Origin of the sequence: Pedobacter sp. N23S346, assembly GCF_048515415.1 — a bacterium.
In the GTDB taxonomy this organism is placed as follows: domain Bacteria; phylum Bacteroidota; class Bacteroidia; order Sphingobacteriales; family Sphingobacteriaceae; genus Pedobacter.
Map to the genome: position 1 here is coordinate 172,314 of NZ_JBLYEE010000005.1, position 115,343 is coordinate 287,656.

The window sequence follows — 115,343 nt, forward strand, 5'->3', positions numbered from 1 at the left end:
TTCAGAAATATTAATCCCTTCTGAAATAATCAGACCTGCACTTGCTCTTTGCTTATAGTATTCAACTGTTGTATCGTTTACTGTTCCGTTGCTTTCTGCACGGGCGCGCGTCATTGGTGCCATTGCAATGCTGTTGTTTAGTGTAATATTTCCTAATTTGATTGACTGTAATAGTTTCATTATTTTAAATATTTTTTGATTAATAAGTTTCTTCTTCAAGCGTCCTGTCGCTGTTTAATTTCCAGAATTTTTCTGCAAGAATTTCGGGAGAATGTTTTGCGCTTTCTGGTTCAATTCTGCCGGTAATATTTAGTATGCCGACATAAATTCCCTTTTCTTTGCCAATAGCATTAAGTTGTAATGCAAGATTACGAATTGCTGCTTTTCCAATGGCCAGCGAACCAAGGTCGGGACTGGGATAAAACGCCAAACCGCCACCAGCAATCAGCATAGAACCATTTTGCTTTTGCAGATCGGGATGCAATATCTTAAATGCCTGTTGTGCACCCACTACATTTATCATAAAATCATCGGTAAGCGTCTCTGGCGTTTCATCTAAAATATTTTGCATTTTAAGATGTGCGGCATTGTAAAAAAGCGTGTCTATTTCGCCAAGAATGGAACGTAAATCGGTAATAGCCTGATGCAGTTCTGTGGTGTTTTTAACATCGGCAGCTTTATAAAAGCAGTCAATATTTTCTGCTTTTAGTTGGGCATCTAGTTTTTCGAGATTATCATTATTTCTACTGATAAGTCCCACTTTATAACCTTCTTTACCAAATTTCAGCGCAACTCCCAAACTCAATCCGGTTCCTGCGCCAATTATTAAAATTGATTTTTGCATTTTGTTATTTATTTCAGATGACTTGTTTTAATGGTCTTAATTTTTGCTTGCAGTTCATTGGCAAGCTCAGTATCTGTAATACCGTTTACTTCATCAAAATTCTGATAGAAACCTGGCAGAGAAAAGGTTTCAACTATGGTAGCACCAAAATGAGGAAACGTAGTATTTGCCAAATTCAATACCGAAGCACCGCCTCTTGCACCCGGCGAAGTAGCCATTAGGAAAGTGGGCTTATTACCCCAAAAAGCTTTGCGCTCGGGAATGACTGAGATATAATCGAAAATATTTTTGAAAGCAGTGGTGTAAGCTGCATTGTTTTCGGCAAGAGAAATTAAAAGAAAATCGCTATCGTCAATTTTTTTGGCAAAATCCAATGCCAGTTGAGGCACGCCATTTATCGCCAATCTATCCACGTTGAACAAGGACATTTCATAATCATTCAAATCCAAAATCTCTACCGTATGCTCATCAAAAAAAGAGGAAGTGTAGGTTACTAATTTTTTATTGATGGAATGGATACTGCTGCTTCCGGCAAATGCTAATATTTTCATTTTATTAATTCTTTAGTTTATATTTTTAATTTCCCCATATTTTCCGGCATAAAAATCACGATAAGCACCTATAATTTCTTGCTGCGAATTCATTACAAATGGCCCTTCGGCAACGATTGGCTCTGCATAAGTTTCGCCGCCAAAGAGCATAATATCAATGGCAGTTTCCGATGTGTTTTTAATTTCAATTTCGCCAGCTTCTCTATCGAATTCTACAAACTCTCCTTTTTGAAATTCTACTTCGTTGAGTGTTGCCTTTTGAGTGGGCAAAAATGCGGCAACTTCAATTTCTTTTTTAATTTTAAACGAAAACTGTTTAGCAGGCTCCAATTGGATGTGATATAAAAATTGCTCTGAATAATTTGGGATTTTAGACCCTAAATCTTCAAAATTTCCTACCACTACTTTTATCGTTCCGCTATTGTCGGGCAATGTTTTCTGCGGTACTTCATTGGCCTGGATAGCGATGTGAGCTGGTTTTTCTGCTTTATTTTTCGCAGGCAGATTTATCCAAAACTGGAAACCCTGAACATATTTGCTATCGGTCTGGCTATCGTAATTAAAATTTTCATCGTGTATGATGCCGTTTCCTGCTTTCATCCATTGGGCACCACCCGAATATATTTTACCGCCATTACCGGCACTGTCAAAATGTTCCACTTCGCCTTGTAAAATATAGGTTAGGGTGGCAATACCACGGTGCGGATGCGCACCCATTCCGTTTTTTGTAATGCTATTTTTAATGGCTGGTGCTACATAATCCAAAAATACAAATGGACCCACGGCACTGGCATAGCGATTGGGCAACATCCGCTGAATGGTAAGCGGACCCAAATCGGCTCTGCTGCCTTGTGTAGAAAAACTTGCTTGCTTCTTCATAAAAATTACGCTTTTATTTTATGAGAAAATAGATATGAAACTGCCAGAATGATTAAGAAAACAAGAGGCATAATGGCAACAGAAATAGGGTCGCCACTGGCAATATGTGCAATAAATGCAGAAATAAACGTGAGTGCAAACCCAAAATAAGCTAAAGATTTTATCTTATCCGAAACCATTGGTAAGATTAAAATCAATGCACCCAATACTTTTAAAATCCCCAATTCAACCCTGAAATAATCCGGAAAACCAAGATGCACAAATGCGGCTTTCATATCCGGATTGGTAAAATAGCCAAAGGCACTGAAAAGCATCATTGCAGTGATAATTCCTGTTGTAGCCCAATAAATAATTTTGTTTGTTTTCATTTTCTTTAATTTTTTAAGTTTAGTAGTTCGTTATTTGATGGTGTAAAATTGCATCAGGAACAGGCGTTAAAACGATGAGGTATGATAAAAAAAACCGTTGACATTTATCAACGGTCTTACCTTATTTTATGGGGCTATTTATTATCCTTTGTTCACAAGCCCAATTCTGGTTTGTTTAAAATTTTGTTCATTCACTTCTTTCGCAATATAATGCCCTACGTTACCTGCAAATATTTCTTTGCTTTCGCTTTGTGGAAAATATTTTTCTTCAAAAAGATAATTACCATCATAGTCGCCCTCCACAATCATTGTGGGGCAGACAACCACATAATTGACATCTATAGCTGCAAGATAAGTGTATGCATCCCAGTGGTCAGCTCTTGGATTTCTCAAAAATGCGGGCTGTCCTGGTAAGTCTCTTCTTAAGGTATTGAAATTTAAAAGTGTCAAGCCCGAACCTGCCACTACAATCAATCTTTGCTCTTTTGAAATATACTTAGTAACTAATTTTATCAATGGTGTTAGCACTTGCGTAGGATCTTCAAGATCTCTGTTGGCTACAGTACAAGCTATAGCATCATAATCCTTGATGATAGCTGAAATCTTAGCTTCATCGTCTAAATCTCCCGAAATGATTTTTACACCATCTATTGGAAATTCGGTTTGTCGGATATAAACAGTTACTTCATTGCCAAGTTTTAAACTCTCTTTTACAATCTGTTTGCCCACTAATCCTGTGGCTCCAAATACAATTACTTTCATTTTATATTCTTTGTTTTTATTTATTTTTAAATGACTGTTTGTAAATCAATTTATTAAACCGTATTGATAGATACAGTCTTTTTTACCACGGACTCACTTCAGTCTCAAAAATGCGTTGATACATTTTTATTGGTTTTGATTAGATAAATTTGCACAGAAAATGATGCCCGTAAAGATGAGATATGATAATAAAAACCGTTGATAAATGTCAACGGTTTGCATTATTAAAAGAGTCTTGGAGTTATATATTTACTACAATCTTACCAAATTGCTGGTTGGATTCTAAATAATTATGAGAAGCAACGATATCATCAATACTAAAGACTTTATCGATAACGGGTTTCAATTTTCCTTCGGCTAATCCTTTATCAATAAAAGTAATTGCTTGTACTAAAACTTCCATATTCCCCATTACCTCAATTGCTGAATAGCCTCTGATCGTTGGAGTTTTCATCAAAACATCAAATGCTGGGAAACTGGCAGGTTCGTGACTTAATGCACCGTAAACAAAAACTTTCCCGTTCTCGGCTACCGCGCTTAATAGATTGCTGAATTTAGCTCCTACAACAGGATCTAAGATTAAATGCGCACCTACATTTTCTGTAATTTTTAAAACTTCAGCAGCAATATCTTGTTCAGATGTTACAATTACGTGAGCGGCACCCGCTTGTAATAAAGCTTCTTTTTTCTTTGACGAAGTGGTTAAAGCAATAGCAATTCCTCCAACATAATTGGTCATTTGGATAGCCGCCAATCCGGCACTGCTCGAAGCTGCATTAATAACCACAAATTGTCCCGCTTTTAATTGTCCGGAATGCACCACCATACCAAATATTGTTAAATAACTTGTCCAAACAGAAGCGGCTTCATCAAAAGACAAATTAGATGGGTATTTATGTATTGCATACGCTGGCATATTAATATATTCGCCATAAGAGGCATAGTTGTGTAAAGAAAAGCCGGGAACAACATTTACTAAATCGCCCACTGCCAAATGCGAAACTTCGGCACCAACTGCTTCGATAATCCCTGCAGCTTCATAGCCTAATTGTGCTGGAAAAATAGGATTCTCGATATACATTCCTTGACGGTACATTGCATCGGCTCTGTTTATCCCTATCGATTTAACCTGGATGCGTACTTCTTGAGCTTCTGGAAAAGCAACCTCAGTTTGTTCAACTTTTAATACTTCTGGTGATCCTGTCTCGTGGAAAATAACTGTTTTTGATAATTTTGATGAATTACTCATGTTTTCTCTTATTTGATTTAACGATGTAAAATTGCAACCTTAAAGCATCCGAAAACGATGAGATGGGATAAATAAAAACGTTGATATGGATCAATGAAAAACGAGCTTGCTGAATTTGCCAGACAGGTTTATCTAAACATCACTAAAATGCCGTCACGGCTTCTCCAAGGTCATAGACCGCTTTTCCTGCCAAACTGTTGTTTATAATGCTACTGCCTATTGCACTTCTGTATCCACCTGCGCAATGTACTACAATGGGCTTTTCGGTTGGAATTTCCTTTACCCGTTCTCTCAGTTCGGCCAGCGGTATGTGAATAGCCGTTTCAAAAATCTGCTTTTCTGATACTTCTGACATATTTCGAATATCAATGATCGTATAATCAGTTTGATGGGCGCTAAAATTTGTAAGATCTAAAAAGCTAGGTATCGTAGTGTCAAATGACCCAACAAATGCTCCCTTTATTTGAGCTTCATAGCCAATTTTGGCAATTCGCTCAATCAGTTCAGTCAACTGGCTTTCTGTTTCGGCTGTTAAATAGAACCACTCAATTGGGTTGATGATACTACCTAACCAAGTTTCAAATTTCCCACCAATTTGGATATTAATGCTGTTGGCAAAATGCGCTGCTTTAAATTGTTGTTGGGGTCTTGTGTCTATAATGATAACATCGGCCTCCAGCTTGTGGGCATCAAACTCGTCATTGATTTTTTCAAGTCGTGGAACACCGCTGATACCTGCTAAAAAGTCGTTTGCACCTTTTTTGTTAAGGGCTACATCAAAGCCAAAATACTTGGGAATAAAAGGCTGGTCGGCCATCAGCTGTTTTACAAATTCCTCTTCGGTACATTTTTGCAAACTCCAATTGGTCAATTTTTCTGCACCCATTGTACTGCTGTTAGCTTCACTCAATCCTTTACCGCAAAGTGTCCCCGCCCCATGTGCAGGGTAAACTAATACGTCATCATTAAGCGGCATTAATCTATTTCGCAGCGAATGGAACATCTCCTTTGCCAAAGCTTCTCTTGTAGCCGTTATTTTTCTTGCAGTTTCCCTTAAATCGGGCCTGCCACAGTCGCCAATAAACAAGGTGTCTCCCGTAAATACGGCGATGTCCTTACCTTCCCCCTCCAATACGACACAAATACTGTCTGGCGAATGACCCGGCGTATTCAGCGATTTTAGTTTTACACTTCCAATATTCATCTTATCTCCATCGTCAAACCCGTGGTGTGGATATTCCGCACCTACTAATTTACTGGTGTAAACAGTTGCACCGGTAGTTAAGCTGATTTCGAGATGGCTGCTCACGAAATCGGCATGTGGATGGGTTTCTACTACGCCAACAATTTTTACATCTTGCTCTTTTGCAAAGTCGTAATAGGGTTGCGGGTTTCTTGCTGGGTCTATCAAAACCATTTCTCCACCACTTACAATTGCATAAGCATAATGTGCCAAAGGCTTGTCTTCAAACTGTTTTATCAAATATTTTGTATTCATTTCTTTTGTTTTCTAATATTAATGAGGTAATTTTTCTCTGAAATAACCATATACCCAGGTACCTGCTAGAGCACTTAAAAAGGTTAGGATGACTACGAAAAACCCGCTTCCAATCTGGGCAAACAGAGGCCCCGGACAAGCACCTGTAATTGCCCAACCCACACCAAAAATCAGCCCTCCGTAAATTTGACCTTTGTTGAATTTTTTATCCTCAAAAGTGATGGGTGCTCCACTGAATGTCTTGACATTAAAACGTTTGATTAGCCAAACAGATAGCATACCAACCAGTACGGCCGTGCCAATAACGCCATACATAAAAAACGATTGCAGACCAAACATTTCCTGTATCCGAAACCAACTGATGACTTCTGCTTTTACGAATACTATTCCGAAAATAGTTCCAACGATTAGGTATTTGATATTCTTCATTTTTAAAGGAGTTTAAAGATTAAAGGCAAAATGATGTTGGTTGAGAAAAAGCCGCCTACCATAAAGCAGCAGGTAGCAATTAGGGATGGCATTTGCAGATTTGACAAGCCCATTATGGCGTGACCGCTGGTACAACCACCGGCATAACGAGTTCCAAAACCCACGAGAAAACCGCCGATTATAAAAAAGAAAAAGCCTTTAAGTGTAAAGATATTTTCTACGCTAAATATTTGGGACGGCATTAACTGGCTATAATCGGTAATTCCAAATTTTGCTAAACTGTCTCTGGTACCTTGGGCTACAACTATTTCATTAGGATTGGTTAGAAATTGCATAGCTAAAAAACCACCCAGGAAAATACCCAGTACAAAGAATATATTCCATAATTCTTTCTTCCATTCGTATTTAAAAAATGGAATGTTGGCCGGGATGCACATCGCGCAAATGTGACGTAGGGACGATGAAATGCCTAATTTTTTGTTACCAATAAGTAACAACATAGGTACAGTTAATCCAATTAAAATACCTGCAACTGCCCAATGCCAAGGTTCTTTTATCAATGCTATCATAGTAAATTATTTTTTTATTTAATGTTTTAATACGAAATGTTATACGCTGGTTTCTATTTGAAAATCAATTCTTTTATAAGGATGTAAATGCCCGTAATGAGTACAAACCATCCAAAAGCCGGCTTCAATTTTTCATTGCTCATTTTTTTACTTAGAAACATCCCTGCAAAAATTCCGATTACAGCTAAGGCCGTGAACGCCAATAAAAAGCTCCAGTCTATATTACTGTCGGTTAAACTGCCTGCAAAGCCAATCAGAGAATTGAGGGAAATGATTACAAGCGAGGTGGCGACCGCATTTTTCATAGGTAGTTTTGCCGAAAAAATTAACGTTGGGATAATAAGGAAGCCGCCCCCAACACCTACAAAACCAGTTAATAGACCAACAAAAATGCCTTTCCCTGCAATATTTATTTTAGTCGCATTTACACTGGTCAAATCTGCTGTAGGGTTTTTACCAATCATTGAAAAAGAAGCTAAAATCATCAACACCGCAAACGCCAGCATAATAAAAATGTCTCTGGTAACGGTAAAATCTAAAATTGTAAAGAACTTTTCCGGAAGTAATGGTATAAAAAACTTTCGCATCATGAATATGGAGATTACACTGGGCAAGCCAAAGTATAGCGCAATCCTATAATCTAACAAATTTTCTCTTGCGCCTTTGATACTGCCCATTAATGCCGAAATCCCAACAATAAACAATGAATAGACAGTGGCCTGGCTTGGTGAAATATGCATTACATACACCAATATGGGAATAGTGAGAATAGAGCCACCACTGCCGATCAAGCCTAATGATATGCCTATTAATAATCCAAGAGCAAAGCCAATTATTTCCATATAAAGATAGTTATGTATCTATGTTATTTTTCAAAAAATTTAGAGGTCGTTACAGCAGTTCTCCAGACAGTTCACAATGTTCTTCATTTTTGGAAACCGCAGGGAAACGTATTTATTTCTGCTTACTTTTTCAGAAATTAATACACCCTTATCTTCCATTAGCGTAATTTGTTGTGATGCTATTGCTTGTTCCAAATGAAGTGCTTCTTGTATTTCAAGTACAGTCATCCGTTTATTTTCTGTCAGTAAATCTACAATGGCCAATCTTACGGGGTGTGCAATTACTTTCAGCATATTTACCGCTACTAATAATTTGTCAGCTTGTATTCGTTCATTTAGTACCATTGGTTGTTATTTAGATACAAAGATAGTTATTTATCTATGTATTCAAAGTATTTTTTTTTTGCATCTACTGGATTACATCCTTACAGCCATTTAAAACGATGAAATATGATTAAAACCGTTGATAAATATCAACGGTTTTTAAAATTACCAATTCCTGCTTTTACCCCAACGGAATCGGTCTTCATCTTCTCCCGTGTAGTCTGGGTCAAGATAAACGTGTACGCTTATGATTAAATTATCCCGAAATTTGAATACGTTACAAAAACGTCCACCTGGAGTTTTGCCACCTTCCCAGGTTTTTCCATCGAGTTTTCCTTTGGAGGTTCCTTCTACAATTAAGAAATCGCCTGATGGCATAAAATTCAAATGATCATAATCATGCAGGATTGATTCTAAACTTCCCTCAAAACCTTTTACCATCTCTAAAAACGCATCCTTTCCGAACCCAAAACCGAATTTTGGAAAATACAACTCCACATCCTGATGAAATAAATCAAGGATTTCAGGACTCCCCTGATCAGCCAATTTAAAATATTGATTGGCAATAGCTATTTTTTCCTGGTCTTTCATAATGTTATTTATAGATTCCTTTAGTTTCTAATCGCTTAGCCCTCGGTCTTATTTTAAAAAATTATTTAAATCTGATTTTTAGACCGATTGGTTAAAAATGATGTCCTGACTGACGGTGTTATTCGGCGGCAAAGCTACCACCACTCATTGCTTTCTGAAATGCTTGTGGGTTCCAATACTCACGGTAGTTTACAATTAGTCCATCACGGAAGGTCACAAAAGTGGCGTAGCTCATTTCATAAGGATTACCGTTACCAATTACCACACCTGATGCACTCCATTCAGCAATGGCTACATTGGCATCATCAGTACCATAGATTTTAATATTTGGGAGTGATTTTACATCAATGTAACTTGGGTAATCTTTTAAATAAGCATATAAAGCCTCACGACCTTCAAACCTTGCCTGTGAACCTTCTGGTGCAAAAGGAAATTCTGCAACAACGTCTTCAGCACATAGTTCCGACCAGCCTTTCATATCTTTGGCTAGAAAAGTATCTAAACTTTTACGTAATAATTGAGCTGCGTTTGAATTTGTATTTTCCATTGTTTTAAATTTTGATTTAAATCTATATTGATTTGACGATACAAAATTGCAACAGAAACAGGGGAAACAACGATGAGATATGATAAAAAAAAACGTTGATATGGATCAACATTTTTTTTTTATGAATAAGCTGTGCAGGTCGTCGGTCATATAAAATACGCGAGTAAAGGGATTATAACTGAACCATATAGGTAAGCACTTAACCTTCCATTGATTTAGAAAAAACATACCTACTAAACAATATCAATTAAGGATAATTCAGTAACATTGGCCAATATTATTCTGTAATTTTAGCTGTGGCAAAAAAAAACAACACTGGTACTCATAGATTTTCAGATCAGGAATTGGTCCTTTCTTTAAAGGAGGGAGACAGAACTGCATTTGCTGAAATTTATGAGCGGTATTGGTCGCTTCTTTTATCGCATGCAATCAGGATGCTGCAAGATCAAGATGTAGCACAGGATATTGTTCAGGACATTTTTCAGATGCTATGGGAAAAGAGACTGACCTTAAATATTCATACCTCTCTGTCATCATTTCTATATACTTCAGTCAGATATCGGATTCTTGACCAAATGAAACGTGATAAAATAGAAGATCGTTTTCTTTCATCATTACAAACCGAGATTGAAAGTGGAGTTAGAAGTACTGATGATGCAATTGCGGAAAAGGAATTTACCAGAAAAATTGAAGAAGGATTAAACAAACTACCGCCAAAAATGCGAACCGTATTTGAATTGAGTAGAATTCATGAATATTCTTATCAGGAAATAGCTAAAGAGCTCAATCTTTCGGAAAATACCGTTAAAAAACAAATCAGTAACTCGCTAAAAATCCTCCGTAACAGCATAAAAAAAGGATACTCGTTATTTTTTTAACAATTATTTCATTTTAATATAACACAAAACCCATTTTCGATCTTCATAACTATATCATCATCCTAAATTTTGATTAGTTATGAATAAAAAGGCAGCGGAACAACTATTTGAAAAGTATTTAGCTGGTAATTGTACGCCCGAAGAAATGGTATTAATCAAACGGGCTTACAATAAGGAAATTCCCAACAGTGTTAAGGATATCTCTGAAAAAAGGTACAGTGAAATGAAAGTGAACATGTGGAGTAAACTGAAGCAAACAGATACCTCCCATTTTGCAATTCACAGTTTTTGGTCAAAAGTTGCAGTAGCGGCTATTTTGCTGTTAACAACCGGGGCTGGACTCTACTTTTTTGTCTTGAAAGAAGAAGTGGTTGATAAAAATAGTGTATCAGTTTATACTAATAAGGATGTCGCTGAAAAAAATACTGTTGTACTGACACTGGCCAATGGAAAAAAGATCAGCCTGAGTGACGCTAAATCCGGCGTAGTTATCAAAACATCAGCACTAACTTACGATGATGGAACAGTTATAGAAAATGTCAATTCAAAAGGTTCTGACATTACTGCAATAAGTACACCTCGTGGGGGTCAATATAACATTGAATTGCCTGATGGCACAAAAGTAGTCCTGAATGCCGCCAGTACGCTTAAATTCCCTTCAACATTTGTGGAATCAGCGAACAGAACTGTTGAGCTCGGCGGCGAGGGTTATTTTCAGGTAGCTAAAGACAAAAAGCATCCATTTATAGTTAAAAGCGGTAATCAGGAGGTGAAAGTACTTGGAACGCACTTCAATATCAATAGCTATCCTGATGAAGCCAGCATAAAAACTACATTAGTAGAAGGCAGCGTAGAGATCAAAGCACTGTCCGGTACCTTTAGTAACAGAAAACTGGAGCCGGGACAACAGGCGGAATTGTATAATGGTGGTATTGAAGTGACCAGAGTAGACACTGAATCTGTACTGGCATGGAAAGATGGAGATTTTATTTTTAACGATGACATTACAACAATCATGCGACAGATTTCCCGCTGGTATGACGTCGAAGTGGTTTACCAGGGTAAGATTTCATCAAAGGAATTTGTAGGGACGTTTTCCAGATCAAAGAACATCAGTGAAATTCTAAAAGCGCTTGAATTAACTAACCGTGTCCACTTTAAAATTGAAGGAAGGAGGATCACAGTTATGCCTTAGTTTATACAAAACATAGCTTTTCTGTGAAAAAACCGGAGGCGTTGGAAGCGCCCCCGATAATATCTGGTTAAGCTAATACTTATGCGACTAAACACAAATTTTAAACACTTAACCTATCAACAAATGTATAAATTTTACTATACAATTGGACATTTCCTAACCAGCTGTGTCCGGCATACCATAATGACTACATTGTGGCAGAGAACAGATGACAATCCTAAATTTAAAAGGAGGTCCTTGCGGGGAAATTTTACTTTTATCTTGTTAATTCTTGCCTTGATGCAGTTGGCATTTACAGTCAAAGCACAAAACATCACGATCTCAAAAAAAAATGCCAGCCTTACTGAGGTCTTTAGAGAGATCCGCAAACAAACCGGATATGATTTTGTCTTGCCGAAAGATTTACTTAAGGACGCAAAACCCGTTACCATACAGGTCAAAAATGCTGACCTCGAGGATGTGCTTAAAATATGCTTTGAATCGCAGCCATTTACCTATAAGGTCAATAATAAAGTGATCATTGTTTTTAGTGAAACCCAAGCTGTTAGTCCTGGAAAAATCATCGGCGGGCCAGAAATAATTAACATTCGCGGGCGGGTGCTGAACGATGAAGGGGAACCGCTGGAAAATGCGACAGTTAGGGCAAAAGGGAATCTCCGGGCTGCAACTACTAATCAGGATGGGGTATTCCACATCGAAGATATAGAAACAGGAACGGTACTGAGTATTTCATATGTTGGTTACCGGACAATTGAAGTGAAAGTTACAGTTAAACTTAACGAAATTAGGCTAAGCACAGATAAATCTCCACTTGACGAGGTTAAAGTAATTGCCTACGGAACAACAACATCCCGTAAAAGCACCGGTGAGATATCGACGGTTACTGCGCAGGATATTGCCCGACAGCCAGCTTCAGATATACTACAGGTACTGCAAGGTCGTGTAGCGGGACTGGTGGTGAGACCATCAAGCGGTTTTTTTTCAGGTAATTATAGTGTTAAGATCCGGGGAAATAACAGTATCCCGATTAACGGGGAAAATGCCGTGAGCGATCCCCTATACGTCGTGGACGGAGTTCCACTAACCGCAGGTAGCGGCGACCCGAATGGTGGCGGAATAAACCAGAATGGCATTGTGGGGCCTGTACAAGGACAGAACCCATTATTATACTTAAATCCTTCGGACATTGAAAGTATTTCGGTACTGAAAGATGCCGATGCAACAGCACTTTATGGTTCCAGAGGTGCAAATGGCGTTATTTTGATTACGACTAAAAAGGCGAAACCAGGAAAAACGCAGGTCGATGTAAATGTATATACAGGTTACAGTCAGCAAACTAAAAAGCTGGAACTGATGAATACGCAGCAATACCTGGCTATGCGGCGGGAGGCCTTAAAGAATGATGGTCTTATTCCTGATAATCAAAATGCCTATGACCTGTTGGTTTGGGATACAACCCGCAATGTGAACTGGCAGAAACAACTGCTGGAAACCGCTAAGACGACCGATGCCCAGATAGGATTTTCTGGTGGTGACGAGAAAACCACCTTCAGGCTTAATACCGGTTATCATCAGGAGACGCCGCCCTTTCCGGGCAATTTTTCCGAGCGACGTGTGAGTAGTTTATTGAATATCGGTCATTCGGATTTTAACGGGAAATTACGGACTAACCTTATTGTAAATTATGCCAACACCTACAGTAACTTACCAGCTTCGGACATTACCGGTTCTGTATTACAGGCACCTCATGCGCCTGATATTTACAATGCTGCGGGTAATTTGAATTTTGGTGGCTGGAGACCTGCAGACTTCCCACGTGCTTTTACATCTTTAGAAAAGCCTTACAAGGCCAATACAAATAATTTTTCAAGCAGCCTTGTTGTTGACTACAGCATTTTGGCAAATTTGCATTTTAATGTTTCCGGTGCTTACAATCTGACCAATCAGAATCAGACACAGCTCAATCCCGGGACAGCACAAGACCCTGATGGAATCATACGAAGGGAATCAACCTTTGGCGAGAATAATTATAAGACCTGGGTGCTGGAGCCAACGCTAAAGTGGACGCTCCCTTTAAAAAACAGTAACCTGGAAACACTGATCGGGGCGACTTATCAGGAGAGTATAGCTGACGGTAACCGGATCTCGCTTGGCGGTTTTACCAATGACAAACAACTCGAAGACAAGGCAGCCGCATCAGAATTTTTCCTTGCCGGAAGCAATTATACGCAAACCAAGATCCAGTCTGTTTATGCCCGTGTTAATTACAGTTTGTTGGACAAGTATATTATCAACGTCAATCTGCGCCGGGATGGTTCAAGCCGCTTTGGTCCAGGCAATCAATTCGGAAATTTTGGTTCTGTTGGTGCCGCATGGTTATTTAATGAGGAGAAATTGGTAAAAGATGCGTTTCCCTTTCTGAGCTTTGGTAAATTAACAGGCTCATATGGTACCACCGGGGGCGATCAGATTGGTGATTACGCTTACCTATCAACGTATACATCCGGTTCCGCTCCCTATGACGGAAATCCGGTATTGCTTTTAAATAACGCGGACAATCCGGATTATAAATGGACCGTGAACAAAAAATTAAACGTCTCGCTGAACCTTGGCTTTTTCCAAGACCGGCTATTGTTCACTTCAACCTATTTCCGCAACCGTACAGGAAACCAATTGGTTTATTATCAATTGCCCGCTTTAACTGGCTTTAGCTCGGTAATTGCTAACCTGCCTGCACTGGTGCAGAATAAAGGATATGAATTTCAATTAACTTCCAAAAACATCCAGACCGACAAGATCAGCTGGAGTACCTCGGCTAACCTGAGTATAAACAGGAATAAATTACTCGCTTTTCCGGGACTCGAAAGTTCAACTTATGCAAGTCAGTTCACAATAGGGCAACCAATATCCCGTACTGCGCTTTATCACTATACCGGTCTGGACACCCAAACAGGAACATATACATTTGAAGATAAAAACAACAATGGCACACTTGATCCTATCGATGATCAGTCATTTTACAATAACGACCCCTCTTTTACCGGGGGAATAGACAATAACCTGCAGTTCGGAAATCTGTCCTTCAGTTTCTTCTTCATCTTTACCAGGCAAAAAGGGTTTGAGAACATCTATAACTTCGTACCTGGAGCATCTCAGGCCAATCAGTCAACAGCACTGATAGATGACCACTGGCAAATGCCGGGTGATAATAAAAAGTACGCCCGCTTCACGACTTATGGTGAGGATATTGTTAATTATGGGCAATCTGATGCGCTTTGGGTTGATGCTTCATACATCAGGCTTCAGAATGTTTCTCTTTCCTATCGCCTTCCATCTACGTTTTGGCCAAGTAAGCATATGCCAAGTACCACGATCTCCCTGCAAGGGCAAAACCTGTGGACCATTACAGGCTACAAAGGTACAGATCCTTCTAACCCAGGATTGCAACTGGCGCTGCCGTCGAGGCGCTTTTTAACGGCCAGAGTCCAGTTTATTTTTTAACCCATTAATTACAGAACATGAAAGCAAAATACTTTTTAAAGCTACTGGCCTTAACAATAATTGTTCAGTGTATGGGGTGTAGCAAGTTTTTAGATGTAGACCCACCTAAAACCGCACTTTTGGCCTCAGAGGCATTTGAGACTAATGAAAGTGCCATTGCCGCAGTTACCGGTATGTATGCCCAAATGAAGAGTTTATCAGAGTCACCTGCCGGTTATGCCGCCACCCTTTATCCAGGGCTTTCAGCCGATGAATTGGTAAACTTTAATGCTAATGCGGACCTTGAACAATTTGCCGCTAATCGACTTAATCCCCTAAATTCTATCGTTTCCAATATTTGGACCAGTAGTTATAAAATGATCGGCCAGGCAAACAGTGTGATTGCTGGTTTAACGCGATCGACGACCATTACTCCGTCGCTTAAATCACAGCTTCTTGGTGAAGCCAAAATATCCCGTGCGCTGATTTATTTTTACCTGTTGAACTTATTCGGTGACGTACCTCTGGTGCTTACTACTGATTGGAAGGCTTCACAGGCGATTTCCCGTTCATCGCAGGCAGAAGTGTATACGCAGGTAATAAAAGATCTGACAGAAGCCGCAATTGAGACTTCAGCGACTTACCCTACAGCAGAGAAAGTAAGGCCTAACAAGTATGCAGCGCTCGCCTTACTAGCCCGGGTTTATCTATATACAAAGGATTATAAAAATGCAGAGGCTGCTGCCAGTCAGGTAATCGAATCTGGTATATATGGCCCATTGCCTGGTATTGACGATGTTTTTTTAGCCAATAGTACTGAAGCGATATGGCAGCTGGCTCCTACGATTGGTGTGGGCTATGTGACTTTTGAGGCCAATGTATTTATCCCCGGCAGTACCCAAGGACCACCCGATTATTATTTCAGCGATAAGTTGATCAATGCTTTTGAGGCAGGTGATAAACGCAAAGATCACTGGATGGAAAGAAGAGACTATCTTGGTACAACATACTATTACCCTTTTAAATATAAAATTTTGAGCGCTTCAGGAGGCTACGGTGAATATTACACCATATTAAGGCTTTCAGAAACTTACCTCATCCGCGCCGAAGCCAGGGCACAGAATGATAATCTCGTGGGTGCTTTAGCAGATTTAAATATTATTCGCGAACGCTCCCGGGCTGATGTTTCCATGGACGTTCCAGATCCTTTACCGGCTTTATCCTCATCATTATCTAAGCCTGATGTATTGATTGCGGTTGAACAGGAACGAAGGACAGAACTTTTCGCAGAATGGGGACAACGCTGGTTTGATTTGAAACGGACAGGGAGGGCAAACGAAGTGCTCAGTCCTGAAAAACCGAATTGGAGTGTTAACGGTCAATTGTATCCCCTACCCCAGTCAGAAATATTATTAAATAATAAACTCACTCAAAATCCTGGTTATTAATAGTGCCAGGTTTACAAATTAAACAATGAAACACCTATCAAAAACTTACAAAATAGCTGCCGTATATGCAACGATTGTGCTCATCCCGTTTATGGCAATTGCCCAGCATAAAAAAAATCCGCATAAAAATAGTAAAACGAAAGAACAGCTTAAGAAAGAGCGTTTTGAAAAAACTTTCAGGACTAAAAATACGGATTCCATTCCCATTTATCTTAATCAGTTTTTGAAGTTGTATCCCAACGCTATCAATGAACCTGATTACAGAGGGGATGCGCTGTATGGCAACATCGCACAGCGGATGGCTGAGGAAAAGAAGTGGGATCAGTATGATATTTATCATGCTAAACTGAGTACGGCGGCATCTACTGACCTAGATTATGGGACTGCTGTTGATTTGTTCAAAAGTAATGGCGACTTTCAGGTGGCTGAACGTCTTGCATTGCGAGCTGTACAACAGTATGAAAAGACAAATAGCGCAGACCTGCCAAAAGATGGGAAACCGGATAGTATATTTTTAAAAAATGAAGAGGAACGTTCAAGGGGAATAAATAAACGGGTATATCAAGACGGCAAGCCCGATAGCACTTTAGTGAATAACGAGAAGATCAGGACCTATGGAAATATGGCATCTTTATATGCAGAACTGGCGTATAGGAACCAACATAATTCGTTAGGGATGCCATATGCGCTCAAAGCAAGTTATATTTTGGGAGATAGTGTGAGGGAACTATACTTAAAACTATTATCCCGTACGGCTGCGCCTGAAGTTGCACTATCGGCAATTGAAGAACACTATCGTGCCGGCAAGCTCAACGATGATGAACTTCCGGCTATCGTGGGCGGTCTATTCAAGAAGCTTCACCCATCCGGCGAAGGTTTTTTAGCCTATTATGATGGCCTGCGCAGTCAATTGCTTAACGCTACAAGAGAAAGGTTAATCAAGGAAAAACTATCCATACCAGCTCCGGATTTCAAATTGCTTAACATGAGTGGTAATGCTGTTAAATTATCTGAATTAAAAGGGAAGACTGTGATCATTGATTTTTGGGCAACCTGGTGTTATTACTGTAAAAAAGGTTTTCCGGCAATGCAGATAGTGATGGACACCTATAGTTCAGATAAAAACGTCGTTTTTTTATTCATCAATACACAGGAGTCGCTAAACGAATCATCGCGTAAAAAACAGATTACAGATTATCTTAAAGCCAATAAGTTTAATTTTAACGTTCTGCTGGATACCAGGGTAAAACCAGACTATGATGTTGTAAATGCTTATAAAGTGGATGGACTGCCCACCAAATTTATAATCGGTCCGGATGGGCAAATTGCTTTCAAGGAGGTCGGTTATTCAGGAAGTGATGAGAAGCTGATCAATGATCTATCTACTATGATTGATCTTGCGAAAAAGACAGTTCCAAATCCATAACGCTTTAAACGCGTTGCAAAGTACTTGAAAAGAGGGTGGTCATAATGATTATGATCACCCTCAATTTTGAGAATGGGATCTCTAAAAAATGATTTTTATAGGCCGACAAAAATTCACCATAAATCCAGATAAGTTGATTGTCTCATTTAGCAATCTGGTTATACAATGTTATTTCCCAGTATAGTAACCACCAAAATATTTGATAGGTGACCATGACGGAATCGCTTCAGGCAGTTTGGGAGCTAAGTTGCTGTACTTTCCCTCACCATATACAATTCTTCCACCAACAATAGTTAACACAGCATCGATATTTTTTATTTCATCGTCCGGTATGGTAAAATAATCTGCACTTAAAAGAGCAAAATCAGCCAGATTTCCGGGTGCAATTTTTCCCTTTTCATTTTCGTGGTGCTCGAACCAGGCAGCACCTACTGTATACAATTTCAGCGCTTCTTCCCTTGTCAAACGGTTGTCTTTAGCCAGAATTTCCGAACCTGAAACAGACTTACCAGTTACCGCCCAGCTAAGTGCTATCCACGGGTTTGCAGGAGAAACCCTGAATGCATCCGAAGTCAACGCCAAAGGAATTCCGCTATTCATCAGGTCTCTTAAACGGGGCGTGTACAAAGCTTTTTCCTTACTGTATGTTTTTATGAATCCATCGCCATGTAATGCCATTTTATCATCCAGGGTTATACCGCCACCGAGTTTCTTAACCCTTTCGATGTTTTCGGGAGTAATGGTCTCAGCGTGTTCCAAGCTCCAGCGCAGTCCATCCAATGGCGTAGTTTCGTTTACTTTCTCTAATGCATCCAGAAACGGCGTAATGTTCTCATTGTAGCTGATATGCATCCGGAAAGGAATTCTTTTTTCTATCAGTTTCCTTACATCTTCTTCGGCATATTTGCGCATCATATCCTTATCAATGATATAGGCAGGTTTATCGAAGTTTTCGTGATCATGTATTTCACCTCTTAAAGCTTCGCCCATACCTTCATACTCATAACCGTGTTCCATAGTAGGGTGAAGATTTTGACCGGGGCTTATCGGAGCCAGTTTTGTGATGCGTTTGATCTCCGCATCTACCCAGGTTTTGCTGCTGTTATCTCCAAATCCTAAGTCAACGAAAGGAAAGCGAACATTCAGACGATTTTGCTTTACTAATGCCTCCAACGGAGCGTGCCCTTGAGGATAGCCGACAACACTTGTGGCATCGATTACGGAGGTTATGCCGAAGCGGTTCAGATCATTGATCACATAGGTCAACGAGCTGATTTGCTCTTCCGGAGAAGGTTGTGGCAGCATTGCATCTAGGGCTAAGAATGTAAAAGTATAACCATCAACTACACCGGTATAATTTCCTTTTTTATCTTTCAGCAGTTCTGTCCCTGGTACCATTGGAAACTTTGACGTGCCAACGCCCAGTTCTTTCATGGCCAGCTTGTTAAGGTAAACCCTGTTGTAAGCATATTGTACGAAAAGAGGCCTGTTTGATACCGCTTTTTTGAGTTCTTCTATGGTTGGTTGGCGCTGCTCTTTAAACTGGTATGGCGACCACCCTCCCGTTACTTTTACCCATTGTCCCTCCGGTGTGCGCTGGGCCTGCTCACTGAGCATTTCCAAAGCACGTTTTAGCGTAGGCACTCCGTCCCATCTCACTTTGTACATATAGTTCCGTTCGTTTAGCGGGTGGATGTGCGCATCTTCCAGACCCGGGATCAGGCGTCTGCCGTCCGCATCTATAAGCTTGGTATTGTTATCTTTAAATCCAAGTATTTCGGCATCGTTGCCCACTGCATAAATCCTTCCTGATTTTACAGCCAGTGCGGTGGCTTGCGGTTGTGAAAGGCTTTGAGTCTTGATTTTCGCGTTGTAAACAATCAAATCTGCACCAACGAAGGGGTCTGTTGACTGTGCTTGTACTGTAATAGCAAACGCCGTTGCCATTAAGAATGCAAATAACTTTTTCATATTATTTTTATTATTGATAATGTATTTCACTAGATTTTAATCTCTATTACATCACTTGATCGCTGATGTACCGGAGTGCTACCAAATCGCCATACCACCATCCACTATAATATCTACACCCGTGACGAAGGAGCTTTCTTCACTGGCTAAAAACAAAGCAACATTTGCTACTTCATCTGGCTTACCAAACCGGCCAAGTATGCTTTTGCCAAGCATATAATCTGCCCATTCTTTATCCTTAAGCTGTTCTTCTGTCTGCTTGGTTTCTATTACTCCGGGCGAAACGGAATTGGCCCGTATACCATGCTCGCGTCCTTCCATAGCCAATTGTTTGGTCATCCCAACAATCCCCATCTTCGCCGTAGCATGAGCCAGTCCTCCAAGTGTTTTGAATACACGGTGACCAGTGAGGGAAGCCGTGTTCACAATCGTACCATGGCTTTTTTTGAGATGGGGCCAGGCAGCCTGGGTGAGAAAAAATACCAGATCAACCTCCGTTCTCGTATTCTGGTGCCACTCTTCGACAGAAATATCCTCAATCCAATTAAAATAGGCCATTGCCGCGTTGTTGAAGAGCACATCGATCCTGCCATATTCCCGGATCGCCAGTTCGATTAATTTTAGGCAATCTGCCTGTATCGAAAGATCCGCAGGATGAAGGGAGATCATTCTTCCTCCATCTGCAGTCACCAGATCAACCGTTTGCTGTCCGGCTGAAACATTAGTGTCACAACCTACTACAATTGCACCCTCCTGGGCGAAACGTCGTGCTGCAGCACGACCTATGCTGCCACCGGTTCCGGTGACGATGCATACCTTGTTTTCTAATCGCTTAGCCATTTGTCTTTTTTTAAAAAATTATTTAAATCTGATTGTTAGACTGGTTGGTGCAAAATGATGTCCTGACTAACCGTGTTATTCGGCAGCAAAACTGCCACCGCTCATTGCTTTCATAAAAGCCTGTGGGTTCCAGTATTCACGATAGTTTACGATAAGTCCTTCACGGAAGGTTACGAACGTGGCGTAACTCATCTCATAAGGATTACCGTTACCAATTACCACACCTGATGCACTCCATTCAGCAATGGCTACATTGGCATCATCAGTACCATAGATTTTAATGTTTGGGAGTGATTTTACATCAATGTAACTTGGGTAATCTTTTAAATAAGCATAAAGCGCTTCGCGTCCTTCAAACCTTGCCTGAGATCCTTCAGGGGCAAAGGGAAATTCAGCAACTACATCCGGGGCGCAAAGCTCCGACCAGCCTTTCATATCTTTGGCCAAAAATGCATCTAAACTGTTGCGGAGAAGTTGTACTGCACTGCTGTTTTTCGAATTTGTAGTTTCCATTGTTTTAAATTTTGAATAATCTTAATTAATTTGACTATTCAAAATTGCAACAGAAACAAGGTTCGCGACGATGAGATGGGATAAAAAAAAAGGTTGACATGGATCAACATTTTTTAGATACCGTATCCATAACTTTAACTTTTGTTTTTCTAGGTAATTGAAAAAAATTCGAAGTTATTTAAAAAAAGAGGTATATCATGATCCTAAATTTGGTTGTGATTGGTATACATTGGTTGCAAAGACTTCAGATTGGTATCTGAAATTAAGAAGTATTGTCAATGGCTTGAATTGCGGATATATTGGAGTATTTCGATTCTAGCGATGTAACTTTTAAAGGTGTCTAATCCTGAAAGTCTTATGTTTTTTTTTAGAAATGAAACAGATTTATTTCATCCCTTGGTTTTTAACCCGGCTAAGTGTTTCTTTAGTGATACCCAGGAAAGATGCAATGAGGTGTTGTGGAAATCGTTGGATAAATTTTGGGTGATTATCTGCAAATTCCTGATAGCGTTTTTCTGCCGAATTACCCATAGTAGAGTTTAACCTTCTTTGATTGGCGATGGCATTTCTTTCATCCATTACCCGTATCATTTCTACCAGTGCTGGTATTTTACTCATTAAATTCAGCATTTCAGCTCTTGAGATCACGAGTAATTCGGTTTCTTCCCAAGCGTCAATATTATAGCGTGAAGGGGTAAGCATCAAAGAACTTTCACGATCGGTTGCCCAGTAATTTTCAATATACAAATGCATAATATGCTCAACACCTTTGTCATCCACCTTATATTGTCGCATAGCACCTTTTACGATAAAGCTAGTGTTTTTACACACTTGTCCTTCTTGCAAAAAGTATTGCCTTTTTCTGAGTTTTGTAGGCTTAAATTCAGCCCTGATTAATTCTTCTTCGTCGGATGTTAGTGGCGAATGATTGTGATCATTAATGTAATTAATAAGCTGTTGGTGCATTTAGTTGTTTAATTAAAATACTCCTCGCAATTTATAAAATAATCTCCTTATTATTTGATGAACAGTAATGGATCAGCTGTGGATAGCTTGATAAAAATCTAATCTTCATAAGATAGGATGGCTACAGTAAGAAAATCTTAAACATCGAACCGCTAACCTAAGCTTTTTATTCAGACTTATTTATCAAATAAACAGCAAATTATGGAATAAAAAAAGGGCAAGCGACCGTTTTACCGTGCTTGCCCTTTATGGCTCCCTCTGCTGGGCTCGAACCAGCGACCCTCTGATTAACAGTCAGATGCTCTAACCAGCTGAGCTAAGAAGGAATTTACTCTGGTCAATATTTAATTTTTGCTAAAATCATTTAGCAAGTTTGTCATAAAAAATCCCCACATTACTGTGAGGATTTTTGCTCCCTCTGCTGGGCTCGAACCAGCGACCCTCTGATTAACAGTCAGATGCTCTAACCAGCTGAGCTAAGAAGGAGTGCCGGTTGTTTCCCAAATCGAGGTTCTTGATGCTTTTCAGCTTGCAAACCCTTGTTCGTTTTGGGAATGCAATATTAGGGCTTTTAAATTATTTATGCAATATTTGCAGTGAAAAATTTTTAAAAAAATTCAAATAATAATATATGAGCCTGATAATCATAGGTACTGTAGCGTTCGATGCTATTGAAACTCCCTTCGGAAAAACAGATAAAATTGTTGGTGGCGCTGCAACTTACGCAAGTTTAGCTGCTTCTTACTTCTATAATAAAGCGAAAATTGTTGCAGTTGTGGGTGATGATTTCCCAAAAGCCGATATAGATATCTTTACTGAACACGGAATTGACACTGAAGGATTGCAGATTAAAGTCGGCGAAAAATCATTTTTCTGGTCGGGCAAATACCACAATGATATGAATAGCCGCGATACTTTAATTACAGAATTAAATGTATTGGAAACTTTCGATCCGATTATTCCGGAAAGCTACCAGGACTGCGAATTCTTAATGTTAGGGAACTTGACCCCGCAAGTACAGCAAACAGTGATTAAAAGGCTTAAAAACCGCCCGAAATTGATTGTAATGGACACCATGAACTTCTGGATGGACATTATGATGGATGATTTACTGGAAACCATTAAAATGGTAGATGTATTAACCATTAATGATGCTGAAGCCCGCCAGTTATCCGGAGAATATTCTTTAGTAAAGGCAGCAAAGAAAATCCTTGCCATGGGGCCAAAATATTTAATCATTAAAAAAGGTGAGCATGGTGCATTGTTATTTCATGAAGATCAGATTTTCTCTGCTCCGGCATTGCCTTTAGCCGAAGTTTTCGATCCAACTGGTGCTGGTGATACTTTTGCAGGTGGTTTCATCGGTTACTTAGCTAAAGTAGGCACCATCAACTTTAATAATATGAAAAATGCAATTATCTACGGTTCTGCCCTGGCATCTTTTTGTGTAGAAAAATTCGGAACAGAAAAGTTATTGAATTTAACTGAGAAAGAAGTTGCTGACAGAATCCAGGAATTTGTGAACTTAAGTGCTTTTACAATCGAAGCTTAATCAATTTTAGATTTCGTCTGTAATAGCGATAAAGATTTGCCGCAACTGCACGTTGATGATCATCCTGCAGTTGCGGCATTATTGCTTATATCATTTTAGCAATTGGCGTAAACTTCTCAAAAACAGCTTCGGTATGAGGCGCATCAACCAATTCATCTGTTAAATCCTGCCCAGCCCAATGCTCATAATGCTTGCCGTTGCGCCAAAGCCTGCTGTCAGTCATGTCGTAAATAAAGCCTTTGTAAGCCACCCAGATCTGAGGTTTATCCTGCCCGTTTCGAAGTGCCAACTGTTGCTTGGTATACACTGGCAAATCCATTATTTCTTCGCGCTGCTTTTAAATAATTCGTACAAATAAATATTCATCAATAATAGACTCATTAAATAAAAATGATCTTCGAATGGAATCGTGCCTACCCTGAAATTTAGATTTTCTTTGTTATTATAGATCACCACCGGGATGGCAGTTAAAAAACCATTCACAATATAAAACGGAATTAATGCCACCAAATAAGCCCGGTAAAACTTGTACATGAAACGAAGTTTTGAATTGAGGTATTCCACGTAAGCCAGAACGACAAACAGAAAACCAAAATTAATTACGGTATACCAGTAGCGGAAACCGAAGAAAAGAATGGCAATACACAAGCCTAAAAACAGATTGCTTAGCGCAAGGCTATATTTCTGAAAGTGATCCTTTGGGAAATAGGCGTTTAGGCATTCATAGATAAAAACACAGGCATAGGGAACTGTAAGGAAAAATAGCATTTCCTCTAGCGGAAGACCCCAGAGATTAATGCCAATAAGATAATCTGGGTTAAAAGACCACACATCCAGCTTAACAAAAAGCAGATCCCAAACCAGGAAAACCACTCCGGTGATTAAGATGGCAGGCACAACAAATTTCCATTTACTAAAAAAATGCACTTTCTTGTCGAACGACAATACCAGGGGAAAGAAAATTACCGCAATATTGATTAATAAATAAGTGTAGTTCATTAAATGAATTTTTTTAAGATTTTAATTTCTTCAGGCGTACATCGATTACTATCTACCATAAACTTAGCTACATTTTTCACGAGCGTCTGATCGGCAATCCCAAAGTTTCCATTTTGATAATGTTTAACAATTTCCTTCCTATCTAGTGTTAAATCTTTACTAAAACCTAAAAACGAAGGCGTATAATGCTGAATAGAAAACCGCATAAACCGGATTTCCATATTGTCCTTATCCATGTTAATGGCTTGCTGCATGGTTTGCATAGAAATTTTTACATACTTTATTTTATTATAAGGATTCCAGGCATGTTTTGCTTTAAGGGCTTCTAATGTTCCGATATAAGCAGTTACCAATGCCGTTTTATCTGATAACTTGTTTAACTTAACTAATAAGGATTCGGTTAGTTTTACGTCATCCACTGCCTTTACCATGTCGCTTTTAAGCACTATGATTTCTTTGGATGACAATTGCGCATAACAAAAATTAACGCTAAGAAGGAGTATAAGAGATAATAATCGAAGTTTAAACATGGTTAATTACAAATGTAATAAAAGGAAAACAAATAAATCGGTTGATCAACATGCTTTGTTAGCACGCAGCAGATGAAACCATTCAACTCAAAAGAATACCACTCTCTCATTATTATCCAAACAAAATCCAAGAAAATCCTTTTATTTACACTATGGATAAAAAACCACAGATTATAGTTATTGGCGCTGGTTTCGCAGGGCTTTCTGCTGCAGCTTTACTGGCAAAAGATGGCTGCGATGTAACCGTAATTGAAAAGAATGAAATGGCTGGTGGCAGGGCCAGAATCTGGAAAAAAGATGGCTTCACCTTCGATATGGGACCAAGCTGGTACTGGATGCCTGATGTGTTCGAAAACTTTTATAACCTATTCAACAAAACAACTTCTGATTTTTACGAACTAAAACGGTTAGATCCTTCATACAGAATTTATTTTGGCAAAGACGATATCATCGATGTACCTGCAACCGAAGAAAAGCTATATCAGCTATTTGAAGAATTAGAACCTGGAAGCAGTAAAAATCTAGATATATTTCTCCAGCAAGCCAAATACAAATACGATGTTGGCATGAACGAATACGTATTCAAACCTTCGCACAGCGTAATGGAATATTTCGATCCCAGATTAGCCGTTAGCGGGATAAAATTGCAGCTTCTTGGCAACATGCGAAAACATGTTCATAAACTGTTTAAAAATGAAAAGCTACGAAAGCTTCTCGAATTTCCTGTGCTATTTCTAGGTGCTACACCGCAAAACACTCCGGCACTTTATAGCCTGATGAATTACGCCGATTTAATTATGGGCACCTGGTACCCCATTGGCGGTATGCATGAAATTGTTTCAGCCATGCAGCAGATTGCAGAGCAGCAAGGCGTAAAGTTTTTATTTGACACCAATGTTACTAAAATAGAAGCAAAAGATAAGATAGCGAAAACAATCAAAACCAATAAGGGCGATTTTCATCCGGATTATATTATTGCAAATGCTGATTATCACCATGTTGAACAACATTTATTGGAAAAAGCCAACCGAAAATATGATGAAAAGTATTGGGAAAACCGCACTATGGCTCCATCAAGCCTACTTTTCTACATCGCCTTAAATAAAAAACTCAAAAACATTCTTCATCATAATTTATTTTTCGATCAGAATTTTGATGAACATGCTGAAGAAATCTACACTGATCCGAAGTGGCCATCTAAGCCATTATTCTACGCTTGCTGCCCTTCTGTAACCGATAATAGCGTTGCACCAGAAGGCTATGAAAATCTTTTCTTCCTGATTCCAATTGCACCAGGCCTGGAAGATAGCGAAATTAAACGCACGGAATACTTTGATCTCCTGGTAGATAGATTCAAAACTTTAACAGGCAATGATATCAGCGACTCCATTTTATTTAAAAGAAGTTATGCCATGAACGATTTCGTAGGTGACTATAATGCTTTCAAAGGAAATGCATATGGCCTGGCAAACACTTTGAAACAGACCGCTTTTTTAAAACCGAAGATGAAAAGCAACGTAACAAATATGTTATATACAGGTCAGTTAACGATTCCAGGCCCTGGAGTGCCTCCTGCGATCATATCTGGACAAGTGGTCGCAAAAGAAATAATAAAAAAGTTAAAAAAAGCTTGACAAATTTAAAATTTCCCTTATCTTTATATCCACAAAACAAAAACACTGCAAATAACCTTTTAAACACAATATTGTTCAAGGTTTGCATTTGTTTCGAAACGAAAGAGAAGGCGAATTGTTGAAAGTAAACATAAGAATCAACTAACCAAATATATGATAAGCAAATAAGGCCTGGTTTTTCCGGGCCTTTTGCTTTTTAGTAAATTCCCGTCCATTCTAATCCTCTGGTCGGTGGCGCACCGAACAATTTAGTTTATCTATTGACCTCCCCTGTCGGTGACTCACTGAACAGCTTAACCAATGCACTTATTCTATTTCCTTTAATTACAAATCTTATTTAGTGACACATTAAATAGTTTAACGTACTTATTAATTTCCCATTTGGTAAAACACCTATTTCTCGTTCTCTTTTTGATATTAGCTCACAATAATTGGGCATAATTTCCCGCAGATTAAAGAAGAAAGGTAACGCAGATTTAAAAAGAATTGGCGTAAAATTAAAGGCTAGTCGGTAGGGCGCAATAAAAACCCTGCTCAGTGGCACAGCGAACAGTTTAACCATAAACTGAACATTTAAGCTTTAAATTGGCCGGCGAGACAGCAACCAAGATTAGAAAAACCTAAAAGTTAGTCATAAAAAAAGTCCCGATTTAACTCGAGACTTTAGTTTTTCAATAAATGTATCTTAAGCCATTTCTGCAATGGCAACATCCTTAGAATATGTTTTTAAATATTTTTTCAAGATTCCGCGAGCAACGTGAATACGGGTTTTTACTGTTCCAATTGGAATCTGTAACATATCTGCAATTTCATGGTATTTGTATCCTTCGAAATAGCGAATAAATGGAACGTAATATTCTTCAGGTAATTGAGCAAGCGCTTTATCAATGTCGCCTAATACGAATTTGCTTTCTGCTTGATTTTTGGTTGCACTAAAAGAAAGATTTGCAGAAGAAATATCTTCGCTCTGCGTAATTAAAGTATTCGTTTTAACTAAACGACGATAGTTATTAATGAAGGTATTTTTCATGATGGTAAACAACCAACCTTTTAAATTCGTACCCTCTTTAAACTTATTGTAATAAGTAATGGCTTTCAGCATCGTATCCTGTACAAGATCATTCGCATCTTCTGCATCTTTTGTAAAGTTTAAAGCATAAGATCTAAGTGAAACTGAGTGATGGTTAACCAGGTGGTTGAATTCAAATTTTGTCATGATATTTAGCTTTAGGTTGATTAAAACAAATGAATTGATGTTCATTTGCTATACTCCAATCAAACTTAATACCAAAAAAAGTTGGCACAGTTTCCTAATCATTAAAGCGGGCCAAAACGCGTTTTCGTCACAGAATATTTACTTCACGATCAAGAGTGACTCCAAAAGTGGACTTAACACTGTCTATAATCTGTTCAGAAAACTGAAAAACTTCCGTGCCAGTTGCATTTCCATGATTAACTAAAACTAAAGCTTGGTTTTTCCAGGTACCAGTTTCGCCAATTTTTTTGCCTTTCCAGCCGCATTGCTCAATCAACCAGCCTGCAGCCAGTTTAATTTTCCCATCTAGTGTAGGATAATGTACCACATCCGGAAATTTCGCCACAATATCTGCAAACTCATACTTTTCTATTACCGGATTCTTGAAAAAACTGCCGGCATTACCTATAGTTGATGGATCTGGCAATTTACTTACACGAATGTGCGAAACCGCCGCAGATACATCAGCAATATTTGGATTCTCAATCTCTCTCTTCTTAAGCTCTGCCTCAATTGCGCCATAAGACGTATTTATTTTCGGCTGCGATGATAACCGGAAGGTAACTTCAGTAATGATATACTGCCCTTTAAGTGCTCCTTTAAAAATACTTTCGCGATAACCAAAATGACAATCCTCGAAATTGAATGTTTTAAGTAAGCCAGTCTTAATCTCAAAGGCCGTGCAACGCTCAAATACATCTTTAAGTTCTACGCCATATGCGCCAATATTCTGAATGGGAGATGCGCCAACCGTACCCGGAATCAAGCTTAAGTTTTCAACGCCGGCAAAATTATGTGCTACGCAATAGTTAACAAAATCATTCCAAATTTCTCCCGCACCTGAAGTTACCAATACAACATCTTCATTTAATTCAGATTTAAGCCCTTTAATACTGATTTTGATAACCAGACCATCAAAATCCTGCGTAAACAGAATATTACTCCCTCCGCCTACGATTAATAACTTTTCAGTTTTTAAAAGGCCCGTTTGAAATAAGTCGTTCAGGTCATTCTCCGTTTTAATCTCCGCAAAGTAATGCGCATTTACATCGATGGCAAAAGAGTTGTATGGCTTTAAAGAAACGTTTTCTAAAATTTGAAGCATGGCAGATCTGAGATTATGCTGCAAAAGTAAAATAAAAATTAGTTACGGAACGATTTCGGCAATGTCCTTATCAAATTTAAAAATCAATACTTTTGATTCAACATTTACTTCTAATGAATAGTTTTATCACCTAAGGCAGCTTAAAAAAAGTCAAAGTGTTTTTCATCCACTTAATTTTTAAGTAATTCCCTATTGATAAACAACAAACCAAAAGCCCTGCCCTTTTCCTTTCCCTGATTTTTATGATGAATTTTATGTGCTTTTCTAACCGCCTTTAGGTAAGTGTTATTACTCTTAAATGTTTTAAACCTTCTGTGCACAAACCAATCGTGAATTACGAAATAAATTACGCCATATAGCGTAATTCCTAAACCAATGAAAAAGCGATAGCCGAAGTAATCCCGGTCGATATACATCAGGTAAAGCGATAAGGCGGCAAAAAGCAATGCAAACAAATCATTCCACTCCAGAAAAGAATGCGATTGCTCATGATGACTTTTATGCATAAACCATAATGGTCCGTGAAATAAATACTTATGGATACACCAGGAAATGCACTCCATAACGACTACTGTACTTAATACGATTAGGATACTCAAAATTACATGCATCATTCTTATTTATCGCTGGCAAATATATATAAACCAATTTAAACAGAAATAAATTGTCATTTAAATGTCAGTTGTTGATCGATTGTTAATCAACCAATTAAGATATGAAAATTTAAATATAACTTTGACTAAAATATTAAAAAAGTCAGAAAGTAGAAAAGTAAAATGATTGTAGCTGATAAAAAGCGAGAACAAATTATAGAAGGTGCCATAAAGCGTTTTAGCCATTTTGGAATTGGCAAAACAACGATGAACGACATTGCTGAAGATCTATCTGTTTCGAAACCATCTCTTTATTATTATTTCCCCGATAAGAAAAGCTTAATTGTTGGTGTGATTGAGAAAGTGTTCACAGATTATTTCGACCTGTTAAAGAAAAAATATAATCCTGATGATACGGTAGAGAATATCTTGTTTCAAACGATCGAGATTCGTAATTCCTTTTTCATGAAGTATTTTATGTTGAGAATTTCGGAGGGTCTCCCCGATATTTTCAATGATGATGTGATGAAAAAGAAACTAACCACATTAAAAGATTCAGAAAAAGTTTTTTATGCACAAATCTTTGAAAGGGCTCAGGAAAAAGGAGAAATCAAACATGAAAACATGTCGCATATTGCCGAACTCTATTTAGAAAGCTTAATGGGTTTAACCAACATGTGCATTATGGAACTCGGGAAAGATCTTTTACCAGATAAGAAAACGGTGAATAAAATGACCCAGAAGCAGAAAGACCTCTCTACCATATTTACAAGAGGATTAACCTGCTAGGCATTTATAATAAAAGCAATCAGAATAAGCTGGATGGGCGGGTAGATAAACCCTCAAACAGCCATAAATAATCAGATAAATACCCAAAAAATAAAAACAAATATTATGCTTAGAGTAAAAATGGTAAAATTAATGCTCGCCCTAATCATTGGCATAGCTTTACCACAATTGGTTGCTGCACAACAACAGCTTACCTTGAAAGATGCGCTCACCTTTGCGCTGCAAAACAATGCCAATGTTCGCAAAGCGAAATTGGATATTGAAGGCGGAAGATATAAGGTGCAGGAAGTAAGGGCTCAGGCTTTGCCTACCATTAACGGTACTGCTGGGCTAACCTACAATCCAATTATCGGACAACAGGTTGTTGATTTTGGCGGACAACTTCAAACGTTGAAATTTGGCCAGAAATGGAACTCAACTGCAGGTGTTCAACTTTCGCAGCAAATATTCAATCAACAGGTTTTTACAGGTTTACAGGCTGCAAGATCCAGTGAAGAATATTACAACCTCACTTCTCAGTTAACAGAAGAGCAGATTATCGAACTGGTAGCCAATAATTATTACCAGGTTTTGGTAAACAGACAACAGTTAAATGTGATCGACACCAACATTAAAAATGTTAGGGTTGTAGAAAAAATTGTATCTAATCAATACAAAAACGGCCTGGCAAGAAAAATTGATGTTGATCGTATCAACGTGAACATTACCAATTTAACTACACAACGTGAACAAGTTATTAATGGCATTACGCAATTGGAAAATCAGTTAAAATTTTCGATGGGAATGCCGGTATCAACTGAAATTGAATTGCCTTTCACAGAATTAACTGCTGTGAGTCAATTGCCGGTATTCACCGATTCTGTTGATCTTGCAAACAGAACAGAGGTTAAATTATTAGATAATCAGGATAAATTACTTTCCCTTCAAAGAAAAGCTTATGTAGCAGAATACTACCCTAGTTTATCTTTATCCGGAAACTACACATACTCGAGTCAAAGTAATGGTTTCGACTTTTTAACCTCTAATTCATCAGCCATTGGGTTTGGATCATCAGCAATTGGCCTTACTTTGAAAGTACCTATCTTTAATGGTTTCTTAACCCGTTCAAAAATCCGCCAGGCTGATGTAAACATTAAAAAAGCACAGGTAGATAGAAGAGAATCAACTAACTCTTTAAACCTTGCCTATGAGAATGCTAAAATTCAGTTGAGGAATAACCTGAATACCATTAATTCGCAAAGAAAAAATGCAGATCTCGCTCAGGAAATCTATAAAAGCACACAAAACAATTACAATAACGGGCTGGCTAGTTTAACTGATTTAATAGATACAGAAAATGCTTTAACAGAAGCACAAAACAGTTATACACAGGCTTTATTGAATTATAAAGTAGCCGAAATACAATTAATAAAATCAAACGGAAATATTAAATCGCTAGTACAATAGAAATGAAAAGAATAATTATCGTAATTGTCGTTATTGTTGTTGCCCTTGGTGCAATAGCTTATGTTTTAACAAACAACAAGAAGAAAAATGAGGCTAAAACCGCTTTCATTGCTGAGGGTGGTGGCGCTGTTGCCGTTCGTATCGCTTCTGTAGAGAAAAAGGTAGTTGATTTAGATTTCGTAGCAAATGGAAATTTTGCACCGAAACAAGAATTAAACTTCTTATCAGAAAATGCTGGTCGTGTGACTAAAATTTACGTTGACGAAGGTGATAAAGTAAGTAAAGGGCAGCCATTAGCGCGTCTTGATGCTGAAATTATCAACACAGACAGAGAAACTGCTGAAGCAACTTATCAAAATGCGGTAAGAGACGAAGCCAGATATCAAAGTTCTTTTCAAACTGGTGGTGTAACTCAACAACAGTTGGATCAGGCTAAATTAACTACCAAAAATGCAAAACTTCGTTTACAGGCTTCGCAGAGAAAATTAAGTGATGCAAATATCAAATCTCCAATTAATGGGATTGTAAATAAAAGGTATATTGAAGTCGGTGCTTTTGTAACGGCACAGGGTACACAGTTATTTGAATTGGTTGACGTTTCTAAATTAAAACTGAAAGTTAATGTTAACGAATCTCAGGTGGCGAGCCTGAAAGTTGGCGATCAGATAAGTATCAAATCAACTATTTTCCCAACTGAAAAATTCAGCGGAAGAATCACATTCATCGCGCCTAAAGCTGATGCAACGCTTAACTTCCCGATTGAAATTGAGGTTTCCAACAACACTAAAAATAACTTAAGAGCAGGAATGTACGGCACTGCGGTGTTTAGCTTCCCTAAACAAGCACCTACTATCTTAATCCCACGTACCTCATTTGTAGGTAGTGTAAGTAGTAATCAGGTTTTTGTTTACGACAAATCCAACAATACCTCTAAATTACGTAAGGTTGTTTCAGGGCGTATTTTAGGTGATAGCGTTGAAATTGTTGAAGGCTTAAATGAAGGTGAATCTGTAATTACCAGTGGTCAGATTAACTTAGCTGAAGGTACTGCCGTTAGTATTGTTAAATAATCCAATTTACAATTTTCAGTTAGCAGATGTAGAACAAAGGCATGTCGTCTAAATTCTAATATCTCAATACTATATCTAATTAAAATGAAAATAACAGACATTTCTATAAGAAGGCCTTCGCTGGTAATTGTGGTTTTCACCGCACTTACCCTCCTGGGGCTATTAAGTTACTTTTCGTTGGGTTATGAGTTATTGCCAAAATTCTCTAACAACGTAGTATCTATTTCAACTATCTATCCAGGAGCATCGCCTGCGGAGGTAGAAAATACGGTGACCAAGAAAATCGAAGATGCGGTTTCCTCTATGGAAAACATCAAAAAGATCAACGCGGTATCGTTCGAGAGTTTATCAACAGTGACCATAACTTTAACGGATGCGGCCAACATTGATATTTCATTAAACGATGCACAACGTAAGGTTAATGCCATCCTTTCAGATTTACCTGAGGATGTTAAAACACCTTCATTGAGTAAATTCTCGTTAGATGATTTACCTGTAATTACCATGACTGCTTCGGCTAATATGGACGATGTTTCATTCTACGACTTAATTGATCAGAGAATTGCGCCGGTAGTTTCCAGGGTAACTGGTGTTGCGCAAGTGAATTTAGTTGGTGGTTCAGAAAGAGAAATCAGGGTAATGCTTGATGCAGATAAATTGCAGGGATACAACCTTGCGGTTCCTCAAGTGCAACAAATGATTTTGAGCTCTAACTTAGACTTCCCTACCGGAAGTGTTAAAACTGAAAATCAAGATGTTTTAATCCGTTTATCTGGTAAATACAGAAGTATAGAAGAGCTGCGGAACTTAGTGCTAACCACCTCTAAAGATGGTGCACAAATTCGTTTGGGCGATGTAGCCGATGTACAGGATTCAAAAAAAGAAACAGAAAAGCTGGCCCGGATCAATCGCCAGGCATCAATCGCCATTCAGATCATTAAGCAAAGTGATGCGAATGCGGTAGAAGTTAGTGAAGGTACGCATGCCATTATTGAGAAGTTAAAAACAGAATACGCAGCGAATAAATTAGATATTAAAATTGTTAATGATAGCTCTATTTTCACACTAGAATCTGCTGATGCCGTTATTCACGATTTAATTCTAGCCGTTATTTTAGTAGCATTTGTAATGCTCTTCTTCCTGCACAGTTTACGTAATGCGTTAATTGTAATGGTATCCATTCCGGCATCCTTAATTGCTACGTTTATCGGGATTAGTTTATTTGGTTTTACCTTAAACTTAATGTCTTTATTAGGCCTATCCCTCGTGGTTGGTATCCTGGTGGATGATGCCATTGTGGTATTAGAAAACATTCAGCGACATATGGAGATGGGTAAAAACAAAGTCCGTGCGGCATCAGATGCAACCAGAGAAATTGGTTTTACGGTAGTTTCCATTACCATGGTAATTGTGGTGGTGTTCTTCCCGATTGCGGTAAGTTCCGGACTGGTATCTAACATTCTCCGTCAGTTCTGTGTGGTGGTAATTATTGCAACTTTACTTTCATTAGTGGCTTCATTTACCATTGTGCCTTTACTTTTCTCTCGTTATGGAAAATTAGAACACATTGAAGGTAAAAACATATTTGGTCGTTTTATTTTATGGTTTGAGAAACAACTTAAAAAATTCACCATTTGGATTACCGGTGTTTTAACATGGTCATTAAATCATAAGAGACGTACTATTGCTGTGGTTGTGGTATTATTCGTAGCTGCGATGTCGTTGGCAGGTGCGGGTTTCATCGGATCTGAGTTTTTCCCGAAATCGGATAAGGGTGAGTTCTTGGTACAGATTGAATTACCAAAAGATGCGCCGCTGGAGCAAACTAATTTCTACACACAAAGGGCAGAAGCTTTCTTAGATAAACAGCCTGAAATTATACAGTTAATTACAACAGTTGGCCAGGCCAGTGGCGATTTTGGTGGTACGCAGGCCACTGCATACAAATCAGAGATTAATGTAAGGCTGGTTGACCGTAAAGAACGTGAAGGCATGTCTTCTGACGTTTTTGCAACGAAAATGAGCCGTGCTTTAGCCAAAGAATTGGTTGGAGCGAAAGTTAAAACCGTGCCGATTAGTATTTTAGGTATTGCAGAGAATGCGCCAATTAGTTTAGTAGTAATGGGTTCCAATCTGGATAGCGCATTAAAATATGCAGAAGGCGCTCAAAAAGTACTTAAAACTATTCCTGGTGCTACAGAGATTAAATTATCCGTAGAAAAAGGTACACCTGAGATTAATGTTCAGGTAGACCGTGATAAAATGTCGGCTGTTGGTTTAACCCTGTCAACTGTAGGTTCTACCATGCAGACAGCCTTTGCTGGTAATACTGATGGTAAATATAGAAGAGGAGAATACGAATACGACATTAACATTCAATATCAGGATTTCAATAGAAAAGACATTGATGATGTACGTAACCTGATCTTTGTAAATGATAAGGGTGCACAGATTAAATTATCGCAATTTGCTGAAATTAAAGAAGGTTCAGGGCCGAGTCAGTTAGAGCGTTTAAATAAATCTACCTCAGTATCAGTTCAGGCGCAATCAATCGGTAGACCAACAGGGACTATCGTTGCAGAATTCCAGACTAAACTGGAAGAAATGCAAAAGAATGGAAAACTGAAAGCACCGGTTGGTGTGAGCTATACATGGGCAGGTGATCAGGAAAATCAATCGGAAGGTTTTGGCACTTTAGGTATTGCCTTACTTGCTTCCATCATTTTGGTTTACTTAATTATGGTTGCCTTGTATGATAGTTTTGTTTATCCTTTTGTAGTAATGTTCTCGCTACCGCTGGCCTTAATTGGTGCATTCTTAGCATTGGCATTAACTAATAACTCCATTGGTATCTTCACCATCCTAGGATTTATTATGTTAATGGGTTTGGTAGCAAAGAATGCCATTATCCTGGTCGATTTTACCAACCAGATGAAAGCTGAAGGAAAATCAACCATAGAAGCTTTGGTTCTAGCCAACCATGCACGTTTACGCCCAATCTTAATGACTACCATCGCCATGATTTTTGGTATGCTTCCTATTGCATTGGCAAGTGGTGCAGGTGCCGAATGGAAAAATGGTTTAGCCTGGGTTATTGTTGGTGGCTTAACCAGTTCATTATTCTTAACCTTAATTGTAGTACCCGTGGTTTATCTGATTTTTGATATCATTTTAGAAAAACTTGGTTTCAACAAAAAAGGAAAAACTATTGATGAATTGATGGTTGAACCATATGATCACAAAGAAGTTTTAGAATACGATTTAGATACCAAACATTAAGATAAATACATCCAAAATAACAATCAATCAGGCTGTCTTCCCAAAAGGCAGCCTTTTTTATTTAAGTTTTGGAAAGGTGCTTCCCTTTTTCATCGGATCGTGTAGCCGGGCTGTTCGCTAAATCTTTTTTGCCATCAAGGTAAAAAAATGAGTTTAACCAGCAAAAAAGTATACTGCTTCCATCCCGTTTAGGTACAAAGTGATGTGCAAAATGCAAGTTGCCAAACAAAATAATATTCAACATTGTATATTAGTGATATGTTTAAAGTTGTTTTATCCCTCATTTTAATCAGCGCTTCATTTTTAGCCCGAGCACAACACCCACCAGTTTTCGCCGCAATGACCAGCGACTCATCCTTTATTAAGGTCGCCGATCTGGATATCACGCTGGTAAAATACAGTTACAAACCCAATGGCGTACGTTTTTTAGTCGTTCACGATAATGAAGATACTGGCGTAAAAGCCGGATTCGATTACATTCGCTGGAGCGGTGGCGAACTAATTGATAGCCAATATGGTGGTGTGAGAGATTATACATTTACGCACATGGATGATCCTTATCGCATTGACCCTAATGCCATTTATACTGAAAAAGGTGTGAAAACCCGTTTAAAAAAAGATGCATATAGTTCTGCCGAAGTGGAGAAATACATCCTCGATGCTGGTAAGCAGATCGTAAATTTCTACGATCCGAAATCGCTCGGGTATTTCCTTACTTTACATAATAATGGAGATGGTGGTTTTGGAATTTCCTCTTACCTACCTGGCTATGATTTATCAAGCACAGCAGATTCGGTTTATATTAATTTCGAAATGGATGGTGATGATTTACTCTACGTTACAGAGCCACGATTGTTTACCAGTCTGAAAAAAGCGAATGTAAATGTAATTTTGCAATCTAAATTTGCGGAAAATGATGGTTCATTATCGGTTTATGCCATGACCAATAACATTCCTTACATCAATGTAGAGGTGCAACATGGTCATCAGGAGGAAAACCTTAGGTTAATTGAAATCGCCATAGCTACGCTCAAAGAACACGGCCTGATCAAGAAGGAATGAAACATTAATCGATAGCCCTGATTTTCCCAACCAGGAAGCTTACCAATAAGCCAAAAAAACCAATTACCCCATAAGAATATTGCAAGCTAGATAGCGCAGAAATATAGCCAATTAGTGGTGGCCCCATTAAAAAGCCCAGGTAACTTACACTGGAAACCACAGCAATTGCAATTCCAGGTGAAACCTTTCCGTTTTTACCCGCAACACTATAAAGGGTTGGCACAATACTCGAAACCCCTACCCCAACAAGCATAAAACCGATTGTGGCCGGGATAATGTAAGGAAAAAACACCGATAGGAACATGCCGGATGACATGATTAACCCACTGATTTGAATCGTCTTTTTGCGCCCTAACCGGGTAATAATTCTATCTCCAACGAAACGGCCCGTGGCCATCATCACCATAAATGAGGCATAGCCCAGGATGACCAAAGAAGTTGGTGCCTTCACAATATCCTTGAAATAAACCCCACTCCAATCGAACATCGCTCCTTCCGTAGCCATACTGCAAAAACCAATAATTCCCAGTTGCATAAGCGCCCCTTCGGGCATGGTGAACAACTTAGGTTTACGTTCGGTAGAAGCGCCTTTACCAGGCACCAGGTGTTTATAATTGAAAAACACATTAATAAAAATCAAACCACTGATGATCCAGAAATGATAATATGGAATGATATGGAGGTTAACCATCAGTAAACCGACCAATGCGCCAGAAAATCCTGCTATACTCCAGGCGCCATGAAAAGAAGTCATAATCGGTCTGCTAAAAAGTTTTTCTGCTTCAGAACCTTGTGTATTCACCGCTATATTACACATATTACCTACTACACCAAACAGGAAGAGAAATGCAGCCAAATGCCAGGGCGCAGTAGCCAAGCCTAAATTGCCCAATGCTAAAACATAAAGCGGTGCAGTAATGGTTAATATTTTCTTACTTCCATATTTTGTTACCAATCTTCCAGAAATTGGCATGGTAATCAATTGCCCCAGCGGTAACGCCAGTAAAATACTACCCAATGCACCGTCTGAGAGATTTAAAGTATGCTTAATGTCGGGAATCCGGCTGGCCCAGGAGGCAAAGGCAATGCCCTGACCGAAGTAAAAAAGCGAAACGGCTAATCGGGTTCTATTTGGAGAGCTTTGTGCTAATACAGGTTTGTGATCTGTTTGAAGTGAAATTTCCTGATCTGCTTTAATCTCTTCCAAATTATTTGATTTTATTATGAACGGGTAATGTTTGCAAAGTTCCTTAAATCAATTGAAAAATTAAAGAACTATTATCATTTGGAAATCAATTAAACAAAAAAACCCACCTTCCGGCGGGCTTTCTATTGAGATCAGGATGTAATTATATCTTATTTGGTTGAAAAAATTTAACTGTTCCGTCGCCTTCGCTGGCCACAACTAACATACTTCTACCATTCGGACTGTCTTTTGGTTTAACAAATAAAACACCTTCTGGTGCATCGCCCGCAGCGAATAATTGTACAAACGTAGGAGATGCAGGTACGGTCACATCATAAACCGCAATCATATCCACACGTTCTAAACCGATAAAAGCCAAAGTTTTGCCATTTACCTGCGCTACTGTTACACCTTCTACTTCTACACCTTTGTTATCAGAACGCGTATCATCATATTTACCAGCATCAATAACATGTTGCTCCAAGTCTTTACCAATATTTGCAACCAAAGCACCAGTGCCTGCATTAAGAATACTCAGACTTCTTCCGCCAGTGGCGTATAATTCATCGTAATCGCCATCTCCATCGGTATCGCCGAAGGCTTTTGTTACGGTGAGTCTACCAAGATTAGCATCTAGCTGCAAAGTTGCAGCGGTTGGAAATTTTGTAGGGTCTAGTTTTAAACTTTTAACTCTTGCCTCCTCATCATAACCTTTCCAGGCCCTGGTATCGCCCTCATTAGCCAAGGCTAAATAAGATGTACCACCAGTTGTGAAATAGGAAATGGCATCTGGCAAATAGAAAGCTTTAATTGGCCAGGTTTCCAATTGTATTTTTTTTCCACTTTTCTCATCATCGCTAACATCCCATGCATTTTCAGCAAGGCTGATGTCTCTTGTACCTAAAGGATTAATTTTCGTAATTGTTCCGGCTACGATATCAACTTCTGCAACACCATTATTTTCCTGAAGGGTTACATAAGCTTTTTTAGAATCACTACTTACCGCAATATATTCTGGCTCAATATCCTGAGCAAAGCTTGCCTTCGGGCCATAAATTCTAAAACCACCAGCTACCAAAGCTGCCTTTTGAGATTCGAAAGCGGAGAAATCCAGGGTTTTAACCGTGTAATTATCTTTTATATTAATGATCGAAATTGTTCCTATCGGATCAACAGTATATGCATCATTTGGTTCACCTTCGTTAGCTGATAATATATAATTTCCATCCGGACTGAAAGTAACCATATCTGGCATTGCTCCAACAGTAATCTTTTTAACCTCTGATAAATCAGACGTTTTTAGCACAACCACATCCCCATTACCCTGCTTGTCTGCACCATCCAGGGCAATAGCCAATAAACCATTATTAACGACAACACTGTTAATCCCCGCATTATTTGCAAAGGTTAGTGTTCTTAATTTAGTTACTGTAGGATAATTAGATAAATCGACTACTTCTACTTTTGCACCGCCTTCATTGCTTACCACAAATAATTTCTTTGTTGCTGGATCATAAGCGGAGATTTCGGACGAGGTTTCTCCTCCTAAATCGATTGATGCCGTTTCTTTAAAACTTGCAATATCTTCAGCAACAATTTCTTCGGTTTCATCAATTGGCGTTGATGTTTTTTTACAGGCCGAGAGCGCCATCGTTGCCATCATTAAAGCAACGAAAAGTTTTTTACAGTTCATGGTTTGTTAATATCTGAACCACAAAAATAAATTCACATCCTGCTGATTTTTAGACTGCTATTGTTATCATATTGTTAAGGAATTAAGAAAAGGGAGAAAAGATTAAAGAAGAAAGACTAAAGCGAAAAGCTGAAAGGTTAAAGCTGAAAGAGAAAAGACTAAATAGAAAAGCAAAAAACGTTACACCATAAAAAAAGTCGATAATTTCTTTACCATATCGATTGGTGCCTCACCAACCGAAACAAATACACATAAATCAATCATTATGAAGAAATTACGCGACAAAACCATAAGCTGATGGTGAGACACCAATCAGTAGAGTTAATAATATTAAACTACAAAAGCCGATAATTTCTTATCAGCTTTTGTAATATCACCTATCGGTTGGTGTCTCACCAACCGAAAAACTCATGCTATAAATATTTATTTCAAATCTTAAAAGATGCTGAAATAAATTCGGCATAACGAGCATATTAAATATGAATTGCCCTGTTATCCGTTGCCGCTAAGGCAGCTTCTTTCAATGCTTCAGTATATGTTGGGTGAGCATGGCAAGTACGTGCAATATCTTCTGCAGATGCACGGAATTCCATCGCGATTACAGCTTCTGCAATGACATCGGCAACACGTGGACCAATCATATGTACACCTAAAACTTCATCAGTTGCTGCATCAGCTAATACCTTAATGAAACCATCGGTATCCATACTTGCCTTGGCACGACCACTCGCTTTGAATGGGAATGAACCAACTTTATATTTCGTTCCTTTTTCTTTCAGTTGCTCTTCTGTTAAACCAACAGAGGCTACTTCTGGCCAGGTATAAACTACACCCGGAATCAGGTTGTAATTGATGTGTGGTTTTTGTCCGGCGATAGTTTCAGCAACATACGTTCCCTCATCCTCTGCTTTGTGTGCCAACATTGCACCCGTAATAACATCACCAATAGCATAAACACCTTTAACCGAAGTTTCTAAATGCTCATTTACAGGAATTTTTTTACCTCTTTCCTCTATTGTAATTCCAATTTTATCTAATCCTAAACCTTCGCTGTAAGCCGTACGACCAACTGCAACGATGCAATAATCAGCATCTAAAGAAATGGTTTCGCCTTTTGGTGTTTCAGCAGTAACTGTTACCGTTTCGCCATTATTAGTAGCGCCGGTAACTTTATGGCCCATGTAAAATTCCATCCCCAGGTTTTTCTTCAAAACGCGCTGAAGTTCTTTACCCAATCCAGCATCCATTGTAGCAATGATTGATGGCAAAAATTCAACAACAGAAACTTTTGTTCCTAAACGCGCATATACGGAACCTAACTCTAAACCAATTACACCACCACCAATTACAACCATTGATTTTGGAACTTCTTTGATGTTTAAAGCTTCAGTTGAGGTGATAATACGTTTTTTATCGATTGGTAAAAATGGCAATGCAGTTGGTTTTGATCCCGTAGCAATGATTACATTTTTAGCAGATAAAGTTTCAGTAGAACCATCTGCTTTGGTAACCAGAATGGTATTTTTATCTACAAACGAACCTACACCTTCGAAAGCGTCGATTTTATTTTTCTTAAAAAGATAAGTGATTCCGGCAGTATTTTGAGCAACAACATCGTCTTTACGAGCGATCATTTGTTTCATATCAACCTGTAGATCCTTTAAGTTGATTCCGTGGGTAGAAAATGTATGAGCAGCATTATGAAAATGCTCTGATGAATCTAATAATGCTTTTGATGGGATACAACCCACGTTTAAGCAAGTACCTCCAAAAGTTTTATATTTTTCAATAACTGCAGTTTTTAAACCTAACTGAGCACAACGGATTGCGCCTACATAACCGCCCGGCCCTGAACCGATAACTACGACATCGTATTGCATAATTTCTTTAGAATTTTGATTGCTCAAATGTAGCGAAAAAAGGCCGAAAGGTGAAGCCTCAAAAACTGAATGACGAACTCAAAAAGTACAATTTTACAATGAAAATGTATAGTAAGGTTTTTATTCTAATTCCTTTTTAATTTAATCAAGATTATTTACAGGCAAAAAAAGAACAGGCCCCGATGTTATCAGAAGCCTGTTCTAGAATTGTATTATATAAAAAATATAGAGGCGTAATTTTTAATATTATAAACTAAAAGATGCAAGCGAACTAAGTGCAGTTCCAGTTGAGGTACCCTCTCTCTCTTCAATTCGCCATCTACATAAATCTGAGCCTTTAACGTTGAATTTGCATTTGCACCTGTTGCACTGCCCGTAACATTGGGAACAACTGTACCTGCAGGAACCGTAATTTCTGGGCTAGACCAAGGTTGTACCACTCAAGCTTGAGTTTGTGGTATATTGAGTATCATAACTATAAACAACTACACTCAACTGGCTTCCGGCAGATGCTTCCAATTTATAAACCACTTTGTGCGAAGTTTTAGATGGTGCCTGATCTTCATCTTTTTTACAAGACATTAAGCCTGTAAACAAAAGTAAATAAAGATAATAATGTTGTTTTAATCCTGTTGTTTTTCATGGGTATTAAATTGTTTTTTATCGATGAAACTCACATTAGTTTTTTATTCGAGATGAACGAACAATTGCAGTTGCGAAGTCTCCTCATTATGTTTTAGTAAAAGATTCACAAATTAACGGATGAACATTTCAGGATACAATAACCAAGAAAAGCGATTTTTTTCTACCTGGAATTAGGGATAAAATCATTTTGGAAGACAGGAGGGTGCATCATTTCTTTCGAAAGATGAGTGACACTAGTTTAAAATAATCAACTACAACCTGAAAATTTAGTAGTTCAGAATGCTAGTGATCGAAATGGCTGCGTGAACCAATTGCTGATTAGACAGGGAATGATACCAAGAAACAGAATGGGAAAGAAATAAGTCAGGGCAATTAAATGATCCCCTTTTCAAGAATAAAATCTTTGACGTTAGCAAAGCTGAGAAATAACTCATCTGCTATTTTAAGTTTAAGATGCGCCCTCACATTATTCTGAATAGCATAGCAAGTGATGCCAGCCGCTACCGCAGATTTAACACCATTAATGGTATCCTCAAAAACAAGGCACTCCTCTTTGGCAAAGCCCAGTTTTTCTACGCAGACATTGTAACTTTCAGGGTCTGGTTTACTTTTGCTTACATCAGTTCTGGTTACAAATAAGGTAAAGTATTTTGCTAAGCCATTTCGCTTAAATACAGCTTCAACATCCGCCCTCGGACTAGCAGTTACCACCGCTAGAGTAAGTCCTTTTTCATAAAAAAAACGAACAAAATCTAAAGCAAACGGCATTAATTCAATATCTTTATGTTCGAAGCCATAAAGCGTTAATTGTTCTCGTTGATTAATAAAAGTACTTAAATCTGCGTCAATTTTATATTTATCGATAATGGTTTTGGCATTTTTTGGTAGAGGGATACCAGCATAGTTGGCTATCCAATCTTTAAATTCCAGCCGCACACCATACTCTTGAAGAAACTCATTCCAGCAGTCGAAATGAAACTTTTCAGAATCAATTAATGTTCCATCCAGATCAAACAATAATGCCCTTATTTTACTCATTTTATTTTTATTAACTGTTTCCCTTCAGGCTGACTAAACCGATGGTTAGACTTCACTGATTTCTTCTGTCCCCCTACTTCTTGCAATAAATACTCCTGACTTTCAGGTTATGGTATCACCTCGAACAGAAAAAATTGTTGGATCTGCGTTTTACCAAAATTATTGTCTACACAAAAAATCAGGCTATTATGCCCGTTTGGTAATTTAGGCCCAAAGGTAACGCCTTCAATGTTATCAACATGAATATTTAAACGATCAAAATCAAAAAGCAATTTCTTTTTTAACGGCTTTGGTGGGTTTTTAATAAACGAAGGATTATCAATTACATTTTCGGCACCATTTAAATCAACCAGATAAATCTTCACAAAGGAATGATCGTCGCGGCCTTTTGCCCAGGCCCTTTCCATTACCAAAAGTGTGTGGTGATTAACGGCTAATATTTCAGAAATACCGTTTAAATTCCAGTCACTTTCTATAGTCGGTTTAATTGGCAGCGCATCAAGATTATAAGCATATTGTGCGGTATTCTTTTTCTGATTGACATCAAATTTCAAAATCCGGGTAAGCGCCTTGCCGAATTGAAACGCTGAGGGCTCCCCATCCTGATAAAGCGGTTCTTCTAAACTGGCATATAAAGTTTTGTACTGATCTGCATAAGTTAATCCTTCAAAAAAAGCATTTTTCCGCACGCCATATTCCTGCTTCGTAATATGAAAACCTTTTGGTAGTGGCACTGTATCGATATATTTTCCCGCTAACGATATAAAAGTTAATGCCGGCTGAACGATGGTGGTATCCATAGGGCGATACAAACGTTCCCCCTCATTACTCCAAACCAACGTCTTTCTCGATGGATCATAACGAACCGATTCACCATCTGCTTTTAAATTCTTGCCGTACTGATATTTTGGATAGGGTGATCCACCTTCCTGCGAAATAAAGATTACATCATTCAGGTAAATGCTATCTATTTTATTGTCTTTGACCGCAATTTTAGCCGTGTAAATTCTCGCTGTACTGAACTGCGATGGATCATCACTGATCAAATAATACTGATCGTTTTTCACATCATAATCTATCCCAGATAACCCGCCGACAAACGTATTTTGGAAGGTGGTGTTTAATGGCATAATGTATTCGCTCAAAAATTTAATTGACGATATGTTGGCTTCCTTCGATTGAACCGCAACATTTTTAGTTGCAGCGCACGAAGAAAACAAGACAATTAGCGAAAAATATAAAAGAATAACTTTGGAAGATACTTTTTTCAAACCGGATGTTTTATGGTATAAAAGTATAGAAATTATAAGGAGTATGACAACTAATATTAATGGCGATAATAGAAACCTTTAGACAGGGTTAAAGAGGGTATTATACGCCATTTTTTTTTGGGGAAAGTTGCCTTTAAGCGAATAGGGGCTTTAGCCACTGCGCTGGCTTGCCTCGGCTGGCCGCCGAAGGGCTCTTACTTTTTTGCTTGATCAAAAAAGTAACAAAAAAATCAAGGCTGGGAAATGATGTCGGATTAGCGCGTCGAAATTTAAATGGCGGTAGCGCAAGGGCTCAATTTGCTTTGTAATAAAAATTTATTTTAGGAGCCATTCGCGCTACCTTGGGTTTGGGGTATTTGAATGTAGGTGCGAAAATTTCAACGGCTTCTCTTTCCATCATTTCCTAGGCCGGATAGCAGGGTGGCGATAGCAGAGTTCAAATGGAGCATGTTATGAACGGTGGGTTAAAACGCTCGTCCTCCTGAACTTGATTCAGGACCTATATACTTAACATTTCGCTATTCATTTCTTAATTCACCTGTCATTCAGCGCGCAGCGAAGAATCTCTGCGTTTTTAACTACCATCTCAATTCAATAACGAACCCTTTCTAAATCGCTGGTTCGAAAAGTCCTTTTTCTCGCCCTTTCCCCTCCCGGGGAAGATGCCGAAAGGTTGATAGGGGCTTTAGCCACTGCGCTGGCTTGCCTCGGCTGGCCGCCGAAGGGCTCTTACTTTTTTGCTTGATCAAAAAAGTAACAAAAAAAATCAAGGCTGGGAAATGATGTCGGATTGGCTCGTCGAAATTTAAATGGCGGTAGCGCAAGGGCTCGATTTGCTTTGTAATAAAAATTTATTTTAGGAGCCGTTCGCGCTACCTTGGGTTTGGGGTATTTGAATGTAGGTGCGAAAATTTCAACGGCTTCTCTTTCCATCATTTCCTAGGCCAGAGCAGAATGGCTATAGCGGAGTTCAAATGGAGCATGTTATGAACGGTGGGTTAAAGCGCTCGTCTTCCTGAACTTGATTCAGGACCTATATACTTAAAAAACATTTCGCCATTCATTTCTTAATTCACCTGTCATTCAGCGCGCAGCGAAGAATCTCTGCGTTTTGAACTACCACCTCTATTCAACACCGAACCCTTTCTAAATCGCTGGTTCGAAAAATTCTTTTTCTCGCCCTTTCCCCTCCCGGGGAAAGGTGCCGAAAGGCGGATAGGGGCTATTTTTCAAAAATATTCTAAAACAACTTACCAATTACACGGTAAGAAATATTCGTTCCATCTACTATTTCCTCATAGTAAATATCATCTGGAGATACGAAATACTTTTCATTTTTAATGGTTACTTCTCTGCAACCCTCTGGTAATTCGGTTACAATTTCGCCAATATTCTGTGTAGCAACCGATCCGTCTGCTGTGTTTAAAACACCATCCTTTCCAGCCACCAGATAAACAGTTTCACCATTTTTATTTTGCCCTTGAGTATAATAAATACCTTTGTACTCGTAATAATCTACACCATTAATGGTAACCAGATTTGCCTCTTCCGGAATACTCGGCACCTCTGCACCAACCGGCGGAACAACTACCTCATATTGATTATTGTTTTGTTGGTAAAACAAACCTCCAGAATAATAAAATTGATTTGCACCATAATAAAAAGGATAATAGCCAAAAGGCAAAACCCCTATTCTAATCCCAATAAATGGCCTATAGAAATTGTAATAGCTATAATATGGACGATAATATGGTCGCCCAAAGCCCGAACGGTAGCCGAAACCAGATCTATAATAGTTACCACCGCGATAGCCAACCCGGTTGTGATTATACCCAAAACGCTCAGACCTGATTACAGATCGGCCAATACTTTGCGAATATCCACCACGATTTGGCGATTGAAAAACCCTATTATTTGATGGTCCACGCATAGGTGATGAACGATAAGCTGAACTACCCCTTGAAGAAACTGAACCCGATCTGCCACCGCCACCAGAAAAGCCACCTCCTCTGCCGGGTCTTTGAGCGGAAACAATTTCTACATTTAAAGTGGCCATTATTAATGCTGTTGCAGCAAGAATTACCATTCCTTTATTGAATAACCTTCTCATTTTGTGTGTTTTATTTAATCCTATGACGATAAAAACGTTTAAAAGATTGTCTTTCAAATTGATTTAACTAAATTTTGATAAAATAATGACGAATCCATCATTAATCACTAACAAACCTTTTACCATAAGTTTATCCAAATAATTACCTAATCACCTATATTTAAATTTTATTCCAAAATATTAAATAAATGAACTTTTCTAGATTTTTCAGCCTGTTATTTTGTCTGTTTATCGCTAATCAAGCACTGGCTCAGGAAACTGATTCGGCATATGTGAGGCAAAACTACACCAAAATAGAACGCCAGATTCCGATGCGGGATGGAGTTAAACTTTTCACTTCCATCTATATTCCAAAAAACCAAAACAGTAAATATCCATTTTTACTTACCCGAACGCCTTATACCGTAGCACCTTACGGAGAAGATAAGTATAAATTAAGCTTAGGAAGCTTCCCTGCCATGATGCATGAAGGCTTTATTTTCGTTTACCAGGATGTTCGCGGAAAATGGATGAGTGAAGGAACTTTTGAAGATATCCGCCCACAAACAACCAAAAAAGGCAAAAAAGATATAGATGAAAGTACCGACACCTATGATACCATTGATTGGCTGATAAAAAATGTAAAGGGCAATAATGGAAATGTAGGCATCTCTGGTATTTCCTATCCAGGTTTTTATTCTACGGCTTCGTTACCAAATTCGCACCCTGCGCTGAAGGCCGTTTCCCCACAGGCCCCGGTTACAGATTGGTTTATGGGTGATGATTTTCACCACCACGGCGTATTGTTTTTAATGGATGCTTTCTCTTTTATGGGCAGTTTTGGCGTTCCCCGTCCGAAACCCATCACACCAGATCAGGGGCCAAAGGGATTTAAATTTCCGATCGAAGATAACTACCGTTTTTACCTGGAAGCAGGCTCAGTAAAAAACTTAAAGGATAAATATTTTGCAGATAGCATTAAATTCTGGAATGATTTGTTTAAGCATCCTAATCTGGATACTTTCTGGAAAGCCAGATTAATTACCCCACACTTAAAAAATGTTAAACCTGCAGTAATGGTGGTTGGCGGCTTCTTCGATGCGGAAGATGCCTACGGAACATTTGATACTTATAAAGCGATTGAAAAACAAAATCCGGGAGCCAACAATATCTTAGTCGCAGGACCATGGTTTCATGGCGGTTGGGTGCGCAGTGATGGTTCATCCTTTGGCGATATTAATTTCGAAAAAAAGACCAGCATCGATTACCAGCAGCAATATGAGTTGCCATTCTTTAAACACTATTTAAAAGGTGAAGGCGATTTCAATGCCGCTGAAGCCAATATTTTTGTAACGGGCTCAAACGAATGGAAAAAATTCCAGAGCTGGCCACCAAAAGATGTGGAAACCAAAAATCTTTATTTACAGCCTAATGGAAAGCTTAGCTTCGAAAAAGTTGGCAGAACTGATAGCTGGGATGAATATGTGAGCGATCCTAATAACCCTGTTCCTTATCAGGATGGAATCCAGGCAAAACGGACAAGAGAATATATGATCGACGATCAGCGTTTTGCATCCCGCCGACCAGATGTTAAAGTTTATGAAACAGATGTTTTAACAGCAGATATAACCCTAACCGGCCCTGTACTAGCCAATTTGGTGGTTTCTACCACAGGTACTGATGCAGATTATGTAGTTAAATTAATTGATGTTTATCCGGAAGATGCACCAAACCCAACGCCAAATCCTAAAAACCTGATCATGGGCGGGTATGAAATGTTAGTACGCGGTGAAATTATGCGTGGAAAATATCGCAATAGCTTTGAAAAACCAGAACCCTTTACGCCTGGCGCCATTACCAAAGTAAATTATCCCCTTCCTGATGTGGCACATACTTTCAAAAAAGGACATAAAATGATGATTCAAATTCAGAATTCGTGGTTCCCACTAGCTGACCGCAATCCACAGAAATTTATGGATATCTATCAGGCAGAACCTGCAGATTTTCAAAAAGCAACGAACAAGATTTATCATGATGTGAATAACAGTTCATATATTACTGTTTCAGTTTTAAAGTAAATAAAATGTTTATAAAGAGGTCGTTATTGTGGCACAAAGTAACCCCAATTCGATCGTCATAAATAATATAATGTGAGATTGCTTCGTGCAATAAACAAACTTATACAAAAATGAAAAAACTACTTATTCTTTGTGCCTTTGCCTTGTGTTTAACCCAGGCAAATGCTCAGATGTTGGGAAAAAACCAGATAAATGCTCGTGCCGATAGCTTGAGGGGTACCCTTACCCCTTTGCGCACCTGCTATGACATTAACTATTACCATTTAGATGTTAAAATAGATCTTGAACAAAAATTTGTAGCCGGAAGCAATGAGTTTGCCTTCACTGCTACGCAGGATTTCACAAAACTACAGTTTGATCTTTTCGATAATTTAAAAATAGAAAAGGTTGTTTATCAAGGCAAAAACCTTTCATTCAAACGAGAATATAACGCTGTTTTCATAACCTTCCCAAAAACCATAAAAAAAGGAAGTAAAGATAAATTCACTGTTTATTATTCAGGGAATCCGGTAGTGGCGAAGAATGCACCATGGGATGGAGGTTTTATATTTAAGAAAGATTCAGCGGGAAATCCTTTCGTTTCGGTAGCCTGCCAGGGGCTTGGCGCCAGTGTATGGTGGCCAAACAAAGATCATCAAAGTGATGAAGTAGACAGTATGCTCATCAGCATCAGCGTACCGGAAACTTTACAGGAAATTTCCAACGGAAGGTTGAGAAATACCGTGAGTAAGCCCGATGGTTACAAACAATACAACTGGTTCGTGAGCAATCCGATTAACAATTACGATGTTACCTTTTACATTGGAAAATATTCGCATTGGCAAGACAGTTATGCAGGAGAAAATGGAAATTTAAGCATCGATTATTGGGCCTTACAAGTGGATAGCGCCAAAGCCCGCCCCCATTGGGATGCTGACGTTAAACCCATGCTAAAATGCTTTGAATATTGGTTTGGGCCTTATCCATGGTACAAAGATGGTTATAAATTAGTTCAGGCACCACACCTGGGTATGGAGCATCAAAGTGCTGTAGCCTATGGCAATAAGTTTATGAAAGGTTACCTGGGTAGGGATTTAAGCGGGACTGGTCATGGACTGAAATGGGATTTCATCACCATCCACGAAAGCGGACATGAATGGTTTGGCAATAACATTACTTCGAAAGATATTGCCGATATGTGGATCCATGAAGGATTTACCAACTATTCTGAAACCTTATTTACAGAATGTACCGATAGTAAAAAATCAGGAAGTGAATACGTGATCGGAATCAGACAGGGAATAGAGAATGATATCCCAGTAATTGGTCCCTATGGTGTAAACAAAGAAGGTAGCGGAGATATGTATCCAAAAGGTGCAAATATGATTCATACAATTCGCCAGTTAATTAATAATGATGAGAAATTCAGGCAAATCCTCCGGGGCTTAAATAAAACCTTCTACCATAAAACAGTAATCACTGCCGAAATAGAAAATTACATTGCCCAACAAAGCGGACTTAAGCTTGATAAGATTTTTGATCAATACCTTCGTCATGCAAATATTCCGGCTTTAGCCTATAAAATTAATAATGGTGTGCTATCTTACCGTTGGATTACTGATGTAAAAAACTTTGATATGCCGGTACGCGTGACTTTAAAAGCCGATGAATACACTTTAATTAAACCCACAAATGACTGGAAAACCATTAAAGTTGATCCCAGCATAAATGCAGATAATTTTAAAAATGACCCTCAGTTTTATATCAAATTAAAAAAAGAATAGTTACCTGATCAACATCTTCGAAAACCCATTTTAATATTATTAGAATGGGTTTTTCGTTAAATAAAGAAAATGTGATTGCCTGTGCAACTTTTTAGTTTTTTCATCGTCTTATAACAAATGCTCATTCTTTTTATTGGGTAAGATTAAACTAAAGAAAATTCACACTTATGAAAAATTTATTCGCCGTTTTATTCGCAACACTTACATTAACCACAAGCATTAATGTAATTGCAAAAGATCAGATAAATATTGTATCATCAAAACACAGTAATGATGATAGAGAGGTAAAAGACTTTAATGGCATTGCTGCCGCCGGGCCTATTAACGTGGTGGTAACATTGGGGAGTAAAGAAAGTTGCAGATTAGAAGGTGATGCTGAGGCTATTGCATCAATCATCACAGAAGTTAAAGGGAATATATTAATTATACGCCCGAAAAACAGCGTTACCAGTTGGTCTAAAAAATACGAAGGAAAACAAATTACAGCTTATGTTTCTGCTCAGGAGCTTGCAAGTTTAACGATGAGCGGATCTGGAAACATGGTAGTGAACGGTAAAATCAGCACTGGTGATTTAACTACAACTTTAAGCGGTTCTGGAAGTATTAAGGCAAATGCCGATGTAGATAATTATAGTGGCGTAATTAGTGGCTCCGGATCATTAAATATCAGTGGAAGCACCGACAAAGCCAAAATCGTAATTAGCAGTTCAGGTGCTTTCGAAGGAAAAAGCTTTTCTTCGAATACTTTATCAACCACCATCAGCGGATCTGGAACAGTAAATATTAAAGCAGATCGCTCCATAAAAGCATTAATCAGTGGTTCGGGAAATGTAAATTATTCAGGAAATGCTACTGTTGATAAAACCATCATTGGCTCCGGTAGCGTAAGAAAGATCTAACCAAAAATACATAAAGAACAAAAACGCTTGTAAGAAATTACAGGCGTTTTTTGGTTTCATTTCATTTTAAATCTCAATTAAAAACCTTTATTTCTATTTTGCTAAAAAAACAATTACAAATCGCCATTTATCCTTTATGCTAATAGAAACATTAAAAGCACTTTTCGAAAGAGACCTTGATAAACTTATACACGAAATTGAATTATATCAAAACGAATCTAATATCTGGATCACCGATAAGGAGATTTCCAATTCTGGAGGAAATTTATGTTTACACCTTATGGGTAATATCAACACTTACATTGGTGCAACCATTGGAGGTACGAACTATGTTAGAAATCGAGAATTAGAATTTAGTCTTAAAAATATACCCAGGAAAGATTTATTGGCTTCGATAAAAGAAACTAAACAAGTGGTTAATCTGTCATTAGATAAAATAACAGCAGCCCAACTTAATGCTGAATACCCATTACTGGTACTGGAGAAGAAAACATCGATGATGTTCTTTCTGGTTCACTTAACTACACATTTAAGCTACCACCTCGGGCAAATAAACTACCATAGAAGGTTGTTAGATTTCTGATTAATTCTAAAATAATAAATTAATCAGAAAACCCAATCAATTACCTTTCCCAAATGGTTTTATAAAAATAAAAAAATGGATTAGAATTGAACACCAAGCAACCACATATTCTCCAGGTAATTAATCTTCTGGCTGGCTTTATCGTATTCGTCCCACCCTGTGGTATGAATCTGCTTTAAATTGGTGGCGCCAACTTTCGTTGTATTTTGAAGATATACATGCTTCCAAATGTAAAACTTCAATCCAACTTTGGCAGACACACCATAACCAGAAATATTCCAGTGGTTATTTCTACCTAATCCAAATAAACGTACATCAGAACGGGGAACTATTAGTCCGCCGCCCAAACCTGTTTCCAGCGTTAAAGAGGTATTTCCACCAGGTGCTACCCATATATCATCATAACGTTCTACTTCAATATTGGCATAATTAAATCCGTCAGTATGCTCAAAAGTTAACATACTTTCTTTAACATTAATGCTTTGTCCGTTATAATCTCCCGCTAAAGCGCCTGTTGGTACGTTTTCGGGGGTAATGTTAGCACCAATGTGCCCCGTAATGGCAACCGTTTGTGGAATATCCATCACATATTTCATGTGATCCCAGCCGATAGAAATGCTGTAATTATCTTTAATGAAATAACCAACCCGAATATTGTATTGTGGAACAGTAATTAAACCTGGATTAAGGTAATCCCAGCTTAATTTAGATTGTCTGTCGTGGGCAACTACATCATGTAACTTGAAATCATAATTTGGCCCGGTAAACCTGATGTCACTCTTTCCATACCAGGAATTATTGTATCCCCAATGAAAATAAAAATCGCCTTTACGGGAAAAGTTTCTTTTGTGTTCAGGGTTAAAGATGCTTTTTGAACTAGGGGTGTTTGTATTTGCAGCGTTTTGACTCTCCTGTGCTTGCATCCGCTTCGCAAATAAGAGGGTTAAAGCTAATATTAAGTATTTCTTCACGCTGCAAATTGAGCGAAAACCGCCGTTATTTACAATAATTTTATTACGTCAAACCACCAGTTAACAAAAAAATGACTTTAAGACATTAAAAGATGATTAAAACCTGGTGTAAAGGGCAAGTTGAACAATATTATTATTGGTATGATTGCTCACATTTTTTATCGCCTGATTCATATAACCTACCTCAATATCTATTTTTCTAGAAAACCGATATCCCGCAGCCAAATAGATCCTGTTCTGATCAAAAACACTGTTATTTAATTTATCTTTATTCTGAAGATTTAAGAATACTTCATTTTGTAATGCCACGAAAGCGCCGTTAGTAAATGCCGCCTCAGTTTTCTTTAAAGGCTGAATGAGCCTAAAAAAGTAACGGAATCGCTGCGTAAATACATCTTCATTTGCTCTTCCAATAAAACGCTGCTCTACCCTAAACCTATGACTGGCGAAAATCGATTTCAATTTATGGTTATAAATGTATTGCTCAAAAATGCGGTGTTCATGCAGAAAAAAGTTTGGTGCATCTATCGGCTGATTCTGTGTAGCTTGCCATAAATAACCCAAGGCAACATTACTTTTTCCGTTGATAAAATACTGTAGCGCCGGGCGAACTAAAGTATTTCTAACATGGCCCCAATCGTCAGCAGAACGTACTTGCAAGTCAAACTGCAGGCCCCACTTCTCATTAAATTTTGTGTTATTTAAAAACATGAACCAGCCCGAATTCTGGCGTTGTGTTTGAGCAGAAAGCTTTCCTAAAAAAATGGAAAACAATAAAAAAGTTAAGAAAATTTTTCTCATAATTATCAAATGTGTGTTTATATCTACATAACGATTAAACTATACAAATTGTGTAAAGCTAAGCAGTTTACATTAAATTAATTTTAGTAAAAATTTTAATTGCATTTAAGAATGATGATGATGCTTTATTTGAATTTCATTTAACGTTACGCAATTAAAAATTTATCTTCGTTGAAGATTTGGACCTGGGAAGTACAGTAATTCCCGAAATTTGTCCATAGGCTAAGCATTACAAAACGTAAAATAAGAACAAAATGATTATTGAACCGAGAATGAGAGGCTTTATTTGTTTAACTGCACATCCAGAGGGGTGCGCACAAAACGTAAAGAATCAAATTGAATATGTAAAATCTAAAGGCGCAATTAATGGCCCTAAAAAAGTATTGGTAATTGGTGCATCTACAGGTTTTGGACTGGCATCACGCATTACCGCAGCTTTTGGTTCTGATGCATCAACCATTGGTGTGTTCTTCGAAAAAGCTCCTTCTGCGGGCAAAACAGCTTCTCCAGGCTGGTACAATACTGCAGCATTCGAAAGAGAAGCACACGCTGCTGGTTTATATGCAAAAAGTATCAACGGTGATGCATTCTCAAAAGAGATTAAACAAATCACCCTCGATTTAATCAAAGCTGATTTAGGTCAGGTTGATTTAGTGATTTATAGTTTAGCATCTCCGGTAAGAAAACACCCTGATACGGAAGTTTTACACCGCTCAACATTAAAGCCAATCGGTGTTACTTACACCAACAAAACAGTAGATTTTCATACCGGAAACGTAACAGATATTTCTATTGAACCAGCAACCGATGAAGATATTGCAAATACCGTTGCGGTAATGGGTGGCGAAGACTGGACCATGTGGATTGACGCTTTAAAAGCGGAAAACCTATTGGCTGAAGGTGCAACAACTGTAGCTTATTCTTATATAGGCCCTGCTTTAACAGAACCTGTTTACCGCAAAGGCACAATTGGAAGAGCTAAAGATGATTTAGAAGCTACTGCTTTTAAAATCAGTGATCAATTAAAAGACATCAATGGAAAAGCTTTCGTTTCTGTAAATAAAGCTTTGGTAACACAGGCCAGCTCAGCGATTCCGGTAATTCCATTATATATTTCATTATTGTACAAAATCATGAAAGAAGAAGGCATTCACGAAGGTACAATTGAGCAAATTCAGAGATTGTATGCAGAAAGATTGTATACAGGTAATGAAGTTCCTGTTGATGAAAAAGGAAGAATCAGAATCGATGATTGGGAAATGCGTGAAGATGTTCAGGCTAAAGTTGCAAAACTTTGGGAGGAGGCTACGACAGAAACCTTACCTGCAATTGGCGACTTACCAGGCTACCGTGCTGATTTCTTAAGCCTTTTTGGCTTTGAAGTTGATCAGGTAGATTATCAAAAGGAGACCAACGAAGTGGTTGAAATCGAAGGATTGGCAAACTAAACAACCTATTTATTGTTATCTCATCTCAACCCTATACAGTAGAATTGCTGTTAGACCAGATCAAATAACAATAAAATAGATATTAGCATAAACAAAATTAACGGCTGGTTTTATCACCAGCCGTTTTTTAATAAAAAGTTAAATGAGTTTCAACCTTCAACCTTCGTTTGCCAGTGATTTAATCAAAGTAGTTCCACTTCAGGAAAGCGATTTTGAAAGCCTCTATGCTGTAGCTTCCGACCCCTTGATTTGGGAACAACATCCAAATCCGGATCGTTACAGGAAAGAAGTATTCGATATTTTTTTTCAAGGTGCGATTGAGTCAGGAGGGGCCTTCATTATTTATGACCAGGTTACCGGCGAAGTGGTAGGAAGCTCCAGGTACTATGAATGGAATGAAAAAGATAATTCAATCGCAATTGGTTATACTTTTATCGCGAGGCAATTTTGGGGTAAAGGCTTTAACGGCGCAATGAAGAAACTAATGGTTGATTATGCTTTTCAGTTCGTAGACAAAGTAATTTTACACATTGGTGCAACCAATTTCCGTTCTCAGAAGGCAATAGAAAAACTTGGCGCCACAAAAATAGCCGAAGTTGAAGTTGCTTATTATGGCGAACCGGAAATATGGAATTTTGTTTATCAGATAGATAAAAACACCTGGAAAAACTGGTAAATTATCTTTTAAGTTAACAATGAATTTCAAAAACAAATATTGAATATTAAATGGTTATCGATTAACAGGTTCTCGGAATAAAATCGTATTTCTGATTTAGTATTCTTATATTTGTATAAATCTCGATTCCACTCACCTTTCTAAAAACAAAAACAATTATATATATATGGCTAAATCTCAGGCAACATACAGTAAAAAAGAGAACGAAAAAAAACGATTAAAAAAACAAAAAGACAAACAAGAGAAAAAAGAAGAGCGTCAATCTAATGCGAAAAAAGGTTTAGCGCTCGAAGAAATGTTTGCATACGTTGATGAGAATGGTAACATTTCGTCTACTCCACCAGATCCTAAAAAGAAGAAAGTATTCAACATTGAGGATGTACAGATTGGTATAACAAGACAAGAAGATATTATTGATGAAAACCCGGTTAAAAAAGGAACAGTAACTTTCTTTAACGAGAGTAAAGGTTACGGTTTCATTAAAAACACCGAAACTCAGGATAGTATTTTCGTACACGCAAATGGCTTAGTTACTCAAATTAAAGAGGGTGATAAAGTTACTTTCGAAGTAGAAATGGGTCAAAAAGGCCCAACCGCTGTTAAAGTATCAAAAGTTTAATCGCTTTTCAGCTCTCAATTGCTGTGTTCTAAAACAGCAATAACACAAAAAATCTGCAGAAAAGTTCTGCTGCGCCAGGTTTTATAAACATTTATATTTCCGTCTATTTAAGCATAAAACCTAGCGCATTTTTTCTTTTTTTAAAGCATTCTCATGCTGCTCAATTAATCTTTCCTAACGAAATTTATATTTCTGATTAGTAATTTTCAGAGCGATATTAAAAAATCTTTACATCAAGGTATCTATTATTGACCTGTCAGGATTAATGATTTCAATTACCTGTATATAAGCTTCGTGTGCTTTTTACCAGGTAGTATTACCTATCAATTTGTTGATGATTATTGCAAACGCGATAATAATTGCCGCTCGCTTTTTAAAAATAAATTAATCCCGGTGTGGAATTTGCTTTGAACTTACATCATTACAGCACACACAAAGAAAAACAGATTATGAAAAAATTAATTGCGATTGCACTCGTTGCATTTTTAGGCTTGTCTACAGCTATGGCTCAACAAACAGATTTACGTAGAAAAATTAGTGTTAGCGGTACTGCAGAAACTGAAGTTACTCCAGACATTATTTACATAGGTATCTCATTAAAAGAGTATTTAAATGGCAAGAAGAAAGTAGAGATTACAGAACTGGAGAAACAACTTTACGCTGCCATACAGCAAGCGGGAATTCCGAAAGAAAACTTAACCATCAGCAATTTAAGTAGCTGGAACGACCAAACATCAAAAAAGAAAAATCCTGATTTTTTAGCCAGTAAACAGTATAGGTTAAAAGTAAGCGATTTGAATAAATTCAATGCGATATTGGAAGACCTGGATGCTAAAGGTATTGCCAATACAAATATTGAAAGCTACGATTATTCGAAAATTGAAAGCCTGAAAAAAGAATTAAAAATTAAAGCATTATTGTCTGCAAAAGACAAAGCAACTTATATGGTGGAGGCATTAAATGGCAAATTAGGTAGCGTGCTTGAAATTCAGGATGGTGGCGACAATATTATACAGCCAGTTTACAGAAACTATATGATGAAATCTGCAATGGCTGAAATGTCAGCAGATACGGCACCAGAAATTGATTTTAAAAAAATTAAGTTAAATTTCACTGTCAACGTTATTTTCGAAATCAAATAGGCCATTTTAAGTTTTAATAACAGTATTTTTAAACCTACCAGAACATTTTGGTAGGTTTTTTGTTACGTAGAGATCGAACACTAAAAATTTTAAAAATTATGAAAAAATTCATTTACACTCTAGCGCTTATTTTCTCATTAGGTATTAGTTTCAATTCAGTGCAAGCTGCTGACAAACGCGCAAAAAATCCTACTGAATTAACTGCTGAGCAGACGCTCCAGTTAGAAAAAATTAAAACCCGTGTGGAAGAAATCAGAGACATGGATAAATCTAATTTAACCAGAACTGAGCGCAAGGCTTTACGTAGCGAATTAAGAGAATTAAAAGGTCAGGCACGTGCAGTTTCTGGTGGTGTTTATCTTTCAGTAGGTGCGATTATCATCATCATCTTATTGTTGATCCTGATTCTATAATCAAATACAAAAAACACATCTATCTATAAAACAAAAAGCTTTGCATCGCTGCAAAGCTTTTTTTATGTTGAATAATATCGTTAAATCTAGTTTAGCGTATAAAAGTCTGGTTGTAGTGTCCCGCTACGACTCAACTCATATAGCGATAGCATTAAGATCGCTTCGTGCTTCGCAATGACGATTTATCTAAGTTTAATCAATAAAATCGAAACCTGTATATTTCACTAACGCTTCTGGAATTCTAATTCCATTTTCTGTTTGATAGTTCTCTAAAATAGAAGCTACGATACGAGGTAAAGCCAACGCACTTCCATTTAGTGTATGTACCAATTGCGTTTTACCTGTAGCGCCTTTAAAACGAATTTTTGAACGGTTACTCTGAAACGTTTCCACGTTTGAAACTGAAGAAACCTCCAGCCACCTGCCTTGCGCACCACTCCAGGCTTCCATATCATAAGTCATGGCAGAACCGAAGCCCATATCGCCACCACATAATAATAACACACGGTAATGTAAACCAAGCTTCTGTAATAAAGACTGAACATAAGTGCTCATATCTTCAAGCGTTTGATAAGAATGATCAGGATGGGTAATCTGTACCAATTCAACCTTATCAAACTGGTGTAAACGATTTAATCCACGCACGTGCGCACCATAAGAACCCGCCTCTCTGCGGAAGCAAGGCGTATAAGCCGTATTCTTGATGGGCAAATCTTCTTCCTTAAGAATAACATCGCGGTATAAATTCGTAACCGGAACTTCAGCAGTAGGAATTAAATATAAATCATCCACTGTTGAGTGATACATCTGTCCTTCTTTATCCGGCAACTGCCCCGTTCCAAAACCTGATGCCGCGTTTACTAAATGAGGCACCTGTACTTCATTATAACCCGCTTCAATAGCCTGATCTAAAAAGAAGTTAATTAACGCCCTTTGTAACCTGGCTCCTTTTCCTTTATAAACCGGAAAACCAGCACCAGTAATTTTTACGCCTAATTCAAAATCAATGATATCATATTTCGCAGCCAGTTCCCAATGTGGCAAAGCATTAGGAATCAATTCCGCAGGTGATCCATGCGTATAAACCGTTAAGTTTTCTTCTGGTGTGGTACCAACAGGAACCTGATCGTGTGGTAAGTTAGGCAATTGAACAAGTAAATTAAACTGTGCTGTTTCCAGTTCAGTTAATTGCTCACCCATGCTTTTGATATTTTCCTTATGAGATGCTGTTTGTAATTTAATTGCTTCAGCTTCTTCTTTTTTACCAGCACGCATTAAATCGCCAATTTGCTTGGCTGCTGCATTCGCCTCCGCAGAAATAACATCTAAAGAAGTTTGAGTGGAACGGCGCTCTTCATCAATTTTAATGATTTGATCTACCAACTCTGGTTGTTTAAAGTTACGCACACTTAAACGTTCTAAAACTTTCTCTCTATTTTCGCGGATATAGTTAACTTGCAGCATTATTTAATTTTTTTCACAAAGATAGAAAGAGTTTTCAGTTTTCAGTTTGTAGTTTTCAATCTTGACACTTAATCCCTGATACTTATCACTTGATACCTGATACTTTGTACTTTACTATGAGCGGCAAACTTTTCCTCGTACCCACACCAATAGGCAATTTAGAAGACATGACCTTCAGGGCCATCCGGATTTTAAAAGAATGTGATTTGATCCTGGCGGAAGATACCCGAACCAGTGCACCCATGCTGAAGCACTTCGGGATTGACAAACGCGTTTTCTCCCATCACCAGCATAACGAACATAAGGCAACTTCAGAGATTATTAAATTTTTAAACGAAGGTCAGAAAATTGCTTTAATATCAGATGCCGGTACCCCTGCCATTTCTGATCCCGGGTTTTTCCTGGTTCGTGAGGCGATCAAAAACGATATTGCGGTGGAATGTCTACCTGGTGCAACCGCTTTTGTACCTGCACTGGTTAACTCTGGTTTACCTGCAGATGCTTTTACGTTCGAAGGTTTTCTTCCTGTAAAAAAAGGCCGCCAGACTAAGTTTAAAAAACTGGCTGAAGAGGAACGAACCATTATCCTTTATGAAAGTCCGCACCGCTTATTAAAAACACTCGAAGAATTTGCTCAATATCTGGGTGATGACAGACAAGCATCTGTGAGCAGGGAATTAACCAAGATGTTTGAAGAAACCGTTCGCGGCACATTGGTAGAAATAAAATCACACTTTGAAAACAATACTTTGAAAGGAGAATTTGTAATTTGCATAGCAGGAAAACCTGTAACAAAAAGTAAAAACAAATATGAAGATGCTGAATAATGTAATTAGCTTAAATTAACAGTATGGAAAGTTTAATTTCAAACCATTTACCTGAAATAAAAAATCTCTTTAAGAAATATGATGTTAAAGAGGCTTATCTGTTTGGTAGCGCAGCCAAAAACAACTTGAAGGAGGATAGCGATGTTGATTTTTTAATAAAGTTTTCTAATGAATCTGATTTTGAAAGCTATGGAAACAATTATTTTAATCTTCTTTATGCATTGCAAGATTTATTAAAAAGGGATGTTGATTTACTGGCCGAGGAAACATTAAGTAATCCTTATCTTATTGAAAGTATCAATCAAAGTAAAATTCAATTGATATGAGTGTGTTGGAAGAAAAGAAACTTCTTACAGACATCAAGGTTTCAATCGAATCTATTTACGAACACCTAGAACACAACTTTACTTTTGAAGTTTATAAAGAGAACAAGACCAAACGACGAGCTGTTGAGCGTGAACTCGAAATTATAGGTGAAGCGATCAATAAGATTCTTAAAATTAATCCAGATATAATTATTTCATACTCAAGGCAGATTGTAGATTTGAGAAATAAAATAATTCATTCTTATGATAATGTGAATGATATCGTGATATGGAAGATTATAATTAAAGACATACCCGTTTTACAAAAAGAGGTAGAAACATACCTTAATAACAAAATTTAAAAGCATTATGATTAGCATAGATAGATTTCTGAGTGACGAACAAGACCCAAAAGCGGTAGAAAAAGTAATTGGAAAATTGAATGACCTTTTAACCACCGGGGAAGAAATCCTTTACCTGGCGGTACAGAAAAAACCAGCGGTAAACTTGCTTCCAGATAGCATCGCCATTTCAAATAAAAGAATTTTCTATTGTGAGCCCGGTAATTTAGGCTTAACCATGAACTTTAAGGATATCTCCTGGAAAAGCATTAAAGAAGTTTCTTTTAAAGAAGAACTTTTTGGTTCAAAATTTATCTGTGTTCCACAATACGGAGAAAATATTGTAACAGAATTTATTCCTAAGGTACAGGCAAGAAAACTGCATCAGGCTGCCAATCAGCAGTTAGAAGAATATAAAGAATTGCTTCATCAGCAAAAAATAGAAGAAAATCGTGCTACTGCAGCTTCGATTAACCAAAGTCCAGAGCCATTTGCAGAACTACCAGCTGAGCAAACAAAGGAACCAGAGCCTATTCAGATTGCCGAAGTGGTGGAAGAACCCGAAGATGAAACAACTTTAAAACTGCGTAAACTAAAAACTTTGTATGATAAACACCTGATTACACAGGAAGAATACGAAGCCAAAAAAGCGAATATTTTAGAAAGTTTGTAAACCTAGAAAAAAGGAAATGGAGAATTGGAAATAGATGTAATTGAAATATTCCTCTATTTCCTAATTCTTGCTTCCCGTTTCTTACCCCCAAAACACATAATGGCTAAAACACAAACTTACCTCCTCGCTTTACTAAGTGCATTTCTTCTTTGGCTGGCCTGGCCGCCCATTCCCTTTACAACCCCATTATTACTTGTTGCACTGGTTCCGCTGTTTATCGCATTAGAAAACATTTCGAAAACTGACCTGAAGAAGCAAGGTAAACGCATTTTCTTAACTGCAGGCTTAACCTTTCTGATTTGGAATTCTGCTTCTATCTATTGGGTATATAATGCCATTAGTGCTTACAACGGGCCGATTGTGGCCATTCCAGTTTCATTAATTCCATTTGGCTTGGGTGCATTACTCATGACTTTTGCCTTCTGGTTATATTATCGTTTGGGGAAATATGTAAATAAGAAGATTGCCTATCTCGGCCTCATTTCATTCTACATCGCTTTTGAGTACTTACAACAAACCTGGGATTTAGCTTTCCCATGGATGACGCTTGGAAACGGATTGGCAGGAATGCATCAGTTGGCACAATGGTATGATTATACCGGGATTTACGGTGGTTCACTTTGGATCTTAACCAGTAACATTCTAGCCTTTGAAGCTTATAAAAATTTCAAATCGCAAACGGGCTATTTGAAGTTCAGAACCGCTGGTACCTGGGCCTTAGTAGCAGTTATTCCTATTATAATCTCACTAACCAAGTATTTTACCGCAACGCAAAAAGGTACGCCGAGTAATGTAGTGGTGGTACAGCCTAATATCAATCCCTACTTAAAGTTAACCGATATTACGCCTGCGGAGCAAATTAAAATTCTCACGCACTTATCTGATTCGATTGCACAACCCAATACAGAATACTTTATCTGGCCTGAAACAGCAATTCCAAATTATGCAGATGAGGATCATATCCGCAGCACTCCAGATTTTATTACACTTCAAAATTTCCTGAGCAAATATAAAAACGGCACCTTAGTTACAGGCATAGAAAGCGTGAAGGTCTATGCAGATAAAAAGACCATCACGGCTAAATATGATGATCGGCAGGGCCTTTACTTTGATAATTTTAATTCTGCGATGCAGGTAGAAAACTCACCAAATGTTCAGTTCTATCATAAATCGAAATTGGTACCGGGTGTAGAAAAGATGCCTTTCCCTAAAGTATTCTCCTTTCTGGATGGAGTTTTTGCAAAATTAGGCGGTACTGTTGGTGGTTGGGGTTGGCAAGATAAGCCTAGCGTGCTTTATGCACAAAGTGGCATTGGTGTGGCACCAGTGGTTTGTTACGAAAGTTTGTGGGGCGACTGGATTGGACTGCAAATTAAAGATGGCGCACAATTTATAGCCATCATCACTAACGACGGCTGGTGGGGTAACACATCCGGAAAAGACCAACATCAAATGTACGCCAAACTGAGAGCAATAGAAACACGCCGGGATATTGCAAGGTCTGCCAATACCGGAATCTCCTGTTTCATTAATCAGCGCGGAGATGTAATCCAAAGCACTAAGTGGTGGACGAGAACAGCTTTAAAAGGTGATATTAATTTGAATGATGAAATTACCTTTTATGTTAAGACTGGCGACATTATAGCAAAGCTTCTCAGTTTATCGGCTATTTTATTAGCACTGATTATACCTTACAAAAAGTGGATTAATAAACGTAAACCGAATGCAACAAATTAAAAACCTTCGCTGGTCTGTACTCATTTTCTTGCTCACCCTTAACTTCGGTTGTGATCAGATTTCTAAAAACATTGTGCGCAATAACATCAGCGATTACGAACACATCAGCATTATTAAAGATAGATTTACCTTAACCAAAGTTGAAAACAGTGGTGCCTTTTTAAGCTTCGGAGATGAAATGCCTTATATTTTCAGACTGATTATTTTGACTGTAATACCCGTGCTTTTCCTTATCTATGGTTTGTATTATCTTTTTGCTAAACGCAGTCTTCCACTGAGCATGCAAATTGCATTATGTTTTTTAATTGGTGGCGGTATTGGCAATTTATATGATCGTATTGTACATGGGGCAGTTACCGATTTTATGCATATGGACTTCTATGTTTTTCAAACTGGAGTGTTCAACTTCGCAGATATTTCCATTATGATTGGTATCGGAATATTGCTTCTTCAATCTATCAAATGGAATCTAATAAATCAAAATAACCAAGTTTAGGGACGAAAATCTTTTTTTGAATCAAATAACTACATGTAAAAAATATAAGGAATACGTTTTTGTATTTTTTATACTATATTTACGATAGTAAATACTAGTCACTACGATCAAAAAAACTAAACTAAACTATGAAGAACCAATTTAAAAATGTCGCATTAATTGCGCTACTCTCTATTTTCATTATATCCTGTTCAAAGAAAAACGACTTACCTTTAGATCAGCAAACTGAAACCACCCAACAGAATAAGGTTTTATCTTACATTAAAAACCTTGGATTTTCGGATGCTCAAATTGTTGATAAGGGTAATAATTACGTTGTTGACGGAGATATTGTATTTAGTAAAACAATGGAGGTTCCTGCAGATAACGGGAAATCTATAACAGAGCAGTATTATAACGGTTATATTGTAACCAATAGTAGAAATATACGCGTTAAAATCGATCCATCCATCACCAGCATGACCAGTGAAATCAATGGTGCAATTAATCAATGGAATACGGTACCTAACTCTAATCTTAGATTTGTAATTACCACAGGTAGTGTTTACGATATTCTGATTAAAGTTGACAATACTATCGGAAGTTCTACCTGTGGGCAGGCTTATCTGTCAACATCCAATGGTCTGGCAGGCAATACGGTTTGGATTAATCAGGCACTTATTCAAAACAATTCAGCTGCACAACGTCAAAGAACAATTGCACATGAATTTGGGCATACCATTTCATTTAAGCATACCAACCAATCTACAACCACCAACGTGCCTGGCGTTGGCGGAACAGATGCACAATCTCTAATGAACGGCGGACAATGCGGAAGCGGTGCTACAGTTTTATCAACTAAAGATAAGCAGGCTACAGCAGTACTATACCCATTATAACCTTCCCCAAAAAAATCAGATAATTAACTTAAACAGATCGTAGTGTACTGGAAGCTGTTTCTTTGAGACAGCTTCCTTTTTTATGAAAAAAATAGAATTTCCAGAGGTTCAAACTAAATAAAGAGGCGTATTTCTTAATAACAAATAACCATTTCTAAACAAACATATATTTATCTTTAGTTGTTAAATAACCAAAAATAAAACTCAAACCATGAAAAGAAATGCAACAGCCGTTTGGCAAGGTTCTATTAAAGAAGGTGCTGGCAACATTACCACACAAAGCACAACTTTAAGCAACACACAATATTCATTTAATTCCAGATTTGCTGAAGGTGTTGGAACAAACCCTGAAGAATTAATCGCAGCAGCACATGCAGGTTGTTTTACCATGAAATTATCTGCTAATTTAGGCGAAGCTGGCTTTACCGCAGATAAATTGGAAACTAAATGTGAAATCAATTTAGATCCTTCAAAAGGAGAAATCGTAGAATCACATTTAATTTTAACGGCTACAGTACCTGGTTTATCACAAGAAAAATTTGATGAGTTAGTTGCTGATGCTGAAAAAAACTGCCCTATCTCGAAATTGCTTAATACTTCAATTACAGTTGATGCAACATTAGCCTAAATTCCTATAAACTTTGACAACTTTAATTAGCATCATGCTTACAAGTTGTCAAAGTTTATTAATTACCTAATGATAAAATATTCATGGCTATAGATTCTATATTACGCCATATATTTTCCAACTATTGGCATTCTTCTCCCCATTCCAAATGCTTTTGGCGAAACCCTTAAAATTGGTGGCGTTTGGTAGCGTTTAAATTCCGCTATATTAACCATCTTTAAGATTCGTTGAACTAAAGCCTCATCAAAACCCTTTGCGATGATAGACTTTGAGCCTTGTTTTTCTTCAATATGATGATAAAGAATTTTATCTAAAACATCATACTCTGGCAAAGAATCCGAATCTTTTTGATCTGGTCTGAGTTCTGCAGATGGTGGTTTCACAATGGTATTGATCGGGATCAGTTCGCGCTCTTTATTAATGTATTTTGCCAGTTCGAAAACCTGGGTTTTATAAACATCGCCAATTACGCCAATGGCACCACACATATCGCCGTAAAGCGTACCATACCCCACTGCACACTCACTTTTATTGGAAGTGTTAAGCAAGATATAGCCGAATTTATTGCTCATGGCCATCACAATCGTTCCACGTGTTCTAGCCTGGATATTTTCTTCTGTTAAATTGAAAGGCAAACCATTAAATGCAGGTGCTAAAATTGAATCAAATGCCTGTGCAACATCTTTAATTGGAATGATTTCATGCATGCAACCAAAGTTATTCACCAAATCAATTGCATCCTGAACAGAATGATCAGAGGAGAATTTGGATGGCATTAAAACAGCCATTACTTTTTCTGCTCCCAAAGCGCGGCAGGCCAGTGCACAAACTACGGCAGAGTCAATTCCACCAGATAAGCCCAGAACAGCTTTAGTGAAACCTGATTTTTTAAAATAATCCTGAATACCGAGTACCAACGCATCATGAATTTGCTCAATATCAGTTAAGCGTTCGGGCTGTGGATATTTATTGCGGACTTTTTCAATTTCTTCCAGATCAAAAACCTGAAGATCTTCTTCAAAGTATTTCATCTCTGCCTTCATTTCACCATCAGCATCAAAAACCAGTGAACCGCCATCGAAAATGATTTCGGTTTGCGCACCCACCTGGTTGACATAGAAAACTGGTAAATGGTATTTTTTAGCATTATCCGATAACACCTTTATCCGTTCATCATCATGAGTATAAGAGAATGGCGATGCTGCAATATTGATCATTACATCTGGCTGCTCTTTAATCAACTCATCCATCGGATTGGAAACATATAGTGGATTATCATTAATGTTCCAAAGATCTTCACAAATCGTTAACGCAATCTTCTTTCCTTTAAAATCAATACAACCAAACTCCGTTGCTGGTTCGAAATAACGGTATTCATCAAAAACATCATAAGTAGGTAGCAAAGCCTTTTTAGCAATCGCTTTTATGTTTCCATTTTCAATAAAGTAAGCGGCATTATATAAATCTTTACCCTGTAAAATATTATTTTTAATGGGTAAGCCTACAATACAGGCAATCTCACTACAATGTCTGGCAATTTCCTGGGCTGCTTCTTCACAAAGTGATATAAATTCATCAAACTCCAAAAAATCTCTAGCCGGGTAGCCACAAATAGCCAACTCTGCAAATACCACTAAATCCGCGCCCTTGTCTTTGGCCAGTTTAATGTGATCAATTATTTTTTTTGTATTTGCCTCAAAATTTCCAATGTGATAATTAAGTTGCGCTAATGCTATTTTCATATTTACAAAACATTTTTTTAAAAGAATACGCCAAAATTGAGTGCTAAATAATGATTTCTGACATCTCTGTTTTTTTCGGTTGTGATATTAGTAAAACCATTGTTGAACGTCAATCCTGCTACGATACTGGTATTTCCTGAAATATCAAATTCCCCGCCCCCACCAATCAACAACCCGGCACGGTAAAATTTAGTTTCGTCTCCAATCTTCACGTCGTTTAGCTTAACAGTGCTACTTACTGCATCTTGTTTAGCACTCAACAAAATCGAGTTCGAGAGACCAAACTGACCATAAAAACGCCTGCCATTATCTTTTTCGGTTTTGAGTTTTATGGTTAATGGCAATTCTAAATATTGAACTTTATATTTTAAGTCGTAAGCCACCGGGATGCTTTTATTGGCACCTAAATCCAGACTTTTAATATAGGTTGGATCAACTTCAGTACTTTTTCCGTTCATAGTCGTAATGGTTAACGCCGTCGAAAAACTATAGTTGGGAGCGAAATTAAAATCGCCAATTAATCCATAAGAAAACCCTAAAGCTACTCCATCGGTTTTGCCTTGTTCGGGTTTAACCCAGCCAATAGTGGGTGATGCTGTTAAACCCAATCTGAAACCATAGGTTGTTAAAGTTGGAATTTGAGCGAAAGCAACTAAATTTAGAAAAGATAAAATTAAAAACGTCGATATTTTTTTCATGCTGATGTGTTTATATTTGTTGAACATGATTGATAACGTAAAACACCGCCAAATTTATCTAATTTTTCTCTTTGCCTTCGCATTTATTTCATGTAAGCGCAATAGCCGGCCTGATGTGAGCAATATAAATCTGGATATTAAAATTGATAGATTCGATAAAACACTTTACGCAGCTAAAACAAAAAATGCCAGCGAAGTGGATAAAATGTTATCAAAAAGCTATGGCGTGTTTTATGATGACTATATCCATCGAATGATTGGTTCATCTGCATACCATAACGATGAAATTCTAAGTACACTATTTAAGGATCAGGCTTACACCGATCTCACTAAAGAGGTAGACAGCATTTTCCCTAACCTGAATGCACAGGAAAAAGATTTAACAGAAACATTCAAATACATCAAATACTATTATCCAAAAGCAAAAATCCCTAGATTCGTTTCTTTTGTATCTGGTTTTGCCTATCAAATGCCTGTTGGCGATCATTATTTAGGAATCGGTTTAGATATGTTTTTAGGTAAGGACAGCAAGTTCTACAGGGCGATTGTTCAGAGTGTACCATTATATCTCTCCAGGCGATTTACCCCGGAATATATTGTTCCGCGTATTGCTGAAACATATGCACACGAAGAGCTATTTCCGGAACCGGATGACAACCGAACATTACTGTCTAAAATGATCTTTCAAGGGAAAATTCTTTATTTCCTGGATCAGGTTTTACCAGAGAATATAACGGATTCTACTAAAATAGGTTATAGTACCGAACAGTTGCAATGGGCACAACGCTTTGAAGGCGATATCTGGGCATACTTTTTGGAAAACAATTTTCTTTACGAAACCGACTACCAAAAGATTCAGGTATTTCTATCCGAAGGGCCTTTTACACCAGGCTTAGGCGAGAACAGGGATTCAGCACCAAAGTTAGGCACATGGACGGGATGGCAGATTGTAAGAAAGTATATGGATGAACATCCTAAAATAACGCTGCAACAACTCATGGCTGAAAACGATGCCCAAAAAATTCTGAGTCAGTCAAAGTATAAACCAAAACAAAAATAATGTTAGCTTTATAAAGATTGCATGTAAGTACTGGCAGACAATTTGTAACACGTCTTGTCAATTATTAATACCAGAAATCTATATATGAAAGTTGGCATCGTTTTATCAGGCGGAGGAATACGGGGAATAGCACATTTAGGTGTTTTAAAGGCGTTTAGCAATTTAGGCATTACTTTTAGCCACATTAGTGGAACAAGTGCAGGCGCCATTGCTGGTGCTTTCTTCGCTGCTGGAATAGATCCGGAAGAAGGACTAAGTATTTTTCTTAAAACAAAATTATGGCGATTTATTCGTCCTGCTGTTGGCTCATTAGGTCTGATTAATATTGAAAACACCTCACTCATTCTGAAGGAATATTTTCCGGAAAACACGATTGAAACCCTTAAAATTCCTTTAACTATTGCTGCGGTAAATTTTAGCGAAGGCCGCCTGGTATATTTTACAAAAGGACCATTGATCAGGGCTATACAGGCATCGAGCTGTATTCCAGGCATTTTTAAACCCATTATGATTGATGGACAAATGTATGTTGACGGTGGAATTTTAAATAATTTTCCAATTGAGCCTTTAATGGAAGATTGTGATTTTATCATCGGGTCTTCCTGCAATCACCTTAAACCAGTGGATAAAATTACCGGAATTACGAACTTAATGGGTCGCGCAGGAATCATGTCTATCAACCATGACATGGAAAGAAAAGCAAAATTTTGCAATGTGCTCATTGAGCCGAAAGGCTTGGGCGCCATTAGTACCTTCGATATGAAACGTGCTGAAGATATTTACTGGTTAGCACACGAAGAAGCTTTGATTACTATTAAAAACAATCCAACTATATCTCAGCTTATCACAAAATAAAAATTAAAATAGCTTAATAGTAATATTAAAACTACAACTATATTAATATTATGTTATTTATAAATACAAATAAGCATTACAAATATTACATTTTCTTGTCTATTAAACATTAATATTTTACCTTAGGATTATAATCTGCAAAATGCAGTATAAACCTAATCATCTAACTATGTTTTTTAGCCTAACCATTCTATCCCCCAAAAGGAGGAGAATCCTATCTTCTCTGTTTTTTAACTGACTTCTTTTTTTATAACTAATCTATTACATAACTAAAGAACCAAAAAACATGAAATTAAACTTAACTAAATTAATCGTATTTGCATTGGCAATTACTACAGGCTTATACGCTTGTAAAAAAGAAACTTCAACAGAAACTGAAAGCCTTGAGCAAACGGAAAAACTCAGCGTTAATCCGCTTGGAGATATTAAAATCTGTACCGAAAGATCCTTAGATGGTATCACACCAAGAGGAGCTATTTTAAAAACAAAAAAATGGACACCAGGAACAACCTTAAAAGTGAGTTTAAACGGTAGTACTTTAGCAATCAGAAATAAGGTGATACAATTTGCCAGAGAATGGGAAAACTATGCGAACATCAAATTCAATTTTGTAACTAATGATAATACGGCTAACATCCGTGTTAGCTTTGTAAATGGTAACGGATCATGGTCTTACCTTGGTAAAGATGCCAGTTCAATCCCGAGCGCTAATGCAACAATGAATTTTGGGTGGTTTACTGCTACCACAGCAGATTCTGAATATAGCCGTGTGGTGATCCACGAATTTGGCCATGCTTTAGGGATGATACATGAACATCAACATCCATTGGTATCAATTCCATGGGATAAACCAGCAGTATATGCTTACTATGCTGCAGCACCAAACTACTGGAGCCAGGCAGATGTAGACAATAACCTGTTTGCCAAATACAGTACAACTCAAACCAATTACAGTGCATATGATGCCAGTTCAATTATGCATTATGCAGTTTCGAATGACTTAACTATAGGAAATTTTGAAGTGGGATGGAATACAGTTCTTTCATCTACTGATAAATCATTTATTGCCACTGTTTATCCATTTTAAACTTAATCTTACACCTGGCAGAATCAATCTGCCAGGTGTAAAATCATTTAAATTCAAAATTTAGTATGTCTATTTTTTTGCAGACTTTTCTTTCAAAGCGCATTTTCATTGTCTTTTTGATTTTACTGCTCTGCAAAATATCATCGGCTCAGGATAATCATTCAAAATGGAAGATCAAACCGTCTGTTGGCTTAAACCAAGCTAAATTCGACTGGTCTATTGCGGGAAATTCATCCGGCACTAACCCTAACATTTTATCAGAATTGATTTGGCAAGAATTAAAAGGGCCAGCCTTTGGATTAGATATTCAATATAACATCACCAACAGACTGCGTATAAAAACAATTAATCAATATACAAGCATAACAAAAGGAGCAGCAGAAGATACAGATTATGCCGAAGATAACCGGCAGAATGCTTTTTATTTTGACCGCTTTAATGCAGGTAAAGGTTATTTATTTGGCACTTATTTACAACTCAGCTATGAGGCCTTAACGATTGATCTAGTGAGCATTAACCCAATTATTGGATTCTCCTATGGTCAACACCAGTTTCATCTACTAGAAACGGGCAGCAATGCAATGACTACTGGCTTAAACTCTACTTACCAAACAAGATATAAGGGTTTTGATCTTGGCTTTGAAAGCGCTTTAGAGCTGAAAGCGTTTAACATCACCGCTGGTATTTTAGGTGGCTTTTATTCCTATTTAGCCAAGGCCAATTGGAACCTGATTCCAGATTTTGCAAAACCTGTTAGTTTCACGCAAAAAGCGAATGCTTTTGCCTTAAAGGGTTATGCCAATCTATCTGTACCCTTGAATAAAAGTTTAGAGTTAACACTTGATTATCAAATCAACACCATAAACACCCATGCTGGTGTAGATAAGGCTTACTTCATCAACCAACCTGTTGAAGAAACTCAATTTAATGGCGCCAGTTTCAGTGGAAATACAATTGCGCTTGGTATTAATATTATTTTCTAATTCTTCAAAGCAACCAGGCTTTCGCCTTCTAAAACCGGAATTGCTGAACAAATATTTAACTGTAAACAAAAAACAACGTCTTCCTCGATATTTAGTTGTGCCAAACGGTGGCTGTGAGATGACTTATGAAGATATTTCCTCAAATCGTCTTTAGCCAAGGAATATAAATCTTCGGCAGCAACACTGGAATCATCGAAATGTTCGAAGTTTTTGCGCAATTTATTTACAACAGCACCAGCAAATAAAGTATCTTCTAAATTAAATTGATCTTTCCAGCCGGCGCATAAAAGCAATACATTTTTATTTTGGGCAGATAAATAATCACAGAGTGAATCAAGGTTTAAAAAAGAACCGATAACAACCTGGTGAGCGCGCTTACTGGCCAGATGCAAAGCCTTTGTACCATTAGTAGTGGTTAAAACAATAGTTTTTCCACTCACTTTTTCTTTTGTATAAGAGAAAGGTGAATTTCCAAAATCATAGCCTTTTACCACTTCCCCATTCCGTTCTGCGGCTAATAAATAACCTTTATTAGCATAAGTTAAACAATCTTCCACATTGGCTACAGGAATAATGGCTTCTGCTCCGTTTTCTATTCCATAAGTTATGGATGATGTTGCCCTCAAAATATCAATCACAACTACGATACTTTCTTCAATATCGTATAAATCAATTAACGCAGGGGTTAGACAAACTTCTATTTTTTTAGACATATTCTAAGTATCGAGTCCTAAGTATCAAGTATCAAGATAATTGTTTCGACACTTGATACTCACTACTTGCATCTATTTATAAAAAGGAAATTTAACTACTTTGGCTTTGATTGGCGTATTTCTGATGTTGATAAAAATCTCTGTGCCTTCTTTAGAGAAATCTTTAGCTACATACCCCATACCAATTGCTTTTTGCAATGAAGGCGCCTGTGTTCCGGAAGTTACCTTACCAATGATATTTCCTTCTGCATCTGCAATTTCATAATCATGACGGGGAATACCGCGATCGATCATTTCGAAGCCAACTAACTTCTTTTGGATGCCTGCATCTTTTTGAGCTTGTAAGGCTTCGGAATTTGTAAATGGTTTAGAAAATTTAGTAATCCAACCTAAACCAGCTTCAATTGGAGAGGTGGTATCATCTATATCATTTCCATATAAACAGAACCCCATTTCTAAACGCAAGGTATCACGAGCGCCCAAACCGATAGGCTTAATGTTCTGCGCTTTACCTGCCTCAAAAATGGCATCCCAGATTTTATCGGCGTGCTCATTTTCAAAATAAATCTCAAAACCACCAGCACCTGTATATCCAGTTGCAGAAATTACTACATTATCTACACCTGCAAACGTTCCTTTAATAAAAGTATAATACTCCATAGACGCTAAATCTACATCCGTTAAAGTTTGCAAGGCATCTGCTGCTTTTGGTCCCTGAATAGCTAATAAAGATGTCTGATCAGAGATATTATGCATTTCCACATCATTGCTGTTAAACTGTTGAATCCAGTTCCAATCCTTTTCTATATTTGATGCATTTACCACCAGCATATATGTTTTCTCATCTATGCGATAAACCAATAGATCATCTACAATTCCACCATCCTGGTTCGGTAAGCAAGAATACTGAACTTTACCGTCGTATAATTTCGACGCATCATTACTGGTAACCCTTTGAATTAAATCTAAGGCATTATCGCCCTTCAAAATAAATTCGCCCATGTGGCTCACATCAAAAACACCTACTCCGTTACGAACAGTTGCATGTTCTGCATTGATACCCTCGTAAGTAACAGGCATATTATAGCCTGCAAATGGAACCATTTTAGCGCCTAAAGCGATGTGTTTTTCTGTTAATGCCGTATTATTCATGCTTAATCTTTATTTGCCGCAAAAGTACTAAGAAAACAGCAATGTTTAAGTCTTAATTTCGGGAGACATTATACAGAGTTCAATCTCTAAAATCCATATGCACAGCAACTGGCCATACCAAAAGAGATAAATGAGCATGTTTTTTATTAAACTACGCAAGAAATAAAAATAACAGCTAACTTAAATTTGTAATCAAATTTGCTAAACGTGCTTATTCTTTTGTAAATTCAATTAACTGAAACCAAATTCTAGAGAAGCCAATATAAAATTATTCTTATGAGTATAGAAAAAGAGCTTTCGCAAGAAAGAACTACAGAATTAATCACCATACTAAAAAATCGTTTCGACAAAAACATGCAGCGGCACCAGGAGCTGAAATGGCAGGATATAGAAACCAGACTAAGGTTAAATCAACATAAATTATGGTCGCTCAATGCAATGGAAGAAACTGGTGGTGAGCCGGATGTGATATTTTTAAACAAAAAAACGGGTGAATATCATTTTATCGATTGCTCGGCCGAAAGTCCAAAAGGTCGACGAAGCTTATGTTACGATCGGGCGGCACTGGATGCCAGAAAAGATAATAAGCCAGAAAATAACGTAATCGATTTAGCTGCAGAAATTGGAATCGAACTTTTAACAGAAAAGCAATATCGTGACTTACAAAAACTTGGCAAGTTTGATGAGAAAACATCAAGCTGGATCACGACACCAGACAACATCCGGAAACTTGGCGGCGCACTTTTCGCCGATTTTCGCTATGATACCGTTTTTGTTTACCACAATGGTGCACAATCTTATTATGCAGCCAGGGCTTTCCGTGGATTGTTATGTATATAGACCTTCTCAACATTTATTAGCGACCAGATGTATCGTTTTAAGCGCTAATTAATTGCTGATAAATTTCGAGCATCTTAGATGAAATCAAATAAATACCATGATCAGTTTCTACGGTTTTACGGGCATTTTCACCAATTTCCATCCATCGTTTTGGATTGATAATGCATTGCAGAATGGAACGGTAAAATTCATCTGCAGAATCTGCAATAAGTATATCATAACCATGCTTGCAATTAATACCTTCGGCCGCGGTTGTAGTAGCGATGATACATTTTTTCATGGCCATTCCCTCAATAATCTTCACCCGCATGCCCGTGCCTGAAATCAACGGAACGATCATAATTGCTTTCGAATTCATAAAATCAACTGCATCAAAAACTTCCCCCTCCACAATCAGGTTATCAGAATCATATTCAAAGAAATGTTTCTGCATATTTTTACCTGCAATATAGAAGCGAAGATCTTTATTTAATTTTTCAATATCAGGCCAGATATCATCCAGAAACCACTCTAAGCCTTCCTGATTTGGTCGCCAATCCATTGCTCCCAAATGAAATAACGTTGGAAAGCTGGTTTTTGATTTATCTACCTTATACCGCTCCAAATCAATAGCTACCGGAAAAACCGACATTGGTACTTCACAACCAAACCGGAGAATACTTTGACGATCTGGCTCGCTGATGGCAAAAATTTGATGAAACCGATTAATTTGTTCTGTTTCATAAGCTTTTAATCGTTGCGCTAAAAAAGACAAATACTTTCTGCGAAGCAAAAAGGTTTCGGAATGAGAAAGACGCTCCCACATGGTAAACTCGATATTATGCGCACGGTAAATCAGCTTGGCATTGCTGTTGGCCTTAACGATATCCAGGTAAGGAACTACAAAAAGTCCTTCAAACTGGATGATATCAAAAACATTTTCCCGAAGAATATTTTCCAACTGACCAGCAGCTTCTTCAGTGTAGAACCTGGAAATATTATAAGATTGATTGGTGAAGATGTTAAAAAAAGCAGACCATACATTTACATCGGTATCTAAATCTACCGTGTGATACTTTATTTGCTCAAAAATAGGATCAGAAATGTCCTCAATATCTATTTTCCCCTTTGAAGGATTTAAACTAAACAAAGTAATATCTGCACCAAGTTGAAGCAAACCCTTCATGGTGTTATAAACCACTATGGGATAACCGCTATTTGGCGGAAAGGGAATCCGCTTAGTTATTAATAAAATCTTCACAATGCTGTGAAAATACTAAATTTTAAACGGTTTTTGAAAACAAATCTAATTGTGGATCGCGAACATTAAATGTTTTTCTGTGAAACGGAGAAAGCCCTATTTCCATCACGGCTTTTCGGTGTGCAATGGTTGGATAGCCTTTATTCTGTTGCCAGTTGTAATGAGGATAATCTATATGTAAATTAGCCATAAATTCATCACGATGGGTTTTAGCAAGAATAGAAGCTGCTGCAATATTTAAGTATTTGCCATCACCCTTTACAATGCAGCAGTGTGGAATTTGTGGATAGGTCTTAAACCGATTTCCATCAATAACCAAATATTGTGGTTGGGTCTGTAATTTCTCTATGGCGCGATGCATTGCTAAAAAAGATGCATTAAGAATATTGATCTGATCGATCTCTTCATGATCACAGGAGGCAACCGCCCAGGCCAAAGCTTCCCTCTCAATTATCGGGCGTAACAAATCACGTTGATTGTGGTTTAACTGCTTGGAATCATTTAACCCCTCCAAACAAAAACCTTTCGGGAGAATAACAGCTGCCGCAAATACTGGCCCAGCTAAGCAGCCTCTCCCCGCTTCATCACAACCTGCCTCTAAAAATTCTTCTTGGTAACAATTCAACAACATCTACTACTGTGATTATAATGATTTAATGAGTACTATGATTTAGAGATAATAATTTGACAGTAATTAATGAACACTATATTAAATTATTGAACAAAGATAATTGCCAAACCCGATTACAAGCAATAATTTTTCTTTAAATTGTAATTTGATAATAATTTAATGATAAATACTCAATATCCTGAAAGCGAATTAACTGGAAAGATCATCGGGTGTGCTATGGAGGTTCATAAGACTCTGGGTAATGGTTTTCAAGAAAAAATTTATCAGAAAGCCTTCGCTATAGAATTAAATAGTCAGGGCATAAATTTCGTACAAGAACATGAAATGAGCATATACTACAAAGGGCACTTTCTTGGTAAACGGAGGGTAGATCTGTTCATTGAAAATAAAATTATGGTCGAGTTGAAAGCCGTAATTTTACTGGATGATGCTCATTTGGCCCAAGCCATAAACTATTTGGAAGCATCAGGTTTTAAAATTGGCTTATTAATCAATTTCGGAAGCAGAAGTTTGCAGTTTAAACGGGTGATGAAACCAGGCACAATAATAAAGTAAAGTTGATTAAATTAATATTACTAAACTGACAAAATACTAATGAATCACTAAAGAAATCATAGCCATTCACTTAATCAAAAAATATCATAGCCTAAAATCATAGCTATCATTCGATCAAGAAAATCATACCCTAAAAATCATAGCCATCATTTAATCAAGAAAATCATAGTCCTACACCGTTACATTCTGCCCTTTTACATCAAATGCATCTCGAAGGCCGATTGCCAAAACATTAAAAGCATAAACCGTTAACATAATGGCTAACCCTGGTAAAACCGCTAAGTAGGCTGCATCCATAATAATATAGCCATAATGCTCTTTAATCATGCCACCCCAACTCGGCATTGGCGGCTGTGCACCAAAACCCAAAAAGCTTAATCCTGTTTCTAACAAAATCGCTGACGCAAAGTTAGATGAAGCCACCACAAGGATAGGTCCGGCGATGTTGGGTAAAATGTGTTTAATAATTGTTCTGCTTGTACTAAAACCCAAAGCCCTGGCGGCCTCAACAAACTCTACTTCTTTCAAAGCCATTACCTGACCACGCACTAATCGTGCTACATCTACCCAGGTAGATAAACCCACCGCAATAAAAATCTGCCAGAAACCTTTCCCTAAGGCAAAAGAAATGGCAATAACCAGCAGCAATGATGGTAGAGACCAAACTACATTCATGAACCAGCTAATTGCAGCATCTACTCTTCCACCAAAATAGCCGGCAATGGCACCTAAACTTATACCAATAAAAAGTGAAATTAATACCGCCATTAAGCCAACGGATAGTGAAACCCTTATACCTAAAATCAATCGGCTTAATAAATCACGGCCATATATATCTGTACCTAAAAGAAACTTTTGTTCGTAGATGTTCGATTTTTCAAAGCGCTGTTCAGGTGTTCCTGACTTACTTGGACTAGTGCAATTGTTACAGAGTTCTTTCAGACTATATATTGATTCTTTACTGGTTTCTTCTTTCCCAATATATTCATGAACCAAAACACGATCGCCCTTTATTTTGTAAGACGTAATGGGGATGCTCTTAAATCTGGGTTTTTGCCCGTAAAACATCCTTTCAAAAAAGCCCGCCTTATCAACATTTGGATATTCCTGGATAATTAAAAACTTAAACTTAGCCCCCATTGGCTCTTTACTAATCTGAACCGTTTGCGTATTGGCATCGGGGGAATCAACGGGTATTATAACATAGCCCAAAATTCCCATCGCCATTAAAAGCAAAATAAAAATCAGGCCAGCGAACGCCAACCTATTTCTTTTAAATTTTAACCAAACTTTTCTCGATGGGCTATTATCCATTTACCTAACCATTCTACCTTTCCAGTTGTATTTGCCACTATTTCCGGCAATGCCGATATATACCATATAAAGAATGTGTAGAACAGTTAAAAAAGGGATTAAGATGAGTAAGCTTCGTCGCTTCGCAAAGCCCGTAACATCCCATAAAAATAAGCTTTCTAAAATCATTTTAACTATCAATTGATAGAATGTTACCATTAAAAGGCCTGGAAAAAACAGTCCGGCAAAGAAATTAGCCAGTATACTCACATTGAAAACCCAAACAAAAACACCTAAAACAATGATGGCCTTATTTTTATACCGGGTACTTTTAGAAGCCCATCTTTTTCGTTGCTGTAAAAAAGATTGAAGATTTTCTTTCGCATGCGTGTACACAATCGCCTCTCTGTTTTTGAGAAACCCAATCTTGTCGGGGTATTTTGCTGCAATTTTATGGAGCAATAACTCATCATCTCCCGAGGCGAGATCATCAATTCCCTGGAAACCGCCAACTTCGTAAAAAGTCTTTTTCTCGTATGCTAAATTTGCACCATTGCAGGTTGATGGCTGTTTATTGCCAATTGTAGAAGCACCAAGGCCAATCAGATAAAGGAATTCCAGAGACTGCAAACGTTCGAATAAGCTTTTCTCTTCAAAATATGCCACAGGCGAAGAAATCATTTTATAATCCTGCTTTTCATAATAATTTACAATGGTAGAAAGCCAGTGTTCTCCCATTCGGCAATCAGCATCAGTGGTAATGATTAAATCTCCGGAACATGTTCCTATTGCAGTTTGTATCGCTTTTTTCTTATAAGAATTAAGTGCCTGATCTTCATTCAATCTAATTAGTTTCACTCCTTTATCTGCGTATGCCAATACAATCTCTGCAGTTCGGTCGGTTGAATGGTCATCAATAAAAATAATTTCCATTAAGTGCTTTGGATAATGCTGAGCAACCAGATCTTCAATTGTCCTGGTAATAATTAATTCTTCATCACGAGCAGCTACAATGATCGAAACTTTGGTTTCAGGTTTAATTTCATTTGGATGAAAATTAACAAGTTTGTGCCAACCTCTTATAAATGTGAGCACTAGAAAACCATAAACGAGGGTTAGCGTAGCAGATAATAAACTAGTTAGACTTAGAAATTCCAAAAAAATTGAGTTTAAAAACGAAATATGTGCCTAATATAGCAGGAATAATAATATTAATTAGCCAAATGCTTGCTGTACATGCAATCACAGCCACATGTTGATCGGTAATGTGCTTAAATAATTCTACTGCCGTAATGCTTCTAATGCCAACGTCGAACAAATCTAAAGATGGCAAAGCAGATTGAATGAAGAACAACAGGCAGGTCATCATTACGATATCCAGATAATTTAAACCTGGAATCAGCCATGCAAAAAGAATAAAATATTGAGAGCTGAAAACGGCATAACGAGCGAAGCAGAAAAGTATAATCCTGAATAATTCGGCTTTTCTGTACCGCTTTAAAATGCTGTAGAATTTTTTATATTTTCTGGTAAACTTAAAGGATAGTAGTATGCCATTTAACCATTGGATGTTGAAATAAAAAACGATAAAAAACAGGCAAAATATCAAGGCCAAAACCACAAGCGCGGTAAAAACCAGATTATCTATGGGTACAAACTGATAAACAAAAAAGCAAGCAGCGATTGCGCCAAACACATTGGTAAGCACCAACTGCCCGATATTCCCAACCGTCATGGCTACAATTCCAACAATCCGCCGTTTAGGGGAGAGGAAAAATACACGCCCCCCATATTCACCCAAACGATTAGGTGTAAAGATCGCTAAGGTTAGTCCACAGAAAACCGATTCAACTGCACGATAGAAACTAATGCGCTCGATATGGGTCATCAGCCTCTTCCACTTAGCGGCCTCTAAAAACCAATTCACCAGCATCAATACCAAAACCAGACCAATCACAACAATAATTTCTACCTGTGGAATATCTGTTAACAGTATTTTGAAATTGTGCAGATTTTCATTTGCCACCAGCTTATGGTAAATAAACCAAAAAGCAAATACAACAATGGCAGCTTTAATAAGGAGTGAAAATATTTTTTTGTTCTTGTCTGTCAAGATTATCTTTTTAGTTTGCAAATATGCTTAATATTGCTGTAATGTTGAATGAAAAAAAGGAACGGGTAATTATGGGTATAGACCCTGGTACGGCGGTGATGGGTTATGGCATAATTTTAGAAAAGGGAAATAAAACAGAATTAATTAGTATGGGCGTGGTGAAAATGACGCATCTTGATGATCCGTTTCTAAAACTTCAACGTATTTTTGAAAAAACAGTTGTACTTATTGATGAATACAAACCTGATGTTCTGGCCATAGAGGCGCCATTCTATGGAAAAAACATTCAGGTACTTTTAAAACTTGGCCGGGCACAGGGAATTGCTATTGCAGCGGCCCTATCCAGGAATATTTCAGTTACCGAATACTCTCCACGAAAAATTAAACAATCTATCACCGGAAGTGGAAATGCAACTAAGGAACAGGTTGCGGCAATGTTACAACGTTTACTGAATTTTAAGGAAACACCAGCGTTTTTAGATGCCACAGATGGATTAGCAGTTGCCGTTTGCCATTCTTTTCAGAAAATAACTTCAGGTGGAAAATCTAAATCGTATTCTGGCTGGGAATCTTTTGTGAGCGATAATAAAACAAAGGTTAAGGGATTGGAAATAAAGGCAAAGAAGTAGATCTTATCGAAATTTCTCGATGGATATACTAACCGATTCGTCATGCTGACCTGTAGCGCAGCGGAAAGCTACGCAGTAAATTTAGTTCAGCACCTATTTAGGTAAGATCTTGAATCAAGTTCAGGAAGACGATTCATCGCAAAATGTATTTCTTGAGGAATGTACTAACCGATTCGTCATGCTGACCTGTAGCGCAGCGGAAAGCTACGCAGTAAATTTAGTTCAGCACCTATTTTGGTAAGATCCTGAATCAAGTTCAGGAGGACGATCCGTTGCAAAGGGATTTCCTCGAGGGATGCACTAACCAATTCGTCATGCTGAAGGTTAATTTTTATTAATTAATTGATTTTTAGTTATTTAAGCAATCACATCAATGGTAGGCACGAAGCAATCTTAAAAGCCCTGGGTTTAATCTAACAGTTCTTGTAAGTTTGCTTCGCACTTCGTAATAAAGAGTTTCTTAGGGGATTATTTCCGACTATCAACCAAATTCTTTGTTGCCAAATCTCTGGTAATTTTATCTTTCCTAATAAAATACCTGATCGTAAAAAACACTCCAATTCCTACTAAAACTAACATCCAAAGGTTTGCCAATGCAAGGATGATTTCTTTAAAGATAGTCCAACCATTTACTATACCTAGCCTAAGTCGATTTCCAAAGTCAGGTTTGTAATCATAAATATTATCGTTGGCAACAACCATGGTTTTAATGGTATTATCCTGATAAAAATTAAGGGTTATGGTGCTGTATTTTACCCGACTATCGATTAGCATATTTTGCATTTTCTTGTCTATGTAATCGTCTTTAATAACAAGAGATGTTTCTACATTTGGGCTTTTCTTCGTCGCCAACTTATTAATTCGATCAACAGCCTCTCTCCTATTATCTACCTTAAGTTTATTTGTCAAATAGCTAATACTTTGATCATCCATTTTTAAAGATTGATTATCTACAAATACTGCCATTTTTGCAATGGTATTGGTAAACTCATCCAACTTTTCTGATGGAACTTTAGCTACAAGGTAGCCCTCTGTTTTATAAGAGGTGATTTCTTTAAGTGAATCGGTAGATTGCTTAACCTTTTCCGTTTCTTGAATTACACTCTGAATAGAAAACTCCGAAACTGTGCCTCCTTGATTTTTGATGGTCTGGCTTAACTTTTCTTTTGTGCTTTGTACATCTTTTACCCTAAACCGCATGTCTGCAGTTTTCACAATTTTTTCGGTAGCCGTAGTGTCTGCAGTTGCTGCATCCGGGATTACCATTTCTTGCGTAGATGCAACACTTTCATTGCTTTTATTTGCATTTTGACAGCCAAAAATTGTTAAAATTATGGCAATAGCAATTATATTCCTTTTCATGATTTTATGGTTCTAATAAAGTAATCATTTTAAATATTTGCTTCAAATGGCCATTCAAAGTTTCGACGTTTTTTGGTTAGTTTATCACATCGTGTTTCTCTTTATACAAAAAATAGATTAAGGTAACCCAACTGATAAAAGCGTTTGTTTCTTGATGATTTTTTCAAGAAAATTCCATAAATGGAAAGAATAATTTAAAAAGTAGCGGGTTGGGTAAAACCATACTTCCGTTTTCAAAAATTATTAATAAAAAATGTTTTAACAAAAAAAAGCCAATTACGTTTTTAACATAATTGGCTCTTATATGTAGAGAAAAATATTTTAAGCGTCTAAAATTTTAAATACCCCTTTAATTGCGATGATTGCTCCGATAAATAAAATAATCCAGGAAACTAAAGATAATACCCAAGAATCAAATGCAAAACGAGCATAAGTACCCACCATACAAATCAGTACACCAAAAATCATTAACTTATAAATTCCTGGCTGATTAGCCGTTTGCATACTTTTTGTATTGTGCTTTAATTCGTTATTTTCCATAATCTTATTTTTATGATGCAGCAAAAGTAATACTTATTGCTGAATAATTACAAATACTTAGTAACTTTTTAATCGTTCTAAACGCTGTTTTGCTTTATCCTTATCATTTAGTTTTTCTCCCTGATATAAAGGTTTTTCCCAGTCGCCATACATTGGATTTGGCAACACAATATACTTGCTCCCAAAAAGCGCCTGATTTACATTAACTTGTTCGGCTGTATTTTTGTTTTCGCGGTAGAAAACATTAGAAAAATCACTTAAATTATCGCCACAAAACATTAAAATATTATGAGTTTCCACAACTTTTTGCCTGCGTGGTTCTTTATTCGAATTACCTTTAGATACAATCAGATGAGCATCATCTGCAAATGGAAATCCAAAAGCCTGGAGGTTCTTTAATGTTGCAGCGTAATCTTTTTCATCTCGGTTACTAATGTAAAAGGTTTCTATATTTTTAGAAGCTGCGAACTTTAAAAATGCTAAAGCGCCAGGAACGGTATCTGCCTTAGCGAGGCTAGTCCACTCAGTCCAATCTGCAGCGGCATAACTTAAACCTTTTTTAATTTCATGACCTTGAAATGCTGAATTATCTAAAACTGTTTCATCAATATCAACAACAATACAGTTCGGTTTTGTACTGGTATCTGCCCATAAGGACTCTTTTAATGACAAACGAGCAAAATTATAAGCCTGAAAACATAAAGCCCTGTACTCGCCTGATGTTTGTTGCCAAAGCACCGCATTGGTATAATCCCGGGCTGGACTTTGAGCTTTAACAAAAATTGGAGCGAGTGCTAAAACCAGAAAGATATATTTTTTCATTTTTTAAAATTAAAAGGCAAAGGTATTAAGAATCTAATTATACAATATCATTTAATTCCCGAAGAACCTGTCTAAAAATTATAATTTATCAACTTACGAAATTTCAATAGCCTGTGGGTTGAAGAATTTCGTAAGTTTTGATGACAGTACCATAAAACTTTCGAAGTATTTCCCACAGCAAAAGCCACCAAAACTTCGCAAGTTGATCTTCATTTATGAAACTTAAACAGTTTCGAAGAAAATAACATTTAAATAAGTTAAGTAGCATCACTGATAAATATTTATATTATGTCTTTTCCCATCTTCTTAGTTTGTATTTTTTTATAGCTTTGAGCACACACAAAAGAAATCATTATTATGAAATTTAAACACTTACTAGGCTTTAGCATGGTCTTGCTATGCTTTGCTTCCTGCAAGAAGGATAGCACCATCATTGAGCCACCAATCGAACCAAAAGAAGATCCTCTTGAGTATGCAAAAGATAGTATCTCATATAGCATTAATGGGGTTACATATAACAAAACTGAATCTTCCAGTTTTTATAGTGCTGGCAATCGTCAACCCTATTCGAAAGTGGATTCAATAGTAAATAATGCTTATTACATATCAGGCATTAAGGATTCTGTTTTATACTCCAGAAAATATGGATTTAGCAGTGACAGGCAGAAGGTTGATGTAATATTTATTAAAACTTATAGTAAAGCTGCAATGCTGCAATCCTTAATTTTGAGACCAAAAAACATCATGGATTTATTTACTGTTGGATCGAGAAACTATGCTTTAGATTATGAACGGGATAATATACAAAATGGTATTGCTTTAACTATTTCTGATGGTTTTAGAACTTACGGTTCAGAATCATTTAGAATGCCATCTCAATTAAGTTCAGATGCTCAAAAAAATTCAAAATTTGAAATCACAAGCTTAAGAAAATTAAATTCTGGCACTTACATTTTAGAAGCTAAATTTAATGCTATCGTTTTCAACGAAAAGAATGAAAGTAAGAAACTAGAAAATGGATATCTGAGATTAGTTATGAGTAAATATGACACAATTTTATAGAAGAGAACACCTTAACTTTGATCTTATCAAGGTATAATACATTTGCTCTTATATTACAAAGCTTCATTATTATAAAAACCTCATTTCAATTTAGGAATGGGGGTTTAAATGCATAGGGGGAGAGTAAATGTTAACCTTTCAAAAAGCTTCCCCTATCATTTTTTGACACCAGCAATGTTTCTGCATCAGCATAAGCTTTAGTAAAAGTTACCGGGATTTTATCCTTTGCTTTTTCATTCCACTTAAATTCTACAGCCAAAAGTTTATCTGTTCTTTTCTCAATATAATCTATCTCTTGCTGTTGAGTGGTTCGCCAAAAGAACAACTCCGCCTCTATTTGATTCTGTTGCAGATACTTTTTGCGTTCACTAATCATGTAATTTTCAAACAGTGCGCCAACATCATTTCTATTGGCTATCGGATTAAAATTCCGGGTAATTGCATTTACAATACCGGTATCGTAAAAATAGATTTTCTTATTTTTTTTTATCTCATTACGCACATTGCCCGAAAAGGCAGGCAGAACAAAAATCACAAAAGCTTTTTCCAATAGATCAATGTATTTATCCACTGTTTTTTGGTCGGCTTTAACCAATTGAGCCAATTCCGAAAAGTTTACTTCGCTACCAACCTGTAAAGCCAGGGCTTTTACAATTTTCTCAAAAAGCAGTGGTTTTTTTACGTCTTCTAGCGCGAACAAATCCTTGTACAAATAGCTATCTGCCAGCAGTTTTAAATGCTCTTCTGCATTTTGCGGATCATTAACGATTTCAGGATAAGAACCGTAGACTAAACGTTGTTCTATAGATCGCTCCTCTGTAAGAAAATCCGTATCATTTACCAACTCAGCGTAAGAGAATGGCAGCAACATCATCTCATATTTCCTGCCTGTTAATGGCTCATTAATTTTACCAGACAATTCAAAGGCAGATGAACCAGTAGCAATCACCTGAACGTTTTTGAAGCGATCTACTATAATTTTAATTAATAATCCAACATCAGTTATACGTTGTGCCTCATCTATAAAAAGCACTTCGTAACTGCTTAACATCAGTTCAATCTGTGCTGCATTTGGTTTAGCCAAGGTTTCTCTAACATCAGCATCATCTCCGTTAAGGTATAATGTCTTTTTATCTAACTTAACCAGTAATTGTTCTACAAAGGTAGTTTTACCCGATTGCCGTGGCCCAAAGACAATAAAAGCTTTTCCTTTAAAAAGGCGAGCCAAAGCATAATTGATCTGGTTTCTAACAATCATAGTATGTTACATTTATACAAAAGTATAATAATTTCGGATTACATTCCAAAATAAACATAATAATTTTGGATTACATTCCAGAATAAACATGATAATTTTGGATTAGAATAATTTATTAAATAAAAAAACCCATCTCAATTAAGAAATGGGCTTATCATTTACATATAGACTTTGGACTAAATACTTCCGATTCCTGACTTTATTTTCTATCCATTTAATGCAGCTGCACCACTTACAATCTCTGTCAACTCAGTTGTAATTGCTGCCTGACGTGCCTGGTTATAAGAAAGTTTTAAAGCTTTCAACAATTCACCAGCATTTTCAGTTGCTTTATCCATTGATGTCATACGTGCGCCATGCTCAGATGCATGAGAATCCAACACCGCTTTATATAACTGAATTTTAATTGATTTTGGAATTAACTGCTCAACGATTTCTTCTTGCGATGGTTCCAGAATATAATCAACATTAGAAGCCTTTGTACTTACTTTGGTTACTTCTTCAGCTTTAGGCAATGGCAACAACTGCTCAGTGGTAATAAATTGTACTGCCGCATTTTTAAAACGGTTGTAAACTAATTCTACTTTATCAAAGTCGCCTTTTATAAAGGCAGCCATAATAGCATCTGTAATTTTAGTAACGTTTTCGAAAGTTAAAGCAGCATAAACCTCATTGTTATTACCAATAACGTTGTAGTTACGTTTTTCGTAAAAATCCTGTGTTTTCTTACCGATTGAAATAATGCTAACGTTACCGTTTTTCAACTGTTCGCTATATTTTTCGGCAATTAAATTATTGGCCGCTTTAATTACGTTCATGTTAAATGCACCAGCTAAACCACGGTTTGATGATACAGTAACAATTAAAACCTTATTGGGCTCACGCTCTTCAATAAAAGGTGATGAAGAACCCTCTAAACTTGCTGAAAGATTTTCTAAGATTTCTTTTAGTTTAGTTGCGTAAGGACGTAAAGCGATAATTGCATTGGTTGCACGTTTCAACTTAGCCGCCGAAACCATTTTCATAGCTTTGGTAATCTGCTGTGTTGATTGTACCGATGCAATTCGGTTTCTTACTTCTTTTAAATTAGCCATTCTTTAAGTATCGAGTATTAAGTATCAAGTATCAAGATTAAATTTGTTTAGCAGTCTTGATACCTGATACTCGCTACTTGTATCTAATTAGTATTTACTTGAGATCTCTTTTGCTACCGTATCTAAAACACCAGTGATGGTATCATCAAACTTCCCTGCTTTAAGTGCTGCTAAAGTTTCAGGATGACGCATTTCCAATTGAGTTAAATATTCAGTTTCGAATTCTTTTACTTTATCAACCGGTACGCTACGCATTAAGTTTTTAGTACCAGCGTAAACAATTGCAACTTGTTTCTCAACTGTAAAAGGCGTAAACTGTGCTTGCTTTAACATTTGTACGTTACGTGCACCTTTATCTAAAACCGATTTTGTTGCAGCATCTAAATCAGAACCGAATTTAGAGAAAGCCTCTAATTCACGATATTGTGCCTGATCTAACTTCAAAGTACCAGCTACTTTTTTCATCGATTTAATCTGCGCATTACCACCCACACGTGATACCGAAATACCTACGTTAATAGCCGGACGAATACCTGAGTTGAATAAGTTCGACTCTAAGAAAATCTGACCATCAGTAATCGAAATTACGTTAGTTGGAATATAGGCGGAAACGTCACCTGCTTGAGTTTCGATAATTGGTAAAGCTGTTAATGAACCACCACCCTTAACAATGTGTCTGATAGATTCTGGTAAATCGTTCATCGCCTTAGCAATATCATCGTTCGAATTAATTTTTGCAGCTCTTTCTAACAAACGACTGTGTAAGTAGAAAACGTCACCTGGATATGCTTCACGGCCCGGTGGACGACGAAGTAATAAAGATACTTCACGGTAAGCTACAGCTTGTTTAGATAAATCATCATAAACAATTAATGCTGGTCTACCTGTATCACGGAAAAACTCACCAATTGCAGCACCAGCAAATGGAGCATAAAACTGCATTGGAGCAGGATCAGCAGCCGAAGCAGCAACAACAACTGTATATGGTAAAGCGCCGTTTTCCTCTAGTGTACGTACAATGTTTGCTACGGTAGAGTTTTTCTGACCAATAGCTACATAAATACAGAACACAGGTTCGCCTGCTTCATAAAATTCTTTTTGGTTGATAATGGTATCAATACAAACGGCAGTTTTACCAATCTGACGATCGCCAATAACCAACTCACGCTGACCACGACCGATTGGAATCATTGCATCGATTGCTTTAATACCAGTTTGTAAAGGCTCATTTACCGGCTGACGATAAATTACACCTGGTGCTTTACGCTCTAAAGGCATTTCGTAAGTTTCACCTAAGATTGGACCTTTACCATCTAAAGGCTCTCCTAATGTATTTACTACACGACCAAGCATACCTTCACCAACTTTAATAGAGGCAATTTTTTTGGTGCGTTTAATGGTATCACCTTCTTTAATCTCGTCTGAAGCACCTAAAAGTACCACACCAACGTTATCTTCTTCAAGGTTTAATACAATGCCTTGCAGGCCGTTTGCAAATTCAACCAACTCACCCGATTGAACTTTAGTTAAACCGTAAACACGGGCAATACCGTCGCCCACTTGCAATACGGTACCAACTTCTTCCAGTTCGGTTTCTGATTTGAAGCCTGCCAATTGCTGTCTGATAATTGCCGATACTTCGTCTGGTCTTACCTCTACCATAATCTATTTATATCTTTTTGTAAATGTTTAGTGCTTGGCGCATGGCGGTTGGCCTTCAATGCCACACGCTTAGCGCATCCTTTTTATTGTAGACTTGGTAATCAGCAATTAATGCTTTTTACCTTGTGCATAATGTTTCTATTTTCCGGTTTGACAATTTGCTTTCAGCGCTTAACGCCTTCTACAAATGCCTGGTGCTAATGCGCTAATTCTTTCTTCAGCTTACTTAAACTGCTGGCAATACTAGCATCAAACTGCTTATCGCCAACCTTTAAAATAAAACCGCCAATTAGTTTATCATTAACTTTTTCATTAAAGATAACCTCTTTAGCACCTAGTTCTCTTTTTACTGTTGCAACAATCTGCTCTTTTGCCTCGGCACTCAATGCAGTAGCACTGATTACATCAGCAGTAACAATACCTTTAATCTGATTGTATTGTTGTACAAATTGCTTTGCAGTAGTAAATAATATGGAAGAACGCCCTTTACTTACCACAACCTTAAAAAAGGTAAGGGTTAATTTGCTTACTTTACCTGCGAAGATACCGTTTAAGATCCCTATTTTTTTATCAAGAGGTACAATTGGATTTTTAAGTATCGCTTCCAGTTCAGGGGTATCATCGACCACTTTCTCAAACAAAACCATATCATTATATGATTCGGCTAACACGTTATTTTCAACGGATAGATCGATTAATGATTTAGCGTACCTGCCTGCAACTTTAATTTCTGACATATTTTTAGGTGTGAGACGTGAGATGTGAGATGGAAGATGTGAGAATCAATCTCAAACCTAATATCTAATGTCTCCAATCTATTTTCTCAAAACTAGTTTAATTCAACGTCTTTTAACAAATTAGCAACTAAAGCTTCTTGTTTTGCTTTGTCATCCAACTGATTACGCAAAACACGTTCAGCAATTTCTAACGATAATGTAGAAACCTGACCTTTCACTTCTGCTAAAGCTACTTTCTTTTGATTCTCAATTTCGATCTTAGCTTTTTCAATCAATTTAGCACCTTCTAACTGAGCCTGTTTTTTAGCCTCATTTAAAATACCATCTTTAAGTGTTTTAGCTTCCTTCAGAATCTCGTCACGTTCTGCACGTGCCTGTTGCATTAAATCCTGGTTTTGAGTAGTTAAACGAATCATTTCCTGTTTAGCCAGTTCAGCTTTATTCAATGCTTCATCAATGCTCTGCTCACGATCGTGGATGGCACCCAAAATAGGTTTCCATGCCAACTTTCTAAGTAATATTAATAAGCAGATAAAGGCAAGTGCCGTCCAGAATACCAATCCAATGCTTGGGGTTACTAATTCCATTGTATATATTTTTTTACTTAATTTCTAGTTAAAACCGGGAAAACAACCAATCGTTGAATTCCCGGTTTATAAATTCCAGTTTGCTATTATACGCCTAAGCCTAATAATGCAACTACTACGCCGAATAAAGCAGCACCCTCAATAAGGGCAGCAGCGATAATCATTGCAGTTTGAATTTTTGATGCAGCCTCAGGTTGACGAGCAATACCTTCCATTGCTTTGCCACCTACATGACCGATACCGATACCGGCACCAATAACTGCTAAACCGGCACCAATTGCCGCGATTGAACCTACCATAACTAATTTAATTATATAATTTGTAAAAAATAGTTTTCCGTTAATGATGCTCTTCTACTGCCATTCCAATAAATAGGGCAGATAATAATGTAAAAATAAAAGCTTGTAAAAATGCTACTAACAGTTCCAATACATCCATAAATAAAACGAATGCCACTGAAACCGGCGCAATAGCCAATGTTTTAAATATAAAAATCAATGAGATTAAACTCAATACGATAATGTGACCTGCTGTAATATTTGCGAATAAACGAACCATTAAAGCGAATGGCTTAGAAACGATACCAATTAACTCCACAGGAATCATAATTGGGTATAACCACCAAGGTACATCAGGTGTTAAAATGTGTTTCCAATAATATTTATTACCATTTAAGTTTACTACTAACATGGTAGCCGTAGCCATTACAAATGTTAAAGCAATATTACCCGTTACGTTAGCACTACCTGGAAAAATAGGCACTAAACCCAACAAATTATTAAATAGGATAAAGAAAAAGATCGTTAATAAATAAGGCATGAACTTCGCATATTTATGACCAATATTTGGCTTAGCGATATCATCTCTAACAAATATAATTACCGGCTCTAAGAAAGATTGTAAACCTTTAGGCGCCTTACCCACTCTTTTTTTGTAGCCTGCTGCAACGGCAGAGAAAACGATTACTATTAATGCAATAGAAATAAACATTGCGGCAACGTTTTTAGTGATGGAGAAATCGATCACTGTATCAGATGCAGCTTCATCAATCTGTCCATCAGCACCAACCACTTTAATGTTCTTATTGAACATATCTTTAGTCATGCTTTGCTTCAAACCAGTTACCAGACGATATTTATTGTATTTACCTTGATAATCATGCTCTCCGTGATGAAAATTTGCAGAAGAGAAAATTTCTAAACCTCCGGCAGTATATAAAATTACAGGAAGGGGGATAGAGGTGTGTCCCCATAAATGCCATACATGTGAATCAGCAATGTGCTCCATGATCACCTTAGTTGGCTCAAATTTCTCTTCGCCATGTGCTGTAGCACCATGTTCTCCAGAAACTGCATGAGCAGATTCAGCTACAACACTATCAGGAGACACAATCGCGCTATCAATTTGAGCGAAAGTATCATTTTTGAGAGATAAAAACGCGACTAAAAGCGTAAAAACAAAGATTACCTTCTTAACTTTCGACACAAAAACTTGGTTACAATCCATTTATTGGCAGTTTTTTACTTTAAATTTTGGTGGCGCAAGTTACGTAACAAACAGTATATTTCAAAGGCAGTAAACAAGAAATACACAGAAAAAAAATTAAGTACAAAAAGCAGCCCGTTTCCCTTTGCTTTTATACTGTAAACCAGCACAAAAGCCATACAAAAAATCATCTTTACCGCAATTGATCCCATAATCGCCATAATACCCACTTCAGGATCCCGTTTTATTCCGATATCCACAAGCATATAGGCGATATAAGTAATCCCAGCCATAAAACCGAAAACAATCCAAAAATTCTTTATAAAAAGTTGTTGTTCAGGAAAAATAATTGGTAAAACTGCGATGATCGCAATTAATATCCCTACGAAAATGAAATAGGTGCTTGTAAATTTGGCTAGCGTCAAAATGGAATAAATTCTTTGCAAATAAAAACTTCTGCAAAGATAAGGTTTTTAGTATCAAGTAACTAGTGAGAGATAGAATTATTGTTTGAATGATCAATTGCCTTGCTTGTGTAGATGTCTTATTACTGGATTGTTAAATTGCTTAATTGTTAGGTATAGTTCATTGAAAACTACCAACTGAAAACTTACGGCTTAGTTGCTTGCTTAATAGCCTGATAGAGCGCAATGCCCACGCCTGCAAGGGCAAAAGCAGCTGTAATAATTTTGCTTTTGCTGTTTCGGTGTTCATCTATTTTATAACCAATAAAAGTTAACAGGCCGATTGTTGCAATCATCTGGAAACCTATTGCTGAATATTTGGCGGCTGCATTCACCTTTTGCCCTGGATTTTCTTCTTTAGGATTTTCCATTTTTAATAAGATAATTAAATTAACTTTGAATAATAAAAATATGTTGCCAAATAAATATTTTTCTATATATATTGTTTACTATATCAACTTAAAGAGATTTAGCATAATTGAAAAAAAACGCAAACAAAAACTTAAATCCCTTCATCCTACTTTTTAGCTCACTTCTTATTTATGGCTGTGTTGCAAATAAAGATACCACAATAGACCGTAGGTTTCAAAACTTAACGGCGAGGTATAACTATATCTACAACTCAAATGTTTTATTAACCGAACACCGCGAAGCTTTATTGCAGGGTTATATCGATAACTATGAAAAAATTCTCCCGGTTTACCTGGACCCCGAGCCTCAGGTTAACTTAGTACTTACGCCTGGAGCACCAAATAAGCAACTGGATGAGGTGATTACCAAGGGACAAACGATTATAAACGATAAAAGTTTTAGCAATTATATCGATGACGCCTACATGCTTTTAGGAAAAGCAAACTACTTAAAGGGCAATTATTTCATCGCATCAGAATATTTTGATTATACCGCAAAAACGTACAGCAATGACCTGAAAACTTTCATCATGGCCATGAATTGGAAAGCACGTAGCCAGATGGAACTAAACAACATGGTATTTGCAGACAAAATTCTTGATACCATGCTTCGTGCTGAAGATCAGTTAAAAAAAGATCTGGCCGAGCCATTGGCAACAACCGCACAGATGCGCATTTATCAAAATAGGAATAAAGAAGCTATTTTATTGTTGGAAAACGCAGTTCGCCTTGCTGATGATAAACAATTGGGCATTCGCTGGAGATATATCCTGGCACAACTCCAGGAAAAAGAAAAAGATTTTCAGAATGCTTTCATCAATTTCACTAAAGTAGAAAACAGCAACGCACCTTTTGAAATGTATTTTCATGCGAACTTGCAGCGTATAAAGCTGAAGGGATTAATCAATGGATATAAAGTTGATGAAGACAAAGCACTCTTGGCACTCTTAAAGGATGATAAAAATTTTGATTATACCGACCAGATTTATTACCAGGTTGGAGAAATGTTTTCAACCGAAGGTAAATTAGAAAAAGCAGAAGAGAACTACTTAAAGTCAATACAAAAAAGCACAAAAAATCAAACTCAAAAAGCATTGTCGTATTTGCGGGTTGCCGATTTAAACTTTAAGGAATTTAACAATTATATCAAAGCGAAACTTTATTACGATAGTACGGTAATGATCTTACCGAAGACCTTCCCTGACTATGTGAGTATCGCAAAAAAGGCTGAAAATCTGACCTATCTGACTGATCGTTTTACGATAATTTCCCGGGAAGATACCGCGCAGGCTTTTGCGAAACTTCCGTTGAGTGAACGTGAGGCGAAGGTAAAAGAATATTTAACCCCAAAAGCGGAAGTAGCTACGGTAGTATCAACTCCCAATCAAATGATAAATGACCCTGACTTCCCAAATCAGGCATTAAATCCGGCTGGAAACAACATTGGTAATACCTTTTACTTTAATAATAATGCGGCGATTAGTAATGGTTTTAACGACTTTAGGAAACGTTGGGGAAACAGACAGCTGGAAGATAACTGGCGACAAAGTATCAGGTCATCTGCTCAGGAAAACAATCAGGTAATGTCTGGCGGTAAGGTAGCGAATGAAATCATACCAGCGAATGAGATCAATGCGCAAAATACGCAAGACCAAACATCACTAGAAAAACAGTATCTGGATGCTTTGCCGATTACTCCAGAATTGCTTACTGCATCAAATCAAAAGATAATAGATGCCTATTTTGAAATTGCAAGCTTTTATCAGCAGGAATTAAATGATAAGGCAGAAGCAGATAAAATATACCTAGAACTTTTGCGAAGATTCCCTGAAAACAATCATCTTGCTGCCATTTATTATAGTTTGTATCTTAATGCGAAGGGTGTTGATGAGAATAAATCTAACGAGTACCGCCAACAGGTACTCACAAAATATCCTGAAAGCAGTTTTGCAAAGATTATTCTGGATCCGTCTTATTCAGCGAAACAAAGTGATTTGGAAAACATTGCAATCAACAATTATAACGTTACGTTTGATGCTTATGCAAGAAAAGATTATCCGGCCGTAATTAACCAGGCAAATATTAACATTTCGGCTTCGCCTGATAATGGTTTAGCACCACAATATGCTTATTTAAAAGCCATCGCTATTGGTAGAACCTCAAAATTAGATGCTTTATTAACTGAATTTAATTCCATTAACACGAATTACGCCAACGATATGATCATCACACCGCTGGTTCGTGATCACCTGAAATATATTGAGGCTAACCTGGAAGAGTTTAAACAAAGACCTGTGGCATTAATTGATTTTGATTCGAAAGAGCCAAGGTTTGTAAGTCAGGCGAAACCAATATCAGTTCCGGCGAAGCCATTAAAAACAGATATTAACGCGGCAATTCCGGCAGTTGATAAGCCTGTAAAAGTTAGTGATCTGGAAAAACCTACAGATATCAAGCCGGGAGAAATGGCTAAGCCAGCCAGTATCTTTAGTGCAGCAAAATCTGAAGAATATTACTATGTTATTGATGTGGCAGATGCAACATTAACATTAAGTTCATCCCGTTTTGGAATTGGCCAATTTAACCGTGGCAACTACCCGGATAATGATTTGGCGCATAAATTGATTGAGTTAGACAACGATCAGTTAATCTACGTAACCAGTTTTGTTGATTTGGAAGATGCTAAGTTATATGAATCAGGCATTTCAGGCCAATTAAAGAACATCATGAAAGTTCCTGTCAGCCTTTACAAAGGATTCATTATCAGCAGAGAAAACTTCGAAAAGCTTACCAATAGGCAACGTATAAATGAATATCTGGAGTTTTTAAAAGACAATTATTAAATAGAACTAGACGCTTGATTGAAAGCAGAAATGTTCATTTTCTTTAAAAATTAATAAATTTGCAGCTTAAAATTGGCTCAGCAATAAGCCTTTTTTGAACTAATTACAACACAAAATGAATAAATCCCTTTCTGCACAAGAAACAAAAAAATATAGTTTAGTAATCTGGAAAATACTCATTGCCGGAATAGCCTTTTTCGCTATTTTCATTTCAATGATTGGTTTAGGCCTTTTCGGCGCTTTACCATCTTTCCGAGATATTGAACATCCAAAAAGCAATCAGGCATCAGAAATAATAGCAGAAGATGGCCGCCCACTCGGAACCTATTTTGTGCAAAACCGATCTAATGTTACTTATAAAGATATTTCTGAAAATGTAATTAACGGACTAATAGCTACCGAAGATACCCGTTTTAAAGAACACTCCGGGATCGATTTCAAACGTACCTTTACCATTATTGGATACAACCTGATTGGGAAAAAACAAGGTGCCAGTACCATTACCCAGCAGTTAGCGAAGAATCTTTTTCCGAGAGAATCAAACCTTAACTTTTTCTCTTTGGTACTCACCAAGTTTAAAGAGTGGATTGTTGCCGTAAAACTGGAAAGAAATTATACTAAAGAAGAAATCATTACCATGTATTTAAATACGGTAGATTTCGGTAACCAGGCCTATGGAATAAAGTCTGCGGCCAGGGTTTATTTTAACACCACTCCAGATAAATTAACACTAACACAGGCAGCTACTTTAGTTGGAATGCAAAAAGGAATTACCATGTATTCCCCTACCCGGCACCCGGAAAGATCCAGAGACCGTAGAAATACCGTAATGGCAATGATGGTGAAATCAGAATTGTTAAGTCAGCAGGAATTTGCTGAAGAGCAAGAAAAACCTTTGGGCTTAAAATTCAATGCGGCAACTGTTAATGATGGTATTGCACCATATTTTAGATCAGTTTTAAAGAGCGATATTAAAAATATTTTTCAGGAACAAGGAATTACTAAACCCGATGGTTCGGCATATGATTTAGACCGTGATGGCTTGAAGATTTATACCACACTAAATTACGACATGCAAAAATATGCTGAGGATGCCCAAAGAGAATACATGAAAGTTCTGCAGGCACAATTCTTAGCAAGCTGGAAAGGCAGGAATCCTTTTAAAGGAAAAGATATGCAAATTCAGCAGGGAATTAAAAGGTCGGATCGGTATAAATCGCTGAAACTGGAAGGAAAATCTGACGACGAGATTAAAGAGGATTTTAATACCAAAACGGAGATGACTATTTTTACCTGGAAGGGTAATGTAGATACGGTAATGAAGCCGATAGATTCTGTTCGTTATTATAAAATGTTGCTGCGTAATGCCATGATGACGATGGACCCAACCAATGGACATGTTAAAGCCTGGGTTGGTGGTATTAATTACGAACATTTTAAGTATGATCAGGTGAAGATGGGAACGAGGCAGGTAGGCTCAACAGCTAAACCATTTACTTATGCAGTGGCCATTGAAAATGGATATTCACCTTGTTATACCGTACCAAACGTTCCGGTTACGATTGATGGTTATGGAGAACCATGGACACCAAAATCATCAGGAAAACCATTGGCGGGCACCATTACACTTCAAAAAGCATTGGCATTTTCTCAAAATTATGTAACGGCGTACCTCATGAAACAGGTTGGTCCGGTTGCGGTTTCTACTTTGGCAACCAAAATGGGCATTCCAAACGTCCCTGCTTATCCTTCAATTGCATTGGGTACCTTTGATTCTTCCATTTATAATATGGTGGGCGCTTATGGTGCCTTCGCCAACAAAGGCGTGTATACCAAACCTATTTATTTACTTAGAATAGAAGATAAAAACGGGGTAGTATTATTCTCGCAAAAAGAGATACCTAAACCGATCATGAGCGAGGAAGTTGCATACGTAATGACCAGGATGCTCAAAGGTGTAGTTTCTGGTGGTACCGGTTCGAGATTAAATTATAAATATAAGGTAAACGCACCAATTGGGGGTAAAACCGGAACAACACAAAATAACTCAGATGGTTGGTTTATGGCCATCACCCCACAGCTGGTAACCGGTGTTTGGACAGGTTGTGAAGATCGGGCCTTTCACTTTATCAGTACCAGTCAGGGTGAGGGTGCCAATACGGCTTTACCAATTTTTGCAGGCTTTATTAAACGGGTTTATGCGAATCCTGCTTTAAAGATTAGCCATGCCGATTTTGAAGCGCCTAAATCAGGTGTTTCGATCACTTACGATTGCAACCAATATCAGCAACAGCAAGAAGAAACCAGTCCGGAGCTTGATGAGAAATTAGGTTTCTAGAGATCGTTTTTCAAGCAGCATTTAACTAAAAAGCCAGTAGCATGATCTTTCTAGTTTGGTGAATGAATGCCATAATCCTTAAACAAAATCATTTTCTAATCCTTTTTAGACAAGGTTTCCTCCATATATCCCTATTTTTGCAATAATGAGTAGTTTCGACCATAAAACAGCATTGACGGCAATTCCGCATAAACCGGGCGTATACCAGTATTGGGATGCAGATGGGAAGTTGATGTACATTGGTAAAGCGAAAGATTTGCGTAATCGAGTGGGCTCGTATTTCAATGGTGATAAACAGCAATTTAATGGTAAAACGAGGGTGCTGGTTTCTAAAATCAGGAACATAACCTTTACCATTGTTGATACTGAAATTGATGCCTGGCTATTGGAGAACAGCTTAATTAAAAAACATCAGCCAAAGTTTAACATCAACCTGAAGGATGATAAAACTTATCCCTGGATCATTATTAAAAATGAAAAGTTTCCACGAATTTACTGGACAAGGAAAGTGATCAAAGATGGGTCTACCTATTTCGGCCCTTATGGTTCGATTGGCATGATGCATACCATTCTTGATCTGATTAAGGAAACCTATCCCCTTCGAACCTGTAGTTTACCACTTAATGATCAGAATATCGCCGAAGGCAAATTCAAAGTTTGTTTAGAATATCAGATTGGGAATTGTAAGGGCCCTTGTCAGGCCTATCAGACTGAGGTTGATTACGATAAAAATATTGGAGAAATAAAAGAGATTCTGAACGGAAAAATTGGCAATGTTATTCGCGATGTTAAGGGAATTATCAAATCAGCATCAGAGGATTTAAACTTTGAACTGGCGCACCAATACTCCAGAAGACTTCAGGTTTTGGAGAAATATCAAAGTAAATCTACCGTTGTAAATAGCGCCATTACCAATGTGGATGTGGTGAGCATTGCTTCGGATGAACGTTATGCATTTATTAATTATCTCAAGGTAACGAATGGATCAATTATTCAAACGCAAACCATTGAGATTAAAAAGCAACTTGATGAGAGTGATGATGAATTATTAATTACAGCGATGCTGGAATTCAGAACCAAGTTTAACAGCACTTCGAAAGAGATTATTGTGCCTTTTGAACCTTCCATAGAAGACGAACAACTGAAATTCACAGTACCTAAACTGGGCGAGAAAAAGAAACTTCTGGAACTGTCTCAAAAAAACGTCTTGTTCTTTAAGAAAGAAAAACTCAATCAATACGAAAAACTCAATCCCGATTTAAGAACTGACCGCATTTTAACCACCATGCAAAATGATTTGCGGTTAACGCAGTTGCCAAAACACATCGAATGTTTTGATAACTCCAATTTTCAGGGCAAGTATCCGGTTTCTGCCATTGTAGTATTTAAGGACGCGAAACCATCTAAAAAAGATTACCGTCATTTTAATGTGAAAACAGTAGAAGGGCCGAATGATTTTGCGACTATGGAAGAGGCCGTTTTCCGCCGTTACAGGCGCATGCTGGAAGAAGACCAGCCTTTGCCTCAACTGATTATTATTGATGGTGGTAAAGGACAACTTTCATCTGCCATGAAAAGTTTGAAACTATTGGGTATTGAGCATAAAGTTACCGTAATTGGCATTGCAAAAAGATTAGAAGAGTTATTTTATCCAGGCGATTCCTATCCTCTTTATTTAGATAAAAAATCAGAAACCTTAAAAATTATTCAGCAACTCCGGGATGAAGCCCACAGATTTGGTATTACTTTTCACCGAAAAAAACGCGATCAGGGAACACTTAAAACTGAACTCGAACAAATTGAGGGAATTGGCAAAACAACGGCTGATAGATTATTAACTCATTTCAAATCGGTTAAAAAAATTAAAGAGGCTACAGAAAAAGAGCTGGCAGAAATCCTCAACAAAAAGCAAGTCGTTACTTTGCTAGATCATTTTAAAGAAGCATAAATTCAAACCCGTAACCACAACGGATTCTTATGTAAAGGTTAACATAATCTTAACGTTACCTTGATTTCACTTCAATTTTTTCTTCATAAATTAGGCTTGTTAATATCAGTAAACATCATCCCTAATTTTACATGAATAACAACATTTTGGCTATAATGACCAAACTTTTATTGGGTACATTATACTTTACCGAAACAGAAAGCACTTTTACAGTGACCGACTGGGGCAAAATTCCACCTGCAGAATTATTATCAAAAGTTGCCAATCATTACCATTCGGCTCCATCTAACTTAAAACAGATCAATCCTTCCGATTTTTTCAATCACCTGATTTCTAAGGTAGATCCATCTGATGCACCAATGGTCGAAAATGCGCAAAAAATTCACACATTCTATCTCTATTTAGAACAAAACCTATCCAGCCTCCAGGTGATCAGAGTAGAAGGTGCCAGCCGAATTCCTGTATTAATTACTGGCTATTTGCCAGATGGCACCTGCGTGCTGATTGAAACCCTTGCTGTAGAAACCTAAAAAATCATTTCCACCTATTAAACATCCCAAACAAAACATGAAAGCATTAAAAAAATTAAGCTTAGCGGCCATTTTATGCCTTGGCCTGGCTGCCTGTAAAAAAGAAAACCAAATTCAGCCAGAAACAACCCTATTTGAACAAAAATTAAACAACAAAGCCGTTACGGCTAGTGCCCAGGCAATCGCTCCTGGTTTTCCAGAGAACTTTGAATCAGGTTCAAAAACAAGTTACACTACAGCATCGATCACCTTAAGTAGCGGAAGCTGGAGCCTTAATGATGCCTTAATCGGCAACCTTGCAGCTGACGCGAAAAATGGCACTCAATCAGTCCGCATCCGAAATACTGGCATATTAAGTATGAATTTCGATGTAAATGGCGCTGATGTAGTCAGTATTGCCCACGCTAAATATGGTACAGATGCAACCAGTACCTGGCAGCTTTGGTATTCCACAAATGGTGGTTCAAGTTGGCTGCAATCTGGCAGCACAGTTACCAGTAGTACCACAACATTGTCTACCGCAACTTTTAACACAGCAATTTCTGGTAATGTTCGCTTTCAAATCCGTAAAATTAGTGGCGGTACTGCACGCATTAACATAGACGATTTCAGCATTTCTATCAGCGGAGATACTACTACCCCTCCACCTACCACAACCCCAGGAGATAATAGTCATCTTTTACTTGGAAACCCAAGCAACGCAGTTGCGAGTACCTCTTATCCAGAAAATTATTTAATGGAACGTACTTATTACACAAGTTCTTACAGCAAAAGCAGGGCTACACCGAACTGGGTAAGCTGGCATATCGGGTCATCTGATCTGGGTTCTGCATCTCGTCAGGACGATTTCAGGTCTGACAATACTTTGCCTTCAGGCTGGTATCAGGTATCAAGCAGCAGCTATTCTGGTTCAGGTTTCGATCGTGGCCACAATTGTCCTTCGGCAGATAGAACATCTTCAGTTGCAGCAAATTCTTCTACCTTTTTAATGACCAATATGATGCCACAGGCACCTAATAATAACCAGGGACCTTGGGCAGATCTTGAAAATTATACCCGTTCACTGGTAACGGCAGGAAACGAAGTTTATGTCATTTGCGGTTCTTACGGATCAGGTGGCACAGGAAGCAATGGCGGCACCACTTACACCATTGATAATGGACGGGTTAATGTGCCTTCTAATACCTGGAAAGTTATCTTAGTATTACCAAATGGCAATAACGATTTAAGCCGGATTACATCTGCCACGAGGGTAATTACAGTAAACATGCCAAATACAAATGGTTTAAATACAAACTGGAAAACTTATCGTACCAGTGTTAATGCCGTTGAATCTGCCACAGGTTATGATGTTTTATCAAACGTGCCTGCAGCTATTCAAAATGCAATAGAATCTGCAACAGATAATTTATAAATCTGTTTTTAATACAGGTAGCTTTATAAATGAAGAGAAACAATGAAATAATCTTCTTAACACTTTAGCAAACATTACAGAATTATGCTACCTGGCATTGAATTAGTATAACAAAAAAGGCTTCGAAATTCGAAGCCTTTTTTGTTAATATTCCCATAGTCCTTGTTCGTAATCAAGAACCGATTTTTTAATTCTTTCAGATTCGTATAACCTTTGTTTAGGGTCTACTATGATATCTCTAAGCTTGTTATCTCCTGGATTAGATTCTTTAACAATGTAACTGCTAAATAACCTGCGAATGAAGAAATCATCGAAACTCAATGTTGAAGCATCATTGTTCGTATTCACTAAACGTTTCTTCGTTAAGATTTCTCTTGCCTCAGGATAATAAATCCAAAACACAGGTTGCCATTGTTTTGAAGATTCAACAAACTTCATTGGTGCAATACCTACAATACGCGGTTCGAAAATAGAACGTTTCACATCAAAAATCCAATCTTCCTTAATTCTGAACTTTAAAAAAGATTCCGGGTTAAGATCATTGGCAACCGTTGTTACAGTCCCTGCCTTTGAATCAGTCACCTCAACCGTTCCTGCGGCTTGCATCATGGCAGAATCTGTCGCCAATGGATTTGTAAAAGCATCATCCTCATTATTAACACTGTCAAAAGGAGAATAGGCCGTAAGTTCTTCAGCTTTAACTGCAGCAATCAACACGTCAATTAATCTAGATTTTGGAGACCTCAATGCAGAGTTCACGGTATCACGTAAATCAATTTCTCTCCAGATTCGTTTAGCATAAAAAACATCCTCCTCACGCACATCAGCCAAAGGAACCATTTCTGTGCTATCTATGTCTTTACGCGCATAAAAGCCATCCTTTGGTGGAACCTTTAGTTTTTTCTTCGCTGTTTTTACAGGTACTTTCACCGAATCTACGGGTGCTGACACCGCGGCTACAGGTGCAGTTCTTTTTGGCGCTAACTTGGTTGGCTTTTTTTGTGCAAAAGCCAGCGTAGTAAATAATGCCAAAACAGCGAAGCTTAAAATCCTTTTCATCTTATTCTTATTTAACAGTAAATGCTAATGAAGGTAACACATTCTGGCGCCCATCTGGACCAACAGAAACAATATCTTCAAAAAATACTCTCGTTCCTGGCGTAATGGAGTTTATTGCTGCTCTAACCGGACCGGCAAAACTTCCGCCACTACCTGATATGGTAATTGCATCAGAACGTGGTTTAATAATCGTTAACTTATAACGTTGAATTTTGAATTTCACATCAAAAGGAAAATCATCAAGGTCTGCCTCAATTTCACTTTCACTTTTTAATTGTACTGATGCTACGTCTCCGCCAGATCTGCCTCCAACTTTAGCAATTGGTTTTGGAATAGCTTTCACTCTGAATTTCTGAGAACCAAGACTAACCGTTTTACCAGCATTAGATGCAGTCACATTAATGGAAACTTCCTGCCCAACCTGGCTACCGGCAAGGTTTACATTGTAATTTCCATTTGAGCCAGACATTGATCCAGCTGAAATAGAAGCTCTAATACTTTCTAATGGAAACCCTGCTGCTGAAACTGTAAATGGATTCGAAATACCAGCATAAATCACATTCATTTTAGTAGAGGATACTGTTGCTGAAGGTTTGGCCACCTGATATTTCTGTGGTTGAGTTTTGTACTCTTTCACTTGTCCATCAGTTTGACGAACCCGAACAGTACCTACCCAGGTAAATTCACCAACACTACCTGTTCCGCCAGTATAAGTTCCTTTTCCTTCTTTAATAGATAGCTTATTTCCATTTACCGTAATATCAGGAGTTGACCTGGAATCACTTGCCGTTAAAAATACTTCTGCCGTGTAAGGCTGACCTTGAATCACATAAGATGTTGGCGCAACTGCTACAGCAGCAAACTGATCAAGATTAACCTGAGCCTTATCCATGTTTCCAAACAATTTCTTCACCACTTCTGCTTCGGCGTTTTTCGTATCTGCCTGAAGCTTCGTTAAAACAGTCATTGCAGCAGTTAGTGGGGTACCTTCACCAAAATAAGTTGCCTGCCAGTTGCCTTTTCTTTTCCGCTCAGGATCTTTAGCCTCCAATGAAAAAGCAACATTAGTCCTGTCTGCCGGATCAAGTAAAGAAATTAATTTCTCACGGGTGGCATTAATTTTTGCTTTTAATTTATCAGCTTCGCCTTTGTTGATCATAATATCCTGAGCAATGTCAAGGTTATCGCGATTAACAAGGTCGCCGGTTTCAGGATTTATACCATCCCCAGCCACTGTAAATTGTTTCTTAATGCCTTCAATATAATTATTTAACTCATCAGCAGCAGCCTTAGCCTGTTGCGCCTTTTCGTAAATAGGCCGTGCACGAACTGGTTCTTCTTTCAGTTTCGAATTTTCGAAGGCTGAGAAAAGTTGATTGATACTGGAGTTTACATTGTTCTTTGAAGTATCCAAACTATCATTGATATTTTTGAATGCATCTAAAACAGTATCTGATACGTTTAAGGCCAGCATAGCCAACAATACCAAATACATGATATTGATCATCCGCTGCCTGGTTGTTTCTTTTCCGCCTGCCATATTTATGTAGCTTTTTCTTTAAGTTAAAAACTAAACAAACTATAGACGTGGGCCATTCATGGCCGAAAGCATATTGCCGTAAATTGCATTTAATGATGACAAGTTTTTAGCCAGCTTGTTCACTTCTTCTTTAAACTGTTTCGAATCTTCCATAGACTCGTTAAAGTTTTCCATCGTAAGTGAAAGGTTTGAGTAAAATTTATTCATCGATTTTAAATGAGCGCTAGAATCCTGTAATTCCAATTCGTAAACGGCATTTAAAGCAGATAAATTTTTAGACAAGTTATTTACCTGCTCATGGTAAGCCTGAGAATCTACATTACTTTCTCCCATTGCTTTTAGGTTAGCGGTAGCTTTTTCGAAAGAAGCACTTAAATTATCAAAACCAGCAGAAGCTGTTTTTACTTTACTTGTAAATTCATTAGTAGCGGTAGATGCATCTGCGACATTTGATATGGCAGCAACCTTATCACCAAAAGTACGTAAGCCTGTTCCTAAACTCTCAATAAGTTCTGGACCAATTTTGGCATCATTTAACATTTTATCTAATGCAGCAGTATTTGCTGGTGCAGATACTGTAGCTACAGGTCTTGCTGAAGCAACTGGTAATTCACCTTTGTAATCTGATCTTAACTCTGGATATACACGCTCCCATGCAGGCTCTGGTTCTGGTGGAAAAAATCCTGTTAAAAAGAATAAAATTGCTTCTATCCCTAGTCCTATTCCAATCATGTAACTGCCATAAATTCCGCCTATATGCAGAATTTTAAATAATGCTCCAACGATTACAATACTTGCTCCCCATGAAATCGCTACATGTAACCAGCCTGGTTGTTTTTTTGCCGCCATAAAATTTGATGTTTTTCTTTAGTTTTAGTTTTGTTTGGTTTAGTTTCTTAAATCAGTACCGGGATAAGATGATACACATCTGAAACCTATATATGATCTTTGTGTATCCTGATACTCGTAGGTAGCTACAGCATTCTGCAGAAAATAGCCTGTATCCTTCCAGGAACCACCTTTTACAACTTTTCTTTTTAAGTATTTGCTATCATTCGGACCCGCAACATAGGTAAAGTTGGGATTTAAATCATGTAGTAATGGAGATGCGCTTTTATTATAAGCAGTTAGTGTCCATTCAGACACGTTTCCAGACATATTATAAAGACCATAGTCATTAGGGAAATAAGATCTTACGCCAACAGTATAAATACCGCCATCGCTTGAGTAATCTCCACGTCCAGGTTTGAAGTTAGCCTGTAAACATCCTTTTGTATTTCTGATGTATGGTCCACCCCAAGGGTATTTTGTTTTGGTATTTCCACCTCTGGCAGCATATTCAAACTCTGTTTCCGCGGGTAATCTGTAATCAGATCTTGACCCGGCTGGCATTTTCCTTGCTTGCGCTACACCGTCATACAATCTGGTTCTCCAATGTGAAAACGCTTTAGCTTGCTCCCAACTCACACCAACTACAGGATAATCGTCATATGAAGGGTGATTATAATAGCCACGAACCATAGGATCGTTTTGAGAATAAGAATAATCTGTTTTCCAAACCATTGTATCAGGATAAATGGCAATGTTATAGCGATCAATATAATCTTGACGTTTGCTATTTGGATTTTTATGCCCTAAAGCAGCCTTATCCATATTCAACTCAGCATAGTTATATTCGAATTTACGAACATCAAATTCTTTTCTACCTGGTAAAGCATCTAAACCAGAATAGTACATACCATCCAGCTGAGCAGCCTGAGCGCCCGCACCACCTTTACCTTTATTGCGCCAGATATTTGAGCCGTTGGTTCCAACAGCTTTCCAATTGATGTATTTTTCACCGCCAAGTGCTTCAGCGCCCCTGCCTTTTGGATTCATCATGAATTTCTGAGGATTTCCCATCATTGAAATGGCAATAGAATCCCTTACCCAGTTAGTAAACTGGCGATATTCTGCATTAGAAATCTCGGTTTGATCCATAAAGAATGCACTTATAGTTGTCATTCTGCTGGGGCCATTTTGAGAAAATGTAATATCCTCATCAGATCCTCCAAGAGGGGTGTGGCCAGGTGGAATATAAACCATTCCCAAAGGAATACGGTTATTCTTAAATTTACGGTTGTAAGCACCCACTAACTCGCCTTGGCCTCCATGACCACAACTTGACAGCAATACACTTATACCCATAATGGCTAGAAGGTAGATTTTCTTCATATTATTTATAGTGTGTGCACAGCACAATTAGGACCAATCCTATCAAAAATCAATACAATTATCAACAAATGCAAATATTTCGAATTAAATAGTTTACTCTTAGGCGTGTAATACGTTTTAGTAAAAAATTATATCCCGATTTACCAGACAATAAAAAAGCGTAACCTATTGAATACAATAACGTTACGCTCTTAATGAATTGACTTATAAGAAATATGAAGGGTCTTATTTATTGGATACTTTAATATAGTTTTCGATAGCCATAGTCATCGAAGGAACACCCGGAGTAGGTGCTGCAATATCAACGATTAGATTCATGTCTACACAGGCTTTACTCGTATTTGTACCAAAGGCAGCAATACGCGTATTATTTTGTTGGAAATTTGGGAAGTTTTTAAATAAAGACTGGATACTCGATGGACTAAAAAACGCGATTACATCATAAAAAACTTCTGCAAGGTCTGATAAATCACTCACAACGGTTTTGAACAATACTGCAGGGGTAAAATCATAACCACTTTTTTCTAAAAACTTCATGGTATCCTCTGTAGCCATATCAGAACACGGGTATAAAAACTTTTCGTTGGCATGCTTTTTTAATACCTCCGCAAGGTCTGCAGCTGTTTGCTTTCCAAAGAATATTTTTCTTTTTCTATATTGAATGTATTTTTGAAGATATAATGCAATAGTTTCAGACAGACAGAAATATTTTAGATCTACTGGCACATCATAACGCATTTCTTCACAAATTCTAAAGAAATGATCAGCAGCATTACGACTGGTAAAGATCACCGCTGTAAAATCAGCCAAGTTAATCTTATCCTTTCTGAAATCTCTTGCTGGCACACCTTCAACATGGATAAAGGATCGGAAATCTACCTTTAAATTATGCTTTTTCGCCAAATCGTAGTAAGGAGATTTTTCGGTTTCAGGTTTTGGTAAAGTAACCAAAATACTTTTTATTTTGCGAATTCTAGAGTCGTTCTTTTCTTGCATTTTCCTTTTTCCTGCTACAATCCTATCGTTTTAATTAGTATTAAAATAGGACATATTTCGAGGGCGCAAAAGTACAAAATTAAATGCATTTTAGAAAACTTATTATTAGAAAGTATCGTAATGCCAGCCCTGAGTAGCTGAAATGCAAATATCACGCCTAAAAGCAAGTAAGCCAATGCAATATAAATTACACCATATTTTAAGGGAGATAATGCAAAGGCTACAACCAATGGAATAAAAAGTAAAGAGGCATTAAAGTAGCTGAGATACAAAATGGAGATGTATTCGCCTACTGGTTTCTGGACGTTAAACAGATAGCCAATGAATCTTAATATAACTAATTTAAGTGCGTAAAACACAATGATTGTAATGGAAATGGTAAAGAAAAACTTAAATCCATGCTTGGCCTGATACATATCATAGTATTGTGCTACCAAGAAAAAGAACATTCCTAAAATAAATCCGAACTGGATAAACAACAGTAAAAAAGGCCAGGAACTGAATAGGTTATCTTCCTTATTGATATTATTCAAAATCCGGTTACTAAAGAAAGATTCAACGATAGCCGAGAGCTGTTTTGAAAAAGCATTTTTCAGGATAGCAAAGATCACCAGCATTGCAAAAATGAATCCTAATAAACCCACGTTTCCTTTTGGAATTTGTTTTCCCAACTGGTAGGGATTAGCTTTCTTCTTGAATTGTGAATATTCCTTTTGCCAACCCAATAAATCCAGTTTGGGGAAAAGAAACTCTTTCTCCACACTGTCCATTAAGGCATTTTTGTTAATTGCGCTATCTGGTAATACCCAGGTATGACTAATGATAGAATCGGTAACCACCTTTTGCCTTGCCAATGAAGCAGAATCAAGCCGATAGCGTTTGAATTTGTATTGATTTACCACAATTGCACTATCAGGAGCAGCCGGGATTTCTTGTGCAAAAACACAATTGGCCACCCATATGAAAGCGAATAAAGTAAAAATAAATCTCGGCATGCTGTAAATCAAAACTTAAAGACGCAAAAGTAGCTGAATAATCATGGTTTACCTAGAGAAAATAAATGGTTTTGAAATATGCCACATCATGGTATCTGTTTGGCAATAGATAAGCCATCTGAAATTGAATTACAAGGAGTAAAATCTGTAGGAAGCTGTCAAAATTTTATAATTTATCAACTTACGAAATTTCAAAAGCCTGTGCGCTGAAGAATTTCGCAAGTTTTGATGAAAGTACCATAAAACTTTCGAAGTATTTCCCACAACAATGGCCACCAAAACTTCGCAAGTTGATCTTCATTCATGATTTATCTTACCTCGGTGCCCATACTAATTATTTAATAGCATTTTGAGTTTTTTACTTGCATTTATATTTTTCGGATCCAGTTCTGAAGTTTTTTTGTAAGCTGCAATTGCATTTTTTAAATCGCCGGTTGAATGATAAGCTTCTCCTAAGCCTTCATAAGCATTGGCATCTGATGGATAGAGATGTACATATAGCTTGAAAAGCTCAACAGCCTCCTTGGGCTTATGCTGTATGAGCAGCAAATAATAGGCCCAGTTAGTTAAATCTCTTTCTGAAAGGAAAAATTTACCATCACGCTTTTTTATTTTTTCGCTCAGTTGTATCGCTTTATTGTACCCTTCTTTTTCGAGCAATGCTCTCAATGGTAAAACTGTTTCTGGTAAACTGCCTCCATTTACAGACTTTAATTCCGGGTAATAAAAACCTGCAACTTCAGGTGCCAGATCTTCAGGTTGATTGGTTGATAAATTGGTTAATATAATTATCGCCAGATTATGATCTGGATACACATAAAACCAGGAACGAGCCCCACCTATACCAGCCACAGCGCGGGGTGCTGTATTTCTACGGGCAACCCAACCCAATGCCCAGCCTGAATAATTGCCATTACTAAGTTTTCCAGCTTCCCACATTGTTTTTAATGATTGTGGTTTTAGCAGTATACCATTTTGTAAAGATAAAATCCAATTGGCAAGTTCGCTTGCAGAACTATTTATTCCAGCGGTAGAACGTAATTCGGTAAATTCTTCCCAGGTACGTTCTAATGTTTTCCCTTTTACAAAATTTCTTTCAGTGACTTTAGAAAGCCTATAAGTAGGTGCCTTATCCATAATGATATCGCGTGAATCGCCGAAACCCGTTCTTTTCATCCCGGCCGGATCAAATTGCCGTTCTTGAATAAATTTTTCAAAAGATTTTCCACTCAATTTTTCAATGATCTGACCAAGCAATACGTAATTCGTTTGATTATATCGCATTTGTGTTCCTGCAGTAAATTCCATTGGATATTCCCGAATCGCTTTCAATGCTTCAGGGTACTTTAAACCCTCAACGAATCCACCTTTTCTAACATCAACTAAATCCGGTAAGCCAGAGGTATGGGTTAGTAGCTGGTAGATTTTTATCGCCCTCCAGTGGTTTGGCAAGCTGTCAAGATACGCTGAGATAGTGCCCTGGAGATCAATCTTTCCTTCTTCAACCAATTGCATAATGGCAACCCCGGTAAATGCCTTTGTAGCCGAATTGATCGAGAACATTGTACTGTCATTAACTTTCACTCGGTTTTCTATATTTGCCGACCCAAAAGACCTAACCAATTCTAACTTCCCATTCCTGATAATGGCAACCTGTAAACCAGGGATATTTCTCTTTATCATTTCATCCTGTAAAAAAGACGTAATACTATCTGTTTTGGACTGTCCAGTAACTTTAACAAAAGGTATTACTACTAATAACAAGCTTAAAAGAATGATTTTTTGTAATTTAAAGAGGTTATAATTCATATGTATTTTAGATTCTTGATTTATCCATGTTAATAAAATGCATTTAGTTTACAGGATGGCTAACCTCCATAAATAATTCAGAATGATGCATATCCGTTTGAGTTTATAAATCTAAATTTATTACAAAACATACGTTTTTATCTCCTTTAAGCGATAAGTAAGTTCAATCCAGTGTACCGATATTTGGTAGTATATTATGACAAAAAAAGAAATACGAACTTCATTATCTTTGTCAAATGTCTGGTATCTATATCCACATTCCATTTTGTAAAAAAGCATGTCATTATTGTGATTTCCATTTCAGCACCTCCCTGAAATATGAAAATGAGATGGTAGATGCGATTTGCAAGGAAATTAAAATCAAGCAGGACAGGATTTCGGGCCAAGTCGGAAGTATTTATTTAGGTGGAGGAACACCTTCTATCCTATCTCAGACGGCACTACAAAAGATTTTCGACACCATTAATCATACCTTTTCAGTAGATTCAAATGCAGAGATTACCATTGAAACCAATCCAGATGATCTAACGGTTTCAAAGTTGAAAGAACTGAAACAATTACCCGTAAATAGATTTAGTGTTGGGATTCAATCTTTTTTTGATGAAGACTTGCTTTGGATGAACAGGGCCCACCATGCAGATGAAGCAGAAAATTCCATCAAAAGGAGTCAGGATGCTGGTTTTGAAAATCTAAGTCTTGATTTAATTTATGGTTTTCCGCTATTGAGCGATTCGAAATGGCTGAGCAACATTCAGAAAGCAATTGAGTTGGAAGTACCGCATGTTTCTGCATACGCCCTCACTGTTGAGCCAAAAACGGCATTGGCACATGCGATCAGAAATAAGAAACAAGCGCCGGTGAGTGATAGTCAGAGCGCTGCGCAATTTGTAATCCTGATGGAACAATTTATTGCTGCTGGCTTTGAACATTATGAAATATCTAACCTGGCCAAACCCGGCTGTTATGCAGTTCACAATACCAACTACTGGCGTGGCGTAGATTATTTAGGAATTGGACCATCGGCACATGGCTTCGATGGACAAAACCGATACATGAACCCTGCGAACAATGCGCAATATATGGAGGTATTGGCTCATAACAAACTTCCGGAAATAGTGGAGGAATTATCATTGAACGATCGATTTAATGAATATGTAATGACCTCCTTAAGAACCATGTGGGGCACAGATTTAAAAAAGATCAAATCTGATTTTGGTGCTGATTTTCTAGAAGAAACCAATCATAATTTAAAGGCTTTTGAAGACAAAGATTGGTTGATTATCCAGAATGATCAAATTAAATTAAGCGAAAGCGGTAAACTTTTTGCCGATCATATCGCTTCAGAATTGTTTATAGTGGGAAATGAATGAAGGATTGAATTAGAGAAGGATTAAATTAGAGAAGGATTGAATGAAAGAATGAGTGAATTAGAGAATGACTGATTTTACGAGTTAAAATAACATTCATTTATTCAAAATCCGATCATTCAAAAATTAATTAATTAATAATATATGTCGAAAATTATATGGATTACAGGCGCATCATCCGGCATCGGTGAAGCTTTGGTTTACGAACATTTTAAAGCCGGAGATAAACTGATTATTTCAGCACGCAACCGGGATGAACTTTTCAGGGTAAAAGGCAACTGCCAAAATTCTTTTAATGTGCATGTTTTGCCTTTCGATTTATGTGAAACGGAAATCTTAGCGCAAAAAGCAGCAGATGCCATTCGGATTTTTGGAAGCATAGATTTATTAATTAATGCTGGCGGAGTGAGTCAACGTGGATTAGCACTCGCTACAGATTTAAGCACCGAACAACAAATTATGAATACCAATTTCTGGGGAACTGTTATTTTAAGCAAAGCAATTCTACCGGTAATGATTAAAAACGGTGGTGGACAAATAGTGGTCATCAGCAGTTTGGTAGGTAAATTTGGCACCAAATTGCGCTCTACCTATGCCGCATCTAAACATGCATTACATGGTTATTTCGATTCCCTGAGATCAGAAGTGTATGATCAAAATATCGACATAACCATTGTTTGCCCTGGCTTTATTAAAACCAATGTTTCTGTAAATGCTTTAACCGCAAATGGAAATAATCAGGGAACTATGGATGATGCACAAGCAAACGGAATGAGTGCAGAAGCGTGTGCAAAACAGATTGTTGCAGCAGTAAAACTGAAGAAAGAGGAAGTTTACATCGGCGGAAAAGAAACAAAAGCAATTTTTCTGAAACGCTTTTTTCCAAACTACTTCTCTAAAAAAATCAGGGCAGCGAAAGTAACATAGTCATCCTTTCTAATTTATGATTTGAATGATTAGATTCAAATTAGCTTATATGAACCCTATGCATTTTTAAAATGTATGGGATTTCGCATTTATCCTAATGGGATCCCCTATCAAAAACAATTGGTAAAACTATTTGATAGAAGAAAAAACCGTTTCATCACAAGTATCAGTTGCATTTTAAAATACTAATTATCAGATATTTAAATCTATTTTGGATTTCTAAAAAACCAAGCATCGGTAAGGCATCGTAAATGAAAGCAAATAACAAATACCTAAAAATTAGAAAAAATGAAAAAATTAATCTTATCGGCATTTGCCGTATTCACAATGGCCATTACCACTCAAGTTTATGCTCAGAAAAACCCAATGGTTGGTGGCGCTGAAATGTATTCAACAAAAGATATTGTTGATAACGCTGTAAACTCTAAAGATCACACCACATTGGTTGCCGCAGTTAAAGCAGCTGGATTGGTAGAAACTTTAAAAAGCGCTGGTCCATTTACTGTTTTTGCACCAACAAATGAAGCATTTGATAAACTTCCTGCAGGTACAGTAGATAATTTAGTGAAACCAGAAAACAAGGCTACATTAACAAAAATTTTAACTTATCATGTTGTTGCAGGTAAATTAGATAGCAAAGCAATTGCTGCAGCGATCAAAGCTGGTGGTGGTAAAGCAGAATTGACCACAGTAGAAGGTGGTAAACTTTGGGCTTCGATGGAAGGAAAAAAACTAATTTTGAAAGATGAAAAAGGTGGAACAAGCACAGTAACAATTGCTAATGTTAACCAGAAAAATGGCGTTATCCATGTTATTGACAGCGTTTTAATGCCTAATTAAGACATCGATACCATTTTTTTTTAGACATATCGCTTCCCAATTGATTGTTAATATAACGTCCTTGCTTCCAAGTAGGGGCGTTTATTTTTTTAACTATTTATCGAATAAGTATTATATTCGATTGTCACCTGTTTTTCAGGTTTTTGATTTTTGCACCTTACTCTCAATTTACTGCTTAATTTTGGTTAATCATTATTATTAAATGAAAATAAGAAGCTTATTCTTTAAATCTGGCCCATTACTCACCCGTCCACTTACTCAGCAGTATATCATTCTATAATAAACACATGCACCCCAATATTCTAAAAATCCAGGAAAATATTGCCCCGCTCAGGCAACAAATAATCAATCATAAAGTATATACAGCCATCAGTGAGCTGGAAGATCTGCAGATTTTTATGGAATACCATATCTATGCGGTCTGGGATTTCATGTCGCTACTTAAATCTCTTCAAATTAATTTAACATGTACTACCCTCCCCTGGTTCCCGGTTGGTGATGCGGTTACCCGACAGCTGATCAATGAGATTGTTGCTGGCGAAGAGAGCGATGTTGATGCTGATGGGGCTATTAAAAGCCATTTTGAGTTGTATCTGGATGCTATGGAACAATGCGGCGCTAATGTAAAACCTATAAATCATTTCTTAGCCTCGTTAAAGAAAGGCAGAGATTTCGATATGGCTTTTGAGTTGGCTGAGGTTCCTCAGGCTGCCAGAGATTTTGTGAACGCAACATTTGAAACGATCAACAGTGGCAAAACTCATCTTCAGGCAGCCAGTTTTACATTCGGTCGTGAAGATTTGATTCCAAATATGTTCTTTAGTATGGTTAATGATTTAAATAGCGCAAACCCCGAGCAGGTTTCAATTTTTAAATATTACCTGGAACGTCATATCGAAGTGGATGGCGATCACCACAGTCACCTGGCCTTATCCATGACGGAAAAGTTATGTGAAAAAGATGAACTTTTTTGGAGCGAAGCCGAAGAAACAACTAAAAGAGCATTACAAAAACGAATCGATTTGTGGGATGCAGCATACGCTGAAATTATTAAAAGCAAAGTCCCGGCTTAAATCAATAAATCGTTAAGGAGCTGTTAAGTTTAGATTACGTGAATTTAGTCACATTTAATGCACAATATCCTTTTTGTAAAATAAAATTTACATTTTTGTTGTTCGGCACAAATAACCGATTTTAAACGCATGAGTTTCATTCTAAAACCCGTTGATATCGTTGAGAGTATTACTCCAGAGGATTTCAAAAAAAATTATTTGAAAACGAAACGTCCGCTTGTTATTAAGGGCCTTACCAAAGACTGGCCAGCAAGAGAAAAATGGACTACAGAATACTTAAAAGAGATTGGTGGCGAATTGGAAGTTCCATTGTATGATAATTCCAAAGCTGATCCGTCTAAACCAATT

110 protein-coding genes and 2 tRNA genes (2 of these 112 cut by a window edge) are annotated in these 115,343 nt (G+C 37.5%); 47 read left to right on the forward strand and 65 right to left on the reverse strand.

The window, feature by feature from the left end:
• From ACN1CD_RS11110 to ACN1CD_RS11175, 14 genes are all read right to left on the reverse strand, one after another.
• A protein-coding gene (locus ACN1CD_RS11110) for an alkene reductase (protein WP_419130463.1) crosses the window boundary here: on the reverse strand, window positions 1–180 show its beginning. It extends 918 nt beyond the left edge of the window; 180 of the gene's 1,098 nt are visible here — the first part of the coding sequence; the start codon lies at window positions 178–180; its stop codon lies beyond the left edge, outside the window.
• A 19-nt stretch (window positions 181–199) separates the two neighbouring features.
• Complete coding sequence (locus ACN1CD_RS11115; protein ID WP_419130464.1) at window positions 200–844, reverse strand: SDR family NAD(P)-dependent oxidoreductase; 645 nt, start codon at window positions 842–844, stop codon at window positions 200–202.
• Between the two features lie 8 nt (window positions 845–852).
• Complete coding sequence (locus ACN1CD_RS11120) at window positions 853–1,395, reverse strand: NADPH-dependent FMN reductase (RefSeq protein WP_419130465.1); 543 nt, start codon at window positions 1,393–1,395, stop codon at window positions 853–855.
• Between the two features lie 12 nt (window positions 1,396–1,407).
• The gene (locus ACN1CD_RS11125; RefSeq protein ID WP_419130466.1) at window positions 1,408–2,274 is read right to left on the reverse strand and encodes a pirin family protein; all 867 of its coding nucleotides are present in this window, start codon (window positions 2,272–2,274) and stop codon (window positions 1,408–1,410) included.
• Window positions 2,275–2,279: 5 nt separating this feature from the next.
• A complete protein-coding gene (locus ACN1CD_RS11130; protein WP_419130467.1) occupies window positions 2,280–2,642 on the reverse strand; it encodes a DoxX family protein in 363 nt (120 codons plus the stop codon).
• A 141-nt stretch (window positions 2,643–2,783) separates the two neighbouring features.
• Window positions 2,784–3,404 carry an NAD(P)-dependent oxidoreductase gene (locus ACN1CD_RS11135; RefSeq protein WP_419130468.1) on the reverse strand — a complete coding sequence of 207 codons (621 nt, stop codon included), beginning with the start codon at window positions 3,402–3,404 and terminating at the stop codon, window positions 2,784–2,786.
• A gap of 241 nt (window positions 3,405–3,645) precedes the next feature.
• Complete coding sequence (locus tag ACN1CD_RS11140; protein ID WP_419130469.1) at window positions 3,646–4,653, reverse strand: zinc-dependent alcohol dehydrogenase family protein; 1,008 nt, start codon at window positions 4,651–4,653, stop codon at window positions 3,646–3,648.
• A 142-nt stretch (window positions 4,654–4,795) separates the two neighbouring features.
• The gene (locus ACN1CD_RS11145) at window positions 4,796–6,151 is read right to left on the reverse strand and encodes a rhodanese-like domain-containing protein (protein WP_419130470.1); all 1,356 of its coding nucleotides are present in this window, start codon (window positions 6,149–6,151) and stop codon (window positions 4,796–4,798) included.
• A gap of 18 nt (window positions 6,152–6,169) precedes the next feature.
• Entirely contained in the window at window positions 6,170–6,580 is a 411-nt protein-coding gene (locus tag ACN1CD_RS11150; RefSeq protein WP_419130471.1) for a DUF6691 family protein, read from the reverse strand.
• A gap of 2 nt (window positions 6,581–6,582) precedes the next feature.
• Window positions 6,583–7,149 (reverse strand): YeeE/YedE family protein, encoded by a 567-nt coding sequence (locus tag ACN1CD_RS11155; protein WP_419130472.1) that lies wholly within the window; start codon window positions 7,147–7,149, stop codon window positions 6,583–6,585.
• A gap of 53 nt (window positions 7,150–7,202) precedes the next feature.
• Window positions 7,203–7,991, reverse strand: a complete 789-nt coding sequence (locus ACN1CD_RS11160) for a sulfite exporter TauE/SafE family protein (RefSeq protein WP_419130473.1) — start codon at window positions 7,989–7,991, stop codon at window positions 7,203–7,205.
• Between the two features lie 39 nt (window positions 7,992–8,030).
• Entirely contained in the window at window positions 8,031–8,336 is a 306-nt protein-coding gene (locus ACN1CD_RS11165; RefSeq protein WP_419130474.1) for an ArsR/SmtB family transcription factor, read from the reverse strand.
• A gap of 144 nt (window positions 8,337–8,480) precedes the next feature.
• Window positions 8,481–8,906 (reverse strand): nuclear transport factor 2 family protein, encoded by a 426-nt coding sequence (locus tag ACN1CD_RS11170; protein WP_419130475.1) that lies wholly within the window; start codon window positions 8,904–8,906, stop codon window positions 8,481–8,483.
• Between the two features lie 118 nt (window positions 8,907–9,024).
• The gene (locus ACN1CD_RS11175; protein WP_419130476.1) at window positions 9,025–9,453 is read right to left on the reverse strand and encodes a nuclear transport factor 2 family protein; all 429 of its coding nucleotides are present in this window, start codon (window positions 9,451–9,453) and stop codon (window positions 9,025–9,027) included.
• Between the two features lie 296 nt (window positions 9,454–9,749).
• On the opposite strand from ACN1CD_RS11175, the gene ACN1CD_RS11180 reads away from it, so the two are divergent.
• The 5 genes from ACN1CD_RS11180 (at window position 9,750) to ACN1CD_RS11200 (ending at window position 17,880) form a co-directional block, all read left to right on the forward strand.
• Entirely contained in the window at window positions 9,750–10,331 is a 582-nt protein-coding gene (locus ACN1CD_RS11180; protein WP_419130477.1) for an RNA polymerase sigma factor, read from the forward strand.
• A gap of 79 nt (window positions 10,332–10,410) precedes the next feature.
• Window positions 10,411–11,526 carry a FecR family protein gene (locus tag ACN1CD_RS11185; protein ID WP_419130478.1) on the forward strand — a complete coding sequence of 372 codons (1,116 nt, stop codon included), beginning with the start codon at window positions 10,411–10,413 and terminating at the stop codon, window positions 11,524–11,526.
• 279 nt (window positions 11,527–11,805) lie between these two features.
• Window positions 11,806–15,027: a SusC/RagA family TonB-linked outer membrane protein gene (locus ACN1CD_RS11190; protein WP_419130479.1), complete on the forward strand. Its 3,222-nt coding sequence runs from the start codon at window positions 11,806–11,808 to the stop codon at window positions 15,025–15,027.
• A 17-nt stretch (window positions 15,028–15,044) separates the two neighbouring features.
• On the forward strand, window positions 15,045–16,454 hold the full coding sequence (locus ACN1CD_RS11195; protein ID WP_419130480.1) for a RagB/SusD family nutrient uptake outer membrane protein: 1,410 nt from the start codon (window positions 15,045–15,047) through the stop codon (window positions 16,452–16,454).
• Between the two features lie 25 nt (window positions 16,455–16,479).
• Window positions 16,480–17,880, forward strand: coding sequence for a TlpA family protein disulfide reductase (locus ACN1CD_RS11200; protein WP_419130481.1), 1,401 nt, complete (start codon window positions 16,480–16,482; stop codon window positions 17,878–17,880).
• 168 nt (window positions 17,881–18,048) lie between these two features.
• On the opposite strand, the gene ACN1CD_RS11205 is transcribed toward ACN1CD_RS11200, so the two are convergent.
• The 6 genes from ACN1CD_RS11205 to ACN1CD_RS11230 form a co-directional block, all read right to left on the reverse strand.
• Complete coding sequence (locus ACN1CD_RS11205) at window positions 18,049–19,851, reverse strand: amidohydrolase (RefSeq protein WP_419130482.1); 1,803 nt, start codon at window positions 19,849–19,851, stop codon at window positions 18,049–18,051.
• Window positions 19,852–19,929: 78 nt separating this feature from the next.
• On the reverse strand, window positions 19,930–20,691 hold the full coding sequence (locus tag ACN1CD_RS11210; RefSeq protein ID WP_419130483.1) for an SDR family NAD(P)-dependent oxidoreductase: 762 nt from the start codon (window positions 20,689–20,691) through the stop codon (window positions 19,930–19,932).
• Between the two features lie 75 nt (window positions 20,692–20,766).
• Window positions 20,767–21,204, reverse strand: coding sequence for a nuclear transport factor 2 family protein (locus ACN1CD_RS11215; protein WP_419130484.1), 438 nt, complete (start codon window positions 21,202–21,204; stop codon window positions 20,767–20,769).
• Between the two features lie 384 nt (window positions 21,205–21,588).
• A complete protein-coding gene (locus tag ACN1CD_RS11220) occupies window positions 21,589–22,170 on the reverse strand; it encodes a Crp/Fnr family transcriptional regulator (protein ID WP_419130485.1) in 582 nt (193 codons plus the stop codon).
• Between the two features lie 249 nt (window positions 22,171–22,419).
• Window positions 22,420–22,496: transfer RNA gene (locus ACN1CD_RS11225), tRNA-Asn, on the reverse strand.
• An 86-nt stretch (window positions 22,497–22,582) separates the two neighbouring features.
• Window positions 22,583–22,656 (reverse strand) — tRNA-Asn (locus tag ACN1CD_RS11230).
• Window positions 22,657–22,801: 145 nt separating this feature from the next.
• Here ACN1CD_RS11230 and ACN1CD_RS11235 point away from each other — a divergent pair.
• Entirely contained in the window at window positions 22,802–23,722 is a 921-nt protein-coding gene (locus ACN1CD_RS11235) for a PfkB family carbohydrate kinase (protein WP_419130486.1), read from the forward strand.
• Window positions 23,723–23,807: 85 nt separating this feature from the next.
• Here the strand turns inward: ACN1CD_RS11235 and ACN1CD_RS11240 are convergent, their stop codons facing one another.
• Genes ACN1CD_RS11240 through ACN1CD_RS11250 form a run of 3 tightly spaced genes read right to left on the reverse strand, consistent with a single transcriptional unit; the run spans window position 23,808 to window position 25,188 of the window.
• Entirely contained in the window at window positions 23,808–24,041 is a 234-nt protein-coding gene (locus ACN1CD_RS11240) for a cytochrome b5 domain-containing protein (protein WP_419130487.1), read from the reverse strand.
• Entirely contained in the window at window positions 24,041–24,721 is a 681-nt protein-coding gene (locus ACN1CD_RS11245) for a lycopene cyclase domain-containing protein (protein WP_419130488.1), read from the reverse strand. Before ACN1CD_RS11245 ends, ACN1CD_RS11240 begins: the two co-directional genes overlap by 1 nt.
• Window positions 24,721–25,188 carry a hypothetical protein gene (locus ACN1CD_RS11250; protein ID WP_419130489.1) on the reverse strand — a complete coding sequence of 156 codons (468 nt, stop codon included), beginning with the start codon at window positions 25,186–25,188 and terminating at the stop codon, window positions 24,721–24,723. Before ACN1CD_RS11250 ends, ACN1CD_RS11245 begins: the two co-directional genes overlap by 1 nt.
• A 215-nt stretch (window positions 25,189–25,403) precedes the next feature.
• Between ACN1CD_RS11250 and ACN1CD_RS11255 the strand changes: the two genes are divergently transcribed.
• Window positions 25,404–26,885 (forward strand): phytoene desaturase family protein, encoded by a 1,482-nt coding sequence (locus tag ACN1CD_RS11255; RefSeq protein ID WP_419130490.1) that lies wholly within the window; start codon window positions 25,404–25,406, stop codon window positions 26,883–26,885.
• A gap of 685 nt (window positions 26,886–27,570) precedes the next feature.
• On the opposite strand, the gene ACN1CD_RS11260 is transcribed toward ACN1CD_RS11255, so the two are convergent.
• The 3 genes from ACN1CD_RS11260 to ACN1CD_RS11270 all read right to left on the reverse strand — a co-directional run bounded on the left by ACN1CD_RS11260 (window position 27,571) and on the right by ACN1CD_RS11270 (window position 29,859).
• The gene (locus tag ACN1CD_RS11260; RefSeq protein ID WP_419130491.1) at window positions 27,571–28,101 is read right to left on the reverse strand and encodes an RNA polymerase sigma factor; all 531 of its coding nucleotides are present in this window, start codon (window positions 28,099–28,101) and stop codon (window positions 27,571–27,573) included.
• Window positions 28,102–28,228: 127 nt separating this feature from the next.
• Entirely contained in the window at window positions 28,229–29,245 is a 1,017-nt protein-coding gene (murB, locus tag ACN1CD_RS11265; RefSeq protein WP_419130492.1) for a UDP-N-acetylmuramate dehydrogenase, read from the reverse strand.
• Window positions 29,246–29,415: 170 nt separating this feature from the next.
• Window positions 29,416–29,859: a sterol desaturase family protein gene (locus ACN1CD_RS11270; RefSeq protein ID WP_419130493.1), complete on the reverse strand. Its 444-nt coding sequence runs from the start codon at window positions 29,857–29,859 to the stop codon at window positions 29,416–29,418.
• Between the two features lie 162 nt (window positions 29,860–30,021).
• Between ACN1CD_RS11270 and ACN1CD_RS11275 the strand changes: the two genes are divergently transcribed.
• From ACN1CD_RS11275 to ACN1CD_RS11295, 5 genes are all read left to right on the forward strand, one after another.
• Window positions 30,022–30,627, forward strand: a complete 606-nt coding sequence (locus tag ACN1CD_RS11275; RefSeq protein ID WP_419130494.1) for a TetR/AcrR family transcriptional regulator — start codon at window positions 30,022–30,024, stop codon at window positions 30,625–30,627.
• Window positions 30,628–30,732: 105 nt separating this feature from the next.
• Complete coding sequence (locus ACN1CD_RS11280; protein ID WP_419130495.1) at window positions 30,733–32,073, forward strand: TolC family protein; 1,341 nt, start codon at window positions 30,733–30,735, stop codon at window positions 32,071–32,073.
• A gap of 2 nt (window positions 32,074–32,075) precedes the next feature.
• The gene (locus tag ACN1CD_RS11285) at window positions 32,076–33,143 is read left to right on the forward strand and encodes an efflux RND transporter periplasmic adaptor subunit (protein ID WP_419130496.1); all 1,068 of its coding nucleotides are present in this window, start codon (window positions 32,076–32,078) and stop codon (window positions 33,141–33,143) included.
• A gap of 84 nt (window positions 33,144–33,227) precedes the next feature.
• Window positions 33,228–36,422 (forward strand): efflux RND transporter permease subunit, encoded by a 3,195-nt coding sequence (locus tag ACN1CD_RS11290; protein WP_419130497.1) that lies wholly within the window; start codon window positions 33,228–33,230, stop codon window positions 36,420–36,422.
• A 258-nt stretch (window positions 36,423–36,680) separates the two neighbouring features.
• Window positions 36,681–37,484, forward strand: a complete 804-nt coding sequence (locus ACN1CD_RS11295) for a hypothetical protein (protein WP_419130498.1) — start codon at window positions 36,681–36,683, stop codon at window positions 37,482–37,484.
• 4 nt (window positions 37,485–37,488) lie between these two features.
• On the opposite strand, the gene ACN1CD_RS11300 is transcribed toward ACN1CD_RS11295, so the two are convergent.
• From ACN1CD_RS11300 to ACN1CD_RS11335, 8 genes are all read right to left on the reverse strand, one after another.
• Entirely contained in the window at window positions 37,489–38,691 is a 1,203-nt protein-coding gene (locus ACN1CD_RS11300; protein ID WP_419130499.1) for an MFS transporter, read from the reverse strand.
• A gap of 142 nt (window positions 38,692–38,833) precedes the next feature.
• Window positions 38,834–40,363: a choice-of-anchor I family protein gene (locus ACN1CD_RS11305; RefSeq protein ID WP_419130500.1), complete on the reverse strand. Its 1,530-nt coding sequence runs from the start codon at window positions 40,361–40,363 to the stop codon at window positions 38,834–38,836.
• Window positions 40,364–40,836: 473 nt separating this feature from the next.
• Complete coding sequence (lpdA, locus tag ACN1CD_RS11310; protein WP_419130501.1) at window positions 40,837–42,243, reverse strand: dihydrolipoyl dehydrogenase; 1,407 nt, start codon at window positions 42,241–42,243, stop codon at window positions 40,837–40,839.
• Between the two features lie 212 nt (window positions 42,244–42,455).
• Complete coding sequence (locus tag ACN1CD_RS11315; protein ID WP_419130502.1) at window positions 42,456–42,683, reverse strand: hypothetical protein; 228 nt, start codon at window positions 42,681–42,683, stop codon at window positions 42,456–42,458.
• A complete protein-coding gene (locus tag ACN1CD_RS11320) occupies window positions 42,664–42,825 on the reverse strand; it encodes a hypothetical protein (RefSeq protein WP_419130503.1) in 162 nt (53 codons plus the stop codon). The genes ACN1CD_RS11315 and ACN1CD_RS11320 overlap by 20 nt, the downstream gene beginning before the upstream one ends.
• 435 nt (window positions 42,826–43,260) lie before the next feature.
• Entirely contained in the window at window positions 43,261–43,926 is a 666-nt protein-coding gene (locus ACN1CD_RS11325; protein WP_419130504.1) for an HAD family hydrolase, read from the reverse strand.
• A 107-nt stretch (window positions 43,927–44,033) separates the two neighbouring features.
• The gene (locus ACN1CD_RS11330; RefSeq protein ID WP_419130505.1) at window positions 44,034–45,071 is read right to left on the reverse strand and encodes an esterase-like activity of phytase family protein; all 1,038 of its coding nucleotides are present in this window, start codon (window positions 45,069–45,071) and stop codon (window positions 44,034–44,036) included.
• A 1,366-nt stretch (window positions 45,072–46,437) separates the two neighbouring features.
• Window positions 46,438–47,307 (reverse strand): DUF6515 family protein, encoded by an 870-nt coding sequence (locus ACN1CD_RS11335; protein WP_419130506.1) that lies wholly within the window; start codon window positions 47,305–47,307, stop codon window positions 46,438–46,440.
• Between the two features lie 188 nt (window positions 47,308–47,495).
• Here ACN1CD_RS11335 and ACN1CD_RS11340 point away from each other — a divergent pair, with 188 nt between their 5' ends.
• From ACN1CD_RS11340 to ACN1CD_RS11355, 4 genes are all read left to right on the forward strand, one after another.
• Window positions 47,496–49,364 (forward strand): CocE/NonD family hydrolase, encoded by a 1,869-nt coding sequence (locus ACN1CD_RS11340; RefSeq protein WP_419130507.1) that lies wholly within the window; start codon window positions 47,496–47,498, stop codon window positions 49,362–49,364.
• A 110-nt stretch (window positions 49,365–49,474) separates the two neighbouring features.
• Window positions 49,475–51,127, forward strand: a complete 1,653-nt coding sequence (locus ACN1CD_RS11345; RefSeq protein WP_419130508.1) for a M1 family metallopeptidase — start codon at window positions 49,475–49,477, stop codon at window positions 51,125–51,127.
• Window positions 51,128–51,294: 167 nt separating this feature from the next.
• Window positions 51,295–52,026 (forward strand): head GIN domain-containing protein, encoded by a 732-nt coding sequence (locus tag ACN1CD_RS11350; protein ID WP_419130509.1) that lies wholly within the window; start codon window positions 51,295–51,297, stop codon window positions 52,024–52,026.
• A gap of 136 nt (window positions 52,027–52,162) precedes the next feature.
• The gene (locus ACN1CD_RS11355) at window positions 52,163–52,609 is read left to right on the forward strand and encodes a DUF1572 family protein (protein WP_419130510.1); all 447 of its coding nucleotides are present in this window, start codon (window positions 52,163–52,165) and stop codon (window positions 52,607–52,609) included.
• A gap of 80 nt (window positions 52,610–52,689) precedes the next feature.
• Here ACN1CD_RS11355 and ACN1CD_RS11360 read toward each other — a convergent pair whose 3' ends face one another.
• Window positions 52,690–53,532 (reverse strand): hypothetical protein, encoded by an 843-nt coding sequence (locus ACN1CD_RS11360; protein ID WP_419130511.1) that lies wholly within the window; start codon window positions 53,530–53,532, stop codon window positions 52,690–52,692.
• Window positions 53,533–53,676: 144 nt separating this feature from the next.
• Window positions 53,677–54,381: a DUF2490 domain-containing protein gene (locus tag ACN1CD_RS11365; protein WP_419130512.1), complete on the reverse strand. Its 705-nt coding sequence runs from the start codon at window positions 54,379–54,381 to the stop codon at window positions 53,677–53,679.
• A gap of 254 nt (window positions 54,382–54,635) precedes the next feature.
• Between ACN1CD_RS11365 and fabV the strand changes: the two genes are divergently transcribed.
• The 5 genes from fabV to ACN1CD_RS11390 all read left to right on the forward strand — a co-directional run bounded on the left by fabV (window position 54,636) and on the right by ACN1CD_RS11390 (window position 58,679).
• Complete coding sequence (gene fabV / locus ACN1CD_RS11370; RefSeq protein WP_419130513.1) at window positions 54,636–55,829, forward strand: enoyl-ACP reductase FabV; 1,194 nt, start codon at window positions 54,636–54,638, stop codon at window positions 55,827–55,829.
• Between the two features lie 142 nt (window positions 55,830–55,971).
• Window positions 55,972–56,505, forward strand: coding sequence for a GNAT family N-acetyltransferase (locus ACN1CD_RS11375; RefSeq protein WP_419130514.1), 534 nt, complete (start codon window positions 55,972–55,974; stop codon window positions 56,503–56,505).
• 166 nt (window positions 56,506–56,671) lie between these two features.
• Window positions 56,672–57,124 carry a cold shock domain-containing protein gene (locus ACN1CD_RS11380; RefSeq protein WP_320464430.1) on the forward strand — a complete coding sequence of 151 codons (453 nt, stop codon included), beginning with the start codon at window positions 56,672–56,674 and terminating at the stop codon, window positions 57,122–57,124.
• A 449-nt stretch (window positions 57,125–57,573) separates the two neighbouring features.
• Window positions 57,574–58,266, forward strand: coding sequence for an SIMPL domain-containing protein (locus ACN1CD_RS11385; protein ID WP_419130515.1), 693 nt, complete (start codon window positions 57,574–57,576; stop codon window positions 58,264–58,266).
• Window positions 58,267–58,364: 98 nt separating this feature from the next.
• A complete protein-coding gene (locus ACN1CD_RS11390; RefSeq protein ID WP_419130516.1) occupies window positions 58,365–58,679 on the forward strand; it encodes a hypothetical protein in 315 nt (104 codons plus the stop codon).
• 192 nt (window positions 58,680–58,871) lie between these two features.
• Here the strand turns inward: ACN1CD_RS11390 and serS are convergent, their stop codons facing one another.
• Window positions 58,872–60,143: a serine--tRNA ligase gene (gene serS / locus ACN1CD_RS11395; protein ID WP_419130517.1), complete on the reverse strand. Its 1,272-nt coding sequence runs from the start codon at window positions 60,141–60,143 to the stop codon at window positions 58,872–58,874.
• A 116-nt stretch (window positions 60,144–60,259) separates the two neighbouring features.
• Here serS and rsmI point away from each other — a divergent pair, with 116 nt between their 5' ends.
• The 8 genes from rsmI (at window position 60,260) to ACN1CD_RS11435 (ending at window position 66,028) form a co-directional block, all read left to right on the forward strand.
• Window positions 60,260–60,970 carry a 16S rRNA (cytidine(1402)-2'-O)-methyltransferase gene (gene rsmI / locus ACN1CD_RS11400; protein WP_419130518.1) on the forward strand — a complete coding sequence of 237 codons (711 nt, stop codon included), beginning with the start codon at window positions 60,260–60,262 and terminating at the stop codon, window positions 60,968–60,970.
• 23 nt (window positions 60,971–60,993) lie between these two features.
• The gene (locus ACN1CD_RS11405) at window positions 60,994–61,296 is read left to right on the forward strand and encodes a nucleotidyltransferase family protein (protein WP_419130519.1); all 303 of its coding nucleotides are present in this window, start codon (window positions 60,994–60,996) and stop codon (window positions 61,294–61,296) included.
• Window positions 61,293–61,637 carry a DUF86 domain-containing protein gene (locus tag ACN1CD_RS11410; RefSeq protein WP_419130520.1) on the forward strand — a complete coding sequence of 115 codons (345 nt, stop codon included), beginning with the start codon at window positions 61,293–61,295 and terminating at the stop codon, window positions 61,635–61,637. The genes ACN1CD_RS11405 and ACN1CD_RS11410 overlap by 4 nt, the downstream gene beginning before the upstream one ends.
• A 7-nt stretch (window positions 61,638–61,644) precedes the next feature.
• Complete coding sequence (locus ACN1CD_RS11415; RefSeq protein ID WP_419130521.1) at window positions 61,645–62,289, forward strand: PH domain-containing protein; 645 nt, start codon at window positions 61,645–61,647, stop codon at window positions 62,287–62,289.
• Window positions 62,290–62,388: 99 nt separating this feature from the next.
• Window positions 62,389–64,026 carry an apolipoprotein N-acyltransferase gene (gene lnt, locus ACN1CD_RS11420; protein ID WP_419130522.1) on the forward strand — a complete coding sequence of 546 codons (1,638 nt, stop codon included), beginning with the start codon at window positions 62,389–62,391 and terminating at the stop codon, window positions 64,024–64,026.
• Window positions 64,013–64,522 carry a signal peptidase II gene (gene lspA, locus ACN1CD_RS11425; protein WP_419130523.1) on the forward strand — a complete coding sequence of 170 codons (510 nt, stop codon included), beginning with the start codon at window positions 64,013–64,015 and terminating at the stop codon, window positions 64,520–64,522. The genes lnt and lspA overlap by 14 nt, the downstream gene beginning before the upstream one ends.
• A 128-nt stretch (window positions 64,523–64,650) precedes the next feature.
• Window positions 64,651–65,400, forward strand: coding sequence for a M57 family metalloprotease (locus tag ACN1CD_RS11430; protein ID WP_419130524.1), 750 nt, complete (start codon window positions 64,651–64,653; stop codon window positions 65,398–65,400).
• A 211-nt stretch (window positions 65,401–65,611) separates the two neighbouring features.
• Entirely contained in the window at window positions 65,612–66,028 is a 417-nt protein-coding gene (locus ACN1CD_RS11435; protein WP_419130525.1) for an OsmC family protein, read from the forward strand.
• Window positions 66,029–66,129: 101 nt separating this feature from the next.
• Here ACN1CD_RS11435 and ACN1CD_RS11440 read toward each other — a convergent pair whose 3' ends face one another.
• Window positions 66,130–67,770, reverse strand: a complete 1,641-nt coding sequence (locus ACN1CD_RS11440; RefSeq protein ID WP_419130526.1) for an NAD+ synthase — start codon at window positions 67,768–67,770, stop codon at window positions 66,130–66,132.
• A 17-nt stretch (window positions 67,771–67,787) separates the two neighbouring features.
• Window positions 67,788–68,468: a porin family protein gene (locus tag ACN1CD_RS11445; protein WP_419130527.1), complete on the reverse strand. Its 681-nt coding sequence runs from the start codon at window positions 68,466–68,468 to the stop codon at window positions 67,788–67,790.
• A gap of 25 nt (window positions 68,469–68,493) precedes the next feature.
• On the opposite strand from ACN1CD_RS11445, the gene gldB reads away from it, so the two are divergent.
• The 4 genes from gldB to ACN1CD_RS11465 all read left to right on the forward strand — a co-directional run bounded on the left by gldB (window position 68,494) and on the right by ACN1CD_RS11465 (window position 72,453).
• Entirely contained in the window at window positions 68,494–69,528 is a 1,035-nt protein-coding gene (gene gldB, locus ACN1CD_RS11450) for a gliding motility lipoprotein GldB (protein ID WP_419130528.1), read from the forward strand.
• A gap of 84 nt (window positions 69,529–69,612) precedes the next feature.
• Entirely contained in the window at window positions 69,613–70,383 is a 771-nt protein-coding gene (locus ACN1CD_RS11455; protein WP_419130529.1) for a patatin-like phospholipase family protein, read from the forward strand.
• A 286-nt stretch (window positions 70,384–70,669) separates the two neighbouring features.
• Entirely contained in the window at window positions 70,670–71,470 is an 801-nt protein-coding gene (locus ACN1CD_RS11460; RefSeq protein ID WP_419130530.1) for a M12 family metallopeptidase, read from the forward strand.
• A 65-nt stretch (window positions 71,471–71,535) separates the two neighbouring features.
• On the forward strand, window positions 71,536–72,453 hold the full coding sequence (locus tag ACN1CD_RS11465; protein ID WP_419130531.1) for a hypothetical protein: 918 nt from the start codon (window positions 71,536–71,538) through the stop codon (window positions 72,451–72,453).
• Here ACN1CD_RS11465 and ACN1CD_RS11470 read toward each other — a convergent pair.
• Window positions 72,450–73,166, reverse strand: coding sequence for a 2-phosphosulfolactate phosphatase (locus ACN1CD_RS11470; RefSeq protein WP_419130532.1), 717 nt, complete (start codon window positions 73,164–73,166; stop codon window positions 72,450–72,452). The two genes, ACN1CD_RS11465 and ACN1CD_RS11470, sit on opposite strands and share 4 nt — an antisense overlap.
• Window positions 73,167–73,238: 72 nt before the next feature.
• Window positions 73,239–74,318 carry a glycine cleavage system aminomethyltransferase GcvT gene (gcvT, locus tag ACN1CD_RS11475; protein WP_419130533.1) on the reverse strand — a complete coding sequence of 360 codons (1,080 nt, stop codon included), beginning with the start codon at window positions 74,316–74,318 and terminating at the stop codon, window positions 73,239–73,241.
• A gap of 276 nt (window positions 74,319–74,594) precedes the next feature.
• Between gcvT and ACN1CD_RS11480 the strand changes: the two genes are divergently transcribed.
• Window positions 74,595–75,158: a DUF4256 domain-containing protein gene (locus tag ACN1CD_RS11480; protein ID WP_419130534.1), complete on the forward strand. Its 564-nt coding sequence runs from the start codon at window positions 74,595–74,597 to the stop codon at window positions 75,156–75,158.
• Between the two features lie 37 nt (window positions 75,159–75,195).
• Here ACN1CD_RS11480 and ACN1CD_RS11485 read toward each other — a convergent pair whose 3' ends face one another.
• Complete coding sequence (locus tag ACN1CD_RS11485; RefSeq protein WP_419130535.1) at window positions 75,196–76,398, reverse strand: glycosyltransferase family 4 protein; 1,203 nt, start codon at window positions 76,396–76,398, stop codon at window positions 75,196–75,198.
• A gap of 22 nt (window positions 76,399–76,420) precedes the next feature.
• Complete coding sequence (locus tag ACN1CD_RS11490) at window positions 76,421–77,029, reverse strand: ribonuclease HII (RefSeq protein ID WP_419130536.1); 609 nt, start codon at window positions 77,027–77,029, stop codon at window positions 76,421–76,423.
• 159 nt (window positions 77,030–77,188) lie between these two features.
• On the opposite strand from ACN1CD_RS11490, the gene ACN1CD_RS11495 reads away from it, so the two are divergent.
• On the forward strand, window positions 77,189–77,584 hold the full coding sequence (locus ACN1CD_RS11495; protein ID WP_419130537.1) for a GxxExxY protein: 396 nt from the start codon (window positions 77,189–77,191) through the stop codon (window positions 77,582–77,584).
• Between the two features lie 171 nt (window positions 77,585–77,755).
• Here the strand turns inward: ACN1CD_RS11495 and ACN1CD_RS11500 are convergent, their stop codons facing one another.
• Genes ACN1CD_RS11500 through ACN1CD_RS11510 form a run of 3 tightly spaced genes read right to left on the reverse strand, consistent with a single transcriptional unit; the run spans window position 77,756 to window position 80,990 of the window.
• On the reverse strand, window positions 77,756–78,898 hold the full coding sequence (locus ACN1CD_RS11500) for an ABC transporter permease (protein WP_419130538.1): 1,143 nt from the start codon (window positions 78,896–78,898) through the stop codon (window positions 77,756–77,758).
• Entirely contained in the window at window positions 78,899–80,035 is a 1,137-nt protein-coding gene (locus tag ACN1CD_RS11505; protein WP_419130539.1) for a glycosyltransferase family 2 protein, read from the reverse strand.
• Window positions 80,013–80,990, reverse strand: coding sequence for a hypothetical protein (locus ACN1CD_RS11510; RefSeq protein ID WP_419130540.1), 978 nt, complete (start codon window positions 80,988–80,990; stop codon window positions 80,013–80,015). The genes ACN1CD_RS11505 and ACN1CD_RS11510 overlap by 23 nt, the downstream gene beginning before the upstream one ends.
• 41 nt (window positions 80,991–81,031) lie before the next feature.
• Between ACN1CD_RS11510 and ruvC the strand changes: the two genes are divergently transcribed.
• Window positions 81,032–81,619, forward strand: coding sequence for a crossover junction endodeoxyribonuclease RuvC (ruvC, locus tag ACN1CD_RS11515; RefSeq protein WP_419130541.1), 588 nt, complete (start codon window positions 81,032–81,034; stop codon window positions 81,617–81,619).
• Between the two features lie 468 nt (window positions 81,620–82,087).
• On the opposite strand, the gene ACN1CD_RS11520 is transcribed toward ruvC, so the two are convergent.
• The 3 genes from ACN1CD_RS11520 to ACN1CD_RS11530 form a co-directional block, all read right to left on the reverse strand.
• On the reverse strand, window positions 82,088–82,981 hold the full coding sequence (locus tag ACN1CD_RS11520) for a DUF4349 domain-containing protein (RefSeq protein WP_419130542.1): 894 nt from the start codon (window positions 82,979–82,981) through the stop codon (window positions 82,088–82,090).
• Window positions 82,982–83,302: 321 nt separating this feature from the next.
• On the reverse strand, window positions 83,303–83,521 hold the full coding sequence (locus ACN1CD_RS11525) for a hypothetical protein (protein ID WP_320464455.1): 219 nt from the start codon (window positions 83,519–83,521) through the stop codon (window positions 83,303–83,305).
• Window positions 83,522–83,578: 57 nt separating this feature from the next.
• Complete coding sequence (locus tag ACN1CD_RS11530; protein WP_419130543.1) at window positions 83,579–84,343, reverse strand: 5'-nucleotidase, lipoprotein e(P4) family; 765 nt, start codon at window positions 84,341–84,343, stop codon at window positions 83,579–83,581.
• Window positions 84,344–84,700: 357 nt separating this feature from the next.
• Between ACN1CD_RS11530 and ACN1CD_RS11535 the strand changes: the two genes are divergently transcribed.
• Window positions 84,701–85,405 carry a hypothetical protein gene (locus ACN1CD_RS11535; RefSeq protein WP_419130544.1) on the forward strand — a complete coding sequence of 235 codons (705 nt, stop codon included), beginning with the start codon at window positions 84,701–84,703 and terminating at the stop codon, window positions 85,403–85,405.
• A gap of 130 nt (window positions 85,406–85,535) precedes the next feature.
• Here the strand turns inward: ACN1CD_RS11535 and ACN1CD_RS11540 are convergent, their stop codons facing one another.
• The 9 genes from ACN1CD_RS11540 to ACN1CD_RS11580 form a co-directional block, all read right to left on the reverse strand.
• Entirely contained in the window at window positions 85,536–86,663 is a 1,128-nt protein-coding gene (locus ACN1CD_RS11540) for an ATP-binding protein (RefSeq protein ID WP_419130545.1), read from the reverse strand.
• A gap of 206 nt (window positions 86,664–86,869) precedes the next feature.
• The gene (atpG, locus tag ACN1CD_RS11545; protein ID WP_419130546.1) at window positions 86,870–87,757 is read right to left on the reverse strand and encodes an ATP synthase F1 subunit gamma; all 888 of its coding nucleotides are present in this window, start codon (window positions 87,755–87,757) and stop codon (window positions 86,870–86,872) included.
• Between the two features lie 87 nt (window positions 87,758–87,844).
• Window positions 87,845–89,419, reverse strand: a complete 1,575-nt coding sequence (gene atpA, locus ACN1CD_RS11550; protein WP_419130547.1) for a F0F1 ATP synthase subunit alpha — start codon at window positions 89,417–89,419, stop codon at window positions 87,845–87,847.
• A 197-nt stretch (window positions 89,420–89,616) separates the two neighbouring features.
• The gene (gene atpH / locus ACN1CD_RS11555; protein WP_419130548.1) at window positions 89,617–90,156 is read right to left on the reverse strand and encodes an ATP synthase F1 subunit delta; all 540 of its coding nucleotides are present in this window, start codon (window positions 90,154–90,156) and stop codon (window positions 89,617–89,619) included.
• Window positions 90,157–90,248: 92 nt separating this feature from the next.
• The gene (gene atpF / locus ACN1CD_RS11560) at window positions 90,249–90,743 is read right to left on the reverse strand and encodes a F0F1 ATP synthase subunit B (protein WP_419130549.1); all 495 of its coding nucleotides are present in this window, start codon (window positions 90,741–90,743) and stop codon (window positions 90,249–90,251) included.
• Window positions 90,744–90,829: 86 nt separating this feature from the next.
• On the reverse strand, window positions 90,830–91,042 hold the full coding sequence (gene atpE / locus ACN1CD_RS11565; RefSeq protein ID WP_029287406.1) for an ATP synthase F0 subunit C: 213 nt from the start codon (window positions 91,040–91,042) through the stop codon (window positions 90,830–90,832).
• A 40-nt stretch (window positions 91,043–91,082) separates the two neighbouring features.
• Window positions 91,083–92,249, reverse strand: coding sequence for a F0F1 ATP synthase subunit A (gene atpB, locus ACN1CD_RS11570; RefSeq protein ID WP_419130550.1), 1,167 nt, complete (start codon window positions 92,247–92,249; stop codon window positions 91,083–91,085).
• Between the two features lie 14 nt (window positions 92,250–92,263).
• Window positions 92,264–92,674 (reverse strand): hypothetical protein, encoded by a 411-nt coding sequence (locus ACN1CD_RS11575; protein ID WP_419130551.1) that lies wholly within the window; start codon window positions 92,672–92,674, stop codon window positions 92,264–92,266.
• Between the two features lie 164 nt (window positions 92,675–92,838).
• Entirely contained in the window at window positions 92,839–93,063 is a 225-nt protein-coding gene (locus tag ACN1CD_RS11580) for an AtpZ/AtpI family protein (protein ID WP_419130552.1), read from the reverse strand.
• 107 nt (window positions 93,064–93,170) lie between these two features.
• Here ACN1CD_RS11580 and ACN1CD_RS11585 point away from each other — a divergent pair, with 107 nt between their 5' ends.
• From ACN1CD_RS11585 to ACN1CD_RS11605, 5 genes are all read left to right on the forward strand, one after another.
• On the forward strand, window positions 93,171–95,945 hold the full coding sequence (locus ACN1CD_RS11585) for a tetratricopeptide repeat protein (protein WP_419130553.1): 2,775 nt from the start codon (window positions 93,171–93,173) through the stop codon (window positions 95,943–95,945).
• Window positions 95,946–96,060: 115 nt separating this feature from the next.
• On the forward strand, window positions 96,061–98,283 hold the full coding sequence (locus ACN1CD_RS11590) for a transglycosylase domain-containing protein (protein WP_419130554.1): 2,223 nt from the start codon (window positions 96,061–96,063) through the stop codon (window positions 98,281–98,283).
• Window positions 98,284–98,428: 145 nt separating this feature from the next.
• Entirely contained in the window at window positions 98,429–100,231 is a 1,803-nt protein-coding gene (uvrC, locus tag ACN1CD_RS11595) for an excinuclease ABC subunit UvrC (protein ID WP_419130555.1), read from the forward strand.
• Window positions 100,232–100,362: 131 nt separating this feature from the next.
• Window positions 100,363–100,761 carry a nuclease A inhibitor family protein gene (locus tag ACN1CD_RS11600; protein WP_419130556.1) on the forward strand — a complete coding sequence of 133 codons (399 nt, stop codon included), beginning with the start codon at window positions 100,363–100,365 and terminating at the stop codon, window positions 100,759–100,761.
• Window positions 100,762–100,798: 37 nt separating this feature from the next.
• Entirely contained in the window at window positions 100,799–102,175 is a 1,377-nt protein-coding gene (locus ACN1CD_RS11605; protein WP_419130557.1) for a DNA/RNA non-specific endonuclease, read from the forward strand.
• 144 nt (window positions 102,176–102,319) lie between these two features.
• On the opposite strand, the gene gldN is transcribed toward ACN1CD_RS11605, so the two are convergent.
• From gldN to ACN1CD_RS11640, 7 genes are all read right to left on the reverse strand, one after another.
• Window positions 102,320–103,234 (reverse strand): gliding motility protein GldN, encoded by a 915-nt coding sequence (gene gldN / locus ACN1CD_RS11610; RefSeq protein WP_419130558.1) that lies wholly within the window; start codon window positions 103,232–103,234, stop codon window positions 102,320–102,322.
• A 7-nt stretch (window positions 103,235–103,241) separates the two neighbouring features.
• Entirely contained in the window at window positions 103,242–104,774 is a 1,533-nt protein-coding gene (gene gldM / locus ACN1CD_RS11615) for a gliding motility protein GldM (protein WP_419130559.1), read from the reverse strand.
• 39 nt (window positions 104,775–104,813) lie between these two features.
• Window positions 104,814–105,623 carry a gliding motility protein GldL gene (gene gldL / locus ACN1CD_RS11620; RefSeq protein ID WP_419130560.1) on the reverse strand — a complete coding sequence of 270 codons (810 nt, stop codon included), beginning with the start codon at window positions 105,621–105,623 and terminating at the stop codon, window positions 104,814–104,816.
• Window positions 105,624–105,662: 39 nt separating this feature from the next.
• Complete coding sequence (locus ACN1CD_RS11625) at window positions 105,663–106,988, reverse strand: SUMF1/EgtB/PvdO family nonheme iron enzyme (RefSeq protein WP_419130561.1); 1,326 nt, start codon at window positions 106,986–106,988, stop codon at window positions 105,663–105,665.
• A 225-nt stretch (window positions 106,989–107,213) separates the two neighbouring features.
• Window positions 107,214–107,984 (reverse strand): uroporphyrinogen-III synthase, encoded by a 771-nt coding sequence (locus ACN1CD_RS11630; RefSeq protein ID WP_419130562.1) that lies wholly within the window; start codon window positions 107,982–107,984, stop codon window positions 107,214–107,216.
• Window positions 107,985–107,998: 14 nt separating this feature from the next.
• On the reverse strand, window positions 107,999–108,979 hold the full coding sequence (locus tag ACN1CD_RS11635) for a DUF4271 domain-containing protein (RefSeq protein WP_419130563.1): 981 nt from the start codon (window positions 108,977–108,979) through the stop codon (window positions 107,999–108,001).
• 330 nt (window positions 108,980–109,309) lie between these two features.
• Window positions 109,310–110,788, reverse strand: coding sequence for a serine hydrolase (locus tag ACN1CD_RS11640; protein WP_419130564.1), 1,479 nt, complete (start codon window positions 110,786–110,788; stop codon window positions 109,310–109,312).
• Between the two features lie 236 nt (window positions 110,789–111,024).
• On the opposite strand from ACN1CD_RS11640, the gene hemW reads away from it, so the two are divergent.
• The 5 genes from hemW to ACN1CD_RS11665 form a co-directional block, all read left to right on the forward strand.
• Window positions 111,025–112,158 carry a radical SAM family heme chaperone HemW gene (hemW, locus tag ACN1CD_RS11645; protein ID WP_419130565.1) on the forward strand — a complete coding sequence of 378 codons (1,134 nt, stop codon included), beginning with the start codon at window positions 111,025–111,027 and terminating at the stop codon, window positions 112,156–112,158.
• 141 nt (window positions 112,159–112,299) lie between these two features.
• Window positions 112,300–113,082 carry an SDR family oxidoreductase gene (locus ACN1CD_RS11650; RefSeq protein WP_419130566.1) on the forward strand — a complete coding sequence of 261 codons (783 nt, stop codon included), beginning with the start codon at window positions 112,300–112,302 and terminating at the stop codon, window positions 113,080–113,082.
• A gap of 288 nt (window positions 113,083–113,370) precedes the next feature.
• Window positions 113,371–113,922: a fasciclin domain-containing protein gene (locus ACN1CD_RS11655; RefSeq protein WP_419130567.1), complete on the forward strand. Its 552-nt coding sequence runs from the start codon at window positions 113,371–113,373 to the stop codon at window positions 113,920–113,922.
• A gap of 287 nt (window positions 113,923–114,209) precedes the next feature.
• Window positions 114,210–114,995: a DUF3050 domain-containing protein gene (locus ACN1CD_RS11660; RefSeq protein ID WP_419130568.1), complete on the forward strand. Its 786-nt coding sequence runs from the start codon at window positions 114,210–114,212 to the stop codon at window positions 114,993–114,995.
• Between the two features lie 129 nt (window positions 114,996–115,124).
• Window positions 115,125–115,343, forward strand: the beginning of a protein-coding gene (locus ACN1CD_RS11665) for a cupin-like domain-containing protein (RefSeq protein ID WP_419130569.1). 660 nt of this gene lie beyond the right edge of the window; only the first 219 of its 879 coding nucleotides appear in the window; the start codon lies at window positions 115,125–115,127; its stop codon lies beyond the right edge, outside the window.

Coding starts and splice junctions, on each gene's coding strand:
- ACN1CD_RS11115 (WP_419130464.1), bottom strand. CDS start 844: ATGCAAAAATCAATTTTAATAATTGGCGCAGGAACCGGATTGAGTTTG.
- ACN1CD_RS11120 (WP_419130465.1), bottom strand. CDS start 1,395: ATGAAAATATTAGCATTTGCCGGAAGCAGCAGTATCCATTCCATCAAT.
- ACN1CD_RS11125 (WP_419130466.1), bottom strand. CDS start 2,274: ATGAAGAAGCAAGCAAGTTTTTCTACACAAGGCAGCAGAGCCGATTTG.
- ACN1CD_RS11130 (WP_419130467.1), bottom strand. CDS start 2,642: ATGAAAACAAACAAAATTATTTATTGGGCTACAACAGGAATTATCACT.
- ACN1CD_RS11135 (WP_419130468.1), bottom strand. CDS start 3,404: ATGAAAGTAATTGTATTTGGAGCCACAGGATTAGTGGGCAAACAGATT.
- ACN1CD_RS11140 (WP_419130469.1), bottom strand. CDS start 4,653: ATGAGTAATTCATCAAAATTATCAAAAACAGTTATTTTCCACGAGACA.
- ACN1CD_RS11145 (WP_419130470.1), bottom strand. CDS start 6,151: ATGAATACAAAATATTTGATAAAACAGTTTGAAGACAAGCCTTTGGCA.
- ACN1CD_RS11150 (WP_419130471.1), bottom strand. CDS start 6,580: ATGAAGAATATCAAATACCTAATCGTTGGAACTATTTTCGGAATAGTA.
- ACN1CD_RS11155 (WP_419130472.1), bottom strand. CDS start 7,149: ATGATAGCATTGATAAAAGAACCTTGGCATTGGGCAGTTGCAGGTATT.
- ACN1CD_RS11160 (WP_419130473.1), bottom strand. CDS start 7,991: ATGGAAATAATTGGCTTTGCTCTTGGATTATTAATAGGCATATCATTA.
- ACN1CD_RS11165 (WP_419130474.1), bottom strand. CDS start 8,336: ATGGTACTAAATGAACGAATACAAGCTGACAAATTATTAGTAGCGGTA.
- ACN1CD_RS11170 (WP_419130475.1), bottom strand. CDS start 8,906: ATGAAAGACCAGGAAAAAATAGCTATTGCCAATCAATATTTTAAATTG.
- ACN1CD_RS11175 (WP_419130476.1), bottom strand. CDS start 9,453: ATGGAAAATACAAATTCAAACGCAGCTCAATTATTACGTAAAAGTTTA.
- ACN1CD_RS11185 (WP_419130478.1), top strand. CDS start 10,411: ATGAATAAAAAGGCAGCGGAACAACTATTTGAAAAGTATTTAGCTGGT.
- ACN1CD_RS11190 (WP_419130479.1), top strand. CDS start 11,806: ATGCAGTTGGCATTTACAGTCAAAGCACAAAACATCACGATCTCAAAA.
- ACN1CD_RS11195 (WP_419130480.1), top strand. CDS start 15,045: ATGAAAGCAAAATACTTTTTAAAGCTACTGGCCTTAACAATAATTGTT.
- ACN1CD_RS11200 (WP_419130481.1), top strand. CDS start 16,480: ATGAAACACCTATCAAAAACTTACAAAATAGCTGCCGTATATGCAACG.
- ACN1CD_RS11205 (WP_419130482.1), bottom strand. CDS start 19,851: ATGAAAAAGTTATTTGCATTCTTAATGGCAACGGCGTTTGCTATTACA.
- ACN1CD_RS11210 (WP_419130483.1), bottom strand. CDS start 20,691: ATGGCTAAGCGATTAGAAAACAAGGTATGCATCGTCACCGGAACCGGT.
- ACN1CD_RS11215 (WP_419130484.1), bottom strand. CDS start 21,204: ATGGAAACTACAAATTCGAAAAACAGCAGTGCAGTACAACTTCTCCGC.
- ACN1CD_RS11220 (WP_419130485.1), bottom strand. CDS start 22,170: ATGCACCAACAGCTTATTAATTACATTAATGATCACAATCATTCGCCA.
- ACN1CD_RS11235 (WP_419130486.1), top strand. CDS start 22,802: ATGAGCCTGATAATCATAGGTACTGTAGCGTTCGATGCTATTGAAACT.
- ACN1CD_RS11240 (WP_419130487.1), bottom strand. CDS start 24,041: ATGGATTTGCCAGTGTATACCAAGCAACAGTTGGCACTTCGAAACGGG.
- ACN1CD_RS11245 (WP_419130488.1), bottom strand. CDS start 24,721: ATGAACTACACTTATTTATTAATCAATATTGCGGTAATTTTCTTTCCC.
- ACN1CD_RS11255 (WP_419130490.1), top strand. CDS start 25,404: ATGGATAAAAAACCACAGATTATAGTTATTGGCGCTGGTTTCGCAGGG.
- ACN1CD_RS11260 (WP_419130491.1), bottom strand. CDS start 28,101: ATGACAAAATTTGAATTCAACCACCTGGTTAACCATCACTCAGTTTCA.
- murB (WP_419130492.1), bottom strand. CDS start 29,245: ATGCTTCAAATTTTAGAAAACGTTTCTTTAAAGCCATACAACTCTTTT.
- ACN1CD_RS11270 (WP_419130493.1), bottom strand. CDS start 29,859: ATGATGCATGTAATTTTGAGTATCCTAATCGTATTAAGTACAGTAGTC.
- ACN1CD_RS11275 (WP_419130494.1), top strand. CDS start 30,022: ATGATTGTAGCTGATAAAAAGCGAGAACAAATTATAGAAGGTGCCATA.
- ACN1CD_RS11280 (WP_419130495.1), top strand. CDS start 30,733: ATGCTTAGAGTAAAAATGGTAAAATTAATGCTCGCCCTAATCATTGGC.
- ACN1CD_RS11285 (WP_419130496.1), top strand. CDS start 32,076: ATGAAAAGAATAATTATCGTAATTGTCGTTATTGTTGTTGCCCTTGGT.
- ACN1CD_RS11290 (WP_419130497.1), top strand. CDS start 33,228: ATGAAAATAACAGACATTTCTATAAGAAGGCCTTCGCTGGTAATTGTG.
- ACN1CD_RS11295 (WP_419130498.1), top strand. CDS start 36,681: ATGTTTAAAGTTGTTTTATCCCTCATTTTAATCAGCGCTTCATTTTTA.
- ACN1CD_RS11305 (WP_419130500.1), bottom strand. CDS start 40,363: ATGAACTGTAAAAAACTTTTCGTTGCTTTAATGATGGCAACGATGGCG.
- lpdA (WP_419130501.1), bottom strand. CDS start 42,243: ATGCAATACGATGTCGTAGTTATCGGTTCAGGGCCGGGCGGTTATGTA.
- ACN1CD_RS11320 (WP_419130503.1), bottom strand. CDS start 42,825: ATGTCTTGTAAAAAAGATGAAGATCAGGCACCATCTAAAACTTCGCAC.
- ACN1CD_RS11325 (WP_419130504.1), bottom strand. CDS start 43,926: ATGAGTAAAATAAGGGCATTATTGTTTGATCTGGATGGAACATTAATT.
- ACN1CD_RS11335 (WP_419130506.1), bottom strand. CDS start 47,307: ATGAGAAGGTTATTCAATAAAGGAATGGTAATTCTTGCTGCAACAGCA.
- ACN1CD_RS11340 (WP_419130507.1), top strand. CDS start 47,496: ATGAACTTTTCTAGATTTTTCAGCCTGTTATTTTGTCTGTTTATCGCT.
- ACN1CD_RS11345 (WP_419130508.1), top strand. CDS start 49,475: ATGAAAAAACTACTTATTCTTTGTGCCTTTGCCTTGTGTTTAACCCAG.
- ACN1CD_RS11350 (WP_419130509.1), top strand. CDS start 51,295: ATGAAAAATTTATTCGCCGTTTTATTCGCAACACTTACATTAACCACA.
- ACN1CD_RS11355 (WP_419130510.1), top strand. CDS start 52,163: ATGCTAATAGAAACATTAAAAGCACTTTTCGAAAGAGACCTTGATAAA.
- ACN1CD_RS11360 (WP_419130511.1), bottom strand. CDS start 53,532: ATGCAAGCACAGGAGAGTCAAAACGCTGCAAATACAAACACCCCTAGT.
- ACN1CD_RS11365 (WP_419130512.1), bottom strand. CDS start 54,381: ATGAGAAAAATTTTCTTAACTTTTTTATTGTTTTCCATTTTTTTAGGA.
- fabV (WP_419130513.1), top strand. CDS start 54,636: ATGATTATTGAACCGAGAATGAGAGGCTTTATTTGTTTAACTGCACAT.
- ACN1CD_RS11375 (WP_419130514.1), top strand. CDS start 55,972: ATGAGTTTCAACCTTCAACCTTCGTTTGCCAGTGATTTAATCAAAGTA.
- ACN1CD_RS11380 (WP_320464430.1), top strand. CDS start 56,672: ATGGCTAAATCTCAGGCAACATACAGTAAAAAAGAGAACGAAAAAAAA.
- ACN1CD_RS11385 (WP_419130515.1), top strand. CDS start 57,574: ATGAAAAAATTAATTGCGATTGCACTCGTTGCATTTTTAGGCTTGTCT.
- ACN1CD_RS11390 (WP_419130516.1), top strand. CDS start 58,365: ATGAAAAAATTCATTTACACTCTAGCGCTTATTTTCTCATTAGGTATT.
- serS (WP_419130517.1), bottom strand. CDS start 60,143: ATGCTGCAAGTTAACTATATCCGCGAAAATAGAGAGAAAGTTTTAGAA.
- rsmI (WP_419130518.1), top strand. CDS start 60,260: ATGAGCGGCAAACTTTTCCTCGTACCCACACCAATAGGCAATTTAGAA.
- ACN1CD_RS11405 (WP_419130519.1), top strand. CDS start 60,994: ATGGAAAGTTTAATTTCAAACCATTTACCTGAAATAAAAAATCTCTTT.
- ACN1CD_RS11410 (WP_419130520.1), top strand. CDS start 61,293: ATGAGTGTGTTGGAAGAAAAGAAACTTCTTACAGACATCAAGGTTTCA.
- ACN1CD_RS11415 (WP_419130521.1), top strand. CDS start 61,645: ATGATTAGCATAGATAGATTTCTGAGTGACGAACAAGACCCAAAAGCG.
- lnt (WP_419130522.1), top strand. CDS start 62,389: ATGGCTAAAACACAAACTTACCTCCTCGCTTTACTAAGTGCATTTCTT.
- lspA (WP_419130523.1), top strand. CDS start 64,013: ATGCAACAAATTAAAAACCTTCGCTGGTCTGTACTCATTTTCTTGCTC.
- ACN1CD_RS11430 (WP_419130524.1), top strand. CDS start 64,651: ATGAAGAACCAATTTAAAAATGTCGCATTAATTGCGCTACTCTCTATT.
- ACN1CD_RS11435 (WP_419130525.1), top strand. CDS start 65,612: ATGAAAAGAAATGCAACAGCCGTTTGGCAAGGTTCTATTAAAGAAGGT.
- ACN1CD_RS11440 (WP_419130526.1), bottom strand. CDS start 67,770: ATGAAAATAGCATTAGCGCAACTTAATTATCACATTGGAAATTTTGAG.
- ACN1CD_RS11445 (WP_419130527.1), bottom strand. CDS start 68,468: ATGAAAAAAATATCGACGTTTTTAATTTTATCTTTTCTAAATTTAGTT.
- gldB (WP_419130528.1), top strand. CDS start 68,494: ATGATTGATAACGTAAAACACCGCCAAATTTATCTAATTTTTCTCTTT.
- ACN1CD_RS11455 (WP_419130529.1), top strand. CDS start 69,613: ATGAAAGTTGGCATCGTTTTATCAGGCGGAGGAATACGGGGAATAGCA.
- ACN1CD_RS11460 (WP_419130530.1), top strand. CDS start 70,670: ATGAAATTAAACTTAACTAAATTAATCGTATTTGCATTGGCAATTACT.
- ACN1CD_RS11465 (WP_419130531.1), top strand. CDS start 71,536: ATGTCTATTTTTTTGCAGACTTTTCTTTCAAAGCGCATTTTCATTGTC.
- ACN1CD_RS11470 (WP_419130532.1), bottom strand. CDS start 73,166: ATGTCTAAAAAAATAGAAGTTTGTCTAACCCCTGCGTTAATTGATTTA.
- gcvT (WP_419130533.1), bottom strand. CDS start 74,318: ATGAATAATACGGCATTAACAGAAAAACACATCGCTTTAGGCGCTAAA.
- ACN1CD_RS11480 (WP_419130534.1), top strand. CDS start 74,595: ATGAGTATAGAAAAAGAGCTTTCGCAAGAAAGAACTACAGAATTAATC.
- ACN1CD_RS11490 (WP_419130536.1), bottom strand. CDS start 77,029: ATGTTGTTGAATTGTTACCAAGAAGAATTTTTAGAGGCAGGTTGTGAT.
- ACN1CD_RS11495 (WP_419130537.1), top strand. CDS start 77,189: ATGATAAATACTCAATATCCTGAAAGCGAATTAACTGGAAAGATCATC.
- ACN1CD_RS11500 (WP_419130538.1), bottom strand. CDS start 78,898: ATGGATAATAGCCCATCGAGAAAAGTTTGGTTAAAATTTAAAAGAAAT.
- ruvC (WP_419130541.1), top strand. CDS start 81,032: ATGTTGAATGAAAAAAAGGAACGGGTAATTATGGGTATAGACCCTGGT.
- ACN1CD_RS11520 (WP_419130542.1), bottom strand. CDS start 82,981: ATGAAAAGGAATATAATTGCTATTGCCATAATTTTAACAATTTTTGGC.
- ACN1CD_RS11525 (WP_320464455.1), bottom strand. CDS start 83,521: ATGGAAAATAACGAATTAAAGCACAATACAAAAAGTATGCAAACGGCT.
- ACN1CD_RS11530 (WP_419130543.1), bottom strand. CDS start 84,343: ATGAAAAAATATATCTTTCTGGTTTTAGCACTCGCTCCAATTTTTGTT.
- ACN1CD_RS11535 (WP_419130544.1), top strand. CDS start 84,701: ATGAAATTTAAACACTTACTAGGCTTTAGCATGGTCTTGCTATGCTTT.
- ACN1CD_RS11540 (WP_419130545.1), bottom strand. CDS start 86,663: ATGATTGTTAGAAACCAGATCAATTATGCTTTGGCTCGCCTTTTTAAA.
- atpG (WP_419130546.1), bottom strand. CDS start 87,757: ATGGCTAATTTAAAAGAAGTAAGAAACCGAATTGCATCGGTACAATCA.
- atpA (WP_419130547.1), bottom strand. CDS start 89,419: ATGGTAGAGGTAAGACCAGACGAAGTATCGGCAATTATCAGACAGCAA.
- atpH (WP_419130548.1), bottom strand. CDS start 90,156: ATGTCAGAAATTAAAGTTGCAGGCAGGTACGCTAAATCATTAATCGAT.
- atpF (WP_419130549.1), bottom strand. CDS start 90,743: ATGGAATTAGTAACCCCAAGCATTGGATTGGTATTCTGGACGGCACTT.
- atpE (WP_029287406.1), bottom strand. CDS start 91,042: ATGGTAGGTTCAATCGCGGCAATTGGTGCCGGTTTAGCAGTTATTGGT.
- atpB (WP_419130550.1), bottom strand. CDS start 92,249: ATGGATTGTAACCAAGTTTTTGTGTCGAAAGTTAAGAAGGTAATCTTT.
- ACN1CD_RS11580 (WP_419130552.1), bottom strand. CDS start 93,063: ATGGAAAATCCTAAAGAAGAAAATCCAGGGCAAAAGGTGAATGCAGCC.
- ACN1CD_RS11590 (WP_419130554.1), top strand. CDS start 96,061: ATGAATAAATCCCTTTCTGCACAAGAAACAAAAAAATATAGTTTAGTA.
- uvrC (WP_419130555.1), top strand. CDS start 98,429: ATGAGTAGTTTCGACCATAAAACAGCATTGACGGCAATTCCGCATAAA.
- ACN1CD_RS11600 (WP_419130556.1), top strand. CDS start 100,363: ATGAATAACAACATTTTGGCTATAATGACCAAACTTTTATTGGGTACA.
- ACN1CD_RS11605 (WP_419130557.1), top strand. CDS start 100,799: ATGAAAGCATTAAAAAAATTAAGCTTAGCGGCCATTTTATGCCTTGGC.
- gldN (WP_419130558.1), bottom strand. CDS start 103,234: ATGAAAAGGATTTTAAGCTTCGCTGTTTTGGCATTATTTACTACGCTG.
- gldM (WP_419130559.1), bottom strand. CDS start 104,774: ATGGCAGGCGGAAAAGAAACAACCAGGCAGCGGATGATCAATATCATG.
- gldL (WP_419130560.1), bottom strand. CDS start 105,623: ATGGCGGCAAAAAAACAACCAGGCTGGTTACATGTAGCGATTTCATGG.
- ACN1CD_RS11625 (WP_419130561.1), bottom strand. CDS start 106,988: ATGAAGAAAATCTACCTTCTAGCCATTATGGGTATAAGTGTATTGCTG.
- ACN1CD_RS11630 (WP_419130562.1), bottom strand. CDS start 107,984: ATGCAAGAAAAGAACGACTCTAGAATTCGCAAAATAAAAAGTATTTTG.
- ACN1CD_RS11635 (WP_419130563.1), bottom strand. CDS start 108,979: ATGCCGAGATTTATTTTTACTTTATTCGCTTTCATATGGGTGGCCAAT.
- ACN1CD_RS11640 (WP_419130564.1), bottom strand. CDS start 110,788: ATGAATTATAACCTCTTTAAATTACAAAAAATCATTCTTTTAAGCTTG.
- hemW (WP_419130565.1), top strand. CDS start 111,025: ATGTCTGGTATCTATATCCACATTCCATTTTGTAAAAAAGCATGTCAT.
- ACN1CD_RS11650 (WP_419130566.1), top strand. CDS start 112,300: ATGTCGAAAATTATATGGATTACAGGCGCATCATCCGGCATCGGTGAA.
- ACN1CD_RS11655 (WP_419130567.1), top strand. CDS start 113,371: ATGAAAAAATTAATCTTATCGGCATTTGCCGTATTCACAATGGCCATT.
- ACN1CD_RS11660 (WP_419130568.1), top strand. CDS start 114,210: ATGCACCCCAATATTCTAAAAATCCAGGAAAATATTGCCCCGCTCAGG.